The sequence below is a fragment of the Pseudoalteromonas sp. APC 3250 genome, from assembly GCF_030407915.1.
Taxonomy (GTDB): Bacteria; Pseudomonadota; Gammaproteobacteria; order Enterobacterales; family Alteromonadaceae; genus Pseudoalteromonas; species Pseudoalteromonas tetraodonis.
Map to the genome: position 1 here is coordinate 461,372 of NZ_JASDCM010000001.1, position 81,198 is coordinate 542,569.

Genomic DNA, 81,198 nt, shown 5'->3' on the forward strand with positions numbered 1-81,198 from the left:
GCGAAAGCGCCACAATTTGATACAAATCATAACATCTAAGATAATCTAACTAGATAATAGCAGTATCACTGAGGACTAATTTAAGGGTTATACTGCTAATGCATCATCAGCAACGACTAAACGATGAAATTGAAAGTGTTAAAGCGATTATATTAGGCTTGCTATCACAATCTACACACCCTACACATCAAAATTTGCTTTGTATACTAACCCGTACCTCAAATGAAGAGTGGCTTGATATAGCAGCTCAGCAATTAGGCACCGAGTATAATCCCTTGATTGAGCGTATGAATAAGCTTGAAGCGGCAATAAGCCAAATTGACATTGGCCAGTATGGTTACTGTTGTGACTGTGAGGAAAAAATATCAGCGCAGCGCTTAGAGCAAGACCCTGCAGCGCAGCGATGTGATCAGTGCGCTAGTTAATAGCGCACTAAAGTTTAATTAAGTAGTTGTGGAGCAAAACTAAACGCTTGCCCTGGATAAAAAAGAATATCTTCAACTAATAAAGTCGCTTCCTCTTCACTTATGTTTAATCGTTTAAGTAAATTTAAGCGTGCTTGTGACAATGTCCAAGCGTGATAATGCACCCCTAGATCAGTCTCCATCATAGCCATATAGAGCAGTTCATCGGCTGGTTCTAATTGTGAAGCGTTAGCCCTCAGAGGTAATAGCGTATAACCCGTTAACCAGTCTAAACCCGCTATTTTCGAATCAGTTAAAAGTAATGTGGTAAGCTGTGAGGCATTTGAGGCTTCTACCGTTGTTTGCTGTTTTTGACTCTGCATTGATTTGAATTTGCTATCAATACGACTTAGCCACTCAAGCGGTGAGAGCACAGCATTTGCAAAATAATTTAATTTACTTTGATACCACTGACTGCCATTAGCAAGGCCTGATAAACCAATGCTGCCTCTTGGCTTATAGTGCGCCAAATAATTGTTTAACTCACTCAACGCTGCATTAAGTTCAACCGGTGTGTTAGTGCGATTTATAGCTTGTTGCACGTACTTTTTTAAATAACTATGTTCAACTTTATTTAGCTTTAAATTACTTTGCTCGGCAGCTTCTAGCTGTGATTTTACAAACCTTAACCATTGCTCAATATTTTTATACTGGGCATCATTTTTCGCCATAGTGAGCATATTAGCCAAAACATTTGTTTGTGCAGGCCATGCAAAATAGCGCTCTGGGAATCGCTCAGCAATAACTAAATAATTAACCTGATTGGTTTGCTCTGCTGATAACTGCATTTGCATTAGCTGCTGATAAATAGCGTGGCGACGCTCTAAATAATCATCTGTAAAAGGGAGCTGCTCATTACTGAGCTGTGTAACCTGTGAATTCGGTTGCGCACTTAAAGCAGTATTAAGTGATATTAACGCGCTTTGCGCTTCTTCATAAGATGAAAATATATCTGTAGGCTTAGAGCAAGACGTTAACAGCAAACAAAATAGCAGTGAAATAATAGGCGTTTTTTTCATGTCAATTCCAATAAAAAAAGCCCCAATGGGGCTTTTTAAAAATACTAGAGTACATTAAATACTAAATTTTAACACCGTTGCGAGCGGCTTTATCTTTAATATATGTAGCCCAACCTTTAGCAAACCTACGTGTGCTTGGGTCGTCCATGGCTTTAGTAATAGCAGCATAAGCTTGCTTATACTTACCTTGGTAGTAAAACGCTTCAGCTAAATCTGAATAAATAGTGCCTTTTTTATCAGAGCCAAGCTCTAATGCTTTGTTCAAACGAACAACAGCAGCGCTGAATTTTTCAGATTGTAAAAGTAATGAACCTGCTTTGCGGTAGAGCTCAGCGTCGTCATCAAATTTAGCAGCTTCTTCGTAATACTTAGCAGCTTTCTCTATATCTTTCGAACGATGGTAGTTACTAGCAATCGCGCTAATATTTTGCTTAGTGCGTTTTACTTTCTCTTCTTTAACAGCCTTTTCAAGCGTTACTGCTGCTTTGTAAGGAATTTCGTTTAAAGAATAAAAGTTAGCCAGTACTTTGTATTCAACTTCGTTTTCGAAGTAACCATTCTTGTATGCAACTTCCATAGTTGCTAGACCTTTTTGGTAGTCTTCGGTTTGTAAATAATACTTACCTAAACCTACCCAAGACTTTTTGTCTTCAGGCCATACACGAACAATTTCTTCTGCAACTTTAACCATATCTTGATATTGCTTTTTCTCAAAATAGGCAGCTAATTTAAGTTGATAAGGAGCTTTATTTGGCTCTTCAGCTAACTTAATTGCTTTGTTTGCCGGTTCAAGAACCTGATCAAATTGTTTAAGCTCATAACTTGCTTGCGCAATACGAGTGTAAACTTTCGGGTCCTCTTCACCTGTGAAGTCCATCCAATCAGAATATGCTTGCTTGGCAGCACTGTATTGTTCAGTACCCGCATACATATCGCCCAAGGTTTTTAAGCCTTGAGCCTGATCAGCAAAGTTCAATACATCCGGTGCAATCGCTGCTTTCATATACTTAATTGCAACTTTGTATTGCTCTTTTTGAGCGTACATGCTGCCTAAGTAACGATTAACAGTTGCTTTATCAAAGTCATTAGACGGTTCTAACTCTTTCAATAACGCTATTGCACCATCAACATCATCTTCGTTATACAAATCAAACGCTTTAATTACTTTTTTACCAGTACGTTCGCCCATGATTTTAGTTTTTGCTTTCTTACGCTCTTCAATCTTTGCGTAATCTGGCGCCGCTAAAACAGGTGCAGTTAATGATGCACCTGACACAGACATAAGAATTGCAAGTGCAGTTACTTTAGAAAAATTTCTCATTACTCGCCTCCTTAGTTGCCTTGGTTAAGTTTAAAGTCTAGTTGAACTTGTAAACCAACTTGCTTTTGTGGTTTCCCGTCAATGATCTTAGGACGGTATTTCCACTTACGCAATGCACGTTTAGCTTCACGGTCAAAGATACGTTTTGGATCTGCGTCGATAACATCAACGTCAATCACGCCACCTAACTCATCAATTGTGAACGAAAGTTGAACCCAACCTTCTTTACCATCACGTGCTGCTTGTGTTGGATATTTTGGTTCAATACGAACGATAGGTGTCGCATCACCATCTCGTCCAAATGCACCTGGACCACTTAGTCCACCGGCCGTGCTTCCCACATCGATACTTGGCATATTAAATGACAAGCCACCAGTATTTGGGTTGCTATTTTCCGGCTGTGGCGGCTGCGGTTTAGGCGGCTGCTTTGGCGGTGGCGGAGGCGGAGGCGGTACACGCTTCCTCTCCTGCACCTTAGATTCAGGCGGATTCGTCATAATTTCGACTATGATCTGCTCTTTTTGTTCCGTATTACGGTCAGCCCCACCAGAGATGAGGTATGCCATGAAGTAGAACAAGCCGAAAGTAACTGCCCCACCTGCAATCAGTGAAAACAGAAAACGAATCATTACTGATCTCCAGCTATTGAAATTCTCAGGTTATCACCCGTCGCTTTAATCTGGTCCATCACTTTAACCACTGTGCCGTGTTTTGCTTCTTTATCAGCTTGCAAAATTACAACATCAGTAGGTTGTTCTGCTAATAAACTTTCGATTTTTGCTGAAACACGTTCAACATCAACTTGCTGTTTATCAATCCAGATTGCACCGTCACTGCGAATTGCAATAAAAATGTTAGCATTTTTTTGCTTCGTAGCTTGGGCAGCTTTTGGTTTATTGACCTCGATACCAGCCTCTTTAACGAACGATGTAGTTACGATAAAGAAAATAAGCATGATAAATACGATGTCAAGCATTGGCGTCATATCTACCGCTGCTTCTTCTTCTTCACGAAAACGTTGTTTACGTGCCATATTTAATTCTCTCTCTAGTGATGAGGCATACTATCTACAAGCTTGGCTTTCACCATTCTCGCTCTTGCCTCAAGGCGTGAGCTAAAGAATACCCCAGATAGTGCCGCAACCATTCCAGCCATTGTTGGGATTGTTGCCATTGATATGCCTGATGCCATTAAACGTGCATTACCTGTACCTTGGGTTGCCATGGTTTCAAAAACCGCGATCATACCCGTAACAGTACCAAGTAAGCCTATTAAAGGACATATAGCTACTAATGTTTTAATCAACAACATACGCTGATCTAATTTTTCAGACGCTTCAGAAATCCATGCTTCACGGATTCTGTGTGCGTACCAAGACGTAGTGTCTTGGCGGGCATCCCACTTAGCTACAATTTCCTTCGTTAAACGAGGAAACTCAGCAAGTAAGAACCAATAGCGCTCAATCATTAAAACCCACATAAGAAAGAGTGCTATCGCGACCACGTATAAAACCTGGCCGCCTGTGCCAACAAAATCCCTGATAGATTCCCAGATCTCCATCAGGACTAGCATTAGGCTTTCTCCTTCTCCGCGTGAGTCGCGATGATACCCGCGCTTTGCTCATCAAGGATATGTAGTACCGACTTACTACGACCTGCAACAATTGAATGAAGTAGGATAAGTGGTAGTGCTGCAATTAGACCTAGCGCTGTAGTTACAAGTGCTAGAGAGATGTTACCAGCCATGATCTTCGGATCGCCCGTACCGAACAATGTGATTGTTTGGAACGTTAGGATCATACCGATTACCGTACCTAGTAGACCTAGTAATGGTGCGATAGCAGCAAGGATCTTGATGATGTTAATACCCGCTTCGATGCGTGGCGTTTCACGTAGAATCGCTTCATCAAGTTTAAGCTCAAGATTTTCAACATCTTGATTTTTGTTGTCAGAGTACACTTTAAGAATACGACCCAATGGGTTGTTTGTATTCGGTGTAGACAAGTTCTTAAGCTGAGCTTTGATCTTAGAAGTAGTAAGCGCTAAATCAACGAAACGTACTAAGAAGATTAAAAGACCTACAGCAAGCAATACGGTGATGATGTAACCAACTTCAGCACCTTGCTCGTAGTACTCCATAAGAGACTTCTTCTGCGTGTTGATACGTAAGATTGCACCACGTGTAGGATCCACGTATACGCCAGCGTAGTTATCAGCTGAAGTACCTTCTAGATCAGAAATACCTTTTAAGATATAGCTGTCAGGTTGCTTACCTAGAGGCTGTATAGACTTAGTCTCTGGTGAGTAGATTAAGTAGCCATCGTCTGTAACTAAGTTGAAGTTACCGATACGTGTTACTTTTTTCATTGACGGATTACCGTCAAGACCTGCAACTTCAGTTTCAAACGTTGAAACTTTAGCTGACTCAGTCATTTCTGTTTGAAGTGAAATCCAAAGTTCTTCTAACTCACGAACTGTTGGAAGTTCTTTAGCCGCAGCTAATGAACGAAGTACTTCAGCACGACCTGGTTTTTCAGCACTTACTAAAGATGCTTCAATTGAACCAATCGCGTCAGCTGCTGCACGACGAACAACACCAAACATTTCACCTAACGTACCTTGCGCGTTTTGAAGAGCTTGCTCTTTTTCCGCTAAAGTATTTTCGTTTTGTGCATATTCTTTGCTAAGACGATCACCACGTGCTTTTTCAGCAGCTAATTGGCTTTTCGCTTTGTTAAGTAACGCTTGCTTATCAGCACGATCTGATAAGAACTCTTGTTCACGTTGCTTATTGATTTTCCCTTCAGAAATACGCTCTTGCTTTACTTGCTCAAGAATTTTATCTAAAGCATCAGTATTTGCATGTGCATTAAGCGCGGTACCGGCAGAAACAGACAGTACTGCTGCAACAGCAAAACCTTTAAATAGTTTCTTCATTATTGATTACTCCGCGCCAAAAATTGGTAGTTTAACAAGTTCTAGTGTGGCTTGCTTACGCGCCATACGGATCACTTCTTTAACAGGTTTTAGGTATTCTTCACCTAATTCTTTCCACTGTTTAGTGTTGTTATCCCACACCCAAGCGTGTTTTAGATCGAATGATTGCGCTACATAAGTGATACGACCTAAACGACCGATATCAACGTTAATGCTACGACCATCAACATCTAAAGTACCTTGAGAAGCAGTTACAGCTGAACTGTATGCTGTTTCAACAGTGTACGCTTCAAGTACCTGACGGAACTTCTCAGACGTTGTTACAGATGCAGATGCCATGATCTCACGTAATCTTTCAACACGTCCAAGACGAGTTTCAAGGTTAAATGGAACGTCCGCTTTGATGAATTGCTCAAGCGTATCGATCATGCGATACATCAAAGGCACAACGTTTTGTTTAGTGTTATCGATAGTCGCGATTTGACGATCGAACGATGCGATAGACGCATTTTGGTCAGCGACCAAACGTGCTACGTGATCGTTGTACACTTTCATAAGTTCAGTCTCATCAACGATGCTACGGTACTCAGCGATTAGCTCCTGAGTTTGACCATATACATTGTCAATTTTAGTTTGAGACTTAACCGCAGCCTTTTGAATTGTTTGACCTGCTTTTTGCACGTCATTCAAAGGATCTGCAATCACATTGCTGCTTGCAAATGCAAAAGCGCCAACCAACGCAGTTGCTACAAGACTCTTTCTGATTTTAACAGACATAGTTCCCAACCAATTAAGTAATGTTACTTTTATAATTTAATTATCAACCCGCAAGGGGAAGACAACCCTGATATCTTTTAATAGATATCAACTTACCAATAATGCTAAATGCATTAAGTCATGTCAACTTCATGTTTCGCATAACCTATAAATAAATCAGCTTGTTTGTAAGATATTTAAAGGGCTCACACAAAAAAATTAACATTATCGTAACTAACGTGACAAATGCAATTTCAGCAAAGCCAGATATAGTAAGAATACTGATAAACCACCTAGTTAAAGTAAACAAAAATATAACATTTAAAATTAACTTAATCGTGGCTGAAAAAAAATTAAAAATAAGCTTATTTTCTGTCCCGAATATTCTTTTTTAGTGGTTTTTGAGACTTTTTAAGCTAAAAATACAGCTAATCGTTATTATTCGCGCATTCGTCGCATAGTAATAAGGACGTGCCGATTATCTAAAAAGCAATACAAAGGAGGGGAAATAGATTACAAAGAATCATTTTTATTAACACCTGTGTTTTTTGTTTCTACTGATCATTAATATCCTGCCGATTTTTTATATTTCTCCATGGAGAAATATCAATCTTACGCACTTTTATGAACTCAATATAATTAAACTCACATCAAGCAGTAGACTAAATTTAAATCGCAAGGCGATCATTGGCCAACAACGGACTCGCGCATAAAGGTTTACGTTTAATTTGGTATATCGGAGTTAAAAATATGAATAACGGATATCAGAAATGAAAGGCAATACAGAGAGATTAAAAATAGAGTTGAAAATTATTTAAGAATTATGGTGAAACAGGTTAGTGTTTCACCACGATGAACTTAGGTTCACATAATAAATTATGCTACTTCTACGTTCTCAGCTTCAGGGCCTTTTTGACCTTGCTTGATGCTGAAAGTCACTGCTTGACCTTCGCTAAGAGTGCGAAAACCAGAACCAGTGATTGCGCTGAAATGTACAAACACGTCAGGACCATTTTCTTGTTCAATGAAACCAAAGCCTTTAGCTTCGTTGAAAAATTTTACTTTACCAGTAACCGACATACTAAATTTTCCTGTAAGTCAATAATTAAAATTCAGCCATATAATTATGGCAATATCCTCCCTGAGTCAATGCCCAAAAAACTGGAGGTGATAGTACAGGAAGAAGTAATAACCAAACCGGTAACCTTAAACGCAGCACAATACCGTAATTCAATACGCAAAAACTCAAAGCCAATTAAGATTAACACATTAAAATTTTTTTAGCTCTATTAATTAGGATTTATTTTTGAAGTTTCATTGTTTTACTAACTACGGTGTAACCTTTTAATTTTTATAGAAAATAACAAGCAAAATATTGTATTTTTTATAAACAGATTACAATTGCTTTAAAATAGTTTTTATCAGTATGTTTTTTAGCCACTTAAAATAAAAAACCACCTTGAATTTAAGGTGGTTTAAAGTTTAGTGTTTAAATTTTACTATTTAACTTGCCAGTCGATAACGCTCTCGGCTTTGATTGGTACTACTTCAGAGTCACCTAGCGAGTAGCTTGCCGGCACTGTCCAAGGAGCTTTTTCTAAGGTAATAGTGTCGGTGTTACGTGCTAAGCCATAAAAATCTGGACCAAAATGGCTTGCAAAGCCCTCTAACTTATCAAGCGCACCAGCCTCTTCAAAAGCTTCAGCATAAAGTTCAATAGCAGCATGTGCAGTGTAAGCACCTGCACAACCGCATGCAGCTTCTTTTTTATCTTTATAATGTGGCGCTGAATCAGTGCCTAAAAAGAATTTTTTATTGCCACTCGTTGCAGCCGCCATAAGTGCTTGCTGATGAATGTTTCGCTTTAATATAGGTAAACAATAGTAATGTGGGCGAATGCCCCCTGCTAACATATGGTTACGGTTATATAGTAAATGATGCGCAGTAATTGTAGCTGCTACGTTATCAGAGGCACTTTCTACAAACTCGACTGCATCTTTCGTTGTTATGTGCTCAAGAACAATTTTAAGCTCAGGGAAGTCAACGACAACATCGCCTAAAATAGTCTCTAAAAACACTTTTTCACGATCAAATATATCAATAGACGAGTCGGTTACTTCACCGTGGACGAGTAACAGCATGCCAACTTCTTGCATTGCTTTTAACACCGGATAAATATTTTTAACCGATGTTACGCCAGAATCTGAATTTGTGGTTGCACCCGCTGGGTACAATTTAGCTGCAAATATTTTACCCGTTGCTTTTGCCTTTTTTATCTCTTCTGGTGTCGTTTTATCAGTAAGATAAAGTACCATTAGTGGCTCAAACTGCCCTTGAGGTTTCGCTGCCATAATGCGCTCTCGGTACGATAATGCGGTTTCAGTACACGTGGCTGGCGGTACTAGGTTTGGCATAATAATCGCGCGGCCCATATAACGACTGATATCACGTACTGTATCTTTTAGCTGATCCCCGTCGCGTAAATGTACATGCCAATCATCGGGCCTAGTAATCGTTAGAGTTGTCATTTTGCTCGTCATCGTAAAATCCTAATGCTTAAGTTAACTGATCATAGGCATATGGGGTTTTCGAGTAAAGACCTTATTAAAAAATAATCCTTAGATACTACATATAAAGTAAACTTTACACTTCACGCTTCTCATTTATCGTTTTATTTTGTAGAAAGGTTAATATTAGGTTAACGTATGTACCTTTAATAATAATTATAAGGCCTACCTTCGTTGCCTATGTCGAACACTATCGATACTACTAAAGCGCTCGAAACTAAAACGGATCAATTGAGTATAATCAATCAGTTCTCCTCAAGTTTATTGCAACTGAATACATTAGAAGCGCTCTTTAGTTATGTCACCACACAAGTTGTTAATCGACTTGGATTTGTCGACTGCGTGATTTATTTAGCCGATGACAGCCAATCTACGCTAAATCAAGTGGCGTCTATGGGTATTGAAAGCGAACACACTAGTTATCAGTCAGAACGAAAGTTAATCCGCTTTAATGAGGGGATAACGGGCTATGCTGCATCAACTGGGCAAGCTTTAATAATAGGCGATGTAACTAAAGACAGCCGCTACATTGCTGATGAGCGCCCTGCGCAATCAGAGCTGTGTGTGCCTTTAATATATAAAGATAAAGTACTCGGCGTAATTGACTGTGAACACCCAATAAAAAATTACTTTACCAGTTCACATTTAGAAATTTTAACTACCGTTGCCCACTTACTAAGCGCAAAAATAAATCAAGTGAATACCGTCAACAGCTTGCAAGATACCGTTCGGCAACTTAATAATGCGCAAAAATTAGAAAGTAGCCTACTGCAAATAGCTAACTTAACCTATAAAGCACAAAATTTAGATACCTTTTTTAAATCGCTGCATGTGATTATTGATAGCCTTCTTAATGCAAGTAACTTTTTTATTGCTTTGTATGATAAAAAAGAAGATGTTCTAGATTTTGTCTATACCGTTGAAGGCGGTTTACAAACAAACACGCATAAAATTATTTCAAAAGATCAGTTAAAAGAAACAGCCTCTTACTATTTATTAATTAACGAGCGCCCTTTACTGCTTAATAAGGAGCAATACCGACACTATATAGAGCAAGGCCACTTTAAATTGGTCGGTGAACTAGCAGACTCTTGGCTTGGTGTGCCATATAAAGTTAATGAGCGCATGAGTGGCGTTATTGTCGTACAAAGCTATGACAAGCAACATTACTACAACGAACATGATAGCTCGCTGTTGACGTATGTGAGCCGACAAATAAGTATGGTTATAGACAGGCATTTAGCTCGGCAAGAACTCGAGCACAAAGCACTGCATGATGAACTAACAGGGCTTGCCAATCGTTCGTTACTAATAGAAAGAATGAAGCATGCAATTTTACGCTTGAATCGCGCTAAAAAAGGTACTTTTCATGCTCTGCTCTACCTTGATTTTGATCGCTTCAAAAGTATTAATGATTCGTTAGGCCATGAAGTAGGTGACCATTTTTTAATTGCTATTTGTAAATTGATTACTCAAACCGTTCGCAATACTGATACCTTTTCTCGCTTAGGTGGCGATGAGTTTGCTATTTTTATGGAAAATCTCAGTCATCGTGACCAAGTAAACGACGCCCTCGCTCGAATAAAAACCGCCCTGTCAGATCCCATTGATATTGATGGCCATTTACTGCAACCCTCTACCAGTATTGGCGTTGCATTTAGTGATAATGTAAACGATGAAGCATTTGTTTTATTACAGCAATCAGACGCGGCTATGTACGAAGCAAAATCATCAGGGCGTGGCCAAGTTAAGTTTTTTAATAATGTCATGCGTAACAAGTTAAAAACACATGCCGACCTTGAAAATGATTTACAACACGGTATTGAGCATGATGAGTTTGAACTGTATTTTCAGCCTATTTTTAACATTACTAGCAGTGACGTTATGGGGTTTGAAGCTTTAGTACGTTGGCATCACCCACGAAAAGGGTTTGTATCGCCAGGTGACTTTATCCCCATTGCAGAAAAAACGGGGCAGATTATCAATTTAGATTTGCATTTGCTCGACCTTGCAGCACAGCATATCGCTTTATGGCAACAACAAGGGCATCGTTTTTTACGCGTTACGGTTAATGTTTCATCTCGCCACTTCGCAAGTTTAGAGTTTGTAGATCAGCTTCACGCAATCTACAAAAAACATCAACTACCTTTAGGCTCATTATGTCTAGAAATAACCGAATCGGGATTGATTGAAAATTTAGAGTTAGCAACACAAATTATTCAAGGATTATCGCCTTTAAAAGTATTGCTCTGTTTAGATGACTTTGGCACCGGTTACTCTGCCCTTGGTTACTTGCATCAACTGCCTATTCATGTCCTGAAAATTGATAAAAGCTTTATCGATAATTTAAAAACCACGGCCAATCCATTGATTGATGCTATTTTAACCTTAGCCATTTCATTAGATCTTATTGTTATAGCAGAAGGGATAGAAAGCCCTGAACAACTCGCTATTTTGCAAAAAACCCAATGTGATTATGGCCAAGGCTTTTTAAAGTCTAAACCTGTTACAGCAAAAGAAGCTATTTTACTAATACATAGCCCTCTTTAATTAATAAGCCAGGGTTACTGGCTTTTAAAAATCACAGTAATTACTTTTACGCTTTTGCCAACACTAACTCATGCAACGTCACTTTACAGCTTTTTACAATCTGCCTTATAACTGCTTACTTAAGTAAGGGTCTATTTAACCAGTAGAAAACCTTATAATTAGTTTGTGCCACATTGTTCTTAATAAAAATCTTTAACCCCGTTAGCGAATGCTTTAATACATTACATTATTTAAAGGCGTATACGAATTGGTATTAATGTATGCCAATGAGTAGCCCCTAATCATTCAATCCTTGCATTCGCTGCTTTTTTCAATCGTGTATCCTTTACACCTCAGTTGCGTTTACTGAGCTTTTGCCTGCCAAACCCTTCGCCGTAAATTTTAATTCGCATTTTAACCTCGCTATGAAACATCTAAATATTAATGTCGCGCTATAACCTACTTATTTTAGAGAGTTACATGACAATAAAGTTATCTGTTACCAGAACAATAATCATTAATAAAAAACCCAAACAAACATGAGATAAATTCAACAATAAATAAAAAACTAAACACTGTTTGACTCAACAAAGTTAAAAAACTTAATGTTCGCAGTAAAAAACACACTAAAGTGCAATTTTATAGCCATCCAGACGTTGAAACGGTTTTTGTAAAGGCGTAGTATGTAATGAATCTGAGCTATACTCACCATATCCATGAGATTTATTAAAGATGATTGACATTAAACACTTAAAAACAATTGCTACCCTTAAAGAAACGGGTTCTCTCGTCAATACAGCCCGCGAACTATTTTTAACTCAGTCAGCTTTATCACATCAAATCAAAGATTTAGAAAACAAATTAGACTGCCAGTTGTTTGAGCGTAAAACTCAACCAGTCCGATTTACACCTCAAGGTATGTTATTACTTGAATTAGCACACGAAATATTACCTAAATTAGAAGCCACCAAGTGCCGACTCAAAGAAAGCCTAAACCAGCCTATTTCGCAGCTGCGTTTAAGCGTTGAATGTCACGCCTGTTTTCATTGGTTATTGCCTACTATCAAAGAATTTAATAACTTTTGGCCTGATATAAAAATTGATTACGAGCGTGGCTTTAGTTACGACGCTATCCCAGACTTATTAAATGATGAATTAGATCTCGTGCTTACATCAGATATTCGCGACCCTGACAAACTCGAATACGCCCATTTGTTTGACTTTAAGCTGAAACTGATTGTGGCACCAGATCACGACTTAGCGAAAAAAGCCTATGTAACTGCGCTTGATTTGAAAAGCGAAACTATTATTTCTTACCCTATTCCGCGTGAGCGCCAGGATATATTTAAGCATTTCATCCAAAATGCGCGTTTTGACGGCACGCTAAAAACGGTTGATCAAGGTTTACTTATATTTCAATTAGTCAGTGCAGGTATGGGTGTGGCCGCCTTACCCGATTGGTTAGTAACCCCGTATGAAAGCCAAGGGTTAATTAAGTCAATTCCACTGGGCGCGCTTGGTTTAACTCGTCCAATGTACTTAGCGATGAAAAAAGATATGAAAGACAATCCAGTTTATCGTCACTTTTTAAACACCTGTAAATTAAATAACGGTCGATAAATCTTAAACTTATGAGTAACATGCTAATAAATAGACTTAATCATGTTGCTCACTATGTTTGAACTAAAAAAAATACTGGGCGGCTTGCTCATGCCGTTACCTTTGTTGGGCTTAGTAAGCCTAATATTACTCATTTTTGCGCTCAAACAACGAAAGGTCACAATCGCTTTATCTTTAATGAGCCTTATAACTTTGCTACTTGCCAGCACCCCTTTGGTGGCCAACTTACTGATTAAAAATAGCCAACCAACCTCATTGGCATTTAATTATCTTAAACACCCCAATATAGATAAAATTGTGGTGCTTGGCTGTGACATAAACCCCAACCCTGCATTGAGTGCTAACAGTCAGTTAGATAATTGTGCGTTAACCCGTTTGGTGGAAGGAATAAGACTTGCTAACATTTATCCTCATGCGCAGCTGATTGTTTCAGGTGGGGGGTATGAGAAAGTCACCAACAGCGCGTTAATGTATAAAACCGCGATTAGCTTAGGTATTAATAAAAATCGTATTGTGCAAAATCCAAACGCAATGGATACCGCCCAAGAGGCAAAACTTTTAGCCTCAAAACTCGTTGATTACAAGGTCGCTTTAGTCACCTCAGTAAGCCATATGCCCAGAGCAAAAAATTTATTTAATGCGCAAGGCATTAACGTTATCCCCGCCGCAACCGACTACCACAACTTTGCCGCTTTCCCTTGGTATAAACAACTCATACCCAATGCAAAAGCACTACTAGTAGTCACCCAGTATGCTCATGAAGTTATTGGCAATGCGTGGATAAATGTACGCCGTACAATTAACCCTGAAGCACTTTAATTAAGTTAACGCTTATTAAGCTGCGTAAATTCCCCCTAAAAAACCGCGATTATTTGCGTTTTACACAGGGGGTTATTAAAAAATAAAAACTGAATATTCGTTTGTTTGGCTAAAATAACATCTTTAACTAAAAAATAGCGTTGGGTGTTTTGTTATTCTTGGTGAGCTTTAACCTCAGCTGTTTTATTCCAAAGCCGGTACAGTGTCACTAAAAATACGCAAAGAAATAGCAGACTTAGTGCTGTTAAATTCTCAACACCTAAAGCATCAAAAGTAGCACCGAAAATGTAGCCTCCACCGACTAAAACAATAACCCATAGCAGTGCAGAGCATCCATTTAACACACTAAAGCGGCGCCAACTAATTGCCGTAAGCCCTACGGGAATGGCACCAATCGTGCGTAATCCTTTAGGATAACGATATAAAAAAATGTAGGCTGTGCCATGGCGTTCAGCAAGCTCACTGGCTGTTTTAAATAATCGACCAAGGCGGCCTGGTTTTTCAAGCCATGCCGCGCCATACGCTCTTGCTAAAGCAAAACGTAATTCATCGCCCAAGTATCCCCCCATAAAAGCAGCCAAAGCAACAAAACCAACATCTAGTGCGCCAGTATGTGCAGCATAGCCTGCGAACAAAGGTAGCCAACCACTTTTTAACGCACAATAACCAAAAAGTAACAGATAAACCAACAACCCGTACTGCTCAATTAAAGCTAATACCCCTTCCATTTCATTCCTTTAAAGTAACTACCTTAGTAGCAAGCAAAGTAACATTGTAATTTAAACGAGGTAAGTACAGTGAAAGATCTGTGTTTTTTGCAATATAAGAATGGATGTAATCGTGGCTCTGAGCGTAAGTTGATACCTATTACGTTTATTCAATTTTTGGGATGCATAAAACCAAAAATAATTAACTCACAAAAAGATAAAAGGGTATGCGGGTATATAAAAAATCAACATACTGGCTTATTATAGTTTGCTAAATTAGCTATTTAGAACGCTATATTTTAAATAACCCACCCGAAATACGTGACAAGTAGGTTATTTATAAAATTACTTTTAAGTCATGTGTTTACACAGGATTGTCTATGTCAATAAATGTCACATCAAAACCATGTTTATCTGCAAGGTATTCACCCAACGCTTTAATACCGTAGCGCTCGGTGGCGTGATGACCAGCGGCAAAAAAGTCGATATTTTGCTCGCGTGAGCTGTGAATGGTTTGCTCTGATGCCTCACCGGTTAAGTAAGCATCAATACCTTGATCGGCTGCTAAGTCGATATAGCCTTGCCCGCCACCTGTACACAAAGCGATGGTTTCAATTTTATCAGTACGTACTAAACTCGTTAGTGGCTCGCGCTTAAGCACTTGACTTATTTTTTTAGCAAATTCACTGCCCGTTAACGGTGTTTTTAAACGTCCTTTCATCGCTACACTGTTGTTAGTTGGCTCAAGGCCTGCTTCAATTTCAATATCGAGCAATTGCGCCAGCTGTGCGTTATTACCCATTTCAGGGTGAATATCTAACGGCAAATGATAGGCAAATAAATTGATGTCGTTAGCTAAAAGCGCAGCCACACGACGTTTTTTCATGCCAGTGATAGGTTGTGACTCGCCTTTCCAAAAATAGCCATGGTGTACCAAAATAGCATCAGCATTATTTTCAATCGCGGCATCAATAAGTGCTTGGCTTGCTGTTACACCCGTTACTATGGTGCGTATCTCATCTTTACCTTCTACCTGAAGCCCGTTTGGACAAAAATCGTTAATGGTTTCTGGCTTTAACAGGGTGTTTAATAATTGATTAAATTCTCTACGTTGCATACTACTTACCTTACTTTGCACTGAATTTTGTACAAATTTTGGCGGTTATGCACTAAAAATGAAAGGAAAATCGCAAAAAATTGAAAAACAGTTCTAAAATAGGTATAAATACCTCTTCTTTATCTGTGTAAACAACGTATAGGGTCTCTGATGAGCAAACTAGACAAAACAGAAGTGTTATCTGCCTTTGAAGCTGCATATGAAGCTGCCAACGGTAAAAAACCTGAAATAACAACTAAACCTGGCTGGTATAGCATTGATGGCGGCAAGAACATGCGCCTAGCTGATGTAGCAGAGCTGACTAAAGAATTAAGCTCTGGTAAGTCTACAAAAAAAGCTGCAGTAAAAGCACCTGCTAAAAAAACTAAAAAAGCTGCTCCTGTAAAAGCACAGAAAAAAGCGCCTTTCACCGTGATCACACAAAACGAAGAAGGCTACACAGCAGAAGAGCTTTGGATAGTTGAGCTTGCTCGCAAAGATCACGATTGCCGCCTACCTCGCGGTGTTGTTTGATCAGCTGAGTGCTTTGTATAAAAGAAACCGCGTTAAGCGGTTTTTTTATATTTATTATCCATCAAGTATTGAATAATCCACCTCGCAACAAAGCCAGACAAAACTATGAATACAGTTCCTGCCAGTACTGGCATTATTAAAAAATCCCAACTTTGGCCAGACTCAATAATTAAGATAGGGTTTGCGCCGGCAGCAGGGTGAATAGTTTTTGTGATTATCATTAATGTTATAGCAATACCCACAGCCAGCCCAATCATAATCGCACTATCAGCACTATAGTAGCTAAAAGCAACCCCAATCATTGCGGTCAGCATATGCCCCCCTATTACGTTTTTTGGCATAGCTAACGGGCTCTGCGGTACGCCAAAAACAAGTACAGCTGTTGCGCCGAATGGCGCCATTAACCAAATACCGTAATCACCCATATAATTTAGCCACGCCAAAAACCCCAAAACAAAAGTAGAAAAAACGCCTGCGATTAATGCCGACTTTATTTGCTCACTATGCATATTACCTCCTCAAAAGTAGACCGACTTGTCTACACATGCAATATAGACAAGTCGGTCTACCTATGTCAAGCTGTGTTTTTACTGCTCAAATTTGGAATATCATGGATAAACAACAACAAATAATCAGTACGGCACTGAGTCTTTTTTATAAAAAGGGTATACACGCTGTTGGTATTAATGAAATTTTAGCTGTATCGGGCATTGCAAAAAAAACCTTATATAAGCACTTTGAAAGCAAAGACGCGCTTATTTGTGCTTGTTTAGTCGCACGTGACATCTGCTTTAACGCTTGGCTTAAAAAAATATGTATACAACCAAGTGCTATGTTAGTCGCACAGGCAATTTTTGCCGGACTGAAAAAGTGGATTAATAATGAGGTTTCAGAGTTAGGGTGTTTTAATGGCTGTTTTTTTATTAATACTGCAGCTGAGTACCCTGTAGAGAACGACCCTATTGCCAAACTTTGCAAACAGCACAAGCAAGCGAACTTTGAGATCATACTATCAGCTCTTTTAGAAACACCTGAATTTGCTCACAATAGAGAAAAAGCAATTGAAGCCACGCAACACTTACTTATTTTAAAGGAAGGTTATATATGTAGAGCGAGGGTGATGCATGATGTAACAGTGACTCCACCTAGTGATAATATTTTAAAAGCGATAGTAGCGGTTAGTTAAATAGGTAAATACAGTATAAAAAAAGCGGCTAAATAGCCGCTTATTAACTAAAAAATGGCTGCATTATTCAAAAAATAATGGTTCACGCTGTTTTTTGCCTACTTCGTTCATGGTGGCTGCGTCGAACAAACGGCCGTTGATCATGGTGTAATCAATTTTGTCTGAATCACGAATGTTTTTCAGTGGGTCGCCATCAATAACCATTAAATCTGCCAGTTTACCGACCTCTAATGAACCCACATTTTTATCTAGGCCTAAATATTTTGCCGGATCGAGTGTAGATGCTCTAATTGCTTCCAGTGGCGTCATGCCGCCTTGGGCAAACATCCACATTTCCCAATGCGCACCTAACCCCTCACGTTGACCATGCGCCCCCAAATTAACAAGTACACCTAAATCTTGTAACTCAGCCGCTACGCGAGCATTGTTAAAGTGATTATAGTGATGATCGGGTGCTTTAACTCGGCGCATTGAGCGCGGTAATAATTGGTTTTTAGGCACAAATTTACTTAAACGTGGATGATTCCATACGTCCGTTTTATCATACCAGTAGTTTTCACCCCAAATACCGCCATAGGCAACCACCAATGTAGGTGTGTAACCTACATCACTTTGTGACCATAGCTGCTTAATATCGTCATAAATATGTTCAACAGGAATTGAATGCTCAATGCCTGTATGGCCATCGACTACCATACTCAAGTTATGTTGTAATAATGACCCCCCTTCTGGTACTACCATCATTTCAAGCATTCGCCCTGCTTCTATAACTTGCTGACGCTGCTCTCTGCGCGGTTGATTATAAGATTTAACACTAAACGCACCCACTTTTTTAAGGCGCTCTAAATGAAATTTAGCATCATCTAATGAGTCAATATGCGAGGTATACCCAGGCATATTCGCGCCGTATAAAATAGTACCGGTAGAGAAAATACGCGGACCAACGATCATCCCCGCTTTTTGCATTTCACTCGCGGTAAATATTTCAGTGGTGTCGTTTGATGGGTCGTGAATAGTAGTAACACCCAGCGCAAGACCTGCTAAGTTTTTCCAGTTTTGCTGCGGGATAATTTCATCACTGGCTTGTGAGCCATGAGCATGGGCATCTACAATGCCAGGCATAATTGTTTTACCTGTTACATCAATGACCTTTGCCCCCTTAGGAATACTCACATCAGCAGCAGTGCCAATGGCTTTGATATGTTTGCCATCGGTAATGATCACGCCATTTTCAATGACCTTTTCACCCTCCATGGTAATAATTTTAGCGCCAGTTAATGCAATCATGCCCTGTGGTTCAGCCATTTTTTTACTAAAGCCGATATTAGTCCCGCTTTTTACTTTAACGTCTTTATCATCTGCTTTATTAATAGCAAACATACCCTCTAAACTGGCATGGTAAAGCTCAGGCCCCAGTGTCCAATACAGTTTATTGCTGTTGGCACTCCAGCTAATGTTTTCACCGGCGCGTACAGATAGTTGCTCAATTGGAAATTGACTGTCTTTGGGCCCAATATTTATCGTTTTGCCGCGCTCTACAAATGGAGTAACAAATACTTTAAAGCGCTCAGCAAAAGCTAAATACTCACCATCAGGAGAGACTCTAAATTCAGTGGCGTGCTCTGACTCATACAGTTTACGTACTTTTTTACTTTCAAGCTCTACCACACTCAACGTTGGTTTAGGCCATGGGCTCATAATATAAACACGATCGTTGGCACTGCCAAACTGAGGTTGATAGCCGCTTTTAGAAATGAGCTCACTTTTTCCGCCTTTAGCACTAACACTGTATACCCCAGGATGCAGTGACCACTTAGGGTTTAAAATGCTGCCGCCGCTGGCTTTACGATACACCACGGTTTTGCCATCTGGACTAAATGTTGGCTCTACGTATTTTCCCGGCTCTTGTGTAATAGTGTCGCCACGACCACTGCGTGCAGAGACGACACGCACGGTGCCTTGTTCGTTATCATCCCACGTGGTGTAGACAATGTTTTTGCCATCACGAGAATACTGCGGGAATAACTCATAATGATCGGTTTGCTTAGTTAAGCGCTTTATTTTTCCTGATTCTAAGTCGCGCTTGTAAATATAGCCCAATGCTTCAAAAAGTGCGGTTTCACCGTCAGGGCTAATTTGCACATTACGCAGCATTTTTACATCAAACTCATCAGTGTCGATATTTTGAGTAAAACGCACTGCTTTTTGAATTTTTTTCGTGGTGTCTACTTTAAATGCAATATTGCTAACTGATTTATCATCGACATTGAGTTTATGAAGGGTGCCACCAGCCCAAAATACCAGCTCTTCGTTATCTGGGGTCCACGCAATAGTCGGATATACGCCATGAATCGCCCACGTTTCTTGCATATCGCGCTCTAGCTTGTCGTATAGCTTAGTATGCTCACCACTGGTTAAATCATATAAGTACAGGCTGGTTTGAAAGTCATCACGCTTTATGTACGCTAGTTTTTTACCATCTGGCGACGGCGTCGGTCTTATTGCCCCGCCCATGCCACTTATAATGGTTTCTATGTCGCCTGTTTCACGGTCATAACGCTTAATTTTATAAATACCGGCAACAGAGTCTTTTGAATAATGAAAAGTTTTACCCGGGGTTGCATCATGCGAAAAATAAACATACCGACCATCCGGTGAAAACATGGGTTCACCTAAATCTTTTTGATCGTTTTCACGTTTAGTCAGTTGCACCCCTTTACCGCCGGCTTTGTGATAAAGCCAGACCTCACCTGCGCCTAGCGAGCGACTGGCGGTAAAATGCTTACGTGCAACTAAATAATCGCCATCAGGGCTCCACGCAGGGCTATTGAGTAATCTAAATGTTTCGTCAGTGACGGCGGTTTGGTTTTCGCCGTTAACATCCATTATCCAAATATTGTCACCACCGCCTTGATCTGATGTAAAAGCAATGTGCTTGCCATCTGGGCTAAAGCGCGGCTGCATTTGCCATGCAATGTCTGAGGTTATTTTAGTCGCTTTACCACCACTCATTGGCATGGTGTAAATATCGCCCAGTAAATCAAATACTAAGGTTTCTCCGTCAGGACTTATATCGACATTCATCCATGTGCCTTGCTCTACACTAATAGATGCATCAACAAATTGCCCTTTAGGTGAATCAACTTGCCATTTTTTTTCATCCGTTTGCTCTGCGTGTGCGTGGCCTAATGCCAATGAAACCGATAACGCGAGTGCTGTTTGCAGCATTTTTTTCATGCTTATCTCACTTATTATTGTTGCTGTGTGTTGATCTATTACATGATTGCAACAAAAACGCCAGCAAGTTACCAGCGAATAGGATGAAGTGCATAAAATTAGTGCCAAACAATAGGATCAAATTGATAAAAATCCACTAGCAAATGGTAAATTTCAGGGTCTTCACGGCGTAAATCGGCGGGTTTCTCTAAGAATGTTTCGGTGATCACCGCAAAAAACTCAGCCTCATTGGTGGCTCCATAGCTATGTATTACATGCGGCATACTATAAGCAACATGGGTTTTTAACTGCGAAAACGCTCGGCTAAACACTCGCCCCCATTGTTGGTATTTTGCCTGTGATGCAAGTAGTGGCGTGCCGGTGGTTTTACCGGTTTCTTGATCAAGTTGATGTGCAAATTCATGAAACACTAAGTTATGCCCATCACTGGGTAAGCGGTTGCCCTCAAGCACATCATGCCAGCTAAGCACCAATGTTCCCCCCGGCCACGATTCACCTTGCCTTACTGTATTATGAAAACTGACAAGGCCTGCGTTATCGCGGCTTGATTGGGGCGCGTAATACGCGCTGGGGTAGAGTAAAATTTCTTTTACGTTTTTATACAAAGGCCAAGGCTTGTTAAGCACCAGCAAGCAGGCATCGGCGGCAATAATGAGTTTCATTGCCTCCGTTAGTTGCAACCCATCGCAGCCAACAAAACGCTTTTCATTTAAAAACCACACAATATGGGATGCTAACTTGGCTCGCTCTGCATCGGTCATTTTGTTGTATATGGGCATAGCACGCAGTAACAACGTGTGTTGTTGCTCATTTAACAATAAATCACTGTATTTACGGTGCCACACGGCATTTTGAATATCAGGCCAGCGCCAAAACATTATAATAAATACAATTAAAACAAAAATTAATAGCCCATTTATCATTGGGTCGTCCTAAATCAAACCATTTAGCTTTAACGCCAAAATACTGCGCCCGTATTATTAAAATAGTAATGGGTGCAGTGAGGCTGTTTTTCAATCACATCACTTCAGTTCGATTTCGGCCATTGTTTTTTGCCTTATACAAAGCTTGGTCAGCCCGTGATAATAATCGGTCATAATCATCAACATCACCAGAGTCAGAAACACCAAAACTCACGGTTACGCTGAGGCCTTCTGCGATATTTGAAAAGTTTTTATTTTCAATACATTTGCGTAACTTCTCGCACATTTCTTGTGCCTGCACTGCACTCGTATCAGGAAACACAAAAGTAAACTCTTCGCCGCCCCAGCGAGCTACCTCTTGCTCACCTTCGCAGTGCGCTTTAAGAATGTTAGCTACTTCACATATAACCTGATCACCTATGAGGTGTGACCAACCATCGTTAATCCGTTTAAAGTGATCAATATCCATAATAGCGATAGTAAGTGATTTATTACATGCTTTAAAGTCTGAAAAGTTATCCGCCAGCCAGCCATCAAATGCGCGGCGATTCGGTAAATCGGTAAGCTGATCGTGTGTGGCTTGATACGCAAAGGCACTGGCTTGCTCTTGCAGTGCTTGCGTTTGCTTCACCACTCGACTCGTTAATTCCTTTTCAACTTGTTTATAACGATATAAGCGGTAGCGATAAGCGCTATATATCACCACCACAAAAAGAAAAAACATAAACAACTTAAAGCTTGTTTTTTGCCAAAAGTGCGATTGAATTTCAAAGTTAACGACTTTGTGATTTTGTTGCCAATCAGTATTTGGATAGGCTGCACGTACAGCAAAAGAATACTTGCCCGCAGGTAAGTTAGTGTATTCAGCAGTCGCTATGTGTTGACGGTTGATCCATTCGTTATTAAAGCCTTCCAATTTTGTTTGAAAGTTTAATCGCTGCGGCATAATAAAGCTCAGTCCCGCGTATTGAAATGACAAGCGCGTCACCCCTGGTGGTAAAATAATAGTTTCACCGTCTATAGGTAACGACGTTGGTTTACCATCAACAGAAAAGCTTTCAACAATCGTTGGTAACGCTATTTTAGTGGCTTCTTTTAAGCGTTCCGGTTTTACTGTACTCACCCCTTTTGCGGTAGCAAACCAAATTGTGCCATCTGAATGAGCGGTTGCAGAGGGGGTTGAACCGCCATTTGCTTGTGCACTGAGCATGCCATCACCCTCATCGTATAATTGAAAGGCGAGCGTACCTCTATTGTTAGATTTTGAATCAAGCAGCTCATTTACCTGCTTATAATTGACTTCAATAATGCCACGGTTGCTTGATAGCCAAAGTGAGTCTTTAAACGGCACAATTTGAAAAAGCTTATCAACGAGTAAACCTAATTCACGCCCTAAAATAGTCATCTTTGCGTTTGAATGCTGATAACGAACTAAGCCGCGATCGGTAGCCATCCACGTGTATTTATCGTCAATGTAAAAGCCAAACGCATATTGCGCGGCAAATTCAGCAGGAAACTCAACAGGATTAAACACGTCAGTTTGAGTGTCATAAACCACGACCCCATTACCGGTTCCTACCCAAATATTAGCTGAGTTATCTTCACTCAAGGCTAAAATAAACCCACTCGGCAGCTCTTTTTCATTAGTAAATTGGTTTAAGCTACCGTCGGTATTAACGCGTGTCAGCCCCATGGCCGAGCCTATCCATAAGCGATTTTTTGAATCAAAAAGTAAAGATCTTACTTCATTACTACCTAAGCCATTATCACGGTTTAAATAAGGTATGAGTTCGTTATTAACCACTTTTAAAACACCCGAAGTGTATGTGCCTACCCAGACATCACCTTGGTTTTGCTCTAGTAAGCTTAATACTGAATATGGCGAGCCTTGTTTAGTGCCTTTAATATGGCTGATCTGATTATTGTGCAGCCGATCTAACCCCGTGCTTCCGCCTATCCATAAACTGCCATCAGAATGTGACAATACCGTACGCACATAATCGCTAGATAAGCCTCGCTTTTTGCCCCACGATGAAAACGGCGCTTCTCTTAACCTAAATACACCAGCATTGGTGCCTACCCAAATACTATTTTCTCTGTCTTGTAACAAAGAAAGAATACGGTTGGCGGGTAAACCATTTTTAGCATCTAATTGCTCTAAACCATCGACGCTAAGCCTAAAAACACCTTTATTAATGGTGCCAAACCACAGATCCCCATGATCATCTTCTAACAAACTGGAAATAGATTCCGCGTCGAGTTGTGGGTGAGGCGATTCAAATAGCCCACCATTAAGGATTCGTGCCCCTCTTTCACTTCCTATAATGAGTCGACCTTCACGGGTGATTAATAAGGTATATACGGGAGCATCTGGTAACCCTTGTTGTGGCGTCATCAAAGTGGGTTTGTAGTTGACTATTTTATACAGGCCATCACTGGTCGCCGCCCATATAACCCCCTTGGGGTCTTCAATGATTCGATACGCACTGACATTTTGTATTATTGGGATGTCTTGAGTGCTACTAGCTGAACGATAAAACACACCATCATTCTCAAGCGCTAGCCACAAGTTATCATTTTTACTTTTAAATATATGATTAACCATCGCTTGGGCAGGTGGTTGCGTGTCCCATTGGCGATGTTGATATAAGCTAATACCGCCGCGCGCCCCTGCAATAAGTAAACCGCCATCAGATGTAGGGGTTAGCGCACGTACGCCTGAGTCAGGCAAGTCAGTAATTTCGGAGCGAGTAAATAACTTAAACTCTTGGCCATTGAAGCGGGCAAGTCCTTCCCAAGTACCCACCCATAGATACCCATCTTGTGTTTGTGCAAGGCTATTAATGCTATTGTGAGGAAGACCCGTACGTGTATTCCAAGTTTCAAAAAAATAATCACGTAACGGCAAACGAGTCTGCTGTTGTGCGTCAACAGAAAAAATCACCAACAAAATACATAAAATCACTAAGCGATTCATCAGATATTGCCTTTATAATTATAATTATAATTATTAATTTTTATATTTGGGTAAGTTTAGAGTGACAATTTAAGTTAAAAGCACTGCTGGCAAATAATAACATAAAATTTACAACTTTTTCATTAATTATTATTACTTAAATTATCAAATGTATACTGCAATTGCTTTATAAATTTAGCGACATGAAGCCCATCCAACAACGCATGATGAACATCAATAGCAAGCGGCATTTTACCTGTCTCAGTGTTGTATTGGCCAAACACAAATTTAGGAATACCATTACTTTGACCGTGGGTAAATGCATGCGAAAAGCTGCTAAAGTTTAACCAAGGTAATACAGAAACATGAATTAAATCTGCTTGCCCTTCAGTTGCTGCAAACGCATCAGAAAACAGTGGGTTTAATTTTGTGGTATCGCTAATAACTTTCGCCTCACGGGCAAATTCATTTAACGACTCGTGTAATTTAAAATAACTAAAGCGAAACGACTCATCATCGGCAAGCTCGACTACACTTGCCCGCGTAGCACTTAAGTAACAAGGTTTTTGGTTAATAATGCGCAGCATCATCGGCTCATACTGATGACAGGCTTTTAATAAGCAATAAATATAACCATGAAAAAAAGCAATATTAGCTTGTTTACAGGCGGTATATAACTTTTTCGCATTCAGTTGTACGCACACATTAAAATAAGGCTGAGTGAACTGCTGAAATAACTCAAAGTGTTGCTTTCGAGGCCATTGCTCAAAATCAAGAGGGGTAATAGAAAAATCAGTAGAGGACATAAAATATAGATAAAGTGTAAAACTAAATTTTACCGTGCTTTATCTATATTCGCATTAACTAAAATGACGCTTTGGGTGTAGTTATACCAAAGTCTTACATAAGGTATAAAAAAGGAGCGTATTTCGCTCCTATTTTAAACCGAGTGGAAACTTAAAGTCCGTTTTCAATAATTTCTTGTGCCAGTTCATCGGCAATTAAATGCGTTGATTTTTGCTCTTTTTCACTACGGGTAAAAATTTCACTAAGTGTATCGTAAATTCTTTCTACGTGTTTATTAGAAGCCTCTTTACTGTAACCCTCTGGTGCAGTTTCGTAATAAACGTTAATAATACCACCTGCATTTATTACATAATCAGGCGCATATAAAATACCTTTTTCACGTAAAATTTCACCATGGCGTGATTCAGCAAGTTGATTGTTTGCACAGCCTGCTACTATCGTTGCTTTTAAGCGTGGGATTGTTGTGTCATTAATAGTGGCACCTAATGCACAGGGTGCATAAACATCCACATCTAGGTCGTATATTTCATCAATACCAACTGCGGTTGCGCCAAAATCATTTGCTACACGATCTACTGCAGCTTGATTAATATCGGTAACAAATAACTCAGCACCAGCTTCAGACAAATGTTTACATAATCCATAAGCTACTGCACCTAAACCTTGCACCGCAACTTTAATACCAGAAAAGTCTTGAATACCGCGTTGATGGTTAAGCGCTGCTTTCATACCTAAAAACGTACCATAGGCTGTAAACGGCGAAGGGTTACCACTTTTTCCTTCAAGGCCTAGCACGTAATTTGTTTCTTTGTTCATTAACGCCACATCATCACAGGTAATGTTTACATCTTCTGCTGAGTAGTAGCTACCATTTAGTCGCTCTAACTGGCGACCAAATGCGCGAAATAACTGCTCTGATTTGATTTCTTTGGCATTACCAATAATAACCGATTTACCACCACCAAATGGCAAGCGTGCTACGGCATTTTTATAAGTCATCCCTTTTGATAAACGCAGCACATCATATACTGCGTCTTCATCGTTAGCATAATCCCACATTCTACAACCGCCTACCGCAGGGCCTAAGTTTGTGTTATGTACCGCAATAATGGCCTTCAAACCAGACGCTTTGTCTGAACAAAAAACCACTTGTTCATGGTTATCAAATTCAACTTGATTAAATACAACCACTTTAAATACTCCGAAAATAATGGGCCCTTTTGGGCAAGCACGCTACAAATTGTCGAGACTTTATCACTTCAGTTAATGGTTCGCCACACTATGAGTAGATAAACCAAATAAAGCGCGTCAAAGTGAAAAATAAAATGGCTTATCGTTAAAAGTAAGCATAAAAATTCCAAAAATAACCATTTGATTAAGTATAAAAGCTAAAAACACCATCGCAATTAAAGCTTACGCTTACGTGAACGTCACCTTGCAGTTATTTGTAAACTTAACCATACACCCTAAAAAAGTATACTACAGCTTAAAATACAGTGGCTTATACACTAATTGCCTACGCAGCATAAACTGGTCTGAGGTGTATAAGTCTTTGCAAATGTAAAAGTAAATAAAAAAGCGAGCACACAGTGCTCGCTTATATGATTGCTTTTTAAGTAAAAATTTACTTCATTTTGCTGTCTAGCTCTTCAATTTTTGCTTTCCAAATAGCAGGGCCTTGGGTGTGAGCATTTGCTCCTTCACTGTCTACGGCAACTGTTACTGGCATATCTTCTACTTCAAATTCGTAGATAGCTTCCATACCTAAATCTTCAAAGGCAACAACACGTGCTTTTTTAATAGCTTTAGATACTAAGTAAGCCGCACCGCCTACCGCCATCAAATACACTGACTGGTGCTTTTTAATAGACTCAACCGTTGCAGGGCCTCGTTCAGCTTTACCAATCATTCCCACGATGCCGGTTTTTTCTAACATCATGTCGGTAAATTTATCCATACGAGTTGCCGTTGTAGGACCCGCTGGACCTACTGCTTCATCGCCTACTGCATCCACAGGGCCAACGTAATAAATAAACTTGTTATCAAAATCAACACCTTCAGGTAAACCTTCCCCTGAGTTGATCATATCCTGAAGACGCTTATGAGCAGCATCTCGACCCGTTAAAATAGTACCTGAGAGTAAAACGGTTTCACCCATTTTCCATTCTTTAGTGTCTTCTTTAGTAAGAGTATCTAAATTAACACGGCGTGTGCCCTCACCCACTTCGAAAGTCACTTCTGGCCAATCTTCTAATTTAGGTGCTTTTAAATTCGCAGGGCCTGAACCATCAAGGGTAAAGTGAACGTGGCGCGTAGCAGCACAATTTGGGATCATAACCACTGGCTTTGAAGCCGCGTGAGTTGGCGCCGTTTTAATTTTAATATCAACAACCGTGGTTAAACCGCCAAGGCCTTGCGCACCAATACCTAATTTATTCGCACGTTCAAAGATTTCTAAACGCAGCTTTTCTTCTGTTGTTTCTGCGCCGCGCTCAATTAGTTCATGAATATCAACCGGATCCATTAATGACTCTTTGGCCATTACCGCTGCTTTTTCTGCCGTGCCACCAATACCTATGCCTAGCATGCCTGGTGGGCACCAACCCGCCCCCATTGTTGGTAGCGTTTTTTCTACCCACTCAGCCACATCGTCAGATGGGTTTAACATCACCATTTTACTTTTGTTTTCTGAGCCGCCGCCCTTAGCAGCGACCATCACTTCGACTTTATCGCCTGCAACTAAGTCAATGTGAACCACTGATGGCGTATTATCTTTAGTGTTTTTACGTGTTCCCGCAGGATCTGCAACAATCGATGCACGTAAAGGGTTATCTGGATTTAAGTACGCACGACGCGTTCCCTCATCAACCATTTGTTGTACTGTTAAGTCGGTTTTATCCCAATTAACATCCATCCCTACTTTTACGAAACAAGTGATGATCCCGGTATCTTGACACAGTGGGCGCTTACCTTCTGCCGACATACGCGAGTTAATTAAAATTTGCGCAATCGCATCTTTAGCGGCTTTACTTTGTTCTTTGTTATACGCTTTCTCTAGTGCTTGAACAAAATCAAGAGGATGGTAAAACGAGATGTATTGCAAGGCATCTTCAATGCTATCTATAAAGTCTTGCTGACGAATTGTACTCATAGTGGTTCCTTAAGTTGTTGTTACTCACGCAGCACGTAAGCGATATCAAACCCGTGACGGTGGTTCGAACTGTTTTCAACTACAGCGCTCACTAAACGCTGCCAAATAAATTTGACTTATGATACCCTCCCAGCCCGTTTGGAGCCAGTTCTTATAGGGGTAGTAAATGCTAAACAATAAAAAAAATTGTGTTGAATTAGCCATATCACAAAATTGTATTGAGGTATTTTCGCATTTTGCTCATTTGCCTTACGCCATTTTATTAGATTCGGGTGATAGTGATCACATAAACAGTCGTTTTGACATTATTGCGATTGACCCCCAGAGCACCCTTGAAGTCGAAAATAATCAAAGCGTTTTTAATAACCAGCCAAACATAAAAAGCTGCTTTGAAATAATGAATAATGAACTGGCAAAGTTAGACAGCAATAAAGCTGCCAACAACTTACCTTTTAATGGTGGCTGGCTGGGTTATTTTGGCTATGACTTAGGCCGTACTATAGAGCAACTACAAAGCAGCGCTTTACACGACATAAATTTACCGCAAATGGCGGTTGGACTTTACCTCGATGCACTGATTTACGATAAACAACTGCGCACGTGGTTTTATGTTTCGCAGCCCAATGTAGACCGCCTTTGGCTATATCAGCAATATTTAGCGCAACCACCTAAACATGAAAGCTTTTCGCTTACATCACCGTGGCAGTCAAATATGAGTCAGACTAGCTATAGCGAAAAGTTTGCCGCGATTGAAGAATACCTAAAAAGTGGTGATTGCTATCAAATTAACTTAGCGCAGCGTTTTAGCGCACATTACCAAGGCTCGCCTTGGAGCGCCTATGTTAAATTAACTCAGGCTAATAAAGCGCCTTTTTCTAGTTTTATTAATCATCCTCAGGGCGCTATTTTGTCAATCTCACCCGAGCGTTTTATTGCAGTACACGACAATAAAGTAGAAACAAAACCCATTAAAGGGACTTTACCTCGCAAAGCAGATGCCCTTGAGGATGCAAAACAAGCGACCTTGCTGGCAAATTCGAGTAAAGACCGCGCCGAAAATGTCATGATAGTGGACCTGCTGCGAAATGATTTAGGAAAAGTCGCTAAACCGGGCTCGGTTATTGTGCCCTCATTATTTGCTATTGAAAGTTTTCCGGCGGTACACCATTTAGTGAGTACGGTCACCTCAACCCTTGATGAGGGTAAAACAGCGGTTGATCAGCTGGAAGCTGCGTTTCCCGGTGGTTCAATTACAGGCGCACCAAAAGTCCGTGCCATGGAAATAATAGAAGAACTAGAGCCACATAGACGTAGCATTTATTGTGGCTCTATTGGTTACATTAGTGGCTGCGGCAATATGGATACCAGTATTACTATTCGAACTTTAGTCACACATCAACAACAAATATATTGTTGGGCTGGGGGTGGTATTGTTGCTGATTCAAAAGTCGAATTGGAATATCAAGAAACTTACGATAAAGTAAATAAAATACTTCCTATATTAAATGAAGGTCGCTTTGAATAGTGAAACCATTTCGGCTCGTTTTCAATTAAACCGCAGTTTAGCCGTGGATCAGCTCAAAGATAATAAAAAAAAGCGCGCAAGCGCAGTAATGCTGCCATTGATTGATATAGATAACGAAGCACATATTTTATTGTGTAAGCGACCAACCTACCTTCATCACCACCCTGGGGAGATTTGTTTACCGGGCGGCAAGTTTGAAATTGATGATGTTAACCTACGCACCACCGCACTGCGTGAATTACATGAAGAGCTTAATATTGCCCCGCAAAATGTCCATGTGTTAGGTCAGTTACCTGAATATTCAACCCTGACCGGATTTACTATACGCCCCTTTGTAGGCTTAATTAAAAAAGAAACAGTGTGGGAAAACGACCACAACGAAGTGCAAGCTAGCTTTTTACTCTCTATAAAAGCGCTGAATAACGCGGCTAACTGGCAACCTTTGCCCTTTGAACGAGGTGGAAAAATCATTACCTTAAATGGCTTTATCACCCCACATGGGCTTTTGTGGGGAGCCACAGCCAGCATTATTAAAAACTTTACAAAACAACTCGCCATACCAGTTTAAATCTTTACTAATAAGGGTTACACACCTGCGTTTCCACGTTATTATAGTCGACCGTTCAAAGAACAGCTTAATGCTGAGAAAACTAAGTAGAGACACACATTATGATCAGTGCATTTGATATGTTTAGCATTGGTATTGGCCCTTCATCGTCACATACCGTTGGCCCAATGCGTGCATCACGCTTATTTGTTAATGACCTAAACGAACAACAACTATTAGCAAATGTGACCGATGTAAAAGTAGAGCTTTACGGCTCGCTTGGCCAAACAGGTGTTGGCCACGGCTCTGGTAAAGCAGTGATACTTGGCTTAGCAGGGTATGATCCTGAAACCATTGATGCCGATTTAGTGGATGACATACTCGCTAAAATTGAAAAAGAACAGGTTATTTACCTAAACCAAACTCACAAAGCTAAATTCCCTAAGCAGGGCGCGATTGTTTTTCATCGCAGAAAGACACTCCCTAAACATTCCAACGCAATGGAAATTATTGCCTATAACAACGGCGAAAAAGTATATAGCAAAGTTTACTACTCTATTGGTGGCGGATTTATTGTTACGGATGAAGAGTTTGAAAAAGAAAAACAAGCTGCTTTAGATATCCGTGAAGAAAACCCAGCCCCGTTCCCGTTTGGCTCGGCTAAAGAATTACTCGAAATGTGTAAAGAGTCGGGTTACAGCGTATCAACGTTAATGATGAAAAACGAAAAGACGCTACGCAGTGAAGAAGCCATTAAAGATGAGCTATTTAATATTTGGCAAGTAATGAAAGCCTGTATTGAGCGAGGTATGCGCACCGAAGGTATTTTACCTGGCGGATTAAAAGTAAAACGCCGTGCGCCAAGCTTATATTTAAAGCTAAATGTAGAAGTCAGTAACGATCCGCTGCGCGCCATGGATTGGGTTGATTTATTCGCATTAGCTGTAAACGAAGAAAATGCAGCCGGAGGACGTGTAGTAACTGCCCCCACAAATGGCGCAGCCGGAATTTTACCTGCAGTATTAATGTATTATCATACTTTTATTAAAGAAGTAGACCGTGATATTGCTACCCGCTACTTATTAACTGCCGCTGCAATAGGCATTTTATATAAAAAGAATGCCTCTATTTCTGGTGCTGAAGTGGGTTGCCAAGGCGAAGTCGGTGTTGCTTGTTCAATGGCCGCAGGCGCACTTACTGAAATTGTTGGTGGTAACGTTGTACACGTAGAAAATGCCGCTGAAATTGGTATGGAACATAACTTAGGGTTAACCTGTGACCCTGTTGGCGGCTTAGTGCAAGTCCCCTGTATTGAACGTAATGCAATGGGCGCTATTAAAGCAATTAATGCGTCGCGCCTTGCTATACGCGGTAGTGGTGAGCAAAAAGTATCGCTGGATAAAGTAATAAAAACCATGCTCGATACAGGTAACGATATGAAAACAAAATACAAAGAAACCGCTCGCGGTGGACTGGCCGTTAATATTATCGAGTGCTAATTAACCTGAACTCTGGTTAAGAGATTTACTAACATATTGGATCAAAATGATATTTATGTTTATTTTCTCTAGCTAGAGATTTTTAGTGAAAACAAGGCGAAATTACGCGTCAATAGCTAGCCTATTGCAAGTAAATTCAACGCAGTTAGCGCTGAAAATAGCTGCTTGAGATGGATTTATTATCCACAGTTCAGGTTAATTACATAGCACAAAAAAGCCGCTTAGTTGCAAAACTAAGCGGCTTTTCATTGCTGTTTATGGCGGTTACTTAACCGGCAATTCAATATCAGCAAATAACTTATCAACATCTTCTTGATTACGCAGTAAACTCGCACGCTCTACTCGCTCTTTAGTTAAATGCGGTGCAAAACGTTCGATAAAGTCATACATGTAGGTGCGTAAAAAACTGCCCTTTCTAAAGCCAATTTTAGTCGTGCTCGCCTCAAATAAATGGCTAGCATCAATGCACACTAAGTCGCTGTCGTTTACCTGATCAATTGCCATAGATGCAACCACACCCACACCTAGCCCTAAACGCACATACGTTTTAATGACATCGGCATCGGTGGCAGTAAATACAATATGTGGCTCTAATCCGTAAGCATTAAATGCTTTGTCGAGCTCCGAACGACCTGTAAAGCCAAATACGTAAGTAATGAGTGGGTATTGGGCTATATCAGCCACTGTTAAATTATCCACTTTTTTCGCAAGGGGATGATCTTTAGCAACCACAATACTACGATTCCAATGGTAGCAAGGCAGCATTACTAAATCTGAATATAAATGAAGCGCTTCTGTGGCAATGGCAAAGTCAGCATCACCGCGAGCGGCTGCATCCGATATTTGCTGTGGTGTACCTTGATGCATATGCAGTGATACCGCAGGGTATTTTTGAGTAAAGCCTTTAATTACACTCGGTAACGCATACCGTGCTTGTGTATGCGTGGTAGCAATATTAAGTTTGCCTTGATCCGGTAAAGTATGTTCATTCGCAACCGCTTTAATACCCTCAACTTTTGAGAGTATTTCGCGTGATATGTTAATGATTTCCTCGCCAGCGCCAGTAACATGAGTTAAATGCTTACCACTGCGGCCAAAAATTTGTACACCGAGCTCATCTTCTAACATACGTACTTGCTTAGAAATACCAGGCTGGGAGGTAAATAAACTCTCAGCCGTAGCTGAAACATTTAATTTATGATTTTGAACTTCTACGATATATCTAAGTTGTTGTAATTTCATGGCTATGTAGTTTCGTTATAATTCACATTGACAGATAAAAGCGCACCCTAACTATAGGTAGCTATATAAAAGGCTGATTAATGTTACATAATATAACAATTAATTTGTTGAAATTTCAGGTTAACACAATAAATAAACTTGAGGTAGCAATGATTATCAGCAATCGAAACATAACATATTAAGATTTAAACGCTTTATGGTGACGCTTTTTTCAGTTAATCTGAGCAAAGTTTCCCACCTTTTATATATTTAATGTAAGATTAGATAATAAGGTTAAGAATTTGAGAATTATAACATGATAGTTTCCATTATAATTGTATTAATTGTTGCACTTATAGTCATTGCACTATGGGTTAGTGCTGTTCAGCAACACAAAGAAAAACAAGAAGCTGAACGACGCAAAGAGTTAACAAAACAAAAAGCAATCATTGAAGAAACCGAAGAAGCATTAATGAATAGCGCCAACATTCCACTTTCAGAGGCAACTCAGCGAATATTACAACGACGAATTCATGATGCACTCAGTCAAATGGTGTCTATTTCAAGCGGAGGTAGTGGACTAAAAAACCGCTTAAAAGAAGCAAAAGAGCGACTACAAAACCCAATTCAAGACGGTTCAGATGGCTTTGTATTACCAGGCAACGACAAACAACTGATATCGCTGATACAAGGCATTAAAAAGTTACGCACTATTATTCGTTCTGAGCATAATAAAGGCAAAGTAGACAGCCAGGTATTTATTGCAGAAGACAAACGCCTTGAAAAGCTACAACTAAGAATCAACATTGAAAGCCAAATAAAACGAGGGTTATCAGCGCAAACAGCTGGAATGATAGGCTCTGCTAGGCAGTACTTTGAAAAAGCAGCTGCCACACTTAACAGTGTTTCATTTAATGACGATTACATTACGGCAAAACGAGCTGAAGTTGAAGGCTACCTTGAAACGATAAGTAATGAACTCAAGGCATCAAATGCTACATCATTGAAGAAAAAGAACGAACAAGAGCAAGATGATTTAGACGTATTATTTGCACCTAAAAAGAAATGGTAACTCCTTTCTAAATAAAAAAGCCCATGCAGTTGCATGGGCTTTTTTTTGAATAGGATTTTGCCCCACTTTGTGTTTACATACTAGGACATATACATATTCTAACAAGCTGCCTGCATTAAGATAAAAATGCGAACTTAACAATAAACAAGGCAGTTAAAATCCAAACACTAATGCTTACCTGATCTTTTTTGCCACACAGCACTTTTACCGCCGTATAAGAAATAAAACCAAGTGCAATACCGTGTGCAATTGAGAACGTCAGCGGTGTCATTAATAATACAACACTCACCGGAATTGCATCAGTCATGTCATCCCAATTTACAAACTTTAAGTTTTGTAGCATCAATACAGATACATATAAAATAGCTCCCGCGGTTGCGTATGCAGGCACCATTTGAGCTAAAGGCGCAAAAAACATCATCAGTAAAAAGCAGCAACCCACAACCACAGCGGTCAAACCCGTTCGACCACCAACAGATACACCTGCAACAGACTCAATGTATGACGTGGTTGTTGAAGTACCGAGCATTGCACCTGCAATGGTTGCTGTGCTGTCGGCGCTTAATGCACGACCTAAACGCGGCATATTACCGTTTTTATCTGCTAAACCAGCCTTCTGAGTTACCGCAACTAACGTGCCTGAGGTATCAAACAAATCAACGAATAAAAACGCAAAAATAACACTCAACATCGACAGTTCAAACGCGGCACTAAAGTCCAGTTGCATAAAGGTCGGCATGATAGAAGGTGGCATAGCAATAACACCATGATACTCCACTAACCCCATAGACACAGCAATCGCGGTGACTAGTAAAATACTAATCAGTACGCCACTTTTAAAATCGCGATAAAGCAGTGCAGCAATAACAAAAAAGCTGAAAATAGCCAATAAAGGACCAGGCGAGGTAATATCACCCAACTGCACCAGTGTTGCAGGACTTGATACAATAATACCGGCACTTTTAAGTGCGATGAGAGCTAAAAATGCGCCAATACCCGTTGCTATTGCTTGCTTGAGCACCAGAGGGATTGCATTAATAATCCACTCTCGCACCTTAAATAAGCTTAGAATTAAAAATATACACCCTGACATAAATACCGCGCCCAACGCAGCTTGCCAGCTATAACCCATACCTAATACAACACCATAGGTAAAAAATGCATTTAATCCCATACCCGGTGCCAATGCCAGTGGATAATTGGCCCACAAACCCATAATAAAACACCCTATTGCAGCAGCAATACAGGTGGCAACAAAGGCAGCACCTTGGTCCATACCCGCTTCAGCAAGCATAGCTGGGTTTACGAATACGATATAAACCATCGTAATAAATGTAGTCATACCGGCAATACATTCACGGCGAACCGAAGAATCATTTGCACGGATTTTGAATAAGGCTTCGAGCATAATAAACTTGTGGTTGTAAAAAGTGGCGAGATTTTAGCATAAAAATAACTTTTTACAGGACATTTTACCTTGCTATATACTAAACTAGCTAAGTGATTAAAATAACAAACGAAGTAGCATGATCAAAACGACACCAAGTGGCCAAGACTTAGAGCAACAATTAGACAACATTCTTTCTTTTGTAACGCAACCAAGCGATGCAAATCTCCCTGCGAGCTCTAAAAACACCGATCAAGACACATTAAATAAAGCCCTTTATTACCTTAAAAATGAACAAGGCGCCTTAGCCGCAAAATGGATGCGTTTGGCAGCAATGGCAGGAAATTATCGCGCGCAGTTTTATTTAGGGCTGTTTTTTATAAAAGGACAAGGTGTGCCGCAAAGTGTATTTCATGGTGCTGCGTGGCTTAGCTTAGCCAGTAGTCAAGGCTATGAACCCGCCATAGAAGCAATGAGCGATATACGAAAACATATTAGTACCAAACGACTTAAAGATGCTCAATGCTACGCAGCCAGCCTGTATGAACAAATTCACCAGTTACAATTTTCACATTTGATCCCCTCTAGTAGCGAAAAATAATTTCACTGCCCTAAAACTCATTTCATCTGTAAATTAATTAAGCGTTTATAGCCAAAACAAGCACGCTTAATTAATTTAAACTACTGTATACCCCCTGTTCATCTGTATTTATTTGCTCCCAGCCTTAAAATTAATTCTGTGGGCATTAACTTTCAATAAAAATTAAACCATTGTTATATATAGATTATTTATATATTTATAGTAACTGTCGCGTTTTAAGATGAATAACTGTACAAAAAAATAGCAAAAAACACTTGCACCAAACAACTGTATAAACTACTGTATGAATGTACTGTATAAAAACCCAGTGAGTGAGAAGATTATGTTACAGCCAATTACCGTAAGAACAGTTAAAAGCTACCAGCAAGATGACCAATCAGATTGTGTTAACGTTGTACAAATTGAAGATGAAATTTCAGCAACGTTTGAGTTATTAAAAGTATTACACCAATACAACAGCCTAAACGCATGGACACTGTTAATAGCACCCGATAACGTACCGAGCAAAGCGCTACTTGATTCATGCTCAATTGATACCAGTAAATTACTGGTTATTCGTCAAAAGCATTTAGTTAATTTAGAGTATGTTTTAAGTTCTGCACTTCACAATGGAAATTTTGCCGCGGTGATCACCTGGACTGACATAATAAATAACCAACAACTGTCGCAGTTATCATTAAACTTGAGCCATACGCGCACTAAGTTGTATTGCTTTAGCAAAAAAAGCGCTCACCCTGAGATTTCACTTACGCAATAAGCTTGATAAACTAGCGTTTTAATACACAGTACATTTATCATGACTTCTAACGCCCTATTATGTTTTTGTGGCAGTCAGCAACCTTATGCTGATTGCTGCGAGCCTTTTCATTTAAAAACCAAACAGCCACACACACCAGAGCAACTTATGCGTGCACGCTACAGTGCTTATGCTGTTAAAAACGCGGTTTTTGTTCGTGAAAGTTATGCAAAAGAAAAACAAGCTGAAAATTCAATTTCAGAAATTAAAGATTTTGCAAATAGTTGCCGTTTTATAAACTTAACCGTATTAGACTCTGGTTATAATGATGAAACAGGATTTGTTACATTTAAAGCTCACTACTTTTATCAAGATTTATATTGCCAGTTGGCAGAAAATTCAAGGTTTATTAAAGAAGATGGGCAATGGCGATACCTTGATGGTGAGATTACACCGGTTGCCGATATTAAAGTAAAACGCAATGATACGTGCCCTTGTGGCAGTAATAAAAAATACAAAAAATGTCATAGTGTATAAATAACAGCTACAAAAAATGGGCCACAAGGCCCATTTTCAAAAACTACACTAAACGCAAATTAGCGTTTTATTCGCCATCATCTTCATCGAAATCTTGACGCTGTGCAGGTCTTGCTAAAATCTCTAAGTAAAAAGAAGTTAAACCTTGCTTTTCAATTTCACTGATGTGATTGTTAATTTCAGCAACGTGAACCACTTGCGCTTCTTCAGCCGTGTTACCAAACTTACAATCAAATGCCCAGTAGTCGGCATCAATAGGTAAAGTTTTATTACGTTCTCTTTTCAAATATTTTTTCACTTCATGCTTTGCAGCATCAACCATACGAGGGTATTTGATTTTCTCATGATTCAGCGTGAATGTTTTCTTCATTACGTTCCTAATTACCTTGGTTTAATGATAATGGCATTTAATGTCATACCATTTGCGCCATTATAGCAATTGCATTTAAATTTTGGATGCTTTTTTTATATTAAATCAGTTATTAAAATAAAGCACTTATAAAACCAATAGTTACTTTCTATTATAAACACAGTTTATTACAATCAAATGGCATGTATAAAGCAGCAATTGAACACATATAATTAGGCACTAAACAAATGTAATGGCTGGTGGATAGCTTCATTTTGTAAATCATCATAAAATGCCACCGCATCCATTTGAGGGTTTGATAGCTCGATGTTGGTATTTTGAATTCGTCGACGTACCGCTAATTCACAGTTATCAATGACAGTCAATGGAATGTGGTTTTTATCATCACGAATATTAAATGGCTCAGGCTTTAAGCACTGAGTTAACTTTATATCACTCATCCCTACAGCGCTTCCCATTTTTGCTAAAAGCTCTGTGTTATTTTTACCAATTAACATATTAAAGGTATCTGGCGCTAATGGCTGCTTTGGACCTGCGCCAAATTGTTTACGCAGAGCATCTTCATCGGCATGATAATGCTTAGTGTCACTTTTGGGTAGGTGGAATTCACTAAAATCGAGTGCATCGTGAGAGAGCATTGCTAATAAAAGTGCAAACTCGCCTCGGCGGTTTTCGTGCACACTTTCGTTAAGCCTTGTTTTTAACTGGCTCTCCGTGATTAACAAATCACCAATCTGCATAGACTTTAGCCTATTTAACTAATTAATAAGTATTTATCGGCTAAATTTGAATTTTCTTTAGCTTTTTTCTTTACTTAAATAAGAAGTTTGCTATTATCTGCGGCGTTGCATTGGAGGGGTTCCCGAGCGGCCAAAGGGATCAGACTGTAAATCTGACGGCTCAGCCTTCGCTGGTTCGAATCCAGCTCCCTCCACCACTTTTCTTAGGCTAAGTTAAGTGGGGCAAAATGCAATAACAATTAGTGTGGAGGGGTTCCCGAGCGGCCAAAGGGATCAGACTGTAAATCTGACGGCTCAGCCTTCGCTGGTTCGAATCCAGCTCCCTCCACCACTTCTCTTCTCTACCTTATTTCTTTTTATTCAAATACCCACTGTAAACTCATACCATGATTGTTTAACCAGTTACTTGCTTGTTTATAATCTGAATAAAATAATCCCACACGTTGCCAAAATTGAGCGCTGTGATTTAAATATTTTAAATGTGCTAATTCATGAACAATCACGTAGTCAATGACCCATGTCGGTGCACTTGCCAAGTGTAAGTTGAAGGTTAGTTCACGCCTACGATTACAACTACCCCAGCGACGCTTATACAATTGAATACGAATATTACTCGGTAGCTTTTCACCCATCAGCTGACAATAATCATTAACTCGCATTTCAATATAACTTTCTAATTTCTCATGCAAAAACTGCTCTAGCAAACTTTGATACATTTGCGTTTGATGCTTTACACGTGAAGAAATACTCAGTAACAGCGTTTGGCTTTCATTGTGCTGCTGCCATTGAGTGCGTGCTGCGTTTTCAAATTGCACATTAACAGCTTCATTAAATAATTTAATACTCTGGGTTTTGAGTGGAAACTGTCGTGTATCGGCTTGAATTTGTTGCTTATGTAACTGAGCATCAATCCAGTCCTGTTTACTTAACAGCCATTCATTAATTTGTGTTTTCGTTACAAAATGGGGCGCATATACCGTAAGCTCACGTTGTGCGACTTTGATAGCCACTGTTTTTCTTCGCTTACTACGCTTTAAAGTGTAATCCAACAATGAATGCTGCCTATTTATAATTAACCACTGGGTTTTATTTTACCTTGTACCATAACGGCTGATCTATAAATAATCCCCACTAAATGCCATTTTAATAACAATGCATTTAGTGCTACTCAATTAATAGTATGGTTTAGAGCTTAAAACACTTACGTTGCTTTTGTAATTTATAACTCAATACCTTGTGATTATTATTGTATTTTATATTAGACTGAATTTAAGAGTTATTATGTGAATGATTGATGTTAGCTAATTTTTTTATAAACGAACCAGATCCAAGCCTAATTATTAATGGTGTATACGACCCAAGTTTAGTGACACTATCTATACTCACCGCAATTTTTGCAGCTTATTTTTCTTTGCACGTTATCGATTTAGCAAATAATACACATTTTAAATCTTATCGAAAGTTAGCCAATATAACCGCAGCCTTAGTCCTTGCCGGAGGGGTCTGGAGCATGCACTTTATTGCTATGCTCGCATTTTCTTTGTGCACTACAATTGAATACGACCCCACACTCACTTTTGTGTCGTTTATACCGGCGTTACTGGCATGTACCATTGCTTTTTCTTGTTTGAAAACATATAGCTCTAACCCTCGTATTATCAATTTAATTCTAAGCTCTCTTTTATTTGGCGCGGGTGTTGGCACCATGCATTACAGCGGTATGGCAGCGATGCAATTAAGTCCTTTACTTCGTTATGATCCAATATGGTTTGGCGCTTCAATTGTTGTTGCAGTGCTGCTGTCTTTTATAAGTCTCTATGCACGTTTTCATTTACCAGCACACTTTAAAAAATTAACGCCTGTGCATAATCGTATTATTTGCGCCCTTATTCTTGGCCTTGCCGTGGCTGGTATGCATTATATGGGCATGGCTGCTACGCGATTTATTGCAACAAGCCCGATAATTAACGAGCAAACAAACCAATCACATCTAACCTTTATTGCTATTAGTGTGTCGTTCGCCACGCTTTTATTAACAGCGGTGGTTGTGATCATCAATGGCATGATCCGTTACAGAATGCTGTTAGGGAAAAAATCAGCTGAAGAGTCTCGCCTTGATGCTATTTTATCAACTGCCATTGACGGCATCGTTACTATCAATATTAAAGGCACTATTTTGAGCTTTAATAAAGCCTCAGAAACAATTTTTGGCTGGCAAGATAATGAGGTTATTGGCCAGAATGTAAAAATATTAATGGCTGATGATATTGCTAATCAACACGATGCTTTTTTAAAAAATACAACAAACCATGAGGTAAAACGTGTTATTGGTGTTAATCGCGATGTGTGGGCAAAACATAAAAATGGTCATCAATTTCCAATTCGCTTAGGGATTGGTGAAGTAAAGCAATTACAAACTGAAACATTGTTTGTGGGCTTTATTACCGATTTAACTGAGCAAAGAGCGTTACAACAAAGCTTAATTGAAAAAGAGCGACAATACCGTACCTTGATGAACAATATGCCCGGTGTGGTATTTCGCTGCTTGTTAGATGAACACTGGAGTATGTTGTTTATCAGCCCTAGCGTCTATGAACTGACGGGTTATCGCGCTGAAGAATTTACTGAGCAGCGTATTACCTTTGCCGAGCTTATTGTTAAAGAAGATGAAGCGGCGATTTCTTTAGCGATTGATCAAGCAGTTGCATCGACCAGTCAATACTCAATTGAGTACCGCATTCGCCATCGCAACGGCAATATTATTTGGGTACTCGATCAAGCAAGTATTATCACTAACTCTAAAGATGATACACGCTGGGTTGATGGCGTTTTAGTTGATATAACCAAGCGCCATGAATATGAGCAAAGCTTAAAGCAAGCTAAATACGAGGCTGAAGCAGCCGCGCAAGCTAAACAGTCTTTTATGGCAAATATGAGCCATGAGATACGTACCCCCATGAATGCAATTATTGGCTTTAGTGATATTTTAATGGATAGTCCGCTTAATAAAGAACAACAAAAACAAATTATTACCGTTAATAACGCTGCGCGTTCTTTATTGCATTTACTCAACGATATCCTTGACTCAGCAAAGCTAGAGAAAGGTAAACTCGAAATTCAAAAAGTACATTTTAACTTGCAAGAATTGCTCGATAATATTGTGTCGACATTTTGGCTTGATGCAAAACGAAAAGACTTACAGCTCATTTTAAAAATAGCTGACAATATAAATCCATTTTATTTTGGTGATGATACGCGTTTACGCCAAGTGCTAACCAATTTAATCGGCAATGCGATAAAGTTTACTGAGCAAGGCCATGTTACTGTTTCGGTTACTCATAAACCCAATCAACCCATTTTATTTGAAGTACAAGATAGTGGTATAGGTATCGAAAAAGGTCGCCTTGAGGCTATTTTTAAACCCTTTGAGCAAGCAGATGGCACCACAACACGCCGATTTGGTGGCACAGGGCTTGGCACAACAATTAGTAAGCAGCTGGTTGAATTAATGGGCGGCAAAATATATGCACAAAGTACCCTTGGTCAAGGTAGCTGTTTTTCCTTTACTGTTGGGCTTGAGCCAGGCGAAAAAAGTCAGGTGCAAGCCATTAGTAAAAACGCATTTAACTTACCCCCATTAAAAATCTTAGTGGTGGATGATATTGAACAAAATATCGAACTACTCACTATTATGCTTTCCCAAGCAGGCCATCAGGTAAGTAAAGCAAATAATGGTTTTGAGGCCATTGACATGTTTAATCAGCATCGCTTTGATATTATCCTAATGGATATTCATATGCCTAAATGTGATGGGATCAGTGCCACAGCATCAATTCGCTCTTTAGAGCAGCAAAAACAACTAAAGCACACGCCAATAATTGCCTTAACGGCCAGTGTGCTACAGCAAGATAAGCTAACAGCCAAACAAGCGGGTATGAATGGTTTTACAACCAAACCCGTTGACATAAACCAACTCAACCAAGAAATAGCACGGGTGCTTGGGCTTGCTATCAGCCAGTTAGTAACTAACGATCCAATAGATTCAAAACTTCGTATAGATTTTAGTAAAGGCGAAAAAATGTGGGGCAGCAAAGAGAAACATCTCAAAGAGGTTGTACTCTTTTTAGCTCAGCATCAAAATAGTATGCAAACCTTGGCGACCACTAAGCTAAACGATAAGCATCATGCTCATATTTTGCATAATTTAAAAGGCCTTGCCGGTAATTTAGCGCTCAATAATTTATCTTACTTAATTGCGCAAGCTGAAAAACAACGTGATATAGCCAGTTATACTCAGTGCATATTAAAATGTCAGCAAGAGTGGCAGCAGCTAGCAGATGAATTATCACACTTACACATTGCTTTTAAAGAGAATGAATTACAAAAAGAAACCGTGTCAGATGCTGAATTTATTCACCAATTAACGCTTTTACTCAGCCAAGCTAAACGAGCAGAGTTGGATGATACGTTATTAAGTTATATTGTAAGAATAACACCCGAACAACACAAAGTTGCTATTTTAAATATTTATGAGCAGTTTAATGACTTTGAATTTGATAATGCACAAACACAGCTCAACGCATTATTAACAACACTCAATAACTAGCTCTTCTGAGGATACCGATGGATCAATCGATAAGTCAGGCGCGAATATTAATCGTCGATGATGAACCTGCAAATTTAAAAGTAATGCGCGAGGTCTTAGCGAGTAACTACCGTTTATCGTTTGCTAAATCGGGGGCTGTGGCACTGCAATTAATAGAAAACGATCCGCCAAAACTCATTTTACTTGATGTAATGATGCCAGATATGAATGGCTTTGAAGTGTGCAAAATTTTAAAAGCTAATCCTAAAACCGCACACATTCCGGTCATTTTTGTCACCGCCCTCACGCAAGAACAAGATGAATCGGAAGGGTTTTCGCTAGGTGCGGTTGACTATATAACCAAACCTATTAGCCCTGCGATTGTAAAGGCAAGGGTAAAAACTCATCTTTCTTTAGTACAAGCCGAGCAACTAAAACAAGCACATGTAGATTTAGTTGAGCGATTGGGTCGCGCGGCAGAGTATAAAGATACCGATACGGGTGAGCATATTGCACGAATGAGCCAATACAGCAAAGTACTTGCTTTAGCGTTGGGAATGAATGAACAACACGCAGAATTATTACGTCAAGCTGCGCCAATGCACGATGTCGGAAAAATAGGTATTCCTGATTCGATACTGTTAAAACCTGGCAAATTAACCCCCGACGAATTTGCACACATGAAAGAGCATGCCGCTATAGGGGCTAAAATATTGGCTAACTCACCTTCCCCCTTACTGCAACTTGCCCATGTGTTGGCTATTGAACATCATGAAAAATGGGATGGCACAGGTTATCCTAATGGGTTAAAAGGCGAGGAAATCTCCATTGAGGGGCGGATTGTAGCGATTGCTGATGTATTTGATGCACTTACATCAAAACGTCCTTATAAAGAGCCGTGGAGCATTGAGCAAACACTAGAGCATATGCAACAACAAGCAGGAAAACACTTTGACCCTCATCTGGTTGATCTTTTTATTAGCAAAATAGACGCTATTTTAGCGATAAAAAAGGCTCATCAAGAACGCGATTAAATCGTCTCTTTTTTGAATAAATATTACTACGCAAAGTTCAACAGGACCTAGCCCCTTTTGGCATTGTGAGAGCCTAACGCTACAGCTGGAAAATGCTGTTTTATAATGCGGTAGTCATGGGAAGTGATCTCATGGCTATTGCCACTGTTATCTTTAAAATACATAGAAAAAGTCACGCCATGATCAGCCAGTATCGTTTTAATTCCAAGCTGCTCAAAATGTGCTAACCACGCAATAAATTGCTCACCGGCTGCAGCAAAAGCAATTCCTTTGCTTGTCCCTGGTGCCTCAAATAAAGCTAAACGTGTGGATGCGTTTTCATCTTCAAGCGTTAAAGGGCCTTTGCCTTCTTCATTCCAAAATGCTAATTCCTCTACTACGGTAAAACCAAGCACCTTTTCATACCAATCAACGGCTTGGGTGAGGCTCTGAACATTTAAATGACAATGATCAATACCGCTCAATTTTGGCCTCACTGTCTTACCCTCCAATTTCAGATTTTAACTGCTCTAAAAAATCATACATATAATCTGTTCTTCTAAGTGCTTCAGCTTTAGCTGAAGGTGTATTCATACTTTTTGCAATATGCAGCAACTTTATAAAAAAATGATCTAAGGTGTACTGTTTATCATCAGGTTCACGCTCTAAACAAAATGGATCATTAGGATTGTACAAAAGTCGGCTTATTGAGCCCCCCACTTTCATACAACGACTAACACCAATAGCCCCTAAAGCATCCATTCTGTCAGCATCTTGTACAATCTGTGCTTCAACGGTTTTAATAGCAATATTGGCGCTAAAACTATGCGCGGCAATAGCATGGTGAATATCATCAAATAGCGCTTCATCATAGCCAATAGACGCTAAAAAACTAATCGCTTTATCGGCAGCCATCGTTGAAGCTTTTGCCCTATCGTGATGGTTTTTTGCTACGGCCACACAATCATGTAACCACGCAGCAGGTAAAACAACATTCATATTGGCTTTTTCAGCAGTGCATAATTTAACTGCAACACGTACTACCCGTTCAATATGGGTAATATCATGGGCTACATCAGCATGGATAAGCGCTGTTATAAATTCTCTGCATTGCTGATTAAGTTGCTTTAATGAAGGGCTAAGGGCTAAATTGTTCACCGAGCTTCCAAAAATCTATTTAAACGAGGTAATATCCCCTACTTTAACGCGATTTATAAGGCCCTTGCAAAACATTCATTGTATGTTGCGCTTGGCTTGACTAAAATACAGCGCTTATTTATTACTACAGAGAAGCCCTATGTCATCTGCCGTTTACCTGCAAGCTGGTCGCGATAAATCATTAAAAAGAAAACACCCTTGGTTATTTTCTAAAGCCATCAAAAAAATTAAAGGTAAACCTGGATTAGGTGAGACGGTAACCATACACGACAGTGAAGGTAAGTTTTTAGCCACCGCGGCTTACAGCCCGCATTCACAAATTCGCGCGCGTGTTTGGAGCTTTGATGAAAAAGAAGTCATAGATCAACATTTTTTCGAGCGTCGCCTACGTCGTGCTTTAGAGGCGCGTAGTCATGCGATTGAAGAAGGTGGACTGACCGGCTTTAGATTATGTGCAGCAGAATCAGATTATTTACCGGGTGTTACCATAGATAAATTTGATAACACCTTGGTTTGTCAGTTACTCAGTGCCGGTGCTGAGCGCCACAAAGGTGAAATTGTTGGTGCATTAATGGCTATTTTCCCAGGCTCTAATATTTATGAGCGCTCAGATGTAGATGTGCGCACTAAAGAAGGCTTGGAGCCAATTAAAGGAGTGCTTTGGGGTAATGAACCCACAGCGCCAGTTATCATTGAAGAAAATGGTTTAAAAATTGAAGTTGATATTCTTGAAGGCCATAAAACCGGCTTTTATTTAGATCAACGTGATAGCCGTGCTGCGCTGGAGCGTTTTTCAAAAGATAAAACCGTATTAAATTGCTTTAGTTATACGGGGACGTTTTCTCTTTATGCCCTGCGTGGTGGCTGTAAGCATGTAACCAATGTCGATGTTTCACAACCAGCTCTTGATACAGCAAAGCGCAATGTTGAACATAACAACCTTGATTTAAATAAAGTCGACTTTGTAAAACAAGATGTATTTAAGTTATTGCGCCAATACCGTGAAGACGGCGTGATGTTTGATACGATTGTGATGGATCCGCCTAAATTTGCTGATAATAAAGCGCAGTTAACTGGGGCGTGTCGGGGTTACAAAGATATTAATATGATTGCGATGCAAATATTAAAACCAGGCGGCACACTGCTTACTTTCTCATGCTCTGGTTTAATGGAACAAAATTTGTTTCAAAAAGTGGTTGCAGATGCAGCACTTGATGCAGGTAAAGATTTGCTGATCATGGAGCGCTTAAATCAAGCAGCTGACCACCCTATTGCGGGCAGCTACCCTGAAGGCTTTTATCTTAAAGGCCTTATTTGTAAGGTTTACTAAACACTAATTTTAGTTAAACTCAATAATTTCTAGCCCTGCGGTTATCGTGCCATCCTCTTCTGTGCTGGCACGTATCACCTTTGCAGTGGCTTTTAACGGTGCAATGCTTGGATGGGTTGATGCAATATCAACCGATAAAATTGAGTTAAGCTCTAATAAATCATCGAGCTGCAAGGAGAGCCCTGTTGCACTTAAGTCAAGGCAGGTGCCTGTGTAACTTAGTCCTGCGACGGGCTCAATCGAGGTTAACTTAGCGGGTGTGTTAACCTGCATACGTCTGTAGTTTCGCTTATCTTCAGTAAACATAATTCCCTCTACACAATATTATTAATTTTTTCTCGTAGTACGGCGATAGAAAAAGGTTTTACAACGTAAGCATCACACCCTGAGTCAAAGCCTGCTTGTTGCTCAAGCTCTGACTCAAGTCCTGATATCATCACCACCGGAATGTGTTTTGTCTCTGGCGTATGTTTAAGTATGCGACAGGTATCATAACCATCAAGCCCCGGCATACATACATCAAGCAAAATAATATCAGGCGGATTAGCAATGGCAGATGCTAAACAACTTTTACCAGAATCAGCATAGCTTAAATCAAATGTTGATGCTAACCCTGCTTTGAGTATTTCAAAATTGAAATACTCATCATCAACCACTAACAATTGTCGCGCTTGGTGTTTTAGTAATGAGGACATAGCAATGTCATTTCCTTCTCAAGTTAGTCCCTTAGGGTCTGTTGACCGTTCAAGGTTGAATTTGCAGTAGCCTGTTTGGTATTTAGGCAAGGCAGAGCCTATGTGGTGTGGTTTTTACTTAGCCCACTAGGTTACAAACCTCGCGCCGTGATTAAAACGCCCTTAGTTTGAACGAATTTCAATCAGCAAAGGTCAACAGACCCTAGCTTAATAGCGAATAAAGGGATTATTCAATTTCTTTTATCGCATTTAACACACGTTTCGCTGAAATTGGATAAGGTGTACCTAAGGTTTGCGCAAATAAGGATACGCGTAATTCTTGCTGCATCCAAAAAATAGCCTCAACATCGTCAGGCAATGGCATTCCTTTAGGGGTTTTATTCGTCAGTTTTTTATATTCTTGCGCCACTTTTTCAAGCTCTAGCACACATAATCTATCACGATTTGGGTCAACGGGTAGCTTTTCTAGTCGTTTTTGAATCGCTTTTAAGTAACGAATTAAATCGCCGAGCTTATCCGCCCCATGCTGGCTCACAAAACCTTTAAAAATAAGCGATTCTAACTGAGATTTAATATCGCCATGGGCAGTGATCATGGTTAAATCTACTCGCCCTTTCATTTTTTTATGCAGCGCATGAGCAATACTCAGTACTTGCTCTACTTGGGTTGCAATTGCTACTACGGTGTCGCCTAATTCGCCGCGAATATGCTCTTTAACCGCTTCAAATGCATCACTTGTACGAATATCACCATATTTAACTAATAGGCTATCAACACCCGATGCAATGCAGTCATCTATTAAATCGGCAATTTTACCAAAAGGATTAAAGTACAACCCTAGCTTAGCCTTGTTTGGTAAATTTTGCTGCAGGTATTTAATGGGTGATGGCACGTTTAATAACACTAAACGACGCAACCCCTGCTGGTGCGCTAATTGCGCTTTAATTTCGTTATCGAATAACTCCACTGCCGCCGTTGATTTTTTATCCACCAGCGCAGGGTACGCTTTAATTTCGTACTGACCTTGCTTTTTCACATAGGATGTTGGTAACTCTCCAAAATCCCACTGCGTTAAATCGGTTTTTTCTATGCCTTTGTCGGCGACTTTAGATAAGGTGTCGGTGACCTTGCCTTGTAGCTGCGCTTTAAGTTTAGCTAAATCGAGTCCACGTGCCAGTAGCTTGTCGTGTTCATCGCGCACTTCAAATTGTAGCCTTAAATGCGGAGCAAGCGCAGTTAAATCCCACGCCTCAGGGTCTACACGGACGCCGGTCATACGTAGTAATCGATTGCTTAGCGAGTCGATTAACGAGCCTTGTAATGGCTCTATAGCCGCTAACACCGCATCGGCATAATTGGGCGCAGGAACAAAGTTACGACGCAATGACTTTGGTAATGACTTAATTAACCCACAAATTAACTCATGACGAAATGCCGGTATATGCCAATCAAAGCCACTTTCTTGCACTTGGTTTAACAGTGCAACGGGTATTTGTACGGCAACGCCATCAACCGCTTGGCCTGGATCAAAGTGATAGGTAAGCGGCAGCATCAAATTATCTTGCTGCCATGTATCTGGGTAGTCAAATTCGGTAATGCTGCTGGCGCCATGTTGCATGAGCTCTTCGCGCGTCATGTGCAGGTAGTGTTTGTCTTGTTGTTTTTGTGTTTTATACCACTTAATAAACGCAGCACGATTGTTAATATCGCTGGGTATTTTCTTCTCGTAAAACTCAAACAAGGTTTGCTCATCAACTAAAATATCGCGTCTACGAGACTTGTTTTCGAGCACTTGAATATCTTCAATTAATTCGCGGTTATACGCTAAAAATGCTTCATTTAATCCAAGCTCTTGTTCAACCAGCGCCGAGCGGATAAATAATTCGCGGCTTACTTTAGGATCAATCTTGCTATACACACACCGGCGTTTATTAACGATAAGCAGGCCGTAAAGTGTTTGTTGCTCAAAGGCAATGACTGCACCGGGCTTTTTCTCCCAGTGTGGCTCTGTATAGCTTCGTTTTACCAAATGTTGAGCAAACGGTTCTACCCAGTTCACATCTATTTTGGCATTAATACGGGCATAGAGTTTACTGGTTTCTACCAATTCAGCCGACATCATCCACTTGGGGCTCTTTTTAAACAAGCCAGATCCTGGAAAAATATGAAATTGGCTATTACGTGCGCCTTTATACAGCTGCTTTTCGTCTTTAAAACCGATATGACTGAGCATGCCACTTAACAGTGCTTTGTGAATAAGCTCGCTGTCTGCAACATTCGTGGTGGCTTTCATTTTCATTTCATTGCACACAGTGCTGATTTGATAAACGATGTCTTGCCATTCACGAATGCGCATATACGCTAAAAAATCTTTTTGACATAGCTTTCTAAACTGGCTATTGGTCAGCTCACTTTGCTGCTCTTCGAGGTAATTCCACAAGTTTAAAAAGGCGATAAAGTCAGAGTCTGGATCGTCAAAGCGACCGTGTTTTTCATTCGCTGCCTGGCGTTTTTCTTGTGGTCGTTCTCGTGGGTCTTGAATTGAGAGCGCAGCAACAATAATAATCACCTCACGCAATGCACCCAGCTTATGCGCAGTCAGCACCATTTTTGCTAAACGCGGATCCACTGGCAAACGACTCAGCTCTCGACCAGATTGCGTTAAACTGGTTTTTTGATGACGTTTAGCTTCTTTTACCGCTTGTAACTCTTCAAGCAGTGTTAAACCATCGTTAATGTTGCGGCTATCTGGGGCTTGCACAAAAGGAAATTGCGCCATATCACCCAACCCTAATGCCAGCATTTGTAAAATAACTGACGCTAAGTTAGTACGCAATATTTCAGGATCGGTAAATTCAGGACGTGATAAAAAATCGTCCTCTGAATACAAGCGAATACAAATACCCGCTTCAACACGTCCACAACGCCCCATTCGCTGATTAGCACTGGCTTGCGAAATAGGCTCTATGGGTAAACGTTGAACCTTTGTACGGTAACTGTAACGACTAATACGCGCCGTACCCGGGTCAATAACATAACGAATACCTGGCACCGTTAGCGATGTTTCAGCCACGTTGGTTGAGAGAATAATGTGGCGGCGCGAATGCGGCGCAAAAATACGATTTTGCTCAGCGTTCGATAGCCTTGAATACAAAGGTAATATATCGGTGTGTTTTAAATTGCGCTTACTTAGCGCATCGGCGGTATCGCGTATTTCTCGCTCACCGTTTAAAAAGATCAGAATATCACCGGGGCCTTCAGCGCAAAGTTCATCGACCGCATCAAAAATCCCCTGTAACTGGTCGCCTTCGGCTTCCATGTCTTCTTTTTGGATATCACTGATGGGGTTATAGCGTACATCCACAGGGAATGTCCGGCCTGATACTTCAATAATTGGCGCATCATCAAAGTGCTTAGAAAAACGTTCTGGATCAATGGTCGCTGAGGTAATAATAACTTTTAAGTCAGGACGTTTAGGAAGTAAATTTTTAAGGTAACCTAAAATAAAATCAATGTTTAAACTGCGCTCATGCGCCTCATCAATAATAATGGTGTCGTATTGATTCAAAAAACGGTCTTGTTGTATTTCAGCTAATAGAATACCGTCGGTCATCAGTTTTATATAACTGTTATTAGAAACCTGATCGCTAAAGCGAATTTTAAAACCCACTTGCTGACCAAGCTCGCATTGCATTTCTTCTGCTATACGATTGGCAACGCTACGTGCAGCTAAACGTCTAGGTTGAGTATGGCCTATATACCCATCAACCCCACGGCCTAACTCTAAACACATTTTAGGAATTTGTGTGGTTTTACCTGAGCCGGTTTCACCAGCAATGATCACCACTTGATTATTCGCAATGGCCTCTTTAATGGTGTCTTTTTTTTGACTGACCGGTAATTGCTCAGGATAAGTAACGTTAGGTAGCCCAGCTAAACGCTGCTCGCGAAGCGATTGACTGCGACTGATATCAGCCGTAATTTTTTCAAGCGCACTGGTAAGTTTTGCCTCGTCGGTAATTTTTTTTACGCCATGAAGGCGCTTTTTAAAACTGAATTGATCTTTTTTTAAGCACGTTTTTAGCTCGCCAAACAACTGACCTAGGTTTACCACCTGCATACCTTATAAAAATTAGTCAAAGAGCCCCGATTGTAGCAAATTAAATGGCTGGGGTTAATCCTGTAAAGGACATAACAATCAGCGGATTATTATATAAACCTCCAGCCACTAAAGAAAAACGCTTATTCATCGCTAAAAATACCTACATAAGTCGCTTGCGTATTCGATTTACTCGCACGGTACATGCCTGTGGTGTTAAACGGCAGGCTAATATTGCCTTTTGTATCAACAATAATAACACCGCCTGTGCCGCCAATCGGTTTAAGCACCCCATTTATTACTTCATCCCCGGCTTGAGCAATGGTTTTACCTTGATATTTTACTCGTGCGCAAATATCGCTTGCCACATTATAACGAATAAAATATTCGCCATGGCCGGTTGCCGATACTGCACACGAGGCGTTTTCTGCAAAGGTACCCGCGCCAATAACTGGTGCATCACCAATACGGCCAAAACGTTTTGCGGTCATTCCGCCAGTTGACGTACCCGCGGCTAAATTACCTTGTTTATCCAGTGCAACCGCACCCACAGTCCCCATTTTATAATTAGCGGGTAACGCCTTGTGCGCTGCTTGATAATCTTTATTGGTGCTTTTGCTCGCCTCTAGTTTTTCCTTTGCTTTTAATAAAGCTTCATAGCGATGCTTTGTATCAAATATATTATTCTCTACTAAGCTAACGCCTTGCTCTTTAGCAAACTCTTCTGCACCTTGGCCACTTAACATCACATGCACTGATTTTTCCATCACTAAACGGGCAAGTTTAATTGGACTTTCTATGTGCTTAATGCCCGAAACCGCTCCAGCTTGGCGGTTACGACCATCCATAATAGAAGCATCTAACTCATGGCTACCATCATAGGTGTATACCGCGCCACGTCCGGCGTTAAAATAAGGCGATTGCTCTAACACTTCAATGGCTGCTGTGACTGCATCAAGGCTTTCTCCGCCTTGTTCAAGTACCTTATACCCAGTCTCAACAGCTTGAGCTAATTTATCGCGGTAAGCTTGCTCTTGAGCAGGTGTAAATTTACTTTTTTCGATTGTGCCTGCCCCGCCATGAATCGCAATGGCAAACGGCGTGCTCGCACTCAATGCAGATGAGCTCACACTCATTAAACTACCGCAAAGCAGTCCTAGTAATAGTGATTTTTTCATTGTGCGTTCTTTTGTTAGTTAAGATTAAAACTAATGTGAATGGTTACGTGGGGTTTTTCAAGTGAACTGAGTTTAATGGTATAAAAAAAGCGCCCTGAGGCGCTTTTTAAATTCTGTTTAAAAATTACGCTTGTTGCGCTTTTAAACGTGCTAAACGTGCTACTTGGTGAGTAGACGTTAAGAAAGAATAGATAGGTGCTAAATAACCGCGTTTACGAAGCTCTAGAAAGTCTGCATCGCTTAGCTCATTTAGTTTTTTCTCATCGATAAGGTAAATACCGTTGATGTCTTTTTTCTCGCCTTTAATATCAACCGTTAGCGTTTGTGCTACTAGTAATTCTTTATCAGCAAGGAATTTAGTGAACGCATCAGTGACTTGTGAAAACTCAATGAACGATACTAACGCTTCTTTACGACGCTTAAGGTAATCAGTTTCTTCACCGTTTTCGAATAATGCATTACCCTCTTCTTCACCAACTAATGAGCTCGCTTCGTCAATTACAATACCAAATTGATCTTGCTCAGGGTGCTTTACTAAACCTAATGGGTAACGCGTTGTTGCCATAGGTGCAAATGCTGCTGTCCATTTGTCGCCATCAACAAATAAGTTTTCGCCAGGCTCTAAGCCAAACATAGCAACCGCTTGAAAAGTACCTGTTTCGTTATTTTTAACAAAAGACATTGGAAACTCATTGGCGATACGCGCAAACTCGTGTGCTACAACTGGCACTAAGTGTTGAGTTTTCATAAATTCGATATTGATGCCATTTTTAATTTTAGTGTTGGCATGTTTTTCGTTGTGTAAAGGCTGTACTTGTTGCTCCGCCATGTTACTGCTCCGTTATTTTATAAATTTGATTTTTTACTGTTAGTGCCCTAAGGCTAAAGGTTTTGGCAACAAAAAGGAAGTGAAAATTTTGTGGCAGTTTGTAGGATATTAATTAACAAAAAATTATCGTTGATTATTTAGACAAATATATAAAAAACGTTACTTTTGCCAACGTTCACTGGTCTATTAGCCATTAAATACACTTGCTGATAGCTTTGACAGCGTTGTCAGAGGTGATATATTAATTTTACAGCGAGGTAAGATGTTTACACTTAAATATTCTCATCAAAAATTAGACCTTAAAAATGAAAAATTTAACCATAAATCCACAGTTAAAAATTGAAAAGTTGATGATCCCTGGCACACAGGTATACGCTTACGTTGTTGATGATTTTCTTTTAGATACAAGCAGTGTAATGAATTTTGCCCATAACATAGCTTACTTTAATCCTATGTTCTCAGATAATTCCTTTTATCCGGGGATCCGCGATAATATGCCACAACCGTACTTGAGGTTGCTGCACGCATTTTTTCAAAATGAAATACTGCCTAAAATAGAAAACAAAAACTACCACGAGTCTATTCTTCATAAAAGTTTGCTTTCATTAGTTTCATGTAAACCGGCTAATTTAATTGTCGATCAAAAAGTGCCCCATATCGATTCATGTGATGAAAGAGACTATGCGTTTGTGCATTATTTATCTGGTGAGGAACTCGGTGGCACCAGTATTTATAAATACATACCGCAAAACATTATTGAATTTAAAGAGCAACACAAACCACTATTGGCAGATATAGTTAACGATGTTAAAAATAACCCTGATGAACATCAAGGCTATTTAGCAGGTACCACTAGCTTATTTGAGCAGGTGTTTAAAATAGATGCTAAATTTAATCGCCTAGTTATTTACCAAGGTAACTTATTACACAGTGCAAATATTTACTCTGAGCAAAGCTGCTTAGCCGATGCTAAAAAAGGCCGTCTGTCGATAGCCTCTTTTGCAAGTGTAAGATAAGGGTTAGATTGACTGAAGCCCATACTGTTTAATTTTATTTAAAAGCGCTCTGTGATCAGGGAGCTTATTTATTAAATAGTGATCAATCTCAGCTCTTTGTTTTAAACGCGCTAAACAGTGTGCCTGTTCTTTACCGGGGCTGTTAGACGCCTTAGTATTGTAATTCATTCCATAAAGTACAAATAAGAAGTTCTCTAGATAAAACACTTCAAACTGACTAAAAAAATCATCTCTGACTGGGGTAAACTCTTTCCACAAATTAAGTTTTTCTTTTAATGACGAGGAAATAGTGTCTTGGTTTTTATTTGCTATCCAAAAAGCTGAATCAGTGCGGTCTGATATACAGTAGTGAAGTTTAATAAAATCAATCACCCGCTCCCATGCATACCCCATAGCATGATTAAAACGCTCTTCTAATTGCTCTAGCTGCGTTGTTGATGATGGGAAGCGCAACGTTAAAAATTTAGCTGAAAAGTCAGTTAATAATATTGACGTTGCCTCTAATGGTTCTAAAAACCCTTGCGCTAAGCCAAGGGCAACACAATTTTTATGCCAAAACTTTTTCCGGTAACCGACCCGCATTGGTATTTTTCTGTAGGTAAGATCTTGCTTACTGTCACCTAAATAACGGTCAAGTTTTTCATGTGCCTGTTCATCCGTCATATGGTTATCTGAATAAACAAAACCGACTCCACGCCTATTGGTGAGCGCTATATCCCAAATCCAGCCAGCTTGATGAGCGGTGGCAAGTGTATAAGGAGGAATAGCATCATCGGCTTTGGTTGGTACTTGTACCACTAATGCGCTGTTAATTAATAAACTCTCAGATACATCAACAAAAGGAATCTTTAACGCTTTTCTCATAAGTAAAGATTCAAAGCCTGAGCAGTCAATATAAAAGTCAAACTCAAGCTCTTCATTGTTATCTGTAATAAGTGCAGCAATAGCGCCGTCATCGCCAAGCTTTACCTGTGTAACATGGGTGTGTATATGCTCTACAGAAAATTTTTCTTTTGCATTACAAGCGAGTAGTTGTGCAAACTTGCCTGCATTAAAATGATACGCGTAAGCCAACTCCCCTTCATATTGAGCATTAGTAATATTTTTAGGTGCTAAGCCTGCCTCACAAATAACATGCTGAGAAGATAAGCCCTGCGCATAACTTTGACTTTCCTCTTTGTTATTTAACCAATAAGAAGTTAAATGCTTGGCATCATAAGGGCTTGGCACATCAAATAAATGATGAAAAAAGTTGCCTTCGCCATGTTTTTTCTTATCCATCCAGTTAATAAACTTTATAGACTGCTTGAACGTTGCATCACATTGCCTAATAAATTCATCTTCACGAATACCAAAGCTTTTTAGGGTATTCCTAATATCGGGGACTGTGCCTTCACCGACACCAATTGGCGGTATATCTGGGGACTCTATTAAAGTAACAGATATACCTTTACGATTGAGCATCTCTTTGCCAATGTGGTTTGCAGCTAACCACCCTGCTGTTCCACCACCTACAATTGCAACTTTTTTTATATCCATAAATCACCAATAAAGTTTAACCTCGTAAAAAAGCCCAGCAATGCTGGGCCTAGGTTATTTTTACTCATTTAGCGTATTAAAAACGCATTGTTACACCAAGCTTGTAACGTGCTTCACCTTCAAAACTCCACACAGGGAAGTCATTCAGTAAATCAGGGTTTGGTAATGAGGTAGATGCATCATTGTTACCCAGCTGAACGCTGTCTTCCTCTGTTAAGTTAATCCCTTCGAAAGTGACATCTAAGTAATCAGTTACAGAGTATGTTGCACTGAAATCTAGCTGTCCGTAGTCTTGATGTTCGCGGTTACCGTACCAACCTGGTGCTTCACGAATAATAAACTCTGAACGCCAGTTATATGCTAAACGAGCAGAAAAATCATCATTTTCATAAAAACCAACTACGTTATAGCTGTTTTTCGATGAATCAGAGAATACCCCAACACGGTCTGGGTAGTTTTCTGCTGGTGCTTTCGCATCTGAATAGGTGTAGTTAAATGAATAACCAAAGCCGTTATCGAATGAATCTTGAATTTGGAACTCAATACCTTCAATTGAACCACCCGTACCATTTGTCGATGAGCTTACTGTCCAACAGTCATATTGCTGAGCACCACACGGTGGCTCGCCGGCATCTGGGTTAGTCGTATAAACTGGGATGTCGATACCAATTTGTTGATTGGTTTGTTGTTGGGTAGAAATAAATGAGCTTACTTCTTTAGTGAAGTATGTGACGCTTAACATAGCATCGTCATCAAAATACCATTCAACACCAATGTCTGCTTGGAACGCTTTAAATGGACTTAAACCTACATTACCCGTATTTAACACTTCATTTAAAGGACGGTTATCTGTATAACCTGCTAGATTACGCGTTGCAAATAAGTCTGCGTAATTAGGGCGAGAGATAACTTGCGCTGCTGAAGTACGTAAGATTAAGTCGTCAGCTAAATCCATAACCACGTTTAAGCTTGGTAAGAACTCACTGTAATCGGCTTTGTCTGTAGATAACGTCGAGTCGTAAACACCTTCATCACTTAAATCATAGTAATCTGACGAAATATCAGTTGATATATAACGAACACCTAAATTACCGCGAATACCACCGGTGTCAAAATCAGCCATCGCATATAAAGCAAAGTTTTCTTCTTCTATGGTGCCGTATGCTTGTGGACGTGCTGTATAACCTTCTGTCATTGCTAATGAATCAGCAATCATTAGATCCATATCGGGTTCAGGTATTACAAAACCACCACCGGCAGTCACGGTACCTGGGTAGTATTCATTAGCATTACGTACAGGTACTAAATCGGCATTCACATTGGCTGCATTACCATCTTGTACAACTTTGTGATCGGCATATCTTAAGCCCGTTTTAATTGCGGTAATAACACCAAGCTCAACAGGAATTTCAAAGTCTAAATTTAAGTAACTTTCTTCATCTGAATCAGGGTTGTATTCAGGCGCCCAAGTTTGTGGGCTGATGGTATCAGGTAAAATGCTAGCATCGTATGATTGGTTAGCTAAATTAAATCTAGTCACGTCGCCAGTCATATCAATAGACCCATTTAAGTCGCTATTGTTATTTGCAAACATACCATAGTTTGCCGTTGTTACATCACTGTCTGCGCTTGTTTTACCTACACGACCTTTAAAGGTGAATAACTCTGAGTCATATTTCCAATCTAAGTCAACAGTATCAGACTTCATGCTTGCTTTACGCGCCCATGTTTGGAAAAAAGCCGTGCCATTGCCGTCGATATTACGCGAAACACAGTTACCTGAGGCGTTCGTTTGTTCACATGAACCATCACCTGGGAATATAATGATTTGCGAGTTAGCATTGTTAGCATCTAGCTCTAAACTTGTATAAGTTAGACCTAAAACTAGCGAATCTGATGGCTGATATTGCATAGCTACGTTATACGCAGTACGCTCACGAGCTTGCTGGAAGGTTGTGGGTGCCATACCGCCACTCCAACCACCTGACGATTCAATACCGTTACGTTGATAATCTACTTCTGATAATGAACCCGCAGCTAAGATACCAAATGTTTCACCATCATTTTTCCAGCTGTACAAGCCTGAAAGCTCAGGATCTGTCTCCTCAGATACTGTACCGTAATCAGCTTTAACACTAGCAAATACAGTGTTTGCATCTAAATCTAGCGGTTTACGAGTTTTAACAATTACAGTACCGCCGATACCACCTTCAACTAGATTAGCTTGAGATGATTTATAAACTTCTAAGCCACCTACTAATTCAGAAGGTAGTAATGAATAATTAAAGCTACGATCGACCGCTTGTTGATCGAACCAGCTAGTTGAGGCAACAGTATGACCGTCAAGTAATGTGCGTGTTAATTGTGCTGATGCACCACGGATAGATACTTGCTGACCCTGTCCAAATTGACGAGATACACTGACACCAGAAATACGACCAAGAGATTCACCTACATCGCCATCAGGAAACTTACCAACGTCTTCAGCTGTTACAACATCAACAACGGCATTTGAAAAACGCTTGCCGTTTAAGTTTTCTTTATTTGAAGCGCGAATACCCGTAACTTGGATTACTTCAACATCTTCTTGAACTTTAGTTTCATCGGCTGCGAATGCAGCACCAGTGAACCCGGCTCCCATTACTAAGCCGATATTTACTGCTAATAAGCTTTTTTTAAAATTTTTAGCTAACACAGGATTCCCCTTGAATCATTTTGTTGGTTTTTGTTTATCATTTTGCCTACCGCCATGACAGCGCTGTCATAGTAGTAACAAACCATACATGCAAAATTACAATTTTGCTACATTTTTCCGCTCTTTTTGTATGAAAAATAGCTAATTCAACATTAAGCAAATGATTTTAAAGAAATTAATTATTGCATGAAAAAGCCGAATTAAATTTGTTTAATTCGTTCACATTTCCAGCATGTACTTGAAGCATTTTTAAATTGATTTTGTTTAAAACAACGTGGTGAGTAGGAATTTTCAAACCGTAAAACATGCTTGTGAGTTAGTGTTTAATAAATTTAACCATTTGATTTTTTAGCTATAAGTAAAATTTATTCAGGATTTACAATCGGTGTAAAAGCCTATTTTATACTGCTAATTGTGGAGGCAATACTCAGCATTTCATCTTTATCTCTGCGCGGCTTTGTTTAATTCAGCAAAGAGTAAAACAGATCAGCAATAAAAAAGGTCAGTAGCAAAAGCGACTGACCTTTCATTAAACCATCAATACAAAGAGGTTTAGCGCACATCTAATTTATATTAAAATTAGGGCGCCCAATACACTTCAATGTTGATCTCTGGGTGATTTAATACCGCACGTAACGGCATGTCATTCACATCGCCCCCCGCTAAAGCTTGTTTATAAACAGCCAGCTTTTCATCGCCACTAATTAACAATTTAACCACTTTAGATTGTGCAATCGCATTTAACGTTAAGCTCATGCGCTCAGTAATACTGCCTGTTACGTCACTTTGTATCGCGTTGATAGCGCACACAAGTTGGCTTGAATCTAGGCCGTTTTTCAGGCCTTGTGCATGTGGGAATAATGACGCGGTGTGGCCATCTGGGCCCATGCCTAAAATAGTCACATCAAAAGGACGTTTTAATGCTTGAAACTGCGCTTCACAGGCATCAACCCCTTGCTCTGCAGTGGCTGCCGTATTTTTCATGCTAATAAAATTAGCCGCTGCACCATGGTTTTGTAACAAAGTACGCTTGATGAATGCTTCATTACTCTTTTCATGACTTGCCTCAACCCAGCGCTCATCAACCATAGCAACATCAATGTTTGCCCAATTTAAATCAAGGGTCGATAAATGTTTATAAGCCGGTTCTGGCGATGAACCGCCTGAAACCATTAATACTGCACGGCCATCACGTTCAATGCCATCACGTAAAGCATGCTCTAACGACTGAGATAATTCATCAGTCAGCGCAGCTTTATCGTCAAAAAACTTTTCTACTATTGTTGCCATCACTTATGCCTTATCGCCAGTATTAAACCAAACATGATTATTCTCTGCTAATAATTCATCTGCATCTTCAGGGCCCCAACTACCGGCTCTATACAGTGCTGGTTTACCTTTTTCTTGCCAACGTTCAATTATTGGATCAATCCACTTCCATGCTTGGCGTACTTCATCACGATGAATAAATAATGATGGATTATTCGCTGCAGCATCAAGCATTAAACGTTTGTAAGCATCTGAGTGAAAGCCATTACTATATGCTTGCGACAGCTCAATGTTCATCGTTACAGGTTCAAGTTGCATGTCTAAATTATCTAAACGCTTCGACATCAGCGTTAATTGAATACTTTCTTGTGGTTGTAAACGGATCACCAAACGGTTTGGCTCGATATTACCTACGCTGTCCTCATACACGTTATGAGATACTTTTTTATATTCAACCACAATTTCAGCGCAGCGCTTTGCCATACGTTTACCGGTACGCAGGTAAAAAGGCACACCTGCCCAACGCCAATTATCAATGTGCGCACGAATAGCCACGAAGGTTTCAGTTTTACTTGCCCCTTCGTTTAGCTCTTCTAAGTAACCTGGGACTATTTTACCGTTTAAATCACCCGGTACGTATTGCCCACGAATAATATTGTCATCAACATCGCTGCCCTCTAATGGGCGTAATGCTTCTAATACTTTTAACTTTTCATTGCGAATACTATTGGCTTTAAGTTTATGCGGTGACTCCATTGCGACTAAGCAAAGTAGCTGTAACAAGTGGTTTTGCACCATGTCACGCAAAGCACCGGCTTTATCATAAAAACCAGCGCGGCTCTCAAGCCCTACCGTTTCTGATAAGCTAATTTGGATATTATCAATCGATTTAGCATCCCACATGTTTTCAAATAATGAATTTGAAAAACGCAATGCCATTAAGTTTTGAACGGTTTCTTTGCCTAGGTAGTGGTCAATACGGAAGATTTGATCTTCGTCGAAGTACTGTGCAATTTTCGCATTAATAACTTCTGCAGACTCGCCACAATAACCAATTGGTTTTTCTACAACAACACGTGAATTGGCTGTTATTAATTTTTTAGTGGATAGAATTTCACAACAAGTGCCATACACAGCTGGCGGAAGAGATAAGTAAAACACACGAGATTTATCGCTGTCGTCTTCATCAAGAATTTTTTTCAGTACATCCCAGTTATCATCCGCTTCGGTAACATTACTCACTACAGGCACTAAAAACGCTGAGAACGATTTCCAATCCTTAGCGTTATACTCGCCTTCGCTTAAAAATTCTTGTAATGCTTTGTGTGCGGTATCAATGTATTCATCACATTTACTTTGTTCGCGCACGGTAGGCAAAATACGTGAGCCTTGCGGTAAGTTACCTTCTTGATATGCTCGATACATTGCAGGAAGTAATTTGCGTAACGCAAGATCACCACCGCCCCCAAAAATTATAATATCAAAAGGATTAAGCATAGTTACTCTCTACGTTTATGCTACCTGCCACTACCGTATTGGTAATCAGTTATAGCGGTTTATTATCTGGATATGCAGGCCTTAGCACAAAGCCTACTAATGTTGTTCGTTATATGCGCCATAAAAAATGGGTCTAGGGACACTGTAATTCCTCTCACAAAAATACAGGCCCTAGGACTCCAGCGCTACCCGTTCAAAGGTATTTGGTTACTTATTGTGTAATAAGTGAATGTGTTACTGCGTACGGTGTTGTTTGTAGTACGCCATCAAGCCCTGTGTTGAGCTGTCGTGCTCATTAACCACGTTATCGTCGGTTAATTCAGCTTCAATTTTAGAGGCTAAACCTTTACCAAGCTCAACGCCCCACTGATCAAACGAACATATTTGTAAAAGAATACCGTGGCAAAAAATCTTATGTTCATACAGTGCAATTAAACGACCCACCGCTTTTGCATCAACCGTGTCTAATAATATAGACGTTGTTGGGCGGTTTCCTTGATGAATTTTATGCTTTAGTAGCATTTCAATTTGCGCAGGCGTCTTGCCTTTGGCTGCTAAATCAGCGGTTATCTGCTGCGCATCTACCCCGTTCATTAATGCTTCGGTTTGTGCAAAAAAGTTCGATAATAAAATATTGTGATGCTTATCAACGTTAACCTGTGGTTTTACAGAGCCAATAAAGTCCGCAGGGACAATTACATTGCCTTGGTGCAAACATTGATAAAACGCATGCTGGCCATTTATTCCCGTCATGCCCCAAATAATAGGCACGGTAGTGTAAGGTACGGTTTGCCCATCAAAAGTGACGTGCTTACCGTTACTTTCCATTTCACCCTGTTGTAAATACGCAGGCAACATATGCAATGCTTGGTCGTAAGGTAAAATAGCTTGCGAATCAAACCCTAAAAAGCTGGTATTCCATACACTCAACAGCGCCATAATTAAAGGAATATTCTGCTCAAGCGGTGCCGACTTAAAGTGCTCGTCAACTTCAAACGCCCCTTCTAAAATAGCTTCAAATGCTTCAAAGCCGGCATAAAGTGCAATAGGTAAACCAATCGCACTCCAAAGTGAAAAACGACCGCCAACCCAATCCCACATGGTAAATACGTTTTCGTCACTAATACCAAATGCCGCGGTTTTTTCTAAATTGGTGCTTACTGCCACAAAATGCTTTGCTATGGCGCTTTTATCTTTGGCGCTATTTAAAAACCAATCAACCGCTGTTTTTGAGTTGGTCATGGTTTCTGAGGTAGTAAAGGTTTTTGACGAAATAACAAATAACGTTGTTTCAGGGTCAACTTTATTCAATACCGACGCGATTTGTACGCCATCAGCATTAGAAACATAATGAACGTTTAACGGCTTATCAACCACTGCTTTAAGTGCTTCAGTTGCCGTTTGAGGGCCTAGGTTTGAACCCCCTACACCAATACTCACTACATCTTTCACCGCTTTACCGGTGTAACCTAACCACTGTCCACTGCGTACTTTTTCAACAAAGGTTTTAATTTTAGCAAGTTCGCTATCGACCGCCTCAGTAATATTTTCACCGTCAACAATAAGCGGTGTATGGGCGCGATTTCTAAGTGCGGTATGCAATACGGCACGGTCTTCGGTGATATTTATTTTCTCACCGGCAAACATTTTTTCACGCCACGCTTCAATATCACACTCTTTAGCTAATGAGATTAATTGAGCGAAAACTTTCTCATCAATACGTTGTTTTGAATAATCAAACAATACACCGGGAATGTGAGTAGAAAATTGAGAAAAACGAGAATCGTCTTGTGCAAATAAAGTTTTCAGATGTGTTTGTGCCATCTTTTGTGCACTATTTTCTAGTGCTTGCCAACTTACTAACTCAGAACGGCTCGCCATGTAAACATCCCCTAATTTATTAATCTATTGATTTAAAGCGCTTTATTTAATTTCTTACGACGCAAAACAACCGAATTTTGTAAAAAGCAAAGCCCAATATTATAGCTTAAAAAGTCTAATTTGCGTTATTTTTATAAGCTTCGATGCAGATAATAGCGCAATTTTTTGCTTTTGACACCGGTATCATAAAATTAAAAATTGAATTTAACAACTGATCAGCCCTTCTCTTTAATGAAGATTTTATTAATTTCTAACTGATCCAAATTAAAGCGAGCAAAAAAAAGGCCGACAAATGTCGGCCTTTCCTCTAAATAAACAATTAACCGGTTAACGCTAAACCACCCGATAAGTTATAAACACTGCTGTAACCAAGCTCAGTCAAATTTGCTGCCGCAATTTTTGAACGGTTACCACTGCGACACACTAAAATATACTGGTTGTTTTTGTCCAATTGGCCTTGCGTAAGTGCATGAGCCATTCGACTTAAAGGAATATTTAAGGTTTTAGCTATGGGTACGTTTAGCAATGCGCTTAAATTATTAGCGCCGTGTTCATAAGGTTCTCGGGTATCAATTAAATACGCATTGCCCTCTACCAGTATTTCTTTTGCTTGGTTAAAACTTAATTGCGAAGTTTCTACAGCAGGCTTAGCATTAACATAACCACAGAGCGTGTTGGCTTGTGTGTGTTGTTGTAAATCTGCTTGCTGTTTTTGTGCGGCAAATTCAGCGTCATCAATATCACCTTTAATTAGCTTTTGTAACAATGGCGTTTGCTGCTGTTGAACAGCCCAGTTCATTGCAAAGCACTGTTGGTAATCATGCCCTGAACACACCACACTTTGCGGATTAAGCTCTGCTGCTAACATCGTCAAGGAATGCGCCATTTTCATTGCATCCCCGCCATCAAGCGCGGTATTTCCAAGCCCTGCAGGTAAAATTAAATCACCGCAAAAGCAATACTGAACATCTCCATTATTCGCTTTTAATAAATAACTCACGCTATCTTGGCTATGCCCGGGTGTGGCTAGCTTTTCGAGTACGTGAGTGGTTAATTGCAATGTGTCGCTATTCGTTGGCCAGCCTAATTTATCAACCTCTCCAGCGACTAGGTTTTCGTTAAGTGCGCTGCGCATTAAATCAAGTGCGCAGTGACGTTCTTGATGCTCGTGCGTGTTTAAAATAGCGGTAATAGTTAAATTTTGCGTAGTTACTATTTTTTCAAAGCGAGGGATCAATTCAATAATCGGATCGATAATAAATGCATGTTGATCATCTGTTACATACAACCAACTACATGCACCTTGGTGTCTAAATTGGGTAAGCCCCAAAGCACATACTTCTTGTAAAGGAAAACTGCTATCAGAAATCACTAAACAGTTAGCTTGTAATACCGTTTTAAGCGCTCTAATTTGTTCACATGCATGATCTATTTGCGCCATCGTAGCAGCAGGGCCAAATGACAAACGAATAGCGTTTTCACTTTGCCACTGTGAGGCTCCCATCGCATCAAGCACAAAGCTCTGCGTAGCTCCCGTGCTGCATGCAGAACCACCGCTGACCCTAATACCTGCAGCGTCAAATAAATCAATAACTTCTTTACTAGTTAAATCGTTAACCGCAAAATTAAGCGTTGTGGGCACTGAGCAAGCAAAGTCATGATTAAAGGTAATACTTCCAAAAGTATCAACTAAGGCGCTATGCAGTTTATCCCGATACAAGTTAAGTACATCTATTGATTTAAAAGTCTCGTCTTGTTTATCTAGCAGCAAACTAAACAGCTTATTGAGCCCAGCTATACCAGGCAGGTTTTCTGTACCAGAGCGCATGCCACTTTCTTGGCCGCCACCGGCTATAAAGGGCGTGTATGGGCTGCCTTGACGAATATACAATAAACCTATGCCTTTAGGTGCATAAAGTTTATGCCCTGAAAAAGGCGCATAATCAATCGTTGTTTCACTTAGGTTGAGCTGTTGTTTGCCAAGCGCTTGTACACAATCAACCATCCAAGTGACTTGGCTATTACGACTACGAATCACCTTTTCTATGGCGCTTAGATCTTGGTAAACACCGGTTTCATTATTAACGGCCATCGTGCAAATCATCAAAGCGTTATCAATATGCTGAGCAATAAAGTCTAAATCTAAAATACCATCACGATTAACCGGAATAGCAATAATGTCAGCGTTAATCTCAAGCACTGTATTCCAATGCTTTAGCGTATTAGGCACCGCTTTATGTTCGGTTGCCCCATACAATAAAACGGGATTTGGCTTTGTATGGTGTTTTGCATTAATGAGCGTCGATACGATGGCGGTTTGAATCCCCTCAGTGGCACCGGAGGTGAATAAAATATCACCTTGCTGCGCGCCAATGACGGTACGGGCTTTTTGCCTAGTTTGTTCTAATAAGTGCTTGGCTTGAATGCCGGTTATATGAGGACTTGAGGGATTACCAAAACAAATTTGCATAGCATGGCACACCACCTCTGCAATACATGGCAATACAGGTGTGGTCGCATTTGCATCGAGATAAACTTGAGCTTTGGGTTCATCTGGCAATAAAAACTCTGACATTAAAAACGCACCTTATTACTAAAAAATATATCTTATTCCCAATAGTACATAGTTTTGACAGGAATGAATAATAATCTTTAGTAATTAAAGTGCGTTTACTATACCTTTTAGTTACCGAGCTCTTGCGCGAGTTCTTCGTGTTTGGATGACCAGGCATTAATAAGTGCTTTGACTAATGATGCTAATGGAATGGCAAAAAACACTCCCCAAAAACCCCATAGCCCACCAAAAAATAGCACCGCAACAATAATAAATACCGGATTTAAATCAACCGCTTCAGAGAACAATAAAGGCACCAATACGTTGCCATCGAGCGCTTGAATAATGCCGTATATAATTAAAACGGTCCAAAATTGAGTTTCTAAACCAAACTGAAACAGCGCTACTGCGGCCACTGGTATAGTTACTAACGCTGCGCCCACAAATGGAATAAGCACCGAAAAGCCTACGAGAACGCCTAAAAGCGCGGCGTACCGTAAGTCCAGTATGGTAAAAGCAATAAACGACACAGAACCAACAATTAAAATTTCAAATACTTTGCCACGAATATAATTCATGATTTGCTGATTCATTTCATGCCACACTTGTAAAATTAAGCGGCGTTGGCGTGGGATCATTTTAGCAATGCTGGCACTGAGCTCTACTTTATCTTTGAGCATAAAAAACACCAGTAGCGGTACCAAAATAAGGTAAATTAACCATGCTACAGCGTCTTTTAATGAATTAAGCGACGCAGATAATACCACTTGGCCAAAGTCGAGTACTTTGGTTTCAACGGTTACTACAATTGACTGTACTTGCTCTGCGCTGATAAGGCTGGGGTATTTATCAGGCAGATCGAGTAAAAACGATTTACCTTGTTCGACCATATGCGGTGTTTCTTGGACTAGGTTACTGCTTTGCTGCCAAAGCACAGGGCCTATAACCAATATTAAAGTGAGCATAATGCCAATAAATATCAGCATTACTATGCTGGTGGCAGTAAAACGCTTAAGGCCAAACCGTTCTAAGTGAACCACAGGCCAATCTAATAAATAAGCTATGATCAGTGCCACTAACACAGGCACAATTAATGGGCCAAAAAAATACAACATGGCAACCAGTGCCAACAATAAAAAAAGTAAAGTGACTGAATCAGGATCAGAAAACTTTTTTTCATACCATGCTTTTACATATTCAAACACGTAACGGCTCCACTAATAACAACCCCTGTTGTTTATTTAACTTGTAATAATACGCTTTTTTTTGCAAATATCGTTCAATATCATCAGTGTTTTGTTCTTGTGAGATATTAAAGGTAATTGCTTGTTTTAACGATATTGCATCACGCAGCCCTAATTTAAACTGAATAAATTGCTGTGGGCATTTATAAGCGCGTAAATTTAGCTCTAGCATACTCGTTTCGCTACCTATTCACATTAATAATAAGTCCTATAACAGGGCCAATTGAGATTAACCGCAGTTAAATTTAACTTTTTCTTAAAACAACCTCTGCAATGGTTTATCCTTATAACATCGTTAGCTATCAGGATACGTTAATGCCTAATTCGCATAATAAAGCGCAATTGCCTAGCAATCCAACTCTCAAAGAAATTAATTGGTTTAAAAAGCAAATTAATTGGGGGGAGCTGCCGCATTTTTATCATTTAGTGGCTTCATCGGTGAGTGAATGTGAAAGTATTTTAGATCACGGATTTGATAATGCCATCAAGCGTATTATCGACAAACGCAATTGGAATTTAGAAGCGCTGGGAATAGACCCCAACGAGCTTTATGAAAAAGAAAGCAATAACAAACCACGAATTTCACTGCATCAAGTGTTTACCGAGCGTGGTTATGAATTACAAGCCTTCCCTTTTTCTAATGATACCGCCATCGATAGGTACGCACGACATGATGAGACAATGGAGTTTAGATTATGGGATCCATTGACGATGAAAACCGTTATTCGCATTAATCAGTTACATAAATTCATTGGCTTTTACTTAGACCAAGGCGATGAGGCAGATAAAGCGCTTATATTACATTCTCACAAAGTGGTTCATAAAATTATTGCTTTTTTACAAACTCAATTGAACATTGTTAAGGTTGATGGGGTCACAATAAAGGCGTTTTATCAACTATGTGAAAAGGACAGCCGTTTATACACAGATGATCCTTCAAGTGCTAGTGCCCCTGATAAAAAATAAACAAGGAATATAATGCAGCTAAAATCAGCCTTTATCACTTTATGCAGTGCAGCGCTTACATTTAGCCTACTGATAAGTGAGCCGTTAAAGGCACAAACCAATCTTCAACTGCCCGACTTAGGCACTTCAGCCTTACAAGCATTGCCAATTGAAAAAGAAAAAGCGATTGGTGAAGTGATGATGATGCAGATCAGAGGCTCATCGCCTTTGATTAACGATCCGGTGCTTGATGAATACCTAACAACCTTAGGTAGAAAGTTAGTTGCTAACGCCAATGATGTGCGTTTTGGGTTTTCATTCTTTTGGTTAAATAATCCCGAAATCAATGCATTTGCATTTTATGGCGGCCATGTTGGTGTACACACCGGATTAATAGCCCAAGCCGATAACGAGAGTCAATTTGCATCGGTTCTTGGCCATGAAATTGCACACGTCACCCAGCGCCACTTAGCAAGGCGCATTCAGCAGCAACAAGATAATAGCGGGCTTACCATTGCCGGCATGATTGCTGGTATTTTAGCGGCGGTTGTAGCCCCTGATGCCGGTATGGCTATTATTTCAGCCAGCCAAACACAATCAGCTTTCAGTCAGCTGACACATAGCCGTTCTGCCGAACAAGAAGCAGACAGAATGGGCATGCAAACCCTCAACAACGCAGGGTTTGATGCCAGAGCATCAAGTGAATTTTTAACTAAACTGGCTGCGCAAATTCGTTATAAATATAAACCACCGGCGTTTTTACTCACTCACCCTCTTCCTGAAAGTCGTGTGTCAGATGTTCGCCTTCGCGCCGAGCAATACCCAAAACGCCAGGTAAGCTCGAGCCTTGATTTTGACTTAGCAAAAAGCCGAGTCCTGGCGCGTTACGATAACAAACCCGAAAACGCAGAAGCCTTATTTAGAAAGTTAATGCGCGAAAACACCTATAACAACGTAGCATTACAATACGGTTTAGCTATTAGTTTGCTTGATCAAAAAAAGACGGATGAAGCACAGCCTATACTTGATAAGTTACTAGCAGACGATCCTAAAAACTTATTTTATATTGATACCAAAACAGATTTACTCATTGCACAAAAAAAAGCCGCAGAGGCTGTTAGTTACTTAAGCGAGTTAAATAATTATCGGCCAAATAACCAAGTGATCACCTTAAATTACGCCAACGCGGCATTAGAGGCTGAACAATATGAGTTAGCTGAAAATATATTAAAGTCGTTTTTACTGGAAAAACCCGATCACAGTTTAGGCAAACAGCTTTTAACTGACGCCTACAAAAAACAAGAAAAATTGGCGGCCTACCATGAAGCCAATGCCGATGTATTATCTCAGTATGGTGCGTATTTAAAAGCGGCCGACGAAATACAAAAAGCGCTTAATTTTGTAGAGCCAAGTGAAAATGTTAAGCAACAGCGCTTAAAAGCGCTACTCACACAGTATCGGTTATTGCAAAAAGAGCTTGCGAGGCTTTAAGTCTTTAGTGAGTTCACCTAAAATAGCCACAATTTATACTTTGGATGTATTTTTATGTCAGTTACTATTTATCATAATCCGCGTTGTTCAAAATCACGCGAAACCCTTAACCTATTACAAAGTAAAAACATTGAACCGAGTGTTGTTGAATACTTAAAAACCCCCCTTTCTCATGAGCAAATTAGTACCTTAGTTTCTCAACTGGGGTTTAATTCGGCACGAGATTTAATGCGCACCAAAGAAGAGCAGTACAAAGCACTTAATTTAAAAGATGAAAACAGCGAGTCAGTGCTTATTGATGCCATGGTCAATCACCCAAAACTAATTGAGCGCCCTATTGTAGTAAATAACAATAAAGCCGCCCTAGGTCGCCCGCCTGAAAACGTATTAAGCGTTCTATAATGAGCACAACCATCGTGGTGCTGTATCACTCAAGCCATGGCTCAGTAGAGGCTATGGCGCATGAGATTGTAGAGTCAATAGAGCAACAAGGCGCAACCGCATTACTGCGTACTTTTGTGGCCAAAAACCCGCATGACATTGTGATCAGTAAAGATGATTTAGTTACCTGCGACGGGCTTGCATTTGGTACGCCGACCCGCTTTGGCATGATGGCCTCACAAGCAAAAACGTTTTGGGAAACCACCAGCGATCTTTGGCTCAAAGGCCAACTTATTGATAAACCTGCCTGTGTGTTTTCATCATCAAGCAGTATGCATGGTGGCAATGAAGCGACCCTACTCAATTTATCATTGCCTTTGTTACACCATGGGATGATGTTGATGGGCGTACCTTACGATGTACCTGAGTTGCTCGGCACCGAAACAGGAGGAACACCTTATGGCGCCTCTCACGTTGCAGGTAGCAATAACAGCTCAACCCTGAGCAAAGATGAAATTAAAATATGTCAAAGCGTAGGAAAACGCCTGACTCAAGTTGCGAGTAAACTTAAATGATTCAAGCAAGCGAGCCTGCTAAAAAACCGATTACCATTAAATTTCAGCGCCTAGCCTTATTTGGTTATATTGGTTTGCTTATTTTAATGCCGTTATGGATGTTTGTATTAGCCCCTAGAGACGGTCACAGTAACACCTTTCTTTTCTTAGTGTATGTATTGCCACTATTACTGCCATTAAAAGGCATATTACAAGATAAAACCTACACCTATGCGTGGGCTAATTTTATTGTTATGTTTTACTTTATTCATGGCTTTACATTGCTGTGGGTCGCACAAGATGAGCTTATATGGGTATTGCTTGAGTTATTATTTGCCTCATCCATGTTTATTGGCTGTACTTATTATGCGCGCCATAGAGGGCAAGAACTTGGGCTTAAAATTCGAAAGCTTAAAGATGAGCTCGCTGAAGAAAAAGCCGCACACGAGCACGATAAAAACAACCCGTAATAAATACCCAACAATGCAAAAACGCGCTAATTAGCGCGTTTTTTTGTAGCAAAACATTAACTTTTAAACTAACTCGCTTAAAGCTGCCAGCCCCACAATACAGGCTAAACCTAATTGTGCAACAAGACTAAAAACCGACATCATTCGTATTAAAAACAATCCCCATGGGTGTTTTACATGCGGATACAATGAGCAACGCTTTAAGTTCGTTGCAAAGAAAAAACACACCACCGCCGTCATGGTCATAAAAAGAGTAAGCTCACTTTTTATAGTGATGTTTTCATCAAAAAAGAAGAATAACTGTAGCGGTAATAATAAAGCCACAACCGCATGTAGCACATGCACCTTTTTAATTCGCTCTAGCTGCCCTTCTGGCGATAACTCTTTAATACCAAAGTCACGCTCAAGGCACTTAACTAAGTTGCTGGCTTTTATACTAACCGCTAATCGGTAACAACTTAACCCCTCGTTATTTCGCGCTCTAAAGTCATATCCTGCTTTGAGCAGTAAAATCATTAACGATTCGTTTTTACTTATCACCGCGTAATGCAGCGCCGTATTACCTTGGCCGTCTACCGCTTTTTTATCTTGGTACTGCAGGAGTGTTTCTACTACATTTACGTAGCCTTTTTCTGCCGCCCACATAAATGCTGTTTTATCATCTGTATCGGTTAAGGTGCCCGTGGCGCCTTGCTCAATAAAGCGCATTGCCATGGTTTGCTTAGCTTTTTTCTTGTTTAAATGAGCAAGTAAGGCATTTTCTAAAAGCACAATAGAGTCAACATCAGGAGACACCTGAGTTAACAAAGTAAAGTAATCTTTGCCAGCAGCCACTTTTTCGCTGGTCAGCTCTGCTAAGTGGTCAATATCAGCAATCGACTGGGGAATATGCGCACTTAAACGCTCTCTAAAATCGACCTCTTTCCAAATAGCTAATGTATCTTCAGCTGAGAGCTTTGCACCTTGCTCTAGCGCATGCTCTATCAGAGTAAAAAAGCGTTTACTAAAAAATAAGCTAATTAAAGAAAGTGGCGTTTCAATGTTATTTTGCGCCGACACACTTGCATACTTTTCAAGTCGCTGACACAGCATTAGCACAATATTTTCTATGCTGTAATCATTGGCAAAATAATGCTCTTTTAGTGCAGCAATATACTCTTGTGCGTTTTCATCATATTCAGAAATATGCTGAAAATAACACTCTTCAAATGGCTCTAAGGGGGTTAACCAGGTTAAATAATAAATTGGGGGTAAAACAGTGGTGCATACACCATTATCTTCTTCAGTAGAGCGACAGGCGGGCCAAGCTTCTAAAGCATCTAAAATGAAGGCACCGTTTTGTTCAACCAGCCCTTTGACCAGTAACGGGTATTCCTTTGGCCAAATTAGTACATTTTCCATTAAAACAACACAACTCCAGTGTAGCTCGGGTGAGTAGTCAGTTATAACAGTATTTAGCTGACACCACGCTTAATCAAAGAAGCCAATATTCTACCACAGCTAGTTAGCCAAGCTAGCGTAAACTCATGCAATATAGGCCAAAATACAAAAGCAGCTAACGACATCTGCCATTAGCTGCTTTTAGGTTGGAGCTGTTAATTGCAAAAGTACTAACTTTGCTGAAGTTCTGCTGTGACTTGGTCTAATCCCACATCAGAAATACGTTGAATGATCTCTTTTTGCTTAGCACTGAGTAACGAAATTCCCTCTGCAACAATATCGTATACCTTCCACTGATTGTTATTACCTAAACGCAATTTAAAGTGCAAATCAATGGTTGGCTTATTCGGTTCAATAATTTGCGTTTTAACCGTAGCAAATTTAGAGTCGCTTGCAGCAGCGTCTTGCTCAAATATTACATCCTGCCCTGTGTACTTCATAAGCGCACCGGCATAAGTCCCTGTTAAGTAATGCTCTACAGCATTAATAAACGCAACACCTTGTTCGCGGTTAATACCTTTAATATGCTTACCTAATAATTTAAACGACACAAACTTAACATCAATATGTGGCATTAAACGCTGCTGAACAATTAACGACATGGCTTCTTTGCTGGCATCGCCTTTGGCATTTACCTGTCCAATATCGTTAAATAATGATTCTGCTACAGTTTGCAATAACTGCTTAGGTGATGGCTGCGTTTGTGCATACAAAGTGCTACTGAAAAAAACAGCAATAACCACTAAAAGCTTTATAAGTTTCATAAAAAATGCATAGTTTAAATAATTAATTTAAGCGTAATTTACGCAAATAACAGGCAATAAAAAAGGCATAAATAAGCAACTTATTAATGCCTAATTGGCACCAATTGAATTAATTAAATAAATTCAATTGGTTAAATAAATCAGTTAACAAGCCATATACAAGCGGCTTTTTGTCCTCATTGAAAACACCAATTCACCGCCCTTATTATCCCTTTACTATTTTGACTTAAACCCTAGTTGGCCGTTATGAAAACCTCATACAACAGACTTTTAGTTCTTGTTTTTACCCTGTTTATATTGGCTACCAAAGCCGCTTATGCATCCTCTAACCATGGTTATGCCGTCGATTTATTAAAAGGAGAAGGCAATGTAACAGGGGCAAAGCTTGCGTATCAATATCACCCTCAAGGAATGCAAAACTTTGTCGGCGATGCTCGTTTTTATTTAGAAAGCAGCGTTAACGTGTGGCAATACCGCCATGATCAACAATCACAATCCAACGTAGTCTTAGCTGTGTCACCGGTGGTGCAATTTCCAGCATTTAGTGTATACAACACCCCCTTTTATGTAGAGGCAGGTATTGGTTTTTCATTACTTGATGAGCGCTATTTTGCCGGTAAAAACCTAAGTACTCACTATCAGTTTGAAGATAGGATAGGCCTAGTGGCAGATTTTGGTGAAACCAATGTAGCGCTGCGAATTATTCACTATTCAAACGCCGGATTTAAAGCGCCCAACCCAGGCATTAACTTTTTAACGTTATCGGTGGCACAACGGTTTTAATTGCTTATTTACAGTCCTAGAGAGGATTGCGGCTTTTATTTAAAGTGGTCATAATTACCGCTTAATAAAAAATAAGAGCATCGCAATGCAAATTTGGCAAATCGTACTCGTTATCGTGATTGTACTGGCTATTGTTATCGGCAATTTAGTACTGCTGCGTTTAAGTGCAAAAAGCGAGTTTAAACCCTCAGCACCAAGCTCATCTGCGCAAAGCAAAGAAACGAAAAAGCCCTGAATAATCAGGGCTTTTTTCGTTTAAATGATTGTTCTAGCCAACTAACCAGTGTGCCATTAAGGCAATAACTGGCAAGGTTACTAAAGTTCTGAGAATAAAAATAACAAATAACTCAAAAATATTAACCGGTATTTTACTACCTAATAAAAGTGCGCCCACTTCAGACATATAAATAAGTTGCGTTACACTCATTGCCGCAATAATAAAACGTGTTACATCGCTTTCAATTGAGCCTGCGGCTAAAATAGACGGAATAAACATATCTGCAAATCCCACCATAATCGTTTGCGCCGCCATTTCGGCTTCAGGTATTTGTAGTAATTCTAAAAATGGAATAAACGGCATACCTAAATATTGAAATATTGGCGTGTACTCAGCAATAATTAAAGCAAATGTACCCACAGCCATTACCACAGGTAATACTGCAAACACCATATCAAATGCGTTGTGTAAGCCCTCTTCAATTGTGCCTTTTAAGCCTGGTGCTTTTTCTGCTTTAGTTAATGCAACATCAAGTGAATGCTTAAATAATGTTTTGCCTTCAGGAACCAATTCAGCGTTTCCATCGGGCTCTTCACCATCAATAAGCACGTCCTTTTTAAAACGCAGTGGCGGTAAACGCGGAACAATTATCGCAGCCACTACACCCGCTAAACACACGGTTAGGTAAAAAGGTGCAAATAAATATTCAAGCTTTACTTGGCCAATAACAACCAAACAAAAGGTAATTGATACAGCAGAGAAAGTGGTACCAATAATCGCAGCTTCACGTTGAGTGTAGTATTTATCTTCATACTGGCGTGCAGTCATCAAAATACCGACACTGCCATCACCTAACCACGAAGCAACACAGTTAACTGCACTGCGCCCCGGCACCCCAAACAATGGACGCATTACTTTAGTAAGTAAGGTACCCACCAGCTCAAGTAAACCAAAATTAAGTAATAACGGCAGTAACAAGCCCGCTAAAATAAACACCGAAAACAACACCGGTAGTAAATCTTTTAATACTAATAAACCGGTATTTTCTGAGGTAATAGCATGCGGCCCAACTTGAAAATAAGTTAAAAGCACAAACGCCATACCAAATAACCGTGTTACTAACCAAATCCAACTCACATTAAATAAATGATTTAATAAGCGAAATTTGGTTAAGCTTTTCGGTTTAAACACACTAAATATCAACGACATAACGCCAGTAATACAAATAATTGTCGCTATTAGCCCTAGTGCTATTTCACTAAATAAGGCTTGAATTGCTTTTGCCATTACCGCAATAGGGATCGTCATTATTTCGCCAGACGGTACTGGCGTCATGAACAAAAAAACACCGATTAAAGAAGGAATTAAAAAAACCAACCATACTTTCAAATCATAACTTTTTTGGACTGGTGCTGGGCGTGATGAATCTAACTGAGACATATTTTCAACCTGTAAAAACCACAAAAAGAGCTAAGTGCTCTTTTTGTGGGAAGTATTTATATTTATTAAATTTTAATACCGCGCTTGATTAACGCCGCTTCTAATGCTTGTTGTAACCCATTCATTGTACCTGGTTCAAGCGTTTCGCCTTTGTCATCCATCCACGTTAGACTGGTGCCACCTTGTTTGGTTTTGCTAACCAAAATTTGGTATTGACCTTCATCAATTGGAAGCTCTGTTGGTTCATCGCCCCAAATTGAATCCCACACACTGCTTTCTACTTTCGCATAATCTGCTGTAATTAAACCTGTCTCTTGGTTTACTTCAACAATTGTGAACGACAAACGCTCTAAAAATCCAGAAAAGCGATCGAATACGGTGTCATACGTTTGCTCAGTAACAAGTGCGGCATTGCCTTTGTTATCAAACCCGAGTTCTAACGAGATGATCCCTTGACGCTTGCGCATATCAACTTCAAGCTGACGGTAGCGGTAATCAAACTCGCTCACTACTTGGTTAAGCGCACGCACTTCAAGCTGTTGTTTTAATAAATCAGTTAGCGGCTTATCACCTTTAAAATCAATAAGCTCAGCGGTTAAAGACGCTGTGCGTTGGTGTTCTTTTTCTTCAATGGTAAATTTAAAACGCTCTAAATCAACGCTTTCATCATTGCCCCATAACCAGCTTTCTTCAGGCTTTACAATAGCGTACCAATCGGTTACGAGTGTTCCTTGCGTTTTATCTTGCTGTGTTGCGTTAATGTTATTATCAGCAAGCACCGCTTGAATCGAATCCCAAATAAACACATCTAAATCTTCAATGCCGTCATTTTTATCAAAATAAATACGCGCTTGTTTATCTGCTTCCTCAACCCAACTGCCTTTAGCAATGGTTAAAACTTGCGCCGGCGGACGATAGTTTGTTGCCTCCGGATTATTATCATATTGACCCACATCCATTTTATAAACAGGATCTTGAGCGGGTTGAGATAACGATGCAGGCGCTTTAACCGGCTCATGGGCGCGGTAATTACGCTCATTATGAGCATCACTTGTAAATACACTACACCCTGACAAACTTACCAATACACTTACTGCTAGTGCTTTTGGGATCCAATACTGCACAGATAATTCTCCTTAGCATACCCTTAATTGTTTTAACAAATATATGAGTGGGTAATGCCGATTTGGTTCAGTGTAAAATCAATATTAACTTTACATTTATAATTTGCTTGCCTAACTGCATTCAGCCTATGAGATAACAAACGGACTAGGCTACAAATAGACACATTTTTGCTATGGTACTTTCACAAGCTTGTAAAAACAAGAAACACTGCACTATTAACCGCCTAAAATTAACCGCTGCTATAGTTTAACGCGGGTTTTGTGTTAAACTTTGCCGCCGTGCAACGCTACGTGTTTATTTTTTTGTTGCCAAGTCGGTTGTTTTCATCCAAGTAACTTAGGTACTTTAAAACCCATGACTGCATTTTCAAATCATCAAATTGTTTTAACCGCAATTGGCGAGGATAGATCGGGCATCGTCAGTGAACTTACGCAACTCGTAAGCGATTGCCACTGTAATATTATAGATAGCCGTATTGCAATTTTAGGCAACGAATTCACCTTTATTATGCTACTTAGCGGTGATATGTCAGCCATTAGCCGCATAGAGCATACATTACCGACCAAAGGCATGGAGCTTGGCCTGCTCACTATGATGAAGCGTACTTCAAGCCATAATCAAAGCGAGTTTTGTGCAGGCTATACCTTAGAATATACCGGCATAGACACCCCTGGCACATTAAGTAAAGTAACGCGTTTTTTTGCAGATAATAATATTAATATTTGCTCATTAAAGTCAGACACCTACGAAGAAGAAACTGAGCTAAAAATGCGTTGTGAACTTGAATTTAATATTCCCGTTGACGTTGATATTGACCAATTTAAAATTAGTTTTGAAAACCTTTCGCACGTTTTAAACGTAGATTACATCTTTCGACGTATTCGCTAAGGAGTTTAGCATGAACAAAATTACCCCATTACAAAGTGGCGACACAGCACCGGCTTTTAGCTTACAAAACCAAAATGATGAAACCGTCGTGCTCAGCGAGTTATTAAAAGAAAAACAAGTACTGGTGTACTTTTACCCTAAGGCGTCAACGCCTGGCTGTACCGTACAAGCCGAAAACCTGCGTGACCAACAAGCCGAGCTTGCTAAATTTAACACCCATGTTGTTGGCATAAGCCCAGATCCGATTAAGCGTCTTAAAAACTTTGAAACAAAAAAAGAGCTTAACTTTGACCTACTCTCAGATGAAGATCATGCCATTGCTGAGGCATTTGGGGTGTGGGGCTATAAAAAGTTTATGGGCAAAGAGTACGACGGTATCCACCGCCTCACTTTCTTAGTAGGCCAAGACGGTAAAATTAAACACTTGTTTGATAAATTCAAAACCAAAGATCACCACCAAGTGGTATTAGATTATTTAGCAGCTGAATAAAGGCTAAAGGCTAAAGGCTAAAGGCTAAAGGCTAAACAAGATAAAATAAAAGCGTTGCTCAAGGGCAACGCTTTTTTGTATTTATCGCTTTAGTACTTTAGCATTCCTGCCGATAGTTAAATTAGTAACAAATAACATTATGGATAATAAACCGTGATACAGCTAAATAAACACTCAGCCTTTGACGTTAAAATTACAGCCGAAAAAACAAATATTGCACAACAAACAAAAGACACAACAAAAAATCAGGACAACACTGGTTATCAATTATCAGACAAAGAACGCAATCAACTCTCAGGAAAAGAGGCTGAGCAAAACGCTGAAAAAGCAACAAATTCAGAAATGCCTGAATATATCGCAAAAATGATAGAGCAACTTAAAGAGCTCAAACAGCAGCTTGAAGAACAAAAAGAACAACTCACTCAATTACAAGCTCAATTCGATCCGGAAGACGAGGTCATACAAGCACAAATTGAAGCACAGGCAAATATTGTTTCATCAACACAATCTCAAGTAGTCGCGCTGGTACAAATGATTAGCCAAGCCATGAAAGACGCCGGTATTACTGACGCAGGTGCACTTGTTAGTGCCATTGTTTGAATTTTCAGAGCCAAGTATTCAGCGTTATACAAATCTACCTTACAAAGGCGGCTTTATTTTTATCATCGGCTTATTATTTCAATGATAAATATGCCTACCCTAGCGGTTAAAAAACCACGTTGTGCTTGCGTTCTCACTCTTCATCTAACAGTGCTTGCTGATAAATTTTATTAAACTGTTCAGCAGGTAAGTCAGCCGTAAAGTGGTATATAAGCGCTTTATATTCATCGCTTTGAATTAATTTTGAAAGTGTATTATTAAAGTTCTGCATAAATTTTATATTTTCTTCACTGCGCTCACACATTAAATGCCCAACAGTAAACGATGTTTTTAATTTCAAATCAAAGGAGTGAATATCAGCATCTGTTATATCGTGCCAATACGTGGCTACATCACTGGGGTATTCAATAGACGCATCAAACTCTTGCAACTTCGCTAATTGTTGTAATCTAGAGAATATATTAGTGGGAGCTGGTTTTATTTTAGTTTTATCTACCTCTTCAAGTAGAGACATAATGTCTTCGGAGAATATTCTGAATTTTGATAACCCCAACCTTAATCCACTTTGTGACACCAACTCGTCTAAATTTTTTATATGTTTAAATTGAGCCAAGTTATTTGGAGAATAAAGTCGCGGTGCGAGATACAAAGAAAACGGCTTTGATATTAAATAGCGGCTTGCTCGTTCTGGCGTGTTAATTTTATTGGCGAAACAATGACTAATGCCAAATTGCACCTCAACATTGGTATCTGGCGCTTTTACAAACTCAATTCTGTAATCTCGCATTTCAGCCAAAATTAACTTATAAAGCTGCGCGTCGAGTGATTTTCCTTCGGTAACTGAGTTCAGTCGTAGCAAAGACTCATCGTTACTACTTAATACGATTTTTGTTTTATTTGCGTCAAACTCTGCAAAACGCGTATTTTCATAATCTAATTTATATAATGCCTGCAACCGTCCCGATGATTTTAATTTTGGCATTGTTTGGTCAAATTTTCTCGCCAAGGCTTTCCCTTTTTCATTATTCGAAAAGGCTAAATAAATAGGCCTTGCTGGCACAACCTCTACATAATTAAGCTTTGATTTGTACTCTTTGGGAATGTTGTAGTCAAAATCAACGAAAGCATCTATGCGTTTATTGAGTAGCAGTGCCACTGCGTTTTCAATAGTAGAAGCCGGGTAATAATCGTGTGGGTATTCAATAAACTTATCGAAATTGTAGCCATCAAGCCAGCTTAATACTTTGTTGTTTAAATCAGACAGTTTATTAAACTTATGAGCAGAATCTACAAAATACGCATTAATTGGGTAATCGTAGTCTAAATACCAATTGGGATAATAAGCTAAAGGAATATCCTCTTTAGCAACACCAACAACAATATCATATTGTTTTTGTTCAAATAAATTGGTAATTCGTTTGTAAGTACTAAAATCAAACTCGAGCTGTTCATCCACATAAACTTCTTTTAATAATTCAATATAAACGCCTGTTTCATCCGGATTAGTGTAATCAACCCAGTGAGTCACGCCCACTTTTACAGTAGCAAAAGCCGAGTTTATAAAAACATAAGAAAAAACAAACAACAGTAGTAGGTATTTAACCAAGCGCATTCTCCCAATCACTTAGTTTAATATATGCACCACCAGTGTACTTTGCAAACTTGGGTTTTAGTTCAAGGTTCAAGGTTCAAGGTTCAAGGTTCAAGGTTCAAGGTTCAAGGTTCAAGGTTCAAGGTTCAAGGTTCAAGGTTCAAGGTTCAAGGTTCAAGGTTCAAGGTTCAAGGTTCAAGGTTCAAGGTTGATACGACCCCGATAAAGTAGACACGGGTTTTTAATTCATTAACTCGTATTGCATGGGACTCACATTTCCTAGCGTGCCATGCATTCTTACTGAGTTGTAGTAGTTTTCGATATAAAAGCGACTTTGTACTGTCATTTCACTACGACTCAGTTCATTTAAATTGTTCATCCATTCTTTTTTATACTGGGCAAAAAAGCTTTCTGAGCAGGCATTATCCCAGCAATTCCCTTTTCTCGACATGCTAATTGTTACCTGTCGGTTGTTCAACCACGATATTGTTTCTTTTGCACGATACTGGCTGCCTTGGTCTGAGTGAAATAATAAGCGACTTCCATCAGGTTTACGTGCATCCCATGTTTTTTT

72 protein-coding genes and 2 tRNA genes (1 of these 74 running past the window's edge) are annotated in these 81,198 nt (G+C 39.8%); 30 read left to right on the forward strand and 44 right to left on the reverse strand.

The features are described from left to right. A protein-coding gene (locus QL986_RS02080) for a tRNA-dihydrouridine synthase (RefSeq protein WP_028835056.1) crosses the window boundary here: on the forward strand, window positions 1–39 show its end. Its footprint begins 942 nt before the window's first position; 39 of the gene's 981 nt are visible here — the last part of the coding sequence; its start codon lies off the left edge, out of view; the stop codon is at window positions 37–39. A 59-nt stretch (window positions 40–98) separates the two neighbouring features. Next, window positions 99–425, forward strand: a complete 327-nt coding sequence (locus QL986_RS02085) for a TraR/DksA C4-type zinc finger protein (RefSeq protein ID WP_290191070.1) — start codon at window positions 99–101, stop codon at window positions 423–425. A 14-nt stretch (window positions 426–439) separates the two neighbouring features. Here the strand turns inward: QL986_RS02085 and QL986_RS02090 are convergent, their stop codons facing one another. The 9 genes from QL986_RS02090 to pyrC all read right to left on the reverse strand — a co-directional run bounded on the left by QL986_RS02090 (window position 440) and on the right by pyrC (window position 9,036). After that, on the reverse strand, window positions 440–1,483 hold the full coding sequence (locus QL986_RS02090) for a hypothetical protein (RefSeq protein ID WP_033104379.1): 1,044 nt from the start codon (window positions 1,481–1,483) through the stop codon (window positions 440–442). A 61-nt stretch (window positions 1,484–1,544) separates the two neighbouring features. Then, window positions 1,545–2,804: a tetratricopeptide repeat protein gene (locus tag QL986_RS02095; protein WP_013465200.1), complete on the reverse strand. Its 1,260-nt coding sequence runs from the start codon at window positions 2,802–2,804 to the stop codon at window positions 1,545–1,547. A gap of 11 nt (window positions 2,805–2,815) precedes the next feature. Then, window positions 2,816–3,433, reverse strand: coding sequence for an energy transducer TonB (locus QL986_RS02100; protein WP_008109338.1), 618 nt, complete (start codon window positions 3,431–3,433; stop codon window positions 2,816–2,818). Further along, window positions 3,433–3,837 (reverse strand): biopolymer transporter ExbD, encoded by a 405-nt coding sequence (locus tag QL986_RS02105; RefSeq protein ID WP_006792384.1) that lies wholly within the window; start codon window positions 3,835–3,837, stop codon window positions 3,433–3,435. The genes QL986_RS02100 and QL986_RS02105 overlap by 1 nt, the downstream gene beginning before the upstream one ends. Before the next feature lie 14 nt (window positions 3,838–3,851). Further along, window positions 3,852–4,376: a MotA/TolQ/ExbB proton channel family protein gene (locus tag QL986_RS02110; protein ID WP_008109346.1), complete on the reverse strand. Its 525-nt coding sequence runs from the start codon at window positions 4,374–4,376 to the stop codon at window positions 3,852–3,854. Next, the gene (locus QL986_RS02115; RefSeq protein WP_013465203.1) at window positions 4,376–5,740 is read right to left on the reverse strand and encodes a MotA/TolQ/ExbB proton channel family protein; all 1,365 of its coding nucleotides are present in this window, start codon (window positions 5,738–5,740) and stop codon (window positions 4,376–4,378) included. Before QL986_RS02115 ends, QL986_RS02110 begins: the two co-directional genes overlap by 1 nt. Window positions 5,741–5,746: 6 nt before the next feature. Next, window positions 5,747–6,517: a DUF3450 domain-containing protein gene (locus QL986_RS02120; protein WP_013465204.1), complete on the reverse strand. Its 771-nt coding sequence runs from the start codon at window positions 6,515–6,517 to the stop codon at window positions 5,747–5,749. An 855-nt stretch (window positions 6,518–7,372) separates the two neighbouring features. After that, entirely contained in the window at window positions 7,373–7,576 is a 204-nt protein-coding gene (locus QL986_RS02125; protein ID WP_004588138.1) for a cold-shock protein, read from the reverse strand. Window positions 7,577–7,995: 419 nt separating this feature from the next. Beyond that, entirely contained in the window at window positions 7,996–9,036 is a 1,041-nt protein-coding gene (pyrC, locus tag QL986_RS02130; protein WP_290191071.1) for a dihydroorotase, read from the reverse strand. Between the two features lie 207 nt (window positions 9,037–9,243). Here pyrC and QL986_RS02135 point away from each other — a divergent pair, with 207 nt between their 5' ends. The 3 genes from QL986_RS02135 to QL986_RS02145 all read left to right on the forward strand — a co-directional run bounded on the left by QL986_RS02135 (window position 9,244) and on the right by QL986_RS02145 (window position 14,031). Further along, window positions 9,244–11,613: an EAL domain-containing protein gene (locus QL986_RS02135; RefSeq protein ID WP_058154846.1), complete on the forward strand. Its 2,370-nt coding sequence runs from the start codon at window positions 9,244–9,246 to the stop codon at window positions 11,611–11,613. Window positions 11,614–12,324: 711 nt separating this feature from the next. After that, on the forward strand, window positions 12,325–13,212 hold the full coding sequence (locus QL986_RS02140; protein ID WP_008114241.1) for a LysR family transcriptional regulator: 888 nt from the start codon (window positions 12,325–12,327) through the stop codon (window positions 13,210–13,212). A gap of 54 nt (window positions 13,213–13,266) precedes the next feature. Next, window positions 13,267–14,031, forward strand: a complete 765-nt coding sequence (locus QL986_RS02145; protein ID WP_290191072.1) for a YdcF family protein — start codon at window positions 13,267–13,269, stop codon at window positions 14,029–14,031. A gap of 152 nt (window positions 14,032–14,183) precedes the next feature. Here the strand turns inward: QL986_RS02145 and QL986_RS02150 are convergent, their stop codons facing one another. Both QL986_RS02150 and QL986_RS02155 read right to left on the reverse strand, forming a co-directional pair. Further along, window positions 14,184–14,759: a DedA family protein gene (locus QL986_RS02150; protein WP_290191073.1), complete on the reverse strand. Its 576-nt coding sequence runs from the start codon at window positions 14,757–14,759 to the stop codon at window positions 14,184–14,186. Window positions 14,760–15,102: 343 nt separating this feature from the next. Then, window positions 15,103–15,855 carry a Nif3-like dinuclear metal center hexameric protein gene (locus QL986_RS02155; RefSeq protein WP_290191074.1) on the reverse strand — a complete coding sequence of 251 codons (753 nt, stop codon included), beginning with the start codon at window positions 15,853–15,855 and terminating at the stop codon, window positions 15,103–15,105. A 150-nt stretch (window positions 15,856–16,005) separates the two neighbouring features. Between QL986_RS02155 and QL986_RS02160 the strand changes: the two genes are divergently transcribed. Next, the gene (locus tag QL986_RS02160; protein WP_008114254.1) at window positions 16,006–16,368 is read left to right on the forward strand and encodes a hypothetical protein; all 363 of its coding nucleotides are present in this window, start codon (window positions 16,006–16,008) and stop codon (window positions 16,366–16,368) included. Window positions 16,369–16,400: 32 nt separating this feature from the next. Here QL986_RS02160 and QL986_RS02165 read toward each other — a convergent pair whose 3' ends face one another. Further along, on the reverse strand, window positions 16,401–16,877 hold the full coding sequence (locus QL986_RS02165; protein WP_058154851.1) for an HPP family protein: 477 nt from the start codon (window positions 16,875–16,877) through the stop codon (window positions 16,401–16,403). 101 nt (window positions 16,878–16,978) lie between these two features. Here QL986_RS02165 and QL986_RS02170 point away from each other — a divergent pair, with 101 nt between their 5' ends. Beyond that, window positions 16,979–17,554: a TetR/AcrR family transcriptional regulator gene (locus tag QL986_RS02170; protein WP_096038537.1), complete on the forward strand. Its 576-nt coding sequence runs from the start codon at window positions 16,979–16,981 to the stop codon at window positions 17,552–17,554. Window positions 17,555–17,617: 63 nt separating this feature from the next. On the opposite strand, the gene QL986_RS02175 is transcribed toward QL986_RS02170, so the two are convergent. The 6 genes from QL986_RS02175 to QL986_RS02200 form a co-directional block, all read right to left on the reverse strand. Continuing rightward, window positions 17,618–20,791 carry an amidohydrolase family protein gene (locus QL986_RS02175; RefSeq protein ID WP_096038538.1) on the reverse strand — a complete coding sequence of 1,058 codons (3,174 nt, stop codon included), beginning with the start codon at window positions 20,789–20,791 and terminating at the stop codon, window positions 17,618–17,620. Between the two features lie 98 nt (window positions 20,792–20,889). Further along, window positions 20,890–21,714, reverse strand: coding sequence for a M90 family metallopeptidase (locus QL986_RS02180; protein WP_058154854.1), 825 nt, complete (start codon window positions 21,712–21,714; stop codon window positions 20,890–20,892). Between the two features lie 94 nt (window positions 21,715–21,808). Beyond that, complete coding sequence (locus QL986_RS02185; protein WP_290191075.1) at window positions 21,809–24,691, reverse strand: ligand-binding sensor domain-containing diguanylate cyclase; 2,883 nt, start codon at window positions 24,689–24,691, stop codon at window positions 21,809–21,811. 122 nt (window positions 24,692–24,813) lie between these two features. Continuing rightward, on the reverse strand, window positions 24,814–25,476 hold the full coding sequence (locus QL986_RS02190) for a CatA-like O-acetyltransferase (RefSeq protein WP_064664244.1): 663 nt from the start codon (window positions 25,474–25,476) through the stop codon (window positions 24,814–24,816). Between the two features lie 151 nt (window positions 25,477–25,627). Further along, window positions 25,628–26,668, reverse strand: coding sequence for a Glu/Leu/Phe/Val dehydrogenase (locus tag QL986_RS02195; protein ID WP_008466197.1), 1,041 nt, complete (start codon window positions 26,666–26,668; stop codon window positions 25,628–25,630). Between the two features lie 433 nt (window positions 26,669–27,101). After that, window positions 27,102–28,628: a fumarate hydratase gene (locus QL986_RS02200; RefSeq protein ID WP_008112774.1), complete on the reverse strand. Its 1,527-nt coding sequence runs from the start codon at window positions 28,626–28,628 to the stop codon at window positions 27,102–27,104. A gap of 166 nt (window positions 28,629–28,794) precedes the next feature. Here QL986_RS02200 and pabB point away from each other — a divergent pair, with 166 nt between their 5' ends. The 3 genes from pabB to QL986_RS02215 all read left to right on the forward strand — a co-directional run bounded on the left by pabB (window position 28,795) and on the right by QL986_RS02215 (window position 32,199). After that, complete coding sequence (gene pabB / locus QL986_RS02205) at window positions 28,795–30,153, forward strand: aminodeoxychorismate synthase component I (RefSeq protein ID WP_138765445.1); 1,359 nt, start codon at window positions 28,795–28,797, stop codon at window positions 30,151–30,153. Further along, window positions 30,146–30,721 carry a CoA pyrophosphatase gene (locus tag QL986_RS02210; protein WP_008112778.1) on the forward strand — a complete coding sequence of 192 codons (576 nt, stop codon included), beginning with the start codon at window positions 30,146–30,148 and terminating at the stop codon, window positions 30,719–30,721. Before pabB ends, QL986_RS02210 begins: the two co-directional genes overlap by 8 nt. Before the next feature lie 101 nt (window positions 30,722–30,822). Continuing rightward, the gene (locus tag QL986_RS02215) at window positions 30,823–32,199 is read left to right on the forward strand and encodes an L-serine ammonia-lyase (protein ID WP_008112780.1); all 1,377 of its coding nucleotides are present in this window, start codon (window positions 30,823–30,825) and stop codon (window positions 32,197–32,199) included. Between the two features lie 264 nt (window positions 32,200–32,463). On the opposite strand, the gene cysB is transcribed toward QL986_RS02215, so the two are convergent. Beyond that, a complete protein-coding gene (gene cysB / locus QL986_RS02220; RefSeq protein WP_008466190.1) occupies window positions 32,464–33,441 on the reverse strand; it encodes an HTH-type transcriptional regulator CysB in 978 nt (325 codons plus the stop codon). A 295-nt stretch (window positions 33,442–33,736) separates the two neighbouring features. On the opposite strand from cysB, the gene QL986_RS02225 reads away from it, so the two are divergent. Beyond that, window positions 33,737–34,492 (forward strand): hypothetical protein, encoded by a 756-nt coding sequence (locus tag QL986_RS02225; RefSeq protein ID WP_013465225.1) that lies wholly within the window; start codon window positions 33,737–33,739, stop codon window positions 34,490–34,492. A gap of 115 nt (window positions 34,493–34,607) precedes the next feature. Here the strand turns inward: QL986_RS02225 and QL986_RS02230 are convergent, their stop codons facing one another. Continuing rightward, complete coding sequence (locus tag QL986_RS02230) at window positions 34,608–35,900, reverse strand: NCS2 family permease (RefSeq protein ID WP_008113045.1); 1,293 nt, start codon at window positions 35,898–35,900, stop codon at window positions 34,608–34,610. Window positions 35,901–36,018: 118 nt separating this feature from the next. On the opposite strand from QL986_RS02230, the gene QL986_RS02235 reads away from it, so the two are divergent. From QL986_RS02235 to QL986_RS02245, 3 genes are all read left to right on the forward strand, one after another. Further along, window positions 36,019–36,480, forward strand: coding sequence for a sel1 repeat family protein (locus tag QL986_RS02235; protein ID WP_013465227.1), 462 nt, complete (start codon window positions 36,019–36,021; stop codon window positions 36,478–36,480). 322 nt (window positions 36,481–36,802) lie between these two features. Beyond that, complete coding sequence (locus QL986_RS02240; protein WP_028835043.1) at window positions 36,803–37,237, forward strand: SulA-like leucine-rich domain-containing protein; 435 nt, start codon at window positions 36,803–36,805, stop codon at window positions 37,235–37,237. A 39-nt stretch (window positions 37,238–37,276) separates the two neighbouring features. After that, window positions 37,277–37,753 (forward strand): YchJ family protein, encoded by a 477-nt coding sequence (locus QL986_RS02245; RefSeq protein WP_008113039.1) that lies wholly within the window; start codon window positions 37,277–37,279, stop codon window positions 37,751–37,753. A 67-nt stretch (window positions 37,754–37,820) separates the two neighbouring features. Here QL986_RS02245 and QL986_RS02250 read toward each other — a convergent pair whose 3' ends face one another. Together QL986_RS02250 and QL986_RS02255 are read right to left on the reverse strand one after the other, a co-directional pair. After that, on the reverse strand, window positions 37,821–38,123 hold the full coding sequence (locus QL986_RS02250) for a DUF6172 family protein (protein WP_290191076.1): 303 nt from the start codon (window positions 38,121–38,123) through the stop codon (window positions 37,821–37,823). A 212-nt stretch (window positions 38,124–38,335) separates the two neighbouring features. Further along, complete coding sequence (locus QL986_RS02255; RefSeq protein ID WP_290191077.1) at window positions 38,336–38,863, reverse strand: VC2046/SO_2500 family protein; 528 nt, start codon at window positions 38,861–38,863, stop codon at window positions 38,336–38,338. Between the two features lie 112 nt (window positions 38,864–38,975). On the opposite strand from QL986_RS02255, the gene QL986_RS02260 reads away from it, so the two are divergent. Together QL986_RS02260 and QL986_RS02265 are read left to right on the forward strand one after the other, a co-directional pair. Next, window positions 38,976–39,060: transfer RNA gene (locus tag QL986_RS02260), tRNA-Tyr, on the forward strand. A 49-nt stretch (window positions 39,061–39,109) separates the two neighbouring features. Beyond that, window positions 39,110–39,194 (forward strand) — tRNA-Tyr (locus QL986_RS02265). A gap of 25 nt (window positions 39,195–39,219) precedes the next feature. Here the strand turns inward: QL986_RS02265 and QL986_RS02270 are convergent. Next, complete coding sequence (locus tag QL986_RS02270) at window positions 39,220–39,912, reverse strand: SprT family zinc-dependent metalloprotease (RefSeq protein WP_013465231.1); 693 nt, start codon at window positions 39,910–39,912, stop codon at window positions 39,220–39,222. A gap of 245 nt (window positions 39,913–40,157) precedes the next feature. On the opposite strand from QL986_RS02270, the gene QL986_RS02275 reads away from it, so the two are divergent. Then, window positions 40,158–43,469, forward strand: a complete 3,312-nt coding sequence (locus QL986_RS02275; protein WP_290191078.1) for a PAS domain S-box protein — start codon at window positions 40,158–40,160, stop codon at window positions 43,467–43,469. A gap of 17 nt (window positions 43,470–43,486) precedes the next feature. Next, entirely contained in the window at window positions 43,487–44,482 is a 996-nt protein-coding gene (locus tag QL986_RS02280; protein WP_290191079.1) for a two-component system response regulator, read from the forward strand. Between the two features lie 47 nt (window positions 44,483–44,529). On the opposite strand, the gene QL986_RS02285 is transcribed toward QL986_RS02280, so the two are convergent. Next, window positions 44,530–44,958 carry a VOC family protein gene (locus QL986_RS02285; protein ID WP_290191080.1) on the reverse strand — a complete coding sequence of 143 codons (429 nt, stop codon included), beginning with the start codon at window positions 44,956–44,958 and terminating at the stop codon, window positions 44,530–44,532. A 4-nt stretch (window positions 44,959–44,962) separates the two neighbouring features. Next, complete coding sequence (locus tag QL986_RS02290) at window positions 44,963–45,619, reverse strand: HD domain-containing protein (protein WP_290191081.1); 657 nt, start codon at window positions 45,617–45,619, stop codon at window positions 44,963–44,965. Window positions 45,620–45,758: 139 nt separating this feature from the next. Here QL986_RS02290 and QL986_RS02295 point away from each other — a divergent pair, with 139 nt between their 5' ends. Then, window positions 45,759–46,949 carry a class I SAM-dependent methyltransferase gene (locus tag QL986_RS02295; RefSeq protein ID WP_290191082.1) on the forward strand — a complete coding sequence of 397 codons (1,191 nt, stop codon included), beginning with the start codon at window positions 45,759–45,761 and terminating at the stop codon, window positions 46,947–46,949. A 9-nt stretch (window positions 46,950–46,958) separates the two neighbouring features. Here the strand turns inward: QL986_RS02295 and QL986_RS02300 are convergent, their stop codons facing one another. From QL986_RS02300 to QL986_RS02320, 5 genes are all read right to left on the reverse strand, one after another. Next, the gene (locus tag QL986_RS02300; RefSeq protein ID WP_013465237.1) at window positions 46,959–47,255 is read right to left on the reverse strand and encodes a PilZ domain-containing protein; all 297 of its coding nucleotides are present in this window, start codon (window positions 47,253–47,255) and stop codon (window positions 46,959–46,961) included. A gap of 8 nt (window positions 47,256–47,263) precedes the next feature. Further along, window positions 47,264–47,644 carry a response regulator gene (locus tag QL986_RS02305; protein WP_013465238.1) on the reverse strand — a complete coding sequence of 127 codons (381 nt, stop codon included), beginning with the start codon at window positions 47,642–47,644 and terminating at the stop codon, window positions 47,264–47,266. 226 nt (window positions 47,645–47,870) lie between these two features. Further along, window positions 47,871–51,758 carry an ATP-dependent RNA helicase HrpA gene (hrpA, locus tag QL986_RS02310; RefSeq protein ID WP_174818632.1) on the reverse strand — a complete coding sequence of 1,296 codons (3,888 nt, stop codon included), beginning with the start codon at window positions 51,756–51,758 and terminating at the stop codon, window positions 47,871–47,873. A 128-nt stretch (window positions 51,759–51,886) separates the two neighbouring features. Then, a complete protein-coding gene (locus tag QL986_RS02315) occupies window positions 51,887–52,921 on the reverse strand; it encodes an isoaspartyl peptidase/L-asparaginase (protein ID WP_013465240.1) in 1,035 nt (344 codons plus the stop codon). Between the two features lie 124 nt (window positions 52,922–53,045). Beyond that, window positions 53,046–53,750, reverse strand: coding sequence for a SapC family protein (locus QL986_RS02320; protein WP_013465241.1), 705 nt, complete (start codon window positions 53,748–53,750; stop codon window positions 53,046–53,048). Between the two features lie 305 nt (window positions 53,751–54,055). Between QL986_RS02320 and QL986_RS02325 the strand changes: the two genes are divergently transcribed. Then, window positions 54,056–54,766 carry a DUF6445 family protein gene (locus QL986_RS02325; protein WP_024601129.1) on the forward strand — a complete coding sequence of 237 codons (711 nt, stop codon included), beginning with the start codon at window positions 54,056–54,058 and terminating at the stop codon, window positions 54,764–54,766. 3 nt (window positions 54,767–54,769) lie between these two features. On the opposite strand, the gene QL986_RS02330 is transcribed toward QL986_RS02325, so the two are convergent. The 8 genes from QL986_RS02330 to QL986_RS02365 form a co-directional block, all read right to left on the reverse strand. Continuing rightward, window positions 54,770–56,305 carry a tryptophan halogenase family protein gene (locus tag QL986_RS02330; protein ID WP_290191083.1) on the reverse strand — a complete coding sequence of 512 codons (1,536 nt, stop codon included), beginning with the start codon at window positions 56,303–56,305 and terminating at the stop codon, window positions 54,770–54,772. Window positions 56,306–56,381: 76 nt separating this feature from the next. After that, complete coding sequence (locus QL986_RS02335) at window positions 56,382–59,000, reverse strand: TonB-dependent receptor (protein ID WP_024601127.1); 2,619 nt, start codon at window positions 58,998–59,000, stop codon at window positions 56,382–56,384. A gap of 579 nt (window positions 59,001–59,579) precedes the next feature. Further along, a complete protein-coding gene (gene pgl / locus QL986_RS02340) occupies window positions 59,580–60,290 on the reverse strand; it encodes a 6-phosphogluconolactonase (protein ID WP_013465246.1) in 711 nt (236 codons plus the stop codon). A 3-nt stretch (window positions 60,291–60,293) separates the two neighbouring features. Continuing rightward, window positions 60,294–61,766, reverse strand: a complete 1,473-nt coding sequence (gene zwf, locus QL986_RS02345; protein ID WP_013465247.1) for a glucose-6-phosphate dehydrogenase — start codon at window positions 61,764–61,766, stop codon at window positions 60,294–60,296. 234 nt (window positions 61,767–62,000) lie between these two features. Next, window positions 62,001–63,647 (reverse strand): glucose-6-phosphate isomerase, encoded by a 1,647-nt coding sequence (gene pgi, locus QL986_RS02350; RefSeq protein WP_028835030.1) that lies wholly within the window; start codon window positions 63,645–63,647, stop codon window positions 62,001–62,003. Between the two features lie 319 nt (window positions 63,648–63,966). After that, the gene (locus tag QL986_RS02355) at window positions 63,967–66,222 is read right to left on the reverse strand and encodes an aminotransferase class V-fold PLP-dependent enzyme (RefSeq protein ID WP_290191084.1); all 2,256 of its coding nucleotides are present in this window, start codon (window positions 66,220–66,222) and stop codon (window positions 63,967–63,969) included. A 107-nt stretch (window positions 66,223–66,329) separates the two neighbouring features. Continuing rightward, window positions 66,330–67,406: an AI-2E family transporter gene (locus QL986_RS02360; protein ID WP_016900418.1), complete on the reverse strand. Its 1,077-nt coding sequence runs from the start codon at window positions 67,404–67,406 to the stop codon at window positions 66,330–66,332. Further along, window positions 67,399–67,617: a hypothetical protein gene (locus QL986_RS02365; RefSeq protein ID WP_013465251.1), complete on the reverse strand. Its 219-nt coding sequence runs from the start codon at window positions 67,615–67,617 to the stop codon at window positions 67,399–67,401. Before QL986_RS02365 ends, QL986_RS02360 begins: the two co-directional genes overlap by 8 nt. A gap of 143 nt (window positions 67,618–67,760) precedes the next feature. Here QL986_RS02365 and QL986_RS02370 point away from each other — a divergent pair, with 143 nt between their 5' ends. Genes QL986_RS02370 through QL986_RS02390 form a run of 5 tightly spaced genes read left to right on the forward strand, consistent with a single transcriptional unit; the run spans window position 67,761 to window position 71,286 of the window. Continuing rightward, entirely contained in the window at window positions 67,761–68,411 is a 651-nt protein-coding gene (locus QL986_RS02370; RefSeq protein ID WP_024601124.1) for a hypothetical protein, read from the forward strand. 12 nt (window positions 68,412–68,423) lie between these two features. Continuing rightward, entirely contained in the window at window positions 68,424–69,881 is a 1,458-nt protein-coding gene (locus tag QL986_RS02375) for a M48 family metalloprotease (protein ID WP_013465253.1), read from the forward strand. A 54-nt stretch (window positions 69,882–69,935) separates the two neighbouring features. Continuing rightward, window positions 69,936–70,283: an arsenate reductase (glutaredoxin) gene (arsC, locus tag QL986_RS02380; RefSeq protein ID WP_024601122.1), complete on the forward strand. Its 348-nt coding sequence runs from the start codon at window positions 69,936–69,938 to the stop codon at window positions 70,281–70,283. Further along, a complete protein-coding gene (gene wrbA / locus QL986_RS02385; RefSeq protein WP_290191085.1) occupies window positions 70,283–70,837 on the forward strand; it encodes an NAD(P)H:quinone oxidoreductase in 555 nt (184 codons plus the stop codon). The genes arsC and wrbA overlap by 1 nt, the downstream gene beginning before the upstream one ends. Further along, the gene (locus QL986_RS02390; protein WP_013465256.1) at window positions 70,834–71,286 is read left to right on the forward strand and encodes a DUF2069 domain-containing protein; all 453 of its coding nucleotides are present in this window, start codon (window positions 70,834–70,836) and stop codon (window positions 71,284–71,286) included. The genes wrbA and QL986_RS02390 overlap by 4 nt, the downstream gene beginning before the upstream one ends. 63 nt (window positions 71,287–71,349) lie before the next feature. Here QL986_RS02390 and QL986_RS02395 read toward each other — a convergent pair whose 3' ends face one another. Continuing rightward, a complete protein-coding gene (locus QL986_RS02395) occupies window positions 71,350–72,687 on the reverse strand; it encodes an ankyrin repeat domain-containing protein (RefSeq protein WP_290191086.1) in 1,338 nt (445 codons plus the stop codon). 209 nt (window positions 72,688–72,896) lie between these two features. After that, window positions 72,897–73,490: an ABC transporter substrate-binding protein gene (locus QL986_RS02400; RefSeq protein WP_024601118.1), complete on the reverse strand. Its 594-nt coding sequence runs from the start codon at window positions 73,488–73,490 to the stop codon at window positions 72,897–72,899. 246 nt (window positions 73,491–73,736) lie between these two features. On the opposite strand from QL986_RS02400, the gene QL986_RS02405 reads away from it, so the two are divergent. Both QL986_RS02405 and QL986_RS02410 read left to right on the forward strand, forming a co-directional pair. Further along, on the forward strand, window positions 73,737–74,273 hold the full coding sequence (locus QL986_RS02405; protein ID WP_036954276.1) for an acyloxyacyl hydrolase: 537 nt from the start codon (window positions 73,737–73,739) through the stop codon (window positions 74,271–74,273). 85 nt (window positions 74,274–74,358) lie between these two features. Further along, window positions 74,359–74,508, forward strand: coding sequence for a DUF2897 family protein (locus QL986_RS02410; protein WP_096040836.1), 150 nt, complete (start codon window positions 74,359–74,361; stop codon window positions 74,506–74,508). 33 nt (window positions 74,509–74,541) lie between these two features. Here QL986_RS02410 and QL986_RS02415 read toward each other — a convergent pair whose 3' ends face one another. Continuing rightward, on the reverse strand, window positions 74,542–75,930 hold the full coding sequence (locus tag QL986_RS02415; protein WP_024601116.1) for a YjiH family protein: 1,389 nt from the start codon (window positions 75,928–75,930) through the stop codon (window positions 74,542–74,544). A gap of 65 nt (window positions 75,931–75,995) precedes the next feature. Then, the gene (gene bamC / locus QL986_RS02420; RefSeq protein ID WP_033104412.1) at window positions 75,996–77,054 is read right to left on the reverse strand and encodes an outer membrane protein assembly factor BamC; all 1,059 of its coding nucleotides are present in this window, start codon (window positions 77,052–77,054) and stop codon (window positions 75,996–75,998) included. 355 nt (window positions 77,055–77,409) lie between these two features. Between bamC and QL986_RS02425 the strand changes: the two genes are divergently transcribed. From QL986_RS02425 to QL986_RS02435, 3 genes are all read left to right on the forward strand, one after another. Then, window positions 77,410–77,943 carry an ACT domain-containing protein gene (locus QL986_RS02425; RefSeq protein WP_013465263.1) on the forward strand — a complete coding sequence of 178 codons (534 nt, stop codon included), beginning with the start codon at window positions 77,410–77,412 and terminating at the stop codon, window positions 77,941–77,943. 10 nt (window positions 77,944–77,953) lie between these two features. Further along, window positions 77,954–78,433, forward strand: a complete 480-nt coding sequence (gene bcp, locus QL986_RS02430) for a thioredoxin-dependent thiol peroxidase (protein ID WP_024601114.1) — start codon at window positions 77,954–77,956, stop codon at window positions 78,431–78,433. 153 nt (window positions 78,434–78,586) lie between these two features. Further along, window positions 78,587–79,033, forward strand: a complete 447-nt coding sequence (locus QL986_RS02435) for a hypothetical protein (RefSeq protein WP_138764992.1) — start codon at window positions 78,587–78,589, stop codon at window positions 79,031–79,033. A 133-nt stretch (window positions 79,034–79,166) separates the two neighbouring features. Here QL986_RS02435 and QL986_RS02440 read toward each other — a convergent pair whose 3' ends face one another. Together QL986_RS02440 and QL986_RS02445 are read right to left on the reverse strand one after the other, a co-directional pair. Next, the gene (locus QL986_RS02440) at window positions 79,167–80,645 is read right to left on the reverse strand and encodes a transporter substrate-binding domain-containing protein (RefSeq protein ID WP_024601112.1); all 1,479 of its coding nucleotides are present in this window, start codon (window positions 80,643–80,645) and stop codon (window positions 79,167–79,169) included. A gap of 220 nt (window positions 80,646–80,865) precedes the next feature. Further along, the coding region (locus QL986_RS02445; protein WP_036957335.1) for an integrase core domain-containing protein at window positions 80,866–81,198 on the reverse strand (333 nt) is incomplete at its 5' end.

Coding starts and splice junctions, on each gene's coding strand:
- pgi (WP_028835030.1), bottom strand. CDS start 63,647: ATGGCGAGCCGTTCTGAGTTAGTAAGTTGGCAAGCACTAGAAAATAGT.
- QL986_RS02095 (WP_013465200.1), bottom strand. CDS start 2,804: ATGAGAAATTTTTCTAAAGTAACTGCACTTGCAATTCTTATGTCTGTG.
- QL986_RS02155 (WP_290191074.1), bottom strand. CDS start 15,855: ATGCAACGTAGAGAATTTAATCAATTATTAAACACCCTGTTAAAGCCA.
- QL986_RS02400 (WP_024601118.1), bottom strand. CDS start 73,490: ATGAAACTTATAAAGCTTTTAGTGGTTATTGCTGTTTTTTTCAGTAGC.
- QL986_RS02160 (WP_008114254.1), top strand. CDS start 16,006: ATGAGCAAACTAGACAAAACAGAAGTGTTATCTGCCTTTGAAGCTGCA.
- QL986_RS02390 (WP_013465256.1), top strand. CDS start 70,834: ATGATTCAAGCAAGCGAGCCTGCTAAAAAACCGATTACCATTAAATTT.
- QL986_RS02280 (WP_290191079.1), top strand. CDS start 43,487: ATGGATCAATCGATAAGTCAGGCGCGAATATTAATCGTCGATGATGAA.
- QL986_RS02100 (WP_008109338.1), bottom strand. CDS start 3,433: ATGATTCGTTTTCTGTTTTCACTGATTGCAGGTGGGGCAGTTACTTTC.
- QL986_RS02365 (WP_013465251.1), bottom strand. CDS start 67,617: ATGCTAGAGCTAAATTTACGCGCTTATAAATGCCCACAGCAATTTATT.
- QL986_RS02090 (WP_033104379.1), bottom strand. CDS start 1,483: ATGAAAAAAACGCCTATTATTTCACTGCTATTTTGTTTGCTGTTAACG.
- pabB (WP_138765445.1), top strand. CDS start 28,795: ATGCTAAACAATAAAAAAAATTGTGTTGAATTAGCCATATCACAAAAT.
- QL986_RS02405 (WP_036954276.1), top strand. CDS start 73,737: ATGAAAACCTCATACAACAGACTTTTAGTTCTTGTTTTTACCCTGTTT.
- QL986_RS02135 (WP_058154846.1), top strand. CDS start 9,244: ATGTCGAACACTATCGATACTACTAAAGCGCTCGAAACTAAAACGGAT.
- QL986_RS02200 (WP_008112774.1), bottom strand. CDS start 28,628: ATGAGTACAATTCGTCAGCAAGACTTTATAGATAGCATTGAAGATGCC.
- QL986_RS02315 (WP_013465240.1), bottom strand. CDS start 52,921: ATGAAAAAATCACTATTACTAGGACTGCTTTGCGGTAGTTTAATGAGT.
- pgl (WP_013465246.1), bottom strand. CDS start 60,290: ATGGCAACAATAGTAGAAAAGTTTTTTGACGATAAAGCTGCGCTGACT.
- QL986_RS02305 (WP_013465238.1), bottom strand. CDS start 47,644: ATGTCCTCATTACTAAAACACCAAGCGCGACAATTGTTAGTGGTTGAT.
- QL986_RS02410 (WP_096040836.1), top strand. CDS start 74,359: ATGCAAATTTGGCAAATCGTACTCGTTATCGTGATTGTACTGGCTATT.
- QL986_RS02250 (WP_290191076.1), bottom strand. CDS start 38,123: ATGAAGAAAACATTCACGCTGAATCATGAGAAAATCAAATACCCTCGT.
- QL986_RS02275 (WP_290191078.1), top strand. CDS start 40,158: ATGTTAGCTAATTTTTTTATAAACGAACCAGATCCAAGCCTAATTATT.
- QL986_RS02180 (WP_058154854.1), bottom strand. CDS start 21,714: ATGATAAATGGGCTATTAATTTTTGTTTTAATTGTATTTATTATAATG.
- QL986_RS02215 (WP_008112780.1), top strand. CDS start 30,823: ATGATCAGTGCATTTGATATGTTTAGCATTGGTATTGGCCCTTCATCG.
- QL986_RS02120 (WP_013465204.1), bottom strand. CDS start 6,517: ATGTCTGTTAAAATCAGAAAGAGTCTTGTAGCAACTGCGTTGGTTGGC.
- QL986_RS02325 (WP_024601129.1), top strand. CDS start 54,056: ATGAAAAATTTAACCATAAATCCACAGTTAAAAATTGAAAAGTTGATG.
- bcp (WP_024601114.1), top strand. CDS start 77,954: ATGAACAAAATTACCCCATTACAAAGTGGCGACACAGCACCGGCTTTT.
- QL986_RS02330 (WP_290191083.1), bottom strand. CDS start 56,305: ATGGATATAAAAAAAGTTGCAATTGTAGGTGGTGGAACAGCAGGGTGG.
- QL986_RS02110 (WP_008109346.1), bottom strand. CDS start 4,376: ATGCTAGTCCTGATGGAGATCTGGGAATCTATCAGGGATTTTGTTGGC.
- QL986_RS02170 (WP_096038537.1), top strand. CDS start 16,979: ATGGATAAACAACAACAAATAATCAGTACGGCACTGAGTCTTTTTTAT.
- QL986_RS02140 (WP_008114241.1), top strand. CDS start 12,325: ATGATTGACATTAAACACTTAAAAACAATTGCTACCCTTAAAGAAACG.
- QL986_RS02415 (WP_024601116.1), bottom strand. CDS start 75,930: ATGTCTCAGTTAGATTCATCACGCCCAGCACCAGTCCAAAAAAGTTAT.
- QL986_RS02375 (WP_013465253.1), top strand. CDS start 68,424: ATGCAGCTAAAATCAGCCTTTATCACTTTATGCAGTGCAGCGCTTACA.
- QL986_RS02085 (WP_290191070.1), top strand. CDS start 99: ATGCATCATCAGCAACGACTAAACGATGAAATTGAAAGTGTTAAAGCG.
- QL986_RS02295 (WP_290191082.1), top strand. CDS start 45,759: ATGTCATCTGCCGTTTACCTGCAAGCTGGTCGCGATAAATCATTAAAA.
- QL986_RS02165 (WP_058154851.1), bottom strand. CDS start 16,877: ATGCATAGTGAGCAAATAAAGTCGGCATTAATCGCAGGCGTTTTTTCT.
- zwf (WP_013465247.1), bottom strand. CDS start 61,766: ATGCTTAATCCTTTTGATATTATAATTTTTGGGGGCGGTGGTGATCTT.
- QL986_RS02125 (WP_004588138.1), bottom strand. CDS start 7,576: ATGTCGGTTACTGGTAAAGTAAAATTTTTCAACGAAGCTAAAGGCTTT.
- QL986_RS02185 (WP_290191075.1), bottom strand. CDS start 24,691: ATGAATCGCTTAGTGATTTTATGTATTTTGTTGGTGATTTTTTCTGTT.
- QL986_RS02425 (WP_013465263.1), top strand. CDS start 77,410: ATGACTGCATTTTCAAATCATCAAATTGTTTTAACCGCAATTGGCGAG.
- QL986_RS02245 (WP_008113039.1), top strand. CDS start 37,277: ATGACTTCTAACGCCCTATTATGTTTTTGTGGCAGTCAGCAACCTTAT.
- cysB (WP_008466190.1), bottom strand. CDS start 33,441: ATGAAATTACAACAACTTAGATATATCGTAGAAGTTCAAAATCATAAA.
- QL986_RS02320 (WP_013465241.1), bottom strand. CDS start 53,750: ATGGCGGAGCAACAAGTACAGCCTTTACACAACGAAAAACATGCCAAC.
- QL986_RS02190 (WP_064664244.1), bottom strand. CDS start 25,476: ATGTCCTCTACTGATTTTTCTATTACCCCTCTTGATTTTGAGCAATGG.
- pyrC (WP_290191071.1), bottom strand. CDS start 9,036: ATGACGAGCAAAATGACAACTCTAACGATTACTAGGCCCGATGATTGG.
- QL986_RS02225 (WP_013465225.1), top strand. CDS start 33,737: ATGATAGTTTCCATTATAATTGTATTAATTGTTGCACTTATAGTCATT.
- QL986_RS02240 (WP_028835043.1), top strand. CDS start 36,803: ATGTTACAGCCAATTACCGTAAGAACAGTTAAAAGCTACCAGCAAGAT.
- QL986_RS02300 (WP_013465237.1), bottom strand. CDS start 47,255: ATGTTTACTGAAGATAAGCGAAACTACAGACGTATGCAGGTTAACACA.
- QL986_RS02235 (WP_013465227.1), top strand. CDS start 36,019: ATGATCAAAACGACACCAAGTGGCCAAGACTTAGAGCAACAATTAGAC.
- QL986_RS02230 (WP_008113045.1), bottom strand. CDS start 35,900: ATGCTCGAAGCCTTATTCAAAATCCGTGCAAATGATTCTTCGGTTCGC.
- QL986_RS02145 (WP_290191072.1), top strand. CDS start 13,267: ATGTTTGAACTAAAAAAAATACTGGGCGGCTTGCTCATGCCGTTACCT.
- QL986_RS02395 (WP_290191086.1), bottom strand. CDS start 72,687: ATGGAAAATGTACTAATTTGGCCAAAGGAATACCCGTTACTGGTCAAA.
- QL986_RS02115 (WP_013465203.1), bottom strand. CDS start 5,740: ATGAAGAAACTATTTAAAGGTTTTGCTGTTGCAGCAGTACTGTCTGTT.
- QL986_RS02255 (WP_290191077.1), bottom strand. CDS start 38,863: ATGCAGATTGGTGATTTGTTAATCACGGAGAGCCAGTTAAAAACAAGG.
- QL986_RS02175 (WP_096038538.1), bottom strand. CDS start 20,791: ATGAAAAAAATGCTGCAAACAGCACTCGCGTTATCGGTTTCATTGGCA.
- QL986_RS02355 (WP_290191084.1), bottom strand. CDS start 66,222: ATGTCAGAGTTTTTATTGCCAGATGAACCCAAAGCTCAAGTTTATCTC.
- QL986_RS02150 (WP_290191073.1), bottom strand. CDS start 14,759: ATGGAAGGGGTATTAGCTTTAATTGAGCAGTACGGGTTGTTGGTTTAT.
- wrbA (WP_290191085.1), top strand. CDS start 70,283: ATGAGCACAACCATCGTGGTGCTGTATCACTCAAGCCATGGCTCAGTA.
- QL986_RS02105 (WP_006792384.1), bottom strand. CDS start 3,837: ATGGCACGTAAACAACGTTTTCGTGAAGAAGAAGAAGCAGCGGTAGAT.
- arsC (WP_024601122.1), top strand. CDS start 69,936: ATGTCAGTTACTATTTATCATAATCCGCGTTGTTCAAAATCACGCGAA.
- QL986_RS02440 (WP_024601112.1), bottom strand. CDS start 80,645: ATGCGCTTGGTTAAATACCTACTACTGTTGTTTGTTTTTTCTTATGTT.
- QL986_RS02370 (WP_024601124.1), top strand. CDS start 67,761: ATGCCTAATTCGCATAATAAAGCGCAATTGCCTAGCAATCCAACTCTC.